The sequence below is a fragment of the Cryobacterium sp. AP23 genome, assembly GCF_054075385.1.
In genome coordinates this window covers 1808487-1921832 of record NZ_CM133415.1, presented here as the reverse complement: position 1 = coordinate 1921832, position 113346 = coordinate 1808487, and the positions used below count along the sequence as shown (strand labels likewise).

General features: G+C 66.1%; 114 protein-coding genes (2 of these 114 running past the window's edge). 87 read left to right on the top strand and 27 right to left on the bottom strand.

The window, feature by feature from the left end:
- Positions 1-358, bottom strand: partial view of a hypothetical protein gene (locus ACU5E9_RS09185; protein WP_456813284.1) — the 5' portion only. The gene continues 251 nt to the left of window position 1, outside the view; 358 of the gene's 609 nt are visible here — the first part of the coding sequence; the start codon lies at positions 356-358; its stop codon lies beyond the left edge, outside the window.
- 99 nt (positions 359-457) lie between these two features.
- Between ACU5E9_RS09185 and ACU5E9_RS09180 the strand changes: the two genes are divergently transcribed.
- The 8 genes from ACU5E9_RS09180 (at position 458) to ACU5E9_RS09145 (ending at position 7833) form a co-directional block, all read left to right on the top strand.
- Positions 458-1099, top strand: coding sequence for a spermidine/putrescine ABC transporter substrate-binding protein (locus ACU5E9_RS09180; protein ID WP_456813283.1), 642 nt, complete (start codon positions 458-460; stop codon positions 1097-1099).
- Positions 1100-1444: 345 nt separating this feature from the next.
- A complete protein-coding gene (rpsL, locus tag ACU5E9_RS09175; RefSeq protein WP_055811472.1) occupies positions 1445-1819 on the top strand; it encodes a 30S ribosomal protein S12 in 375 nt (124 codons plus the stop codon).
- The gene (rpsG, locus tag ACU5E9_RS09170; protein ID WP_066597688.1) at positions 1819-2289 is read left to right on the top strand and encodes a 30S ribosomal protein S7; all 471 of its coding nucleotides are present in this window, start codon (positions 1819-1821) and stop codon (positions 2287-2289) included. Before rpsL ends, rpsG begins: the two co-directional genes overlap by 1 nt.
- Before the next feature lie 102 nt (positions 2290-2391).
- Complete coding sequence (gene fusA / locus ACU5E9_RS09165; protein WP_456813282.1) at positions 2392-4506, top strand: elongation factor G; 2115 nt, start codon at positions 2392-2394, stop codon at positions 4504-4506.
- A gap of 126 nt (positions 4507-4632) precedes the next feature.
- Positions 4633-5826, top strand: a complete 1194-nt coding sequence (gene tuf / locus ACU5E9_RS09160) for an elongation factor Tu (protein WP_088457194.1) — start codon at positions 4633-4635, stop codon at positions 5824-5826.
- A 260-nt stretch (positions 5827-6086) separates the two neighbouring features.
- A complete protein-coding gene (locus ACU5E9_RS09155) occupies positions 6087-7034 on the top strand; it encodes a CAP domain-containing protein (RefSeq protein ID WP_456813281.1) in 948 nt (315 codons plus the stop codon).
- A 173-nt stretch (positions 7035-7207) separates the two neighbouring features.
- Entirely contained in the window at positions 7208-7546 is a 339-nt protein-coding gene (locus ACU5E9_RS09150; protein ID WP_456813280.1) for an excalibur calcium-binding domain-containing protein, read from the top strand.
- Positions 7547-7611: 65 nt separating this feature from the next.
- A complete protein-coding gene (locus ACU5E9_RS09145; RefSeq protein WP_456813279.1) occupies positions 7612-7833 on the top strand; it encodes an antitoxin in 222 nt (73 codons plus the stop codon).
- A gap of 66 nt (positions 7834-7899) precedes the next feature.
- On the opposite strand, the gene ACU5E9_RS09140 is transcribed toward ACU5E9_RS09145, so the two are convergent.
- Positions 7900-9213 (bottom strand): UDP-glucose dehydrogenase family protein, encoded by a 1314-nt coding sequence (locus ACU5E9_RS09140; protein ID WP_456813278.1) that lies wholly within the window; start codon positions 9211-9213, stop codon positions 7900-7902.
- A 213-nt stretch (positions 9214-9426) separates the two neighbouring features.
- Between ACU5E9_RS09140 and ACU5E9_RS09135 the strand changes: the two genes are divergently transcribed.
- Positions 9427-11511, top strand: coding sequence for an acyltransferase family protein (locus ACU5E9_RS09135; RefSeq protein WP_456813277.1), 2085 nt, complete (start codon positions 9427-9429; stop codon positions 11509-11511).
- Between the two features lie 127 nt (positions 11512-11638).
- Here the strand turns inward: ACU5E9_RS09135 and ACU5E9_RS09130 are convergent, their stop codons facing one another.
- From ACU5E9_RS09130 to ACU5E9_RS09115, 4 genes are all read right to left on the bottom strand, one after another.
- Complete coding sequence (locus ACU5E9_RS09130) at positions 11639-13117, bottom strand: lipopolysaccharide biosynthesis protein (RefSeq protein WP_456813276.1); 1479 nt, start codon at positions 13115-13117, stop codon at positions 11639-11641.
- Between the two features lie 34 nt (positions 13118-13151).
- On the bottom strand, positions 13152-13934 hold the full coding sequence (locus ACU5E9_RS09125; protein WP_456813275.1) for a hypothetical protein: 783 nt from the start codon (positions 13932-13934) through the stop codon (positions 13152-13154).
- An 89-nt stretch (positions 13935-14023) separates the two neighbouring features.
- The gene (locus ACU5E9_RS09120; protein ID WP_456813522.1) at positions 14024-14950 is read right to left on the bottom strand and encodes a polysaccharide pyruvyl transferase family protein; all 927 of its coding nucleotides are present in this window, start codon (positions 14948-14950) and stop codon (positions 14024-14026) included.
- A 334-nt stretch (positions 14951-15284) separates the two neighbouring features.
- Positions 15285-16097 (bottom strand): polysaccharide pyruvyl transferase family protein, encoded by an 813-nt coding sequence (locus ACU5E9_RS09115; protein ID WP_456813274.1) that lies wholly within the window; start codon positions 16095-16097, stop codon positions 15285-15287.
- 281 nt (positions 16098-16378) lie between these two features.
- On the opposite strand from ACU5E9_RS09115, the gene ACU5E9_RS09110 reads away from it, so the two are divergent.
- The gene (locus tag ACU5E9_RS09110; RefSeq protein WP_456813273.1) at positions 16379-17368 is read left to right on the top strand and encodes a hypothetical protein; all 990 of its coding nucleotides are present in this window, start codon (positions 16379-16381) and stop codon (positions 17366-17368) included.
- Between the two features lie 106 nt (positions 17369-17474).
- On the opposite strand, the gene ACU5E9_RS09105 is transcribed toward ACU5E9_RS09110, so the two are convergent.
- Both ACU5E9_RS09105 and ACU5E9_RS09100 read right to left on the bottom strand, forming a co-directional pair.
- On the bottom strand, positions 17475-18248 hold the full coding sequence (locus tag ACU5E9_RS09105; RefSeq protein ID WP_456813272.1) for a glycosyltransferase family protein: 774 nt from the start codon (positions 18246-18248) through the stop codon (positions 17475-17477).
- Positions 18249-18541: 293 nt separating this feature from the next.
- Positions 18542-19870 carry a hypothetical protein gene (locus ACU5E9_RS09100; RefSeq protein WP_456813271.1) on the bottom strand — a complete coding sequence of 443 codons (1329 nt, stop codon included), beginning with the start codon at positions 19868-19870 and terminating at the stop codon, positions 18542-18544.
- A gap of 303 nt (positions 19871-20173) precedes the next feature.
- Between ACU5E9_RS09100 and ACU5E9_RS09095 the strand changes: the two genes are divergently transcribed.
- Positions 20174-21148, top strand: a complete 975-nt coding sequence (locus tag ACU5E9_RS09095; protein WP_456813270.1) for a glycosyltransferase family 4 protein — start codon at positions 20174-20176, stop codon at positions 21146-21148.
- Positions 21149-21220: 72 nt separating this feature from the next.
- Here the strand turns inward: ACU5E9_RS09095 and ACU5E9_RS09090 are convergent, their stop codons facing one another.
- The gene (locus ACU5E9_RS09090) at positions 21221-23368 is read right to left on the bottom strand and encodes a glycosyl hydrolase (protein ID WP_456813269.1); all 2148 of its coding nucleotides are present in this window, start codon (positions 23366-23368) and stop codon (positions 21221-21223) included.
- Between the two features lie 77 nt (positions 23369-23445).
- The gene (locus ACU5E9_RS09085; RefSeq protein ID WP_456813268.1) at positions 23446-24555 is read right to left on the bottom strand and encodes a glycosyltransferase; all 1110 of its coding nucleotides are present in this window, start codon (positions 24553-24555) and stop codon (positions 23446-23448) included.
- A 141-nt stretch (positions 24556-24696) separates the two neighbouring features.
- Here ACU5E9_RS09085 and ACU5E9_RS09080 point away from each other — a divergent pair, with 141 nt between their 5' ends.
- Positions 24697-25203, top strand: coding sequence for a VanZ family protein (locus tag ACU5E9_RS09080; protein ID WP_456813267.1), 507 nt, complete (start codon positions 24697-24699; stop codon positions 25201-25203).
- A 12-nt stretch (positions 25204-25215) separates the two neighbouring features.
- Here the strand turns inward: ACU5E9_RS09080 and ACU5E9_RS09075 are convergent, their stop codons facing one another.
- Positions 25216-27054: a DUF4012 domain-containing protein gene (locus ACU5E9_RS09075; protein WP_456813266.1), complete on the bottom strand. Its 1839-nt coding sequence runs from the start codon at positions 27052-27054 to the stop codon at positions 25216-25218.
- A 214-nt stretch (positions 27055-27268) separates the two neighbouring features.
- Between ACU5E9_RS09075 and ACU5E9_RS09070 the strand changes: the two genes are divergently transcribed.
- The 26 genes from ACU5E9_RS09070 (at position 27269) to ACU5E9_RS08945 (ending at position 45151) form a co-directional block, all read left to right on the top strand.
- Positions 27269-28705 (top strand): sugar transferase, encoded by a 1437-nt coding sequence (locus ACU5E9_RS09070; RefSeq protein ID WP_456813265.1) that lies wholly within the window; start codon positions 27269-27271, stop codon positions 28703-28705.
- A 381-nt stretch (positions 28706-29086) separates the two neighbouring features.
- Entirely contained in the window at positions 29087-31108 is a 2022-nt protein-coding gene (locus tag ACU5E9_RS09065) for an Ig-like domain repeat protein (protein WP_456813264.1), read from the top strand.
- 401 nt (positions 31109-31509) lie between these two features.
- Positions 31510-31818 carry a 30S ribosomal protein S10 gene (gene rpsJ, locus ACU5E9_RS09060; RefSeq protein WP_035834607.1) on the top strand — a complete coding sequence of 103 codons (309 nt, stop codon included), beginning with the start codon at positions 31510-31512 and terminating at the stop codon, positions 31816-31818.
- 8 nt (positions 31819-31826) lie between these two features.
- Positions 31827-32486, top strand: a complete 660-nt coding sequence (rplC, locus tag ACU5E9_RS09055) for a 50S ribosomal protein L3 (protein WP_088457178.1) — start codon at positions 31827-31829, stop codon at positions 32484-32486.
- A gap of 5 nt (positions 32487-32491) precedes the next feature.
- On the top strand, positions 32492-33142 hold the full coding sequence (rplD, locus tag ACU5E9_RS09050) for a 50S ribosomal protein L4 (RefSeq protein ID WP_456813263.1): 651 nt from the start codon (positions 32492-32494) through the stop codon (positions 33140-33142).
- Entirely contained in the window at positions 33142-33444 is a 303-nt protein-coding gene (gene rplW, locus ACU5E9_RS09045) for a 50S ribosomal protein L23 (protein ID WP_088457176.1), read from the top strand. The genes rplD and rplW overlap by 1 nt, the downstream gene beginning before the upstream one ends.
- A 25-nt stretch (positions 33445-33469) precedes the next feature.
- Complete coding sequence (gene rplB / locus ACU5E9_RS09040; RefSeq protein WP_110128309.1) at positions 33470-34309, top strand: 50S ribosomal protein L2; 840 nt, start codon at positions 33470-33472, stop codon at positions 34307-34309.
- 9 nt (positions 34310-34318) lie between these two features.
- Entirely contained in the window at positions 34319-34600 is a 282-nt protein-coding gene (gene rpsS / locus ACU5E9_RS09035) for a 30S ribosomal protein S19 (protein WP_066597628.1), read from the top strand.
- 23 nt (positions 34601-34623) lie between these two features.
- The gene (gene rplV, locus ACU5E9_RS09030) at positions 34624-34989 is read left to right on the top strand and encodes a 50S ribosomal protein L22 (protein ID WP_456813262.1); all 366 of its coding nucleotides are present in this window, start codon (positions 34624-34626) and stop codon (positions 34987-34989) included.
- Positions 34989-35753 (top strand): 30S ribosomal protein S3, encoded by a 765-nt coding sequence (gene rpsC, locus ACU5E9_RS09025; RefSeq protein ID WP_066597624.1) that lies wholly within the window; start codon positions 34989-34991, stop codon positions 35751-35753. Before rplV ends, rpsC begins: the two co-directional genes overlap by 1 nt.
- Positions 35753-36172, top strand: a complete 420-nt coding sequence (gene rplP / locus ACU5E9_RS09020) for a 50S ribosomal protein L16 (RefSeq protein WP_066597622.1) — start codon at positions 35753-35755, stop codon at positions 36170-36172. Before rpsC ends, rplP begins: the two co-directional genes overlap by 1 nt.
- Positions 36172-36510, top strand: a complete 339-nt coding sequence (rpmC, locus tag ACU5E9_RS09015; protein ID WP_066597620.1) for a 50S ribosomal protein L29 — start codon at positions 36172-36174, stop codon at positions 36508-36510. The genes rplP and rpmC overlap by 1 nt, the downstream gene beginning before the upstream one ends.
- A 2-nt stretch (positions 36511-36512) precedes the next feature.
- Positions 36513-36806 (top strand): 30S ribosomal protein S17, encoded by a 294-nt coding sequence (gene rpsQ, locus ACU5E9_RS09010; protein ID WP_104165738.1) that lies wholly within the window; start codon positions 36513-36515, stop codon positions 36804-36806.
- Between the two features lie 33 nt (positions 36807-36839).
- Positions 36840-37208 (top strand): 50S ribosomal protein L14, encoded by a 369-nt coding sequence (gene rplN / locus ACU5E9_RS09005; RefSeq protein WP_066597616.1) that lies wholly within the window; start codon positions 36840-36842, stop codon positions 37206-37208.
- A gap of 3 nt (positions 37209-37211) precedes the next feature.
- Positions 37212-37571, top strand: coding sequence for a 50S ribosomal protein L24 (gene rplX, locus ACU5E9_RS09000; protein WP_088457174.1), 360 nt, complete (start codon positions 37212-37214; stop codon positions 37569-37571).
- Entirely contained in the window at positions 37571-38164 is a 594-nt protein-coding gene (gene rplE, locus ACU5E9_RS08995; RefSeq protein WP_456813261.1) for a 50S ribosomal protein L5, read from the top strand. Before rplX ends, rplE begins: the two co-directional genes overlap by 1 nt.
- Positions 38165-38264: 100 nt before the next feature.
- Positions 38265-38663 carry a 30S ribosomal protein S8 gene (gene rpsH, locus ACU5E9_RS08990; protein ID WP_066597609.1) on the top strand — a complete coding sequence of 133 codons (399 nt, stop codon included), beginning with the start codon at positions 38265-38267 and terminating at the stop codon, positions 38661-38663.
- Positions 38664-38669: 6 nt separating this feature from the next.
- The gene (gene rplF, locus ACU5E9_RS08985; RefSeq protein WP_088457172.1) at positions 38670-39206 is read left to right on the top strand and encodes a 50S ribosomal protein L6; all 537 of its coding nucleotides are present in this window, start codon (positions 38670-38672) and stop codon (positions 39204-39206) included.
- Between the two features lie 2 nt (positions 39207-39208).
- Positions 39209-39580, top strand: coding sequence for a 50S ribosomal protein L18 (gene rplR, locus ACU5E9_RS08980; RefSeq protein ID WP_456813260.1), 372 nt, complete (start codon positions 39209-39211; stop codon positions 39578-39580).
- Entirely contained in the window at positions 39577-40290 is a 714-nt protein-coding gene (rpsE, locus tag ACU5E9_RS08975; RefSeq protein ID WP_084021204.1) for a 30S ribosomal protein S5, read from the top strand. The genes rplR and rpsE overlap by 4 nt, the downstream gene beginning before the upstream one ends.
- Positions 40290-40472 (top strand): 50S ribosomal protein L30, encoded by a 183-nt coding sequence (rpmD, locus tag ACU5E9_RS08970; protein WP_066597599.1) that lies wholly within the window; start codon positions 40290-40292, stop codon positions 40470-40472. The genes rpsE and rpmD overlap by 1 nt, the downstream gene beginning before the upstream one ends.
- Positions 40472-41077, top strand: coding sequence for a 50S ribosomal protein L15 (gene rplO, locus ACU5E9_RS08965; protein WP_456813259.1), 606 nt, complete (start codon positions 40472-40474; stop codon positions 41075-41077). Before rpmD ends, rplO begins: the two co-directional genes overlap by 1 nt.
- A gap of 102 nt (positions 41078-41179) precedes the next feature.
- Complete coding sequence (gene secY / locus ACU5E9_RS08960; RefSeq protein ID WP_456813258.1) at positions 41180-42502, top strand: preprotein translocase subunit SecY; 1323 nt, start codon at positions 41180-41182, stop codon at positions 42500-42502.
- A complete protein-coding gene (locus ACU5E9_RS08955; protein WP_456813257.1) occupies positions 42499-43116 on the top strand; it encodes an adenylate kinase in 618 nt (205 codons plus the stop codon). Before secY ends, ACU5E9_RS08955 begins: the two co-directional genes overlap by 4 nt.
- Positions 43117-43184: 68 nt before the next feature.
- Complete coding sequence (gene map / locus ACU5E9_RS08950; protein ID WP_456813256.1) at positions 43185-44021, top strand: type I methionyl aminopeptidase; 837 nt, start codon at positions 43185-43187, stop codon at positions 44019-44021.
- Positions 44022-44239: 218 nt separating this feature from the next.
- The gene (locus tag ACU5E9_RS08945; protein WP_456813255.1) at positions 44240-45151 is read left to right on the top strand and encodes a hypothetical protein; all 912 of its coding nucleotides are present in this window, start codon (positions 44240-44242) and stop codon (positions 45149-45151) included.
- Positions 45152-45226: 75 nt separating this feature from the next.
- Here the strand turns inward: ACU5E9_RS08945 and ACU5E9_RS08940 are convergent, their stop codons facing one another.
- A complete protein-coding gene (locus ACU5E9_RS08940; RefSeq protein ID WP_456813254.1) occupies positions 45227-47158 on the bottom strand; it encodes a BglG family transcription antiterminator in 1932 nt (643 codons plus the stop codon).
- Positions 47159-47324: 166 nt separating this feature from the next.
- Between ACU5E9_RS08940 and ACU5E9_RS08935 the strand changes: the two genes are divergently transcribed.
- From ACU5E9_RS08935 to rplQ, 12 genes are all read left to right on the top strand, one after another.
- The gene (locus ACU5E9_RS08935; protein WP_456813253.1) at positions 47325-47642 is read left to right on the top strand and encodes a PTS sugar transporter; all 318 of its coding nucleotides are present in this window, start codon (positions 47325-47327) and stop codon (positions 47640-47642) included.
- A gap of 121 nt (positions 47643-47763) precedes the next feature.
- On the top strand, positions 47764-48030 hold the full coding sequence (locus ACU5E9_RS08930; RefSeq protein ID WP_456813252.1) for an HPr family phosphocarrier protein: 267 nt from the start codon (positions 47764-47766) through the stop codon (positions 48028-48030).
- Positions 48031-48042: 12 nt separating this feature from the next.
- Complete coding sequence (gene ptsP, locus ACU5E9_RS08925; RefSeq protein ID WP_456813251.1) at positions 48043-49764, top strand: phosphoenolpyruvate--protein phosphotransferase; 1722 nt, start codon at positions 48043-48045, stop codon at positions 49762-49764.
- Positions 49761-51218, top strand: coding sequence for a PTS mannitol transporter subunit IICB (locus ACU5E9_RS08920; RefSeq protein ID WP_456813250.1), 1458 nt, complete (start codon positions 49761-49763; stop codon positions 51216-51218). The genes ptsP and ACU5E9_RS08920 overlap by 4 nt, the downstream gene beginning before the upstream one ends.
- Positions 51218-51658: a PTS sugar transporter subunit IIA gene (locus ACU5E9_RS08915; RefSeq protein ID WP_456813249.1), complete on the top strand. Its 441-nt coding sequence runs from the start codon at positions 51218-51220 to the stop codon at positions 51656-51658. Before ACU5E9_RS08920 ends, ACU5E9_RS08915 begins: the two co-directional genes overlap by 1 nt.
- On the top strand, positions 51655-52806 hold the full coding sequence (locus ACU5E9_RS08910; RefSeq protein ID WP_456813248.1) for a mannitol-1-phosphate 5-dehydrogenase: 1152 nt from the start codon (positions 51655-51657) through the stop codon (positions 52804-52806). The genes ACU5E9_RS08915 and ACU5E9_RS08910 overlap by 4 nt, the downstream gene beginning before the upstream one ends.
- Positions 52807-52981: 175 nt before the next feature.
- Positions 52982-53203: a translation initiation factor IF-1 gene (gene infA, locus ACU5E9_RS08905; protein WP_022883252.1), complete on the top strand. Its 222-nt coding sequence runs from the start codon at positions 52982-52984 to the stop codon at positions 53201-53203.
- A gap of 67 nt (positions 53204-53270) precedes the next feature.
- Entirely contained in the window at positions 53271-53384 is a 114-nt protein-coding gene (gene rpmJ / locus ACU5E9_RS08900; protein WP_035834639.1) for a 50S ribosomal protein L36, read from the top strand.
- Between the two features lie 175 nt (positions 53385-53559).
- Positions 53560-53934, top strand: coding sequence for a 30S ribosomal protein S13 (gene rpsM / locus ACU5E9_RS08895; protein WP_066597575.1), 375 nt, complete (start codon positions 53560-53562; stop codon positions 53932-53934).
- 42 nt (positions 53935-53976) lie between these two features.
- Positions 53977-54375: a 30S ribosomal protein S11 gene (rpsK, locus tag ACU5E9_RS08890; protein ID WP_055821293.1), complete on the top strand. Its 399-nt coding sequence runs from the start codon at positions 53977-53979 to the stop codon at positions 54373-54375.
- A gap of 165 nt (positions 54376-54540) precedes the next feature.
- Positions 54541-55530 carry a DNA-directed RNA polymerase subunit alpha gene (locus ACU5E9_RS08885; RefSeq protein WP_066597571.1) on the top strand — a complete coding sequence of 330 codons (990 nt, stop codon included), beginning with the start codon at positions 54541-54543 and terminating at the stop codon, positions 55528-55530.
- 51 nt (positions 55531-55581) lie between these two features.
- On the top strand, positions 55582-56097 hold the full coding sequence (gene rplQ / locus ACU5E9_RS08880; protein WP_456813247.1) for a 50S ribosomal protein L17: 516 nt from the start codon (positions 55582-55584) through the stop codon (positions 56095-56097).
- Positions 56098-56162: 65 nt separating this feature from the next.
- On the opposite strand, the gene ACU5E9_RS08875 is transcribed toward rplQ, so the two are convergent.
- Positions 56163-56735, bottom strand: coding sequence for a hypothetical protein (locus ACU5E9_RS08875; RefSeq protein ID WP_456813246.1), 573 nt, complete (start codon positions 56733-56735; stop codon positions 56163-56165).
- Positions 56736-56868: 133 nt separating this feature from the next.
- Between ACU5E9_RS08875 and ACU5E9_RS08870 the strand changes: the two genes are divergently transcribed.
- The gene (locus ACU5E9_RS08870) at positions 56869-58452 is read left to right on the top strand and encodes an MFS transporter (RefSeq protein WP_456813521.1); all 1584 of its coding nucleotides are present in this window, start codon (positions 56869-56871) and stop codon (positions 58450-58452) included.
- 26 nt (positions 58453-58478) lie between these two features.
- On the opposite strand, the gene ACU5E9_RS08865 is transcribed toward ACU5E9_RS08870, so the two are convergent.
- Complete coding sequence (locus ACU5E9_RS08865) at positions 58479-60458, bottom strand: acyltransferase family protein (RefSeq protein ID WP_456813245.1); 1980 nt, start codon at positions 60456-60458, stop codon at positions 58479-58481.
- Between the two features lie 155 nt (positions 60459-60613).
- Between ACU5E9_RS08865 and truA the strand changes: the two genes are divergently transcribed.
- The 4 genes from truA to glmM all read left to right on the top strand — a co-directional run bounded on the left by truA (position 60614) and on the right by glmM (position 64070).
- Entirely contained in the window at positions 60614-61507 is an 894-nt protein-coding gene (gene truA / locus ACU5E9_RS08860) for a tRNA pseudouridine(38-40) synthase TruA (RefSeq protein WP_456813520.1), read from the top strand.
- A gap of 180 nt (positions 61508-61687) precedes the next feature.
- On the top strand, positions 61688-62134 hold the full coding sequence (gene rplM, locus ACU5E9_RS08855; protein WP_110128290.1) for a 50S ribosomal protein L13: 447 nt from the start codon (positions 61688-61690) through the stop codon (positions 62132-62134).
- 49 nt (positions 62135-62183) lie between these two features.
- Positions 62184-62669 (top strand): 30S ribosomal protein S9, encoded by a 486-nt coding sequence (gene rpsI / locus ACU5E9_RS08850; protein WP_088457153.1) that lies wholly within the window; start codon positions 62184-62186, stop codon positions 62667-62669.
- Positions 62670-62693: 24 nt separating this feature from the next.
- The gene (gene glmM, locus ACU5E9_RS08845) at positions 62694-64070 is read left to right on the top strand and encodes a phosphoglucosamine mutase (protein ID WP_456813244.1); all 1377 of its coding nucleotides are present in this window, start codon (positions 62694-62696) and stop codon (positions 64068-64070) included.
- Between the two features lie 105 nt (positions 64071-64175).
- Here glmM and ACU5E9_RS08840 read toward each other — a convergent pair whose 3' ends face one another.
- The 3 genes from ACU5E9_RS08840 to coaA all read right to left on the bottom strand — a co-directional run bounded on the left by ACU5E9_RS08840 (position 64176) and on the right by coaA (position 66863).
- Entirely contained in the window at positions 64176-65120 is a 945-nt protein-coding gene (locus ACU5E9_RS08840) for an SDR family oxidoreductase (RefSeq protein WP_456813243.1), read from the bottom strand.
- Between the two features lie 73 nt (positions 65121-65193).
- Positions 65194-65745 (bottom strand): GNAT family N-acetyltransferase, encoded by a 552-nt coding sequence (locus ACU5E9_RS08835; protein ID WP_456813242.1) that lies wholly within the window; start codon positions 65743-65745, stop codon positions 65194-65196.
- 161 nt (positions 65746-65906) lie between these two features.
- Positions 65907-66863 carry a type I pantothenate kinase gene (gene coaA, locus ACU5E9_RS08830; RefSeq protein ID WP_456813241.1) on the bottom strand — a complete coding sequence of 319 codons (957 nt, stop codon included), beginning with the start codon at positions 66861-66863 and terminating at the stop codon, positions 65907-65909.
- 33 nt (positions 66864-66896) lie between these two features.
- Here coaA and glmS point away from each other — a divergent pair, with 33 nt between their 5' ends.
- The 10 genes from glmS (at position 66897) to ACU5E9_RS08780 (ending at position 76119) form a co-directional block, all read left to right on the top strand.
- Positions 66897-68747: a glutamine--fructose-6-phosphate transaminase (isomerizing) gene (glmS, locus tag ACU5E9_RS08825; RefSeq protein ID WP_456813240.1), complete on the top strand. Its 1851-nt coding sequence runs from the start codon at positions 66897-66899 to the stop codon at positions 68745-68747.
- Positions 68748-68877: 130 nt separating this feature from the next.
- A complete protein-coding gene (locus ACU5E9_RS08820; protein ID WP_456813239.1) occupies positions 68878-69234 on the top strand; it encodes a holo-ACP synthase in 357 nt (118 codons plus the stop codon).
- Positions 69231-70451 carry an alanine racemase gene (alr, locus tag ACU5E9_RS08815; RefSeq protein ID WP_456813238.1) on the top strand — a complete coding sequence of 407 codons (1221 nt, stop codon included), beginning with the start codon at positions 69231-69233 and terminating at the stop codon, positions 70449-70451. Before ACU5E9_RS08820 ends, alr begins: the two co-directional genes overlap by 4 nt.
- 6 nt (positions 70452-70457) lie before the next feature.
- Positions 70458-71021 carry a tRNA (adenosine(37)-N6)-threonylcarbamoyltransferase complex ATPase subunit type 1 TsaE gene (tsaE, locus tag ACU5E9_RS08810; RefSeq protein WP_456813237.1) on the top strand — a complete coding sequence of 188 codons (564 nt, stop codon included), beginning with the start codon at positions 70458-70460 and terminating at the stop codon, positions 71019-71021.
- Complete coding sequence (locus ACU5E9_RS08805; protein WP_456813236.1) at positions 71018-71803, top strand: sulfite exporter TauE/SafE family protein; 786 nt, start codon at positions 71018-71020, stop codon at positions 71801-71803. The genes tsaE and ACU5E9_RS08805 overlap by 4 nt, the downstream gene beginning before the upstream one ends.
- Positions 71804-71953: 150 nt before the next feature.
- Positions 71954-72589, top strand: a complete 636-nt coding sequence (gene tsaB, locus ACU5E9_RS08800) for a tRNA (adenosine(37)-N6)-threonylcarbamoyltransferase complex dimerization subunit type 1 TsaB (RefSeq protein WP_456813235.1) — start codon at positions 71954-71956, stop codon at positions 72587-72589.
- Positions 72589-74253, top strand: a complete 1665-nt coding sequence (tsaD, locus tag ACU5E9_RS08795) for a tRNA (adenosine(37)-N6)-threonylcarbamoyltransferase complex transferase subunit TsaD (RefSeq protein ID WP_456813234.1) — start codon at positions 72589-72591, stop codon at positions 74251-74253. Before tsaB ends, tsaD begins: the two co-directional genes overlap by 1 nt.
- A gap of 168 nt (positions 74254-74421) precedes the next feature.
- Positions 74422-74823: a DUF4190 domain-containing protein gene (locus ACU5E9_RS08790; RefSeq protein ID WP_456813233.1), complete on the top strand. Its 402-nt coding sequence runs from the start codon at positions 74422-74424 to the stop codon at positions 74821-74823.
- An 86-nt stretch (positions 74824-74909) separates the two neighbouring features.
- Entirely contained in the window at positions 74910-75530 is a 621-nt protein-coding gene (locus ACU5E9_RS08785; RefSeq protein ID WP_456813232.1) for a DUF4190 domain-containing protein, read from the top strand.
- An 85-nt stretch (positions 75531-75615) separates the two neighbouring features.
- Positions 75616-76119, top strand: a complete 504-nt coding sequence (locus tag ACU5E9_RS08780) for a hypothetical protein (RefSeq protein WP_456813231.1) — start codon at positions 75616-75618, stop codon at positions 76117-76119.
- Here the strand turns inward: ACU5E9_RS08780 and ACU5E9_RS08775 are convergent.
- Complete coding sequence (locus tag ACU5E9_RS08775; protein WP_456813230.1) at positions 76110-77327, bottom strand: THUMP-like domain-containing protein; 1218 nt, start codon at positions 77325-77327, stop codon at positions 76110-76112. The genes ACU5E9_RS08780 and ACU5E9_RS08775 overlap by 10 nt on opposite strands.
- A 144-nt stretch (positions 77328-77471) precedes the next feature.
- Here ACU5E9_RS08775 and groES point away from each other — a divergent pair, with 144 nt between their 5' ends.
- From groES to ACU5E9_RS08760, 3 genes are all read left to right on the top strand, one after another.
- Positions 77472-77768 carry a co-chaperone GroES gene (gene groES / locus ACU5E9_RS08770; protein ID WP_066597535.1) on the top strand — a complete coding sequence of 99 codons (297 nt, stop codon included), beginning with the start codon at positions 77472-77474 and terminating at the stop codon, positions 77766-77768.
- Between the two features lie 109 nt (positions 77769-77877).
- The gene (rarD, locus tag ACU5E9_RS08765) at positions 77878-78822 is read left to right on the top strand and encodes an EamA family transporter RarD (RefSeq protein ID WP_456813519.1); all 945 of its coding nucleotides are present in this window, start codon (positions 77878-77880) and stop codon (positions 78820-78822) included.
- Between the two features lie 168 nt (positions 78823-78990).
- The gene (locus ACU5E9_RS08760) at positions 78991-80289 is read left to right on the top strand and encodes an ABC transporter substrate-binding protein (RefSeq protein ID WP_456813229.1); all 1299 of its coding nucleotides are present in this window, start codon (positions 78991-78993) and stop codon (positions 80287-80289) included.
- 177 nt (positions 80290-80466) lie between these two features.
- On the opposite strand, the gene ACU5E9_RS08755 is transcribed toward ACU5E9_RS08760, so the two are convergent.
- Complete coding sequence (locus tag ACU5E9_RS08755) at positions 80467-82623, bottom strand: alpha-galactosidase (RefSeq protein ID WP_456813228.1); 2157 nt, start codon at positions 82621-82623, stop codon at positions 80467-80469.
- A 194-nt stretch (positions 82624-82817) separates the two neighbouring features.
- Between ACU5E9_RS08755 and ACU5E9_RS08750 the strand changes: the two genes are divergently transcribed.
- Genes ACU5E9_RS08750 through ACU5E9_RS08725 form a run of 6 tightly spaced genes read left to right on the top strand, consistent with a single transcriptional unit; the run spans position 82818 to position 90482 of the window.
- Positions 82818-84509, top strand: coding sequence for an ABC transporter substrate-binding protein (locus ACU5E9_RS08750; RefSeq protein ID WP_456813227.1), 1692 nt, complete (start codon positions 82818-82820; stop codon positions 84507-84509).
- A 54-nt stretch (positions 84510-84563) separates the two neighbouring features.
- Positions 84564-85553 (top strand): ABC transporter permease, encoded by a 990-nt coding sequence (locus ACU5E9_RS08745; RefSeq protein WP_456813226.1) that lies wholly within the window; start codon positions 84564-84566, stop codon positions 85551-85553.
- A 14-nt stretch (positions 85554-85567) separates the two neighbouring features.
- Positions 85568-86569 (top strand): ABC transporter permease, encoded by a 1002-nt coding sequence (locus ACU5E9_RS08740; RefSeq protein WP_456813225.1) that lies wholly within the window; start codon positions 85568-85570, stop codon positions 86567-86569.
- Positions 86566-87465: an ABC transporter ATP-binding protein gene (locus ACU5E9_RS08735; RefSeq protein WP_456813224.1), complete on the top strand. Its 900-nt coding sequence runs from the start codon at positions 86566-86568 to the stop codon at positions 87463-87465. The genes ACU5E9_RS08740 and ACU5E9_RS08735 overlap by 4 nt, the downstream gene beginning before the upstream one ends.
- Complete coding sequence (locus ACU5E9_RS08730; RefSeq protein WP_456813223.1) at positions 87462-88361, top strand: ABC transporter ATP-binding protein; 900 nt, start codon at positions 87462-87464, stop codon at positions 88359-88361. The genes ACU5E9_RS08735 and ACU5E9_RS08730 overlap by 4 nt, the downstream gene beginning before the upstream one ends.
- A gap of 9 nt (positions 88362-88370) precedes the next feature.
- The gene (locus ACU5E9_RS08725) at positions 88371-90482 is read left to right on the top strand and encodes an alpha-galactosidase (RefSeq protein ID WP_456813222.1); all 2112 of its coding nucleotides are present in this window, start codon (positions 88371-88373) and stop codon (positions 90480-90482) included.
- A gap of 89 nt (positions 90483-90571) precedes the next feature.
- On the opposite strand, the gene ACU5E9_RS08720 is transcribed toward ACU5E9_RS08725, so the two are convergent.
- Genes ACU5E9_RS08720 through ACU5E9_RS08705 form a run of 4 tightly spaced genes read right to left on the bottom strand, consistent with a single transcriptional unit; the run spans position 90572 to position 94542 of the window.
- On the bottom strand, positions 90572-91342 hold the full coding sequence (locus tag ACU5E9_RS08720) for an ABC transporter ATP-binding protein (protein ID WP_456813221.1): 771 nt from the start codon (positions 91340-91342) through the stop codon (positions 90572-90574).
- Positions 91329-92204, bottom strand: a complete 876-nt coding sequence (locus ACU5E9_RS08715; protein WP_456813518.1) for an ABC transporter ATP-binding protein — start codon at positions 92202-92204, stop codon at positions 91329-91331. Before ACU5E9_RS08715 ends, ACU5E9_RS08720 begins: the two co-directional genes overlap by 14 nt.
- Positions 92205-92241: 37 nt before the next feature.
- Positions 92242-93222, bottom strand: coding sequence for a branched-chain amino acid ABC transporter permease (locus ACU5E9_RS08710; RefSeq protein ID WP_456813517.1), 981 nt, complete (start codon positions 93220-93222; stop codon positions 92242-92244).
- A 12-nt stretch (positions 93223-93234) separates the two neighbouring features.
- On the bottom strand, positions 93235-94542 hold the full coding sequence (locus ACU5E9_RS08705) for a branched-chain amino acid ABC transporter permease (RefSeq protein WP_456813220.1): 1308 nt from the start codon (positions 94540-94542) through the stop codon (positions 93235-93237).
- 234 nt (positions 94543-94776) lie between these two features.
- Here ACU5E9_RS08705 and guaB point away from each other — a divergent pair, with 234 nt between their 5' ends.
- The 3 genes from guaB (at position 94777) to ACU5E9_RS08690 (ending at position 99295) form a co-directional block, all read left to right on the top strand.
- Positions 94777-96279: an IMP dehydrogenase gene (gene guaB, locus ACU5E9_RS08700; RefSeq protein ID WP_456813219.1), complete on the top strand. Its 1503-nt coding sequence runs from the start codon at positions 94777-94779 to the stop codon at positions 96277-96279.
- Positions 96280-96410: 131 nt separating this feature from the next.
- Positions 96411-97520 carry a GuaB3 family IMP dehydrogenase-related protein gene (locus ACU5E9_RS08695; RefSeq protein WP_456813516.1) on the top strand — a complete coding sequence of 370 codons (1110 nt, stop codon included), beginning with the start codon at positions 96411-96413 and terminating at the stop codon, positions 97518-97520.
- A gap of 50 nt (positions 97521-97570) precedes the next feature.
- Positions 97571-99295 (top strand): glycerol-3-phosphate dehydrogenase/oxidase, encoded by a 1725-nt coding sequence (locus ACU5E9_RS08690; protein WP_456813218.1) that lies wholly within the window; start codon positions 97571-97573, stop codon positions 99293-99295.
- A 75-nt stretch (positions 99296-99370) separates the two neighbouring features.
- Here ACU5E9_RS08690 and ACU5E9_RS08685 read toward each other — a convergent pair whose 3' ends face one another.
- A complete protein-coding gene (locus tag ACU5E9_RS08685) occupies positions 99371-100399 on the bottom strand; it encodes a hypothetical protein (protein ID WP_456813217.1) in 1029 nt (342 codons plus the stop codon).
- A gap of 323 nt (positions 100400-100722) precedes the next feature.
- Here ACU5E9_RS08685 and ACU5E9_RS08680 point away from each other — a divergent pair, with 323 nt between their 5' ends.
- The 5 genes from ACU5E9_RS08680 to guaA are packed head-to-tail and all read left to right on the top strand — an operon-like array spanning position 100723 to position 105568.
- Positions 100723-101250, top strand: coding sequence for a cation:proton antiporter regulatory subunit (locus tag ACU5E9_RS08680; protein WP_456813216.1), 528 nt, complete (start codon positions 100723-100725; stop codon positions 101248-101250).
- A gap of 3 nt (positions 101251-101253) precedes the next feature.
- Entirely contained in the window at positions 101254-102609 is a 1356-nt protein-coding gene (locus ACU5E9_RS08675) for a cation:proton antiporter (protein WP_456813215.1), read from the top strand.
- Positions 102606-103445: an SURF1 family protein gene (locus ACU5E9_RS08670; protein ID WP_456813214.1), complete on the top strand. Its 840-nt coding sequence runs from the start codon at positions 102606-102608 to the stop codon at positions 103443-103445. The genes ACU5E9_RS08675 and ACU5E9_RS08670 overlap by 4 nt, the downstream gene beginning before the upstream one ends.
- A gap of 9 nt (positions 103446-103454) precedes the next feature.
- On the top strand, positions 103455-103892 hold the full coding sequence (locus ACU5E9_RS08665) for a DUF3817 domain-containing protein (protein ID WP_456813213.1): 438 nt from the start codon (positions 103455-103457) through the stop codon (positions 103890-103892).
- Positions 103889-105568 (top strand): glutamine-hydrolyzing GMP synthase, encoded by a 1680-nt coding sequence (guaA, locus tag ACU5E9_RS08660; protein ID WP_456813212.1) that lies wholly within the window; start codon positions 103889-103891, stop codon positions 105566-105568. Before ACU5E9_RS08665 ends, guaA begins: the two co-directional genes overlap by 4 nt.
- A gap of 310 nt (positions 105569-105878) precedes the next feature.
- Here the strand turns inward: guaA and ACU5E9_RS08655 are convergent, their stop codons facing one another.
- Both ACU5E9_RS08655 and ACU5E9_RS08650 read right to left on the bottom strand, forming a co-directional pair.
- Positions 105879-106694, bottom strand: coding sequence for a Bax inhibitor-1/YccA family protein (locus tag ACU5E9_RS08655; protein ID WP_456813211.1), 816 nt, complete (start codon positions 106692-106694; stop codon positions 105879-105881).
- Between the two features lie 100 nt (positions 106695-106794).
- Positions 106795-107403, bottom strand: a complete 609-nt coding sequence (locus tag ACU5E9_RS08650; RefSeq protein ID WP_456813210.1) for a hypothetical protein — start codon at positions 107401-107403, stop codon at positions 106795-106797.
- Between the two features lie 38 nt (positions 107404-107441).
- Here ACU5E9_RS08650 and ACU5E9_RS08645 point away from each other — a divergent pair, with 38 nt between their 5' ends.
- From ACU5E9_RS08645 to ACU5E9_RS08630, 4 genes are all read left to right on the top strand, one after another.
- On the top strand, positions 107442-108491 hold the full coding sequence (locus ACU5E9_RS08645; RefSeq protein WP_456813209.1) for a glycerophosphodiester phosphodiesterase family protein: 1050 nt from the start codon (positions 107442-107444) through the stop codon (positions 108489-108491).
- 51 nt (positions 108492-108542) lie between these two features.
- Positions 108543-111026: an ATP-dependent helicase gene (locus ACU5E9_RS08640; protein WP_456813208.1), complete on the top strand. Its 2484-nt coding sequence runs from the start codon at positions 108543-108545 to the stop codon at positions 111024-111026.
- Entirely contained in the window at positions 111023-112129 is a 1107-nt protein-coding gene (locus tag ACU5E9_RS08635; protein WP_456813207.1) for an FUSC family protein, read from the top strand. The genes ACU5E9_RS08640 and ACU5E9_RS08635 overlap by 4 nt, the downstream gene beginning before the upstream one ends.
- Positions 112130-112241: 112 nt before the next feature.
- Positions 112242-112439 carry a hypothetical protein gene (locus ACU5E9_RS08630; protein ID WP_456813206.1) on the top strand — a complete coding sequence of 66 codons (198 nt, stop codon included), beginning with the start codon at positions 112242-112244 and terminating at the stop codon, positions 112437-112439.
- 85 nt (positions 112440-112524) lie between these two features.
- Here the strand turns inward: ACU5E9_RS08630 and ACU5E9_RS08625 are convergent, their stop codons facing one another.
- Positions 112525-112920 (bottom strand): DUF3054 domain-containing protein, encoded by a 396-nt coding sequence (locus tag ACU5E9_RS08625; RefSeq protein ID WP_456813205.1) that lies wholly within the window; start codon positions 112918-112920, stop codon positions 112525-112527.
- A 204-nt stretch (positions 112921-113124) separates the two neighbouring features.
- Between ACU5E9_RS08625 and sucC the strand changes: the two genes are divergently transcribed.
- Positions 113125-113346 carry the 5' end (the start) of an ADP-forming succinate--CoA ligase subunit beta gene (gene sucC / locus ACU5E9_RS08620; protein ID WP_456813204.1) on the top strand. The gene runs 948 nt beyond the window's last position, so only the first 222 of its 1170 coding nucleotides appear in the window; its start codon is at positions 113125-113127; its stop codon lies off the right edge, out of view.

Below are 113346 nucleotides of genomic sequence, written 5' to 3'. Positions count from 1 at the left end.
CGCGCAACAGCAGGTGCAAGGCGCGTCGGCCCCGTGGGTTGACCACCAGCAGCTGGGCCGACGTGATGCCCGCATACGGCACCTGTTTACGCCCGACCCGGATGGTGGACGTGGCCGCGTTGAGGCGGGCGACGGGGTAGACGGCCCGAGCGATGACCAGCGTGACCGCCCACACCAGCAGGACTGCGGTGACCATGATCCCGGCCTTCGGGGCCAACGGAAGGTCGGGCAGGAATAACAGGGCCAGGTACGGCGCGCACACCGGCACCAGTGTGAACCAGAGCGGACCGGCGGCGAACGATGCCCACCAGCTCGAGTTCCCCACCGCCACCCACTCGTCGTCCATCGGGCTCGTCATGCGCGCATCATGGCACCGTCCCACCGAAAGCGCAGGACCGCCGAGGAATGACGAATTGCCCGGTGACGTGGGGCCTTCCGCCGACTAAACTTGACAGTCATGGATGCATCCATCGAGTCGCGGGTCGGCCGCGAGGTCGAGGCCTGGTTGCGTTGGGTTCCGCGGTGGCGGCCCGGCACGCACCGGGCACGCTCCAGACTCTGCCAGCAGTGCTTCGGCTCCCCGGTGCTCCGGGCGGCCGGCCTCGACACGGATGTGCCGCACGCGGTACAACATCCGCTCTCCATGCGCGTGAAGACGCTCATCGAGGATGAGGTGGAGACCTACACGGCGCAGAACCTGCCGCTGCTCAACCGCGAGCTCGGGTTGATCGAACTGCGCCGGGCGGCGCAGGCGTACCACCCGCTGGAGGGCCTCGGCCCGGAGTTCGACGGCGTTGACATCGATCCGCCGGCCGAACCCGACTCCCCGTACTTATTCACTTTCGAGGAGTTCGCGAAGCCGCTCAGCGCCGACGACCCGGAACTCGACCCGCCGCCGCTGTCCATCGAGGAGAAGGCATCGCTGCGAGTGGAAATGCGGCTCGCCGATGACTACGCCGCGCTGGTGGGGCGGCGGGTGTGCGCGGCGCTGGCCGAGCACAAGCCGAAACTGCAGCACGCCGTTGCCACCTTTGTGGAACCGCAGGTGCAGGCGTTGCTGGCCGACCTGGGCAGCACCTTGGACCCACACGGTCGGTAGGTTGGCTCGCGGGGTCTCGACAAGCTCGACCGGCGATCGGGCAGATTGGGCCCGCTTGACCCGCACCGGTGGCGGGGCTTAGAATTATCCGGTGTGCGCTTTGTCGTGCGCTTCAGTTATGCCGCTTCGTTGTTCCAACATCGGGTTGCACTTCAGTCGCCCCGACACTCCACGCAAGCAGGGTTTGCTCTCCGAGCGGCCCCCACGGCATACCCACCAGAACGACCGGAAGAAACTCCGTGATTTCCGGCGGGTCCAGATGAACTCGATGAGCACTGAGAAGTGCGATTCGAATGCTTTGACATCAGTCAGCTGTCACCGTGCAGCAAAAACAAGGAGTTATTAGTGCCCACCATTCAGCAGTTGGTGCGAAAGGGACGCAGCCCCAAGGTCACCAAGACCAAGGCTCCCGCCCTGAAGTCCAACCCCCAGCAGCGCGGCGTTTGCACGCGCGTGTACACGACCACCCCGAAGAAGCCGAACTCGGCTCTCCGCAAGGTTGCTCGCGTCAAGCTGTCCAACGGTACCGAGGTCACCGCCTACATCCCCGGTGAAGGCCACAACCTGCAGGAGCACTCGATGGTGCTCGTTCGCGGCGGTCGTGTTAAGGACCTCCCGGGTGTTCGTTACAAGATCGTTCGTGGCGCCCTGGACACCCAGGCAGTCAAGAACCGCAAGCAGGCTCGTAGCCGCTACGGCGCCAAGATGGAGAAGAAGTAATGCCTCGTAAAGGCCCAGCGCCCAAGCGTCCCGTTATCGCTGACCCGGTATACGGCGCCCCCATTGTTAGCCAGCTGGTCAACAAGATCCTCCTCGACGGCAAAAAGGGCCTCGCCGAGCGCATTGTTTACGATGCACTCGAAGGCGTCGTTGCCAAGAACGGTGCGGATGCTGTTGTCACGCTGAAGAAGGCACTCGACAACGTGCGCCCGACCCTCGAGGTGCGTTCGCGCCGCGTCGGTGGTTCCACCTACCAGGTGCCCGTCGAAGTCAAGCCGCACCGTGCGAACACTCTCGCGCTGCGTTGGTTGACCAGCTACGCCAAGGCGCGTCGCGAGAAGACCATGACCGAGCGTCTCACCAACGAGATCCTCGACGCGTCCAACGGCCTCGGTGCCGCAGTGAAGCGTCGTGAGGACACTCACAAGATGGCTGAAGCGAACAAGGCTTTCGCTCACTACCGCTGGTAGTCGCCCGCCGTTGGTCGAGCTTCTCGAGACTCTGGTCCCGACAAGCTCGACCGGCGGCAGCCTGTTCAACCTCATCTTTTACAACACTTCCGGAGGACACCCGTGGCACTTGACGTGCTCACCGACCTGAGCAAGGTCCGCAACATCGGCATCATGGCCCACATTGATGCCGGCAAGACAACGACGACTGAGCGCATCCTGTTCTACACGGGTGTGAACCACAAGATCGGCGAGACGCACGATGGCGCCTCGACGATGGACTGGATGGCACAGGAGCAGGAACGTGGCATCACCATCACGTCCGCTGCCACCACGTGCTTCTGGGCCGGTAACCAGATCAACATCATCGACACCCCCGGTCACGTTGACTTCACCGTCGAGGTGGAGCGTTCGCTCCGTGTCCTCGACGGCGCCGTCGCCGTGTTCGACGGCAAGGAGGGCGTTGAGCCCCAGTCCGAGACCGTCTGGCGCCAGGCCGACAAGTACGACGTGCCCCGCATCTGCTTCGTCAACAAGATGGACAAGCTCGGCGCCGACTTCTACTACACCGTCGACACCATCATCAAGCGCCTCGGCGCCAAGCCGCTGGTCATCCAGCTGCCGATCGGTGAAGAGTCGAACTTCGAAGGGGTCGTTGACCTCGTCGAGATGCGCGCGCTGACCTGGCGTGGCGACTCCAAGGGTGACGTCGAGATGGGCTCCAAGTACGCCATCGAAGAGATCCCCGAAGACCTCGTTGAGAAGGCTGCGGAATACCGCAAGCTGCTCCTCGAGACCGTCGCCGAGACCGACGATGACCTCATGGAGAAGTACTTCTCCGGCGAAGAGCTCACCGTCTCCGAGATCAAGCACGCGATCCGCAAGCTCACGGTCGCCAGCGAGATCTACCCGGTCCTCTGCGGTTCCGCGTTCAAGAACCGTGGTGTGCAGCCGATGCTGGATGCCGTTGTCGACTACCTGCCCACGCCGCTCGACGTTCCCGCCATTGAGGCGCACGACGCTCGCGACGAGGAAAAGGTCGTCATGCTGCACCCGAACGCCGACGAGCCGTTCGCGGCCCTGGCGTTCAAGGTTGCGGTGCACCCGTTCTTCGGTCGTCTGACCTACGTGCGTGTGTACTCGGGCCGCATCGAGTCCGGTGCCCAGATCATCAACTCCACCAAGGGTAAGAAGGAGCGCATCGGGAAGATCTTCCAGATGCACGCCAACAAGGAAAACCCTGTCGGTTTCGTCACCGCCGGTCACATCTACGCGGTCATCGGCCTCAAGGACACGACCACCGGCGACACGCTGTGTGACCCTGCCCAGCAGGTCGTACTCGAGTCGATGACGTTCCCCGACCCGGTTATCGAAGTTGCCATCGAGCCGAAGACCAAGCAGGACCAGGAAAAGCTGGGTCTCGCGATCCAGAAGCTGGCCGAAGAAGACCCCACTTTCCGGACCGAGCAGAACCAGGAAACTGGTCAGACGGTCATCAAGGGAATGGGCGAGCTTCACCTGGACATCCTCGTCGACCGCATGAAGCGTGAATTCAACGTTGAGGCAAACGTCGGCAAGCCCCAGGTTGCGTACCGCGAGACGATCAAGAAGGCCGTCGAGCGTCACGACTACACGCACAAGAAGCAGACCGGTGGATCCGGCCAGTTCGCGAAGATTCAGTTCGCGATCGAGCCGCTTGAAATCACTGCGGACCAGTCGTACGAGTTCGTGAACAAGGTCACCGGTGGCCGCATCCCGCGTGAGTACATCCCTTCGGTTGACGCCGGAATCCAGGATGCCCTCAACGTGGGTGTGCTCGCCGGCTACCCGATGGTCGGCGTCAGGGCACTTCTGCTTGACGGTGCCGCTCACGACGTCGACTCCTCGGAGATGGCGTTCAAGATTGCCGGTTCGATGGGCTTCAAGGAAGCCGTTCGTAAGGCGAACCCCGTTCTTCTCGAGCCGTTGATGGCCGTCGAGGTGCGCACCCCTGAGGAATACATGGGTGACGTCATCGGTGACCTCAACTCTCGTCGTGGCCAGATCCAGACCATGGAGGACGCACAGGGCGTGAAGGTTATTCGCGCACACGTTCCGCTGTCGGAGATGTTCGGTTACATCGGCGACCTGAGGTCCAAGACCTCTGGCCGCGCGGTGTACTCGATGACCTTCGAGAGCTACCAGGAGGTCCCGAAGGCTGTTGCCGACGAGATCATCCAGAAGAACAAGGGCGAATAACCCACCGGCCTTCGGGCCGAATCGCTTAGGCCTCCTGGCCCGAGTAACATAAGTACACAAATCCAGCAGTTCCACCGGGCGTAAACCAACGTCCGGTGGAGCCGAGAGTCCTGAGGAGGACCCACAGTGGCCAAGGCCAAGTTCGAGCGGACCAAGCCGCACGTAAACATCGGAACGATCGGTCACGTTGACCACGGAAAGACCACGCTGACGGCAGCGATCTCGAAGGTCCTTGCCGACACGTTCCCTTCCAAGACCAACGTTCAGCGCGACTTCGCGTCGATCGACTCCGCTCCCGAAGAGCGCCAGCGCGGCATCACGATCAACATCTCGCATGTTGAGTACGAGACCGAGAAGCGTCACTACGCACACGTTGACGCTCCCGGCCACGCTGACTACATCAAGAACATGATCACCGGTGCTGCTCAGATGGACGGCGCGATCCTCGTGGTTGCCGCTACTGACGGCCCGATGGCTCAGACCCGTGAGCACGTTCTGCTCGCGAAGCAGGTCGGCGTGCCGTCCCTGCTCGTCGCGCTGAACAAGTCCGACGCGGTCGACGACGAAGAGATCCTTGAGCTCGTTGAGCTCGAGGTTCGCGAACTGCTCTCCAGCCAGGGCTTCGATGGCGACAACGCCCCCGTCGTTCAGGTTTCCGCCCTCAAGGCGCTCGAGGGTGACCCCAAGTGGGTTGCAAAGATCCTCGAGCTCATGCAGGCAGTGGATGACTACTTCCCGGAGCCCGTCCGCGACAAGGACAAGCCCTTCCTGATGCCGATCGAGGACGTCTTCACGATCACCGGTCGTGGAACCGTCGTCACCGGCCGCGCCGAGCGTGGAACCCTCAAGATCAACTCCGAGGTCGAGGTTGTCGGCATCCGCCCGACCATCAAGACCACGGTCACTGGTATCGAGATGTTCCACAAGCAGCTCGACGAGGCATGGGCCGGCGAGAACTGTGGTCTTCTTCTTCGTGGCACCAAGCGCGAAGACGTTGAGCGCGGCCAGGTTGTCGTCAAGCCGGGTTCGGTTACGCCGCACACCGACTTCGAGGGCACCGCGTACATCCTGTCAAAGGATGAGGGTGGGCGTCACAACCCGTTCTACGCGAACTACCGCCCGCAGTTCTACTTCCGCACCACCGACGTCACCGGCGTCATCACGCTGCCCGAGGGCACCGAGATGGTCATGCCTGGCGACACCGTGGAAATGACTGTCGCGCTGATCCAGCCGATCGCCATGGAAGAGGGCCTCGGCTTCGCTATTCGTGAAGGTGGCCGCACCGTCGGCGCCGGAACCGTCATCAAGGTTCTCAAGTAACACCAGCACCATCCACGGCTTCCTCGTGATCGGGCTTCGCGCTCGTTGATCGAGCTTGTCGAGATCAAAGGGTCGGTCCTTCGGGACCGGCCCTTTTGTCGTTCCAGCCAGCAGTCGTCCGACCCGAAAATCCCGCTGAGTAGAGTGCAGCCAGGGGCACAGCCCGTGCCCCGGTCATCTCAGGGGGAACGATGAACAAGGCTCCGCAGTCTCCACCGGTACCGACACGACATAAGCGAATCCTCGCTACAACGCTCGCTGTGATCCTCAGTCTGAGCCTGGGGGCGGGAGCTCTGCCGGCATTCGCTGCCACCAGCGACACCGCGACCATCGCGTCGCAAACCAATGCCGCTCGCGTCGCACAGGGGCTCCCGGTGCTCAAACGCAACGCGGCAATGGACGCGGTAGCCCAAGCGTGGGCGGTCAAGATGGCCACCAGCGGCTACAAGCACAATCCGGACTACGCTACCCAGATCCCGGCGGGCTGGACGTTAGCAGCCGAGAACATCGCCATGGGCTACACCTCGGGCACCGTCGTAAAAGCCTGGCTCAACTCGCCCGGCCACTACGCCAACATCATGGGCGCCCATACCGATATCGGCATCGGCTACGTCGTGGGTGCCGACGGTGCCGCCTATTCGGTGCAGAACTTCGCGGAGTACAGCGCCCTGACCGGTACGCCCACGCCGACGGTGTCCGGCGCCGCGAGAGTGGGACAGACCCTCACCGCAATCATCGGGGCGTGGGCGCCTGCGCTGGTAACCGTCTCCTATCAGTGGCGGCGTGGGGGAGTGGCCATCGCCGGTGCGACCGCCAAGACCTATAAGGCGACCGCTGCCGATCTGGCGAAGAGCCTCACCGTGTCGGTCACCGGAAAGAAGACCGGATTCTCTAGCGTGACGAAGACATCCGCGGCGACAGCGCTCGTCGTTGCGAACCTCACCGCCACCCCGGTGCCAACGATCACCGGCACGGCTCGGGTCGGGCAGACGCTCACGGCAGTTTCGGGCACCTGGGCCCCCGCGCCCGTGACCCTGAGCTACCAGTGGAAACGCGGTGGGACCGCGATCACCGGGGCAACGGGCTGGACCTTCGTCGTCCGTTCAGCTGACCTGAAAGGCACCCTGACCGTCACCGTTACCGGCAAGAAGGCTTCGTACGGGTCGGTGGTTAAGACGTCAGCAGCAACGGACGTCGTGGCCGGCTGACCCGCGACCTGCTCACTCGCTGAGCTCGTCAACGGCTAAGGGGTCGGGCCTTCGGGCCCGGCCCCTTCGTCGTCCTGGCGGGTGGACTCCTCGGGCACGCGAATCGAGACCCCGCAACCCGCTACTGTTCACTAGGGCGCACAGGACGGGCGCCCGTGAGCCCTGGGGGACCCATGATCAATCGCGGACTGAATCTGCCTGCTACCGGCCGTTTAACGGCCCTCTCCGTCGGGATGGCCCTGTGCCTGACGCTCAGCGCCGGAGCTGCCCCCGCAACGGCGGCCACGCACGTCTCTGCGGCGACCACGAGTAAGTCTGCCGTCGTTGTCTTCAAGAATTGCACCGCACTCACCGCCAAGTATCCGGGCGGAGTCGCCAAGGCTGGCATCAAGGTCAACCTCGTGAACGGCAAGAAGAAAGCGTTCACCAAGCGCCCGACCTTCTCAACGGCGCTGTACACGGCGAACAAGAAGAGCGACCGCGATAAGGACGGCATCGCCTGCGAGAAGTGAGTTGCCCGTCGCGGTTCCCGGATCTACGCTCTAATGAACCAACATCCGCAGATCGGAGATCAGTCATGAACCTCAACGACATCACCCGCAAGGCGCAAGAGTTCCTCAAGACCGAAAAGGGCGAAGAGATCAGCGACAAGGTTCTCGATGGCGGCGCGGCCGTGGCGAACAAGGTCACCGGCAACAAGCACGCCGACAAGATCGAGAACGCGCGTGACACGGCGGACAAGCACGTCGGGCGGGACAACGATGCCGGCAGTCCTGACAGGACCCCTAGCGGCAGGTAGTTCCATCAAACTCAGACACCGACCTCGCTGCGCGTTTCGCGCAGCGAGGTCGGTGTCCTTGGTCGGCTAGGGCCGGCCCATACCGCGATAGGTCCAACCCGCTGCGCGCCAGGCGTCAGCGTCCAGGGCGTTCCGGCCGTCGATAATGGTGCGGGTCTTAACCAAGCTGGCAGCCCAGGCCGGGTCGATGCCTACGAATTCGGGCCACTCGGTGACGAGAACGACGAGTTCCGAGTCCCTGAGCGTTTCTTCGATGCTCTCCGAGAAGTTCAGCTGCGGGTGCTTCGCTTGGGCGTTCTCAATCGACTTGGGGTCGGTTGCGAGAACGTCTGCACCGAGGCCGTGCAGCTGTACCGCCACGTCGAGGGCGGGGGAGTCGCGTACGTCGTCGGAATGCGGCTTGAAGCTCAGACCCAGCACGGCAACCTTTCCATCGTGCAGGCGGTCGCCTAGGGCCGCTGTGGCCACATCAATGACATGGGAGCGACGACGCAGGTTGATGGCGTCGACCTCCTTGAGGAAGGCTACTGATTCGCCGCGGCCGAGTTCTTCGGCGCGTGCGGTGAACGCGCGGATGTCCTTGGGCAGGCAGCCGCCGCCGAAGCCGACTCCAGCGTTCAGGAATCGGCGGCCGATGCGGGCGTCGAAGCCGATCGCGTCGGCCAGCTGCGTGACGTCGGCGCCGGTGACCTCGGCGATCTCGGCCATGGCGTTGATGAAGCTGATCTTGGTGGCCAGGAACGCGTTCGCGGCGACCTTGACGAGCTCGGCGGTGGCGTAGTCGGTGACCACGAGTGGGGTCTCTGCGGCGATTGCGGCCGCGTAGACCTCGTTGAGCAGGGCCGTCGCGCGTTCGCCGGCTGCGCCGGGTGCGACACCGTAGACGAGGCGGTCGGGGCTGATGGTGTCCTGCACCGCGAAACCTTCGCGGAGGAACTCCGGGTTCCAGACGAGGGAGGCGCCGCTGCCGGACTCCGTGATCAGATCGGCGAGCCGGGCAGCAGTGCCGACGGGGACGGTGCTCTTGCCCACAACCAGGTCGCCCTCGGCCAGGTGGGGGAGGAGTCCGGTGATGGCGGCGTCCACGTACGTGAGGTCGGCGGCGTGGCTGCCGGCCTTCTGCGGGGTGCCCACGCCGACGAAGTGAACCTTCGCGCCGGCGGCTTCTGCGATGTCTGTGCTGAAGCGCAGCCGCCCGGTGGCCGTGGCCTTGGTGAGGATTTCAGAGAGACCCGGTTCAAAGAACGGGGGCTTACCCTGAGCGAGTTGTGCGATCTTGTTGGCGTCAACGTCGATGCCGACTACGTCGTGACCAAGCTCCACCATGGCCGACGCGTGCACCGCCCCGAGGTATCCGCACCCGATTACCGATAGCTTCATGCGCTGTGTCCCATAGGACTAACCCTATTGCCCGTCGAAAGCTCCTCGATTCCACCGCATCCGTAGGTGGCCATTGAGGCGCGGACTGCGTTGAGCTGGGGTACTCCGGAGCGGCAGACGGGATAATCGCGCCACGGACCTCGATTGTGCAATATCGTGAGAGCGACCGCAGCGATCCGATTGTGTTCAGAACCACGGTGGGGGCGCGCGCGCATGACAAGACGATCTAAAATCCTGGCGCCAACGAAACCCCAAACGAATGTGCGCCGGGACATTCAGGGGTTGCGCGCATTTGCAGTGCTGGCCGTTATCGCAGACCACCTTCTCGGGTACCCCGCGGGCGGATTTATCGGAGTTGACATGTTTTTCGTCATCTCAGGGTTCATCATTACCTCGGCGTTGCTCCGAGAACATCAATGGAATGGTCGGATTTCTTTCGCTGACTTCTATCGTCGACGAGCTCGGCGAATCTTTCCCGTTTCAACGCTCGTGCTTGTCGCGACGGTGGCCGCCAGCTACTTGGTTTTTCGTCCAGGTGCGGCCCTCAGCATCCTCACTGATGGTGTCGCCGCATTCCTCTTCTCCGCAAACTGGCGTTTCGCCGTAACTGGGACCGATTACTGGGCTGCCGATGGCGCTCTTTCTCCATTGCAGCATTACTGGTCCCTGGCAGTTGAAGAACAGTTCTACTTCGTGTGGCCACTTCTGATCGTTCTTGCGTTGGTGATAGCGCCCAAGATTCTCCATATTCGGGACCCACGGCGAGTTCTTACGACCGTGCTTATTGCGCTAATCGGGATCTCATTCGCCTGGGCTCTCTTTGATACAGCACAAAACCCCGCTTGGGCGTATTTCTCCACATTCTCCCGAGCATGGGAATTGGGCCTGGGTGCATTGGTAGCCGTGGGCGCTCCGCTCTTCGGACACATACCCGACCGTCTGCGCCCGTGGTTGGCCTGGCTCGGCATCGCAGGCGCATTGGCGAGCTTGTCCCTTATCGACAGTGGTTCAGGTATCCCGGCCCCCGGCGTAGTTCTTCCGGTCCTTTCCGTCGGCCTGGTGATAGCTGCTGGGACGGGCGGCCCTTCGAAGTTCCTCTGGCCACTCACAAACAAGCTGAGCCAATATGCGGGAAACCTGTCCTTCTCGCTCTACCTGTGGCATTTCCCGGTGATTGTGCTCCTCGAGCCTTTCTTTTCGAACGGCGGCAGGCTGTACACAGGTCTAGTACTCATGATCACAGCGATTCTCTCGATGCTCTCCTACCACCTGGTAGAGAATCCAGTTCGCAAGTCGGGCTGGCTTGAGCGTAAATCGAGCGGTCGAACGGTCCATCCCGGCTTTATGGTGGTTGGCGCGGCAGCCCTCGTCGGCGCACTTGTCATTGGCACTATTGCTATTCAGCCAACCGTACGAGCCGACGCGGGCGTCAATGACGCAACGGGCCAGTGGACGGATCAGACCTCTCTTACCCTGGCTATTGACGAGGCGTTGAAGGCTGAGCAATGGCCCGACCTGTATCCGTCGATTGACTCCGTCAAATCGGAAGGCGCTCCAATGGAGGACCGGCAAGGCTGCAGCCACGTAGTGGTTGAGAATCCCGACTCGTGCAACTTCCCGTCGCCGGGTGCGACCAAATCTGCGGTTGTGCTCGGAGATTCCACCGGTATCACGCTGTTGCCCACAGTAAGGGGTGCTCTCGGCGATGAATACAACGTACGCGGACTAACTATGGCAGCGTGTGTGAACCTCGACGTAAAGATCAATTTCGAGAACAAAGAAACTGAAGAAGCGTGCGGCGAACACAAAACGAACGCGGTGGCCGAAATCATTCGAACCCAACCGGACCTCGTATTTATTTCGACGATGTACGGATATATCGACAACATGGCGTCTGGAACATCAGGGCCTTCCGGTGGTGCCGAGTGGGAAGCTGGGACGATATCCCTCATCGAAAAGTTGCGCCCGAGCGGAGCTCAGGTCGTACTCGTCGGGTCTCCTCCGCGGGGCCCATCGATCACATCATGCGCGACCAAAGTGAGCACGCCAGTTGACTGCACAGGCTCGGTCGACACCTCGTACCGCGTTGTGACCGAGGCAAATGAGGCCGCTGCGGCAAGCGCAGGAGCGGGCTTTATCAACACTCGTTCATGGTTCTGCAACGACTGGGATGAGTGCCCGTTGTTCGTGGCGGATACCCCGGTCAAGAGAGACGTAGTGCACACCACCCGGCAATATGCGGAGAAGGTTGTGCCGTTGTTCAAGGAGGAGCTGGCGCGCATTCTTGTCACCGGGTAGCCGTGAGCGGCCGAACCTCCGGGTGCGGCAGGCGCTCTCAGCGGTCAGGTCGGCCTATTCAGGTACGAGCGACAGGAGAATCCGCTCCGGGCTTTACTTAGCGCCGATGCGGGCAGTGTTAGACCATCTACCGTCTGCGCGTTATGCGATTCCGGATTGGAATCGCGAGCTGTCGCAAGACCATCCGATTGTCGTGCCCGGCAAATGCCCACAGCAGGACGGCATACACCGCAACTCCGGCGGCACCGACGGGCACGGCAAAGGTCCAGAATGCGTGTTCTCCGTCCGCCCACGCGGTTAGTTGCAGGAATGCGATCGCTATGACCACTGGGATCATCGCAAAGACACAACGGAATACCTGCCCGAGGTACTTCCAAACGGGAAGCCCGATCAGACGGTGGAGAGCCCAGATGCGGACCGGCCAGGTCGCAATCCGCGACCAACGCGAAAACGCCACGCCGAAAATTCCGAACGGGACGAAAGCGAATACGAGAAGAACTCCCACGATGTTCTGAAGCACGGCCACCCACAGTGCGACGTTAGCTCGCCCAATTGCGAGGAAGGCACTGCGGTCAAAGTACATCACGGCCCCGAATGCCCAGCCGCCCGCGAGGATCCACATGATGGGTACCGTCTCGTCCCATCCGGCCCCAAAGGCGAAGGGGACGATCTGAGCTGCGAGCACCGCGACGAGACCGAACATTGGCACGCCGATAGCGGCGGATGCGAATGTCATCTGGAGGAATATGCGGTTTAGCCGTGGCAGGTCGTCCTGCACCTTCGAGAACGTGGTGAGAGTGACTTTGGACATCACGGTCGTCACCAGTTCGATGAGGATCGTTCCAATGCGCTGAGCGAGGTAGTAGTAGCCCAGCTCCTGAGCACTGAAGAATGCACCGACAATTAGCTTGTCTATGTTCTGCTGGAGAGCATCCAAGAGCCCGATCCCCACGATGCGGACTCCCATAGTCCACATAGATTTCAAGGACGAGAACGAGAATTCCCACTTCGGACGCCACGTCGTGGCAGACCACAGTACGACCACCGATGCGGTGTTCGTTACGAGAGCCTGTGCGACGAGAGCCCAGACACCGCCTCCGCTGAACGCGATCGGAATTGCCACGGCCGCGCCACAGAGTGCACCGATGACTTGCCTGATGGCAAGTGACCTGAAGCCAAATGACCGCTCGAGGAGCGCAGCTGGAACCTGCGCCAGCGACGAGATGGGCAGGCCAAGTCCCATGACACGCAAGACACCCGTGAGGTCCGGCTCACCGAACATCCCGGCAAGGAGTGGGGCCGTGAAGAACAGCGCGGCGTAGAGGACGACGCTGAGGGTGACTGACGTCCAGAACGCCGTGGACGAGTCCTTTGGGGAGAGCTCCTTTTTTTGGACCAGGACGGTTACGAACCCCGCCTCAACGAAGACTTGCAGGATCGCGGTCACGACTGTTGCCATGGCAACAAGCCCGAAATCTTCAGGCGAGAGGAGGCGGGTGAGTACGGCAATCACAACGAGCGCAAGTAGTCGAGACGTCCAGCGTTCGAGGACGATCCAGCCAATCGACTGAGTGGCTTTTCGGCGGAGGCCGTCGTCGCCAGTCATCAGTTGTTACTGTGGGCGCCGTGAATCTGGCGACTCACGATCGAGATCTCGTTGCAGCCAAACGCCTCGCGACGCGATGGCCGAGCTGCGCCACTTCTTCCCACACGGCGCGGGGACCGACGGCCGACCATAGGGTCGATACGCGCCCACGCGTGGGACGAAGTCCAAATTCGCGTTGGATCTTCGCGTTGAGGGGACGGGCAAGCCCGGGGAGCGTCTTACCTGAGTGGTTCTCACCAGTGTCGACATGATAGACAGCGGCCGGATACGGAAAGGGCTCCAGATCCCGGCCATGCGCGCGAAACCATGCCTCAGCGTTCCTGTGCGCACCCATTATCGCCGTCAGGCGTTCTCCGTAAGCGGCGGCTACCTGGTCCTGCGTCGCAGAGACGGGAAGATCGGCGGGCACGCCGTAGGCGTCAAAGGGGATGATGAAGGACGTGCCGCAGGCTCGATTGAACTCCCGTTGCGGAACATAAGAATTCCGCGCCCGGGAGTACATCCACCCCTCTTGCACGACCCAGCCATTATGTCCCGGGTTCTCGTGAATGGTGCCGGCAAGATCGCGGTGCACGAAGTCGTCGGCGTCAAAGCTCATCACGTGTGTCGGGGCGAACGGCAACGCCGCAATCAAGCCAATGCCGAGCTTTGTACCCTTGTCCCACACGAAAGGTTCACGTGCAGTGCGCGCGCCAGTCGGCGGTGCCGGCGGCGGGAAGGATACCTGCACGAAATGGGCCTGTTCCGGTAACGGGAAGTCTGGCCGCTTGTTCCCAACGATGATGATGACGTAGTCCTCGGAGGACTGCTGCGCCACCGACTTTAACGTGGCTTCTAGGAGGGCCTCTACCCGGCCGTAGTCCACTGAATTTTGTGGGTGCCGAAGCGTGGTGATAAACGCCAGCATCAGGGGGCCGTCAGTTCTTCGACATAGTGACGCGCGACTTCGGTGTCCGTGGCATATTTCGCCGTCGTGAACTTTCCGGTGTAGTCCTCGAACACAGCCCCGATTTTCCGGTAGTTGTTGTCCAAGGCCACATGGTCGATACCGAGAAGAATCGCCAGCACGTGGGCATGCAGCCGATCGACGACAACAACCCGCGCTGGAGCGTACAGGCGAAGCGCGCCCGCAATATTAATGTCATTCAGGGAAACGATCAGTCGCTGTACGGCCCACTGCGGGTAGATCGGAATCAACCTAATCCGGCGGTGATATCGCACCAGGCGATGGTGAAGCTTCATTGCCCTGCGAGCGAATTTCCATCGCACAGCCAGCCACCCCTCGCTATGCCAGTCCGTGTTTGTGGCGTCGAGCCCGGGCACCCAACCGTCACCAACTGTGTGGAGCCCGGACATCGCTTCTTTGTCCTGGCGAGCGATGATCAGGAGAGACTTGTTCGAGGGCGCACGCGTAGCGGCGGGAGGCTCATAACCGAGAGCCATGTCGTAGCAGAAGATCGGCGTCAGGCTGGGCAGAAGGTCTTTCGCGCGCTCGATTGACAGAGAATCACGCAGTAGGAGATGAAAATCTGGGTGAGCGCCGATAATCTCGTTCGCCTGAGCTGCACGCTCAGGTGATTGAAAATAGATCGACTGGGGCAGTTGCACGAGTCGATAGTCGGGAAGATCCTTGGCGATCTGTTCCCGGTGATTTTGGTGCCCAGTCCACAGATCACCGAAATTGCCCCCGCCGTGGAGCAGTACGACACCGGAAGGCATTGCTCGACGCAACTCTGCGGGATCGTAGGTATTCAGGTCAGACACGTACCTCAGTCTGAGACCCATTCGGCGGAGGTACGCCATCTCCCCAGCCCAGATCAGGGAATCGCCCACGTTCGTTTGATTGGGTGCGTCTAGGAGTGCGACGTCTATGACATCGCCGATCGCCCCGCGCAAGGTAACCTCCGTTGAAGCCCTGAGGCCGCGAAGATATTCCGAATCGATGTCGCTTAACAGCACACTTTCCTATCCCTAAACGGAGCATTTCAACCAACGCACATCACAATCGGCGGCCGTCTATACGAGGTTGCCGAGCGGAGCCTGCATGTCCCGCAAGGGAACCCGCGCGTGGCTCATCCACGATCTTGTGAATCGGATGCGCATCGCCAATCCTACTGACGCCGGTTCTTTTGCTGAAACCGCGGGAACATTGGGCGATATGTCGGCTCTACGAGCGACGAGCCCGATCCCAGAGATCGAACGGGAATGCGCCTAGCAGGGCGGTGGGGTCAAAGTCCATGGGTTCAGCTCCGCCTAACTGGAGGGCTTCGTCGACGCTCAACGCGGTCCGTGGCATGGCGCGCCCAGTCCCGAGATAATAGTCTTCATACTTAAATTCGGACTCGTGTCCCGAGCCGATAAGCCGGGCAGGGACACCGAATGACTCTGCGACGACTATTCCGTGGAGGGACGATCCCACTACAAGGTCGCTCGCGGCGATGCGCCGAATGCAATCTGCCAGGGGTGTCCGCGGGTCGAGGACGTTCTCCACACGTGTGTATTTGGGAAGGTCGTTGAGGTTCGGCACGATCGTCACGGCATGCTTTTTCTGACCTGGAACCGGCGACAGCTCGGGGAAGAACTGTGCAGTTAGAACTCCGGGGTCGCCGAAGATCGTTGGAACAGCTATGCCGCGGCCTTCAAGAAATTTGGCCGTTAGCGGCCCGCGCACTGCCCTGACATCCAGCTCAGAGAAATGGTGTGTGGCGTTGGTCTCCTTGCCGTTGCGACCGGTACCCCAGACGGTGTCACCGTCACCTGCGAAGTGCAACACAGAACCAATGCTGAAGAGACGCGAGGACACATGAGCGCCGCCGAGGTCGACTCCTTCGCTCGCTAGCACTCTCTTTACAATTTCTGGTCCGAGCAAATCACCGAAGTTATTTACCGGAGCCCCGGAGTATCCGGCCCTGGCGAGGCGGCGGCCCAGTAATCCCGGCAGTAGCGGGCGACCAGGATTCCAGGAATACAGCTCAATCAAGTAACTTGCCTTTCGTACGAGCAGATTCCGATGGTAATCACCGAAGCCACAATTGGATTCAAATTCCCACAATACAACGTCGTTTTCACCGCCCTACCCTTTGCGACCGCCGTGCATGCCGCTTGTCGTTCTGATCGGATTCCAGCCGCGGCGAGGGCAACCGAGGAAGACAGACGACCCGCGGAGAGGACGCGCTGCTTTCACTGAGAGACTGAGTACTCCAGTGATGTGTGCCCGCGGGGCTGCAGAGAGATGAGGCTCAGGTGAAGGACACTGTCCGGGTGCTGTTCGACACTAGACAAGCGAACTGGAAAGACAACCCGTACATAGACTTGCTGGCCCAATCCGTAGGCCCCGATGTTGTGATTGTCGGTTTTACCTGGCGCACCCTATTAACGGGGTCCTTTGACGCGTTTCATGTCCACTGGCCCGAACATCTGATCACGCAACCAACGTTGGCGCGGCGGCTAGTTGTACGAGCCTTGTTCTTCCTGGCACTCATCCGATTGCGGTTCAAGCGTGTTCCTGTCGTTCGAACCATGCACAACAAGAACGCCCATTTTCGCGTGGCGTCGGTAGACAAGGCACTCCTCCAGCACTTCGAAAAGCTGGTCTCGGCGCGAATTTGGCTCTCAGAGCGTGAGGACGAAGACGGCGTACGCAGCGACGCAGACGTAGTCATCCCACACAGCGACTATGTTCCATGGCTAGAAGCGCTCGGCGCCCAGGAAAGGCCCCCGGGAGGTATCAACCAGATACTTTGCTTCGGAGTCATCCGTCGGTACAAGCGCTTCGAGGAAGTCGCACACGCTGCGGTCGCGCTTGGCTATCCACATCTGACGATTGCCGGAGCCCCGTCTGAATCGGATTATGCCGCAGAGCTTCTGTCGATCGCAAAGGCGCATCCGTCCCAACTGAGCGTCTTTCCCCAACGACTGGATTCTCAAGAACTAGTCGAGAAGATCCAGGCCGCCAACCTTGTCGTTGTGCCCTATGCGGACCTCTATAACTCAGGTGTGGTTCTCTTGGCGCTCTCGCTACAGCGTCCTGTGGCATTGCGCGAGAGCCCGGCGTCGAGAGCTCTTGCTGCCGAGTATGGAGACTTTTGGATTCGACGGTATCCAGGGGAACTAACTTCAACGTCATTGGACAACCTGATCGCAAAACCTGCGGCCGTGCAAGGTCGAGCATTCTCAGAACGGCGACTATGGAGTTTCGCTGCTCAAGAACATCGTGCTCTGTATCGGCGCGTTACTCATCGGGCCGTCTGACGCGTCTGACGCGTCTGACGCGTCTTTCGGGCTCCTCGGCACCCGCTGGCGGCTTGGTAGGGGGCAGGTACACCGAGTTCTGCAGCATGCGTGCCTAGGCGGCGTCCTAGAGGGAGAGGCAGAACTTCTCGACTTCGTCGGCCTTTGCTGACCAATCCTGAAGCCGGGCGGCGTGGACACCTGCCGTGTTTGCGACCTCGCTAAGGTGATCTCTCGCGTAGATACGAGCGCCGTCCTCGGCGGTCCGGTAGGTGCTCACACCGGGGAGGTTGCGTGCAGCAATCACAGGGGTTTCCCTAGAAACTACCTGAAGGCCTGCCGCAAGGTATTCAAAAAGCTTCATGGGGCTACGGCCCCGGTTGCTCGGGGAATCTGAGAGCGGCAAAAGGCCGACTCGCGCGCGAGCCAGGAGCGCAGGAACGTCCGCGTAGGGGACAGAGCCCAGAAGCTCAACATTGGATGGAAGACCAGGAGGGGCGGAATCGGCTGGTCCAGCCAGTCGTACCGGTGCGTCCGGCACGGCGAGAGCGAACTGCCGGATCGCGTCCCAGTCGAACCGCTCGTCCAGTGCGCCTACATACACCGCTCCTGATCGGTCCTCAGAGAGGGGGGCGGCGAATCGACCAAATTCAACCCCGTTCTCGATCGTCATCCGAGGTATTTGTCTGTCTAAAGGCAGGGAGTGCAGGACCTCATCTGAAGTGGCGATCACCCCAGCAGCGATTCTCAGGAGCGCGCGCTGCTTCACGGCAGCGGCGCCATTCAGATACAAATCGGTCGGCCTGTACACGACCGTGTCCGCAAAGCGAGTGAGCGGACCCGCACTCATCAGCGGCTGGTCAACGAGCATGAAGCGGGCTCCGAGGAATCCGGAGTCCATTAGCGCAGCCTTGAGGTATCGTGACGTGGAAAATCGCGCAGGAAGAATCGTCCGTGGCACCAGTTGGAGCACGCCGTATTCGTCACGCTGGGCGCCCAGGAGAGACTGCTCTTTTCGGCCGTCCGCCCCCTTCCTGAGGGCTGCGTGAGCCGTCGAGAATGGCGTCGACACGTGAGCAACGTTGTATCCGCGAATCGACAGTTCGCGAGCCAAATGATGGCTGCCGACCCTGAAGATGCCGCCGGCATGAGTGTGGCTGATGAAAACTACCCGGTTGTCCATTGCGCCGCTCACTAGAGGCGCCCGGCTGTTTCGGTGGACTCAGAGTGCCGGACGGCGTCGGCCCGGTGCCGGGCTGCGGGCAGACCGTCGCCGTCCTCGGCCAGTGCGTCGCTGGTTGTTTCCGCAGCGTAAGCGCGTGGCCCTGGCGCAAACGGCCGCACCCTCAGTCGCGGCCAGCGGCCAAGGATCGACTCGGCGGCCAGCGAGAAGACGAGACCTGCCGCAGTAGCAAGCAAGAGGAACACCAGGATGCCCTGGTTGAACAGGAAGATCCTCCAGTACTCAGCGAAGCCATACAACAGGACGGCTGCGAGTATCGCTACGACAGATCGATACCGAGCGAATACACCGAAGCCGAATGCTGCCACCGCGAGAACCAGGAGGGTATAAATTACGCCCCACCACCCGTACTTCACGTACGTATCTGCGAACGCGGAGTTGGTCGTGAGGTTGTCCGCAACACTGACGGCTCCATAGCGCTGATCCTTCGTGCCGGTGCCCAGGTTCACCTTCTCGAAATCGACGAACGTCGGGGCGACCGCCTGCAGCGAGAGCAATGGATCGCCGGACACCGCCAACTTCCCCGTCGAAATCTGCTCGGAGACGCCGAGGGACACCTGAATAGGCGTCCCCAAGTACGCCGCAAGCTGGTAGGCATTCATCTCTATCGCGTTCTCTACGCCGTGACGTTCGTAGTAGCCCGCATTGCGCGCGTAATTGAACGCCGTCAGACCTCCGAAGAGAGCAAGGAACGTCACTAGAGCGACCCACCATTTGAGACGAAAGCCGCGGTTGGTCCGCACGAACAGAAACGCATATACCAGCAGCGCGAGAATGAGCGACAGACGAGAGGCCAGCGCAACGTTGGCCAGCAGGAGCAGGACGTTCCAAATGACTACAGGGAGCGGGGCGTTCTTTCGCTGCCAGAGGTAGACGCCAACCGGCGCGGCCAGGGCAGTGGCGTAGCGGAGGGTGGCTATACCGGTTCCCTCGGGGAGCGCGTGCGCGAGATTGTTGAACGTGCGAGTTTGAATCGCCTCCACAATGCTCACGTGCATCGCTATGTGCACCAGACAATAGACCATACCTACCGAGGCGACGAGTGAGATAAACCAGAAGAAGTTTCGCTCGAGCGAGACGGAACGGTCAAAAGATGACAGCCGTTCAACAGTGCGCACCTTCGTACCCAGGCGTATGCAGCCCCAGATGACGATGAAACACAGTGTGTACCAGCCGGCCAATAGAAAGGCCCCGCCAGCGCCGACGGTGCTGCGCTCGGCGAAGCCTCGAAGTTCCTCGGACTGCCCTGGGACTATCCACATGGCGAAACTGACGGCCACTGAGATGAGGAGCAGGCTGGTAGGTCGTAGAAGCCATCCGACTCGCATGTAAAGATTCCGCCGTTCAATTCGATCGACACGGGTCTAGTGACGTGCCTGCTCTTGCCGTTTCGGTCTGAATAAACCTAGCGTAGGTGCGCAGTAGTGTTGGGCAGGTGCGCATTGCTTGGAGCCGGGTCCCCCTCTTGGTGTGGGTTCGACCCGATCAACGTGGCGCTTGGAGATATTGCCGTTGAACGGCAGTAGCGATGATGGATGCCCATGAATGGTCTAATCCCATCGCAGCAATAGATAGGGACACTAATGGCGCAATTATTCGTTGATGATCGCTGGCGCGGTGAACACGGCATTGGTCGGTTCGCCACCGAGGTCGTTGCTCGGCTGGAGGTGCCATGGCTAGCTCTCGGCGGACAGGGATCGCCCACGTCAATCCTGGACGTGCTCAGCGTGCACAGGACGAAGCTTCCATCGTCCAGCGTTTTGTACAGCCCCGGGTTCAATGCGGGGTTCACGCGGGCGCGGCAGATACTGACGATTCATGACTTGATCCACCTGCAAATAGCATCGGAGAAGTCATTCGCCAAGGCGCTCTATTACAACGCTGTCGTTAAGCGGGCCATCAAGCGAGCGGGAGTCGTGATGACTGTTTCTACTACGTCAGCTCGCGCGATCGCCGATTGGATGGGGGCGGCAGACGTCGAGATTGTGGTCGTGGGTTGTGGTCGTTCGCGGGCCTTCGCTGTTGAGGGCCCAAAGGCTACCTTCGACCGACCGACGTTCCTCTACGTGGGTAACTTGAAACCGCACAAGAACGTAGATGTCCTATTCAATGCGCTGGCCCTTCGCCCGGAGTACAACCTCATTGTGGTGACGTCAGATGTTGAGCAGGCAGAGTCGGCTGTGTCGAAAGCCGGTCTCGGCGATCGGGTGAGCATCCGAACAGGTGTGAGCGATGACGAATTGGCGTCGCTGTACCGGGGAGCTGCGGGTGCCCTGCAGCCGTCAATCTTGGAAGGCTTTGGCCTGCCAGCGTTGGAGGCAATGGCGTGCGGAACTCGTGTCGCCTCGTGGACTGGTTGCGAGAGCGTGCAAGAAATTCGGTCTGACACGGGCGTCACCGTTGAATCAGCCACGAGCGCGGACGAATGGGCGCGATCGATGGATTCCTTGGTGGAACAGGCGGAAGCCGGACCGTTGGCTATGCCGGCGGCATGGAATGAGTTGTACAGCTGGGACGGCGTGGGGGAGCGAGTGTCCGCGGTCATAAGTCGCGCGTGACGCTTTCCGTAGCAGCACAGAAGAAGGGCCCGTACTAGTTAGCACGGGCCCTTCTTCTGTGTCTGCTTGTGGCTAGCCAACCACCTGCAGGTCGGAAACGTCTCCGTCTAGGTAGCGCGGGTGGCCATCGACCTGAACCGTGATGCGTCCGTCAACGGGCTCCAGAGTGGTGGTCGCGCCGAACTGGTCCGTAACAGTGATGTCGGTTGTTGCCGCGTATGTGAGTGTCTTGGCCGTTGTAGCCCACGCGACCCGTGTGACCGCGGCGCCGCTCCCAAAGACGTACGAATACACCGATGTGTCAGCCTGCTCGTCGCGCGACGTGAACGGCTTTCCGGAAACTTCACGGATTAGCACAGCCTGCGCCACCGCCGAGGGCTTGGGCGCAAAGAGAGGCACTTCTTCGGTCACCTGACGAACGAGCCCGAAGTTGCCCTCATGGTGGGCGAGGTCGTTCTGGTCGTTGACGAGGTCGTACCAGAAGAACTTCTCAACGCCGTTTGCCAGGGAGATTGCCTGTGCCCGCACAAGGTTGTCGGCCTGCTCTTGCTCGGTGTATCCGGCGGTTGACCAGCCCAATTCACTGATCCAAATGGGCTTGGCAATGCCGTTGTTGTATTCCTTCATCTTGGCGACCTGGTTCTGAAGGGACGCCTCGAGGAACTCAGGCCCGATGCCGGGTCCGTAGTCGTACGGGTGCCAACTGACCGCGTCGAGGTAGTTGAGCCCGCCAGCCTGATACAACTCTGTCAGAAAAACGTCATCTGTGCGGGCGATCGACGGGCCGACGATAAGGGTTTCAGGGTGATCCGCCTTCACTCGCTCGGCGGTGGCCTTGAGCAGGGGCACGTAACACGCCGCCGTGGGCCCGCACGCACCTTTGTTCATCGGCGGGTTGTTGAACTCGTTATAAACCTCTACTGCCGGAGACCCGTAGTGGCTCACGACGGCATTGGTGAATTCGGCGTACGCCGCCAGCCCTTCAGGGGTGCTAGGGGTCTTGTTGTTGTCATACAACTTGTTCTTATAGACGCTAAGCGGCAGGAGACCCACTCCATTTGCTGCGTAATCCTGGATCATGCTCTCCTCGACGTCGGGGAATAAGTACTCGCCCTGTCGCTTCTCAATCAGGTGCCAGAGCGTATCTGTCCGAACAGTCCCGAAGCCTATTTCGCTGGCTACGCGCCCCGAATTGAGATAGGCCGGTGCGAGGTGCACGCCGACACCGAACCTTTCGTCGGTCGCGGAGGCGCCCTTAGCGACAGGGTCGACAATGGCAAGCGAAGTCTGGATGTTGTCTGAACCGTTGTCGTTGTTCACGATGTCGATCGAGTAGTACCCGGGATCAAGATCCTGCAGAGAAACCACGGCAAGTCCGGGCTGCAGATCGAGGGTTCCCGTGCTGACAGACGCGCCGGTTTCGTCGGTAACCGTCCAAGACGCGCCGGGAACGCGCCAGGACACACCCAGTGTCGCCGCGGAGCCAGTCTCCAGCATCAGTGAGGCGTTTGTGATGCGTGGGTTATCGGCGGAAAATGCCTCGAACGAGGGGTTGGCTAGCAGATTGTCCGCTGCTCCGGCCGCGGTCATGGTCAGCTTGTCCAGAGCAATGTCGGTGACGGGGCCGACGGTAAGAAGACTGACAGGCGTCTCCGTTTCGGCGGCACCCGTTGTGTACTTCCAGGTCTGTTCCGTCCACGCACCGCTCGTGCTTGTGAAGTCGTATCGGCCCTGACCCTCTGATCCCATGAAGACGGCCAGTTGAGGCTTCGCCTTCGCGTTCGGGGTCCCCTGGATAGATGCGGTGAACGTATAGGTAGTGGACGGTGTGACTGCGACCGTCTGGCTCAGTGCGCGGCGGGTCGGGTTGTCGGCCGGATTCGTACTCGCGATTCGCAGAGCAATGGCACCATCTGCCGCATCGCCGGCCTCAGCGGTGAAGGTGGATGCCACGTCCGCTTCGTTGTCCTGCGACCAGCCGTCGAACGACGCGGTTGCGTCAGCGGTCGGCAGCGCGGCGGGCTCCGGCGTCGGCGTCGGGGTGGGTGTCGGCGTGGCTGTGGCGCTCGGTGTCGAGGTCGGGGCAACAGCGGCCGGTTCTGAATCGGGCGCGAAGGCAAAAGCGGCGACGGTCGCTCCACAGGCGAGGACGACAACGACGCCTGCGGCCGTGATCACCCGCCAGCGAGGTTGGGCGCGGAGGCGTTTGAGGATTGTCATGAGTCTCCAGGAAGGGGTTGAAATCGGAGTAGAGCGAGGCTAGGCGGGGCGACGCCTGCGGGTGCCGCCCCGGAGAGTTAGGCGTGAACTTCGGTGTCGACCCAGGTGCGCAGGGACGAGCGGAAAACTGACTTGTCGAATTGCCAGGCGCGAGCGATGGCGTCCTCCGGGCGTAAGGTGGCGGCCAGGGCCACAGCCTCACGGCCAGCCTCTCCGGCGAAGTCGCCGAGATGCACACCCGTGACCCCGTCGACGACGGACTCGGCCGCGCCTCCGAAGTCGCGGGCGATCACCGGCGTACCGGTGGCCATGGCCTCGACCGGCATGATGCCGAAGTCTTCGATGGCTGGGAACACGTAGGCCAGCGCGCGTCTATAGAGGGAGCTCAGGAGTGCCCGCGAGGGTTTGATCACGAAGGTCACTTGACCGGGGTGCTGGTCGGCCAAGGCCTGCAGCTCGGGCAGGGACGGTCCGTCGCCGGCCAGCACCACCGGGGTGTCGGATGCGACGCCAAGCGCGACCACCAGGTCGAGGCGCTTATAAGGAATGAAGCGGGAGGCGCCGAGGAGGAACGTGTCGGGGAGTGCCGCGAGGATCTGCTCTTCGTCTGCCGTGAGGTGGGCGGCAGGGTCGTCGGCGAAGGCCTGGACGTCAACCGGCGGGTGGATGACGACGCTGTCGCGGTGCCAGCAGTCCTGGATGCGCTTGCGCACGAATTCGCTGTTCGCCGCGATGGCCTGGGCTTCCTGCGCCCGCGCGCGGTCGAGCCGTTGCAAAGGCATCCGCACGGCTTTTGCCAGCACATTGTTGCCGCGGGCGTCGAGCTCCGGGGTCCAGATGTACCGTGCGGGAGTGTGGGCGTAGACGAGCTTGGGAACATCGCGCGCCGGGCCGGCGAAGCGGGCATGGTGGGAGAAGAGGTGCGAGCTGCACAGGATCCATTCGGCGTCGTTGCTGCCTAAGTGGCGCCAAGTGGTCGGCATGAAGGGAAGGGCGAGAGCTTTCGACTTTCGGAGCGGCGTGCGCGCCAACCAGGTTTCTGCAACGTTCAGGTCGGTGAACCGCTGCGGAGCGTCATTCCAGAGCGATTGCAGCTGGGCGTCCGGAAAGGTCGCGACGATTTCCTCGACGACGTTTTCGGAACCTCCTCGCTTGGCTAACCATTCATGAACGACGATGCCTGACATATGGTGTTCCCCCGGGAGTATCTCGGCTGCCTTGATGTCCAAGGAACCATCTGAATCAGCCTACGTTATCGAGACTGTGGCGCCGGGCGAAGCCGGATGGCTTACTGGGGATTGGCAGGTGCCCCCGTCTACGATGGCGGGATGGAGCAACAGACGATGACGGACAAGGGCCCGCCCAAGAGCAGGGTGCGGCAGCAATTGGGTCTGGCACTGGTCATGGCGTACGGGCTGATCGTCATCTTGGCGACGATGTGGCCGACGCCTCTGGACCAGGGCTTCGCCTCGTCGATCAACCGGCTCCTCGATGTGCTGCATCGAAACGGCATCCCCGAGTGGTTCGGCTACACCAAGCTAGAGTTCACGGCGAATGTTTTGATGTTCGTACCGCTCGGTTTTCTAGTGAGCATGTTGCTGCCGGTGCGCGTGTGGTGGCTGGCGCTTATCATCTGCCCCGGGCTTTCCATCGCCATCGAACTCACGCAGGCATATGCCCTCAGCGCGCGGTTCGCTACTATTTCCGACGTCGCCTCAAACTCCATCGGTGCCCTCATCGGCGCATTGCTTGCAGTCGTGATACGAGCCGCAATCTATGACCGTGACGAGAAAATCATTGCCCGCCGCCTTTGGGAGATGGGTCTCACCCGCTAGCGGGCAGGACCGCTATCCGCACTTCGGGTCAGTGATCGTGACGTCCGTGGCGCGGATCATGGGAGTGCCCCGGACAGCCAGAGGACCGAGATCCGTGGACTCGATCGTGAACGCCACGGTCACGGTCGTTGTCTCTCCGGGGGCGAGGTCTGCAACGATCGGGGCGACAGGCCTGCCGAGGTCCGTTGCCCCGTCCCTGATGGTGGTTTCTTCTCCCTCGGCATCGACCTGCGCTCCGGCCAGGGTTGCGCCGACCGGACCATAGACGTAGACCTCGGTCCGGAACTTTTCCCATCCAAAGTTTTTGCTATTGACGTACTGGGGCAGATCCCTGGCTTCCTTATCCGTGAGCGTGGAATGAAGCGTCACAGAGGTGGTGAATGTGGTCGATCCGGGTACCGAGCACCTGTCGCTCGTTGTTTGCGTGGCCGTCTCGAGGTAATAGTCGATCTTCGACGCCGACGTATCGCGGTAATAGACCCCCACAACGGTCTCGTCGTTGTTGGAAGTCGGCAGAATGCCTTGCAGACGGGTACCGTCCAGGCGGGCCTGTGCTTCTGCATCCGAGTTCCACATCAGGATGCTGCCCTTCTCAATGCCGGTAGACACTGAGCTCAGCATCGTTATGAGGTCGAATTCCCCACTCGTGACCTTGGTGAGGACTGACGATGCGGCCTCTGCGAAAAAGGCATCCGCCTTCGGGGCATCTTCATTGTCCGGGTAGCGCTTGTAAATCCCGTTGGTGAGCAGCCCCACTGCGTTCTTGTCTGAAAGTTCGTCACCTGACGCGAGGGTGATAGGTCCGGTCGCTTTGAGCACGAGTGCCAAAGCAAGGGGGTCAACCGAAATCACGCCGTCGACACTGACTCCGAGATCACGCTCCCAGAAAGCGCTGATGGTCCTGGCCGCGGTCGGAAAGTCCGGCCGGCTAGTAGACGTGTTGATGTGGTCAATGAGGTAGTTGCTGTAGAGACCCAGTGCGCTCTGGTCGACTTCAACGTCGACTGGGACCCCTTCCACGAAATCCCCGCTGTTCGCCTGAGCGGTGACGCTTATCGCGCCGTTTTCGGCGTGGAGCAGAGTGTATGACGCGGCGCTGCCGCCGAGCGCAGTGCTTTCCGCGTTGTTCTGAAAAGCCAGTAGGAGGTCCCGCGGACCGTCGACGCCCAGGGCAGAGCCGGCGACGTCAAGCAGAGGAGCGATATCAGTGACTGCGCCCTGGGCCGTGCCCAATAATCCACTGAGTTTGTCGACGGCGCCCGTGACAGGTCCTACCGTCGCACCGGCAGAGATGCTGTCCAGCTTGTCGAGTGAGGTCGAGAAGACCGTGTCCGCTGACGCGACGATCTTGCGCGCCTCGGTGATGGGAGCAAGGTCGAACCCGCCGGTCTCGGGATCCTTGGTCTTAATGTCAAACGAGCCGAGGACGTCAACGGCGGGTGAGGCGACCTGCACGACAATGTCGTCAATGCTCTCAGCGACGTACCGCACGGCTGTCAGGTTCTCGCCCACGACAGGCACGAATTCGGCGATACGCCAGGTGAGGTCATGAGTGCCGTTGACCGCGCTCGACGAACGAGCTTCGAGCTCGTCGCGGGTCGTAGCAAGGGCGGCGAGGTCGTACGCCTGGGCCTGATCCTGCATTTGCGTGACGAGTGACTGTGAAGCCTCCAAGTCCGTCTTCACCACCAGCGCGCGAGTCGCCAGCCAAGTTACAGCGCAGAGCACCACTATTCCGGCAACAATGAGGCCAACTTTGAGGCGTCGTTTGGTGTTGGAATTGCGTCGATCGTGGCGCGCGCCGGCGCGGGCAGAGCGCTCGGGCGCGCGACGGGAGGCTCGTGAATTCACAGGTCCACCCTAGACGAGCAATCCTGAACCGGCGCCGCCAGGCCTACCACCGCGGGCAGTAACGGCGACGCGCGGCTATGTGAAATTTCGGTGTCCAGCTTGAGATGTGGAACGATATGGGTGAACACCTACTTCCGACGGCATACAAGTGCCGCGGTTTTCGGGGGACTACTCGGGGAGATACATGGCTGTCGGCGACACACGTACGGCTGGAGTGTTACGACGCAGGTCCTGGCAACGCGCCTTTGCTGCACGTCTCTTCCTGAGCGACATCATCGTGATTTTGGCGGCGGTTTTCGGGTCGCAGTTCTTCTGGTTCGGTTTCCAGACGGTTCCCGTCGCCGCCCGCGGTGAGCTCAACGTGGGTGCGAGCTATACCCTGGTCTCGGTTGTCCTCGTCGTGGTGTGGATGCTCATGATGGACATCTACGCAACCCGCGACCACAAGGTCATCGGAAGCGGCACGCTGGAGTACAAACGTGTCGCCGATGCCACGATCCGGCTTTTCGGTATGTTCGCCATCGTTGCCTTCCTCTTCAAAATCGAGGTCGCACGCGGGTACTTCCTCACAGCACTTCCTATTGGTCTCATCCTGCTCATTGCGACGCGGTGGCGATGGCGCCAGTGGTTGCGTAAGCGCCAGGCGCGCGGATACTACCTGTCTCGGGCGCTCCTGCTGGGGGAGCGGCTGAAGTCCGCTCACGTGGCCGCGACGATCACCCGCACCGCGGGGACGGGCCTCAAGCTCGTCGGCGCGCTGACGCGTGAGGGTACTGTCTCGAAGGGTCCCGTGCACGGGGTCCCCGTGGTGGGCGACTACGACGGCCTCCTGGCCGCCGTCGACGCGACCAACGCCGACACGGTCATCCTCACCGGCGCCGACGAGATCAACCCCGAAGACATGCGCCGCGTGGGCTGGGAACTCGAAGCCCGCGACGTTGAGCTGATCGTGGCCCCGGCGCTGACCGACATCGCCGGGCCGCGCATCCACTCCCGCCCGGTCGCCGGCCTTCCGCTGATCCATGTGAGCTACCCGGCATTCGAGGGCGTGAAGCGCGTGACGAAGCGCACCTTCGACATCCTCGGATCTGCGCTGCTCATCATCATCAGCTCGCCCGGCCTGGTCTGGGTCGCTGTCATGGTCAAGCGCTCGAGTCCCGGCAACATCGTGTACCGGCAGGAGCGTATCGGCCGCCACGGCCGCACCTTCGGCATGTACAAGTTCCGCTCCATGGTGCAGGATGCCGACGACCAGCTGGAAAGCCTGCTCGACGCGCAGGGCACCTCGGACACCCCGCTGTTCAAGGTCACCAACGACCCGCGCATCACCCCCATCGGCAAGATCCTGCGGAAGTACTCCATTGACGAGCTGCCGCAGCTGTTCAACGTGTTCTTCGGCGAGATGAGCCTGGTCGGCCCCCGCCCGCAGCGCGCCGCAGAGGTCGCCCTTTACGACGACGCCGCGCACCGCCGACTGATCATGAAGCCCGGCATGAGCGGGCTCTGGCAGGTCAGCGGCCGGTCCAACCTGAGCTGGGACGACAGCATCCGCCTCGACCTCTACTACGTCGAGAACTGGTCGCTCACCACCGACATCCTCATCCTCTGGCGCACCGTTCGCGCCGTGGTCACCCCCGAGGGCGCCCACTAGGCGTTCCGCGCCCCCAGTCAGGGGCACAATCACTCAGGCGGCTCACAGGTAACACCTAGGATCAGGTGTCGGGCTCCCGAGAGACATGAGTCCCGCGCCGTCGGCATCTCAGAGGATGACGTTCGATTCTGCTGGGTGATCAGGCCGGGGGGCTCTGTGTCTGTTGTGAAGCGATGCTCGATTGTTCTCGTAGTGGTGCTGGCCGCCGCGACGTTCACTGCAGCTCCGCAGCCGGCGGCCGCAACGCCGGCAGTGCCCGCGGTGGTGACCCCTCCCACCTCACCGGGGGACGGGCTCGCAGACCCGCTGGATGACATTGTGCTGGTACCCGGCGTGACCATACCCGAGGAACCACCCGCTGGCAGGGGGCCGACCGCTCGTATGGCCACGGAGGTGCACACGGTCTGGGTGAGCATCGTCAACGCGACCGCGACCACAGCAGACAACCTGGCCACCGGACTTGACGGCGACGCTAATGTTCGGGGCCTGGTCGCGAAGATGAATGCGTTCTGGGCCGAGGAATCGGGCGGACGAATCTCGGTGGTGTTCGGCGGGTACGAGAAGCGCGACCTCAACGGCTCCTGCGGTCTGAGCGACATCTTCTCGCGCGCCAGCCAGAAGGCCTTCAGCGGCAAATTTGACCAGTATCACTGGATGGGGACGAAAGAACACTTGCTGATTCTTCCCCGCGACGGCTGCTTCGTCGGGGGTGTCGGCGGGTTGGGCAGCCTAGGTGGCGGTGGCGGCGTCATGCTCGGTATCCAAGGGGTGTCAGGGGTGGGTGCCCTCCCCGTCGTGCTGCACGAATTCGGGCACAATCTCGGCTTCAGCCACGCCAACTCGGCCATCTGCCCGAGCTCTGCGAGCACTGACGCCGCCGCTGGTTCCTACCTCAACGGGACCTGCCCGGTGGAACGCTACGGCGACACCCTGGACATCATGGGAAGCGCCCGGGATGACGCGACGCCGCACCTGTCGAGCCCGCAACGTATCTCGGCCGGCTACCTCAGTGACGTGAAGACGCTCACGGCCGGCAGCGCCACCACCACGATCATGCCGCTGGACAGCCGCGGAACGACGGGGACCCGCGCCCTGCGGGTCGTCGACCCGCTCACGCAGGAGACGTACGTGGTGGAATTCCGCACGTCGGCGGGGGCGGACGCCACGTCGGCGGAGTTCGCCTGGCCACAACAACATCTTGGCCCGTTCAAGGGAAGCTTCTACAGCTACTCATCGGACATGAGCCCGATCACGGGAGGGGTGCGGGTGCTCCGGGAGCTTCCGTATGCGCAAGGCACCGAGACCGCGGTGCTGGCGACTGGCCTGATACCCGGGTCGCTCGATAAAAGGCTGCGTGACACCCACCTCGATGCCGGCGAATCGTTCGTGAGCGTGAACGGCGGATTCACTCTTCGTGTCACCTCGCTCAACGCGAAGACCGGGGCCGTGGTCACCGTCACGTTCGGCACGACACCGGCCGCGCCGATCGCCACCGCGGTCACCCTTGACCAAGTTGCCGGCGCGGACTGGTGGACACAGGTGTCGGGGTCAACCAAGACTCTTCAGGTGCGCGCGACTGCGACGGCCGGGAACGGGAAGGTGCCCAGCGGCAAGATGGTGTTCCTGGCCGGCACACGCAGCTTGGCCACCGTCGCGACGAATGCCAGTGGGGTGGCCCTCTACACGCTGCCCAGCACCCTGACAGCGGGCACCTACGCGGTGGCAGCTCAGTTTGTGCCCACCGCCACGACCCTGGCTCCATCACGTTCGGCGGAGTCCACGCTCACCGTCACCCCGGGCCCCGCCGCCAGCACGACAGGCCTCACGGTCAGTCGAAGCAGCCAGGTCTACGGATCGGCCACCCGCATCGCGGCCACCGCCGCCGTCGCCAAGGTCGGAGGCGTCTACCCCGCCGGAAACGTCGAGTTCCTCTCGGGTGGCACTGTGCTGGGGTCAGCGAGACTGGGCGCGGGGGGAACCGCGGTTTACACCCTGTCGTCCACGCTTGGCGTGGCAGCGCGCTCAATCACGGCCCGGTTCGTCCCGGCAACGGCGGCCGTCAGGGCTTCCACCTCGCCCGCCGTGGCCGTGACAGTGACCAAGGCAACGGCCAAGGCCGTGGTCTCGCTCCTGGCAGCGTCAGTGAAGACGACGAAGAGCGCGGTGGTCAAGGTGGCGGTAACCGTGCCCGGGGTCGCCCGGCCGACCGGCACGCTCGCCGTCTACGCCAACGGCAAATTGGTCAAGTCATACCCGCTGGCCGCGGCCGCGGCCGGCAAGGCATCACTCACCCTTCCGGTGCTGTCCACGGCGGGCGTGAAGACCATAACCGTTCGATACAGCGGCAGCGCGAATATCCTGGCAGCCACCTCGTCGGGCGCCCGGCTCACCGTGGTTAAATAGCCCCCGAGTGCCGCGGAATGACGCGGATCTCAGCGACACGCCCAACGCGACACGCCCGGGTTGCACAATGACCCAATCCTGTGGCAGACTCTTCTAGTTCAACACTTTCGGATCGCGCTGCACGCGAGACCGGAATCACTGCCAGGCAGTGCATAGCTCGCCCCACGGGGTCGGAGTTAGGCCGCGGGTAGCAGAACGAAGCTTAAATCAACTCTCGGCTGACTGGGTAAAACCATGTCAACCATCAGGCCTTGCGGCCTGGGGGAGTTGGGTCGAGAAGGCCGGAATCCCGGTTGGATCGAAATTGACAGATGAACAGTGGTGCGATAGCAGCAGTGCTACTACGGCGTCCAATGCAGCCCTCGGGATGTAAGAAGCCTTGACAAGAAAGAGAGTTCGACATGGCGGGACAGAAAATCCGCATTCGACTTAAGTCGTATGACCACGAGGTCATCGACATCTCGGCGCGCAAGATCGTCGACACTGTCACCCGTGCGGGTGCAACCGTTGTCGGCCCCGTGCCGCTTCCGACCGAGAAGAACGTGGTGTGTGTCATCCGTTCCCCTCACAAGTACAAGGACAGCCGGGAGCACTTTGAAATGCGCACCCACAAGCGTCTGATCGACATCATTGACCCGACGCCGAAGGCCGTCGACTCGCTTATGCGTCTCGACCTGCCGGCCGACGTCAACATCGAGATCAAGCTCTAGGGCCCGCGATGTCGTACGCAGATACCAAGACCACCAAGGGCCTCCTCGGCAAGAAGCTCGGCATGACTCAGGTGTGGGACGAGAACAACAAGCTTGTTCCCGTTACCGTCATCGAGATCTCGCCGAACGTCGTCACCCAGATCCGCACGAAGGACATCGACGGCTACGCCGGCGTCCAGATTGCCTCTGGCGCCATCGACCCCCGCAAGGTGAACAAGCCGTCCGCAGGACACTTCGAGAAGGCCGGCGTCACGCCGCGCCGCCACGTCACCGAGCTCCGCACCGCGGATGCCGCTGACTACACCCTGGGCCAGGAGCTCACCGTTGACGGTGTGTTCGTTGCCGGCACCAAGGTCGACGTCATGGGCACCTCCAAGGGCAAGGGCTTCGCCGGTGTTATGAAGCGTCACAACTTCAAGGGTGTTTCCGCTTCGCACGGTTCGCACCGCAACCACCGTAAGCCCGGTTCCATCGGTGCCTCCTCGACCCCCAGCCGTGTCTTCAAGGGCATGCGCATGGCCGGTCGTATGGGTGGCGAGCGCGTGACCGTGCTGAACCTCAAGGTTCACGCGATCGACGCCGACAAGGGCCTCATCCTGGTTAAGGGTGCCGTTCCCGGCGCCAAGGGCCGCCTCGTATTCGTCCGCACCGCAGTGAAGGGAGCGTAGTTCTTATGGCTACCGCACTCGACCTCATCGATGCCAACGGCAAGAAGGCCGGCTCCGTCGACCTGCCCGCCGAAATCTTCGACGTCCAGACCAACATCCCCCTGATTCACCAGGTTGTTGTCGCGCAGCTCGCTGCCGCACGCCAGGGAACGCACAAGGTGAAGAGCCGCGGAGAAGTTTCCGGTGCCGGCCGCAAGCCGTTCAAGCAGAAGGGAACCGGTCGCGCTCGTCAGGGCTCGATCCGCGCCCCTCAGATGACCGGTGGTGGCATCGTCCACGGACCGACCCCGCGCAGCTACGACCAGCGCACCCCGAAGAAGATGATTGCCGCCGCGCTCAAGGGTTCACTCTCTGACCGCGCCCGTGGCGACCGTCTGCACGTGGTGACCGCGCTGTTCTCGGCCGAGACGCCCAGCACCAAGGGCGCCATCACGCTGCTCACCCAGATCGCCAGCAGCAAGCACGTGCTGGTCGTTCTCGAGCGCACCGACGAGCTGACTCTCCGCAGCATCCGCAACCTCCCGACGGTGCACGTGCTGTCCTGGGACCAGCTGAATGCCTATGACGTTCTCGTCTCTGACGACATCGTCTTCACCAAGGGCGCGTTTGACGCGTTCGTGGCGCACAAGACCAAGAAGGAAGAGGTGTCCGCATAATGGCTACCCCGATTCAAAAGGACCCCCGCGACGTCATCATCGCTCCGGTCGTCTCTGAGAAGAGCTACGGCCTGATCGACGAGGGCAAGTACACCTTCATCGTGGACCCGCGTTCGAACAAGACCGAAATCAAGCTGGCGATCGAGAAGATCTTCAAGGTTGAGGTTGCTTCGATCAACACCATGAACCGCATCGGCAAGACCCGCCGTACGAAGTTCGGCATGGGTAAGCGCAAGGACACCAAGCGTGCGATCGTCACGCTCAAGTCCGGTTCCATCGACATCTTCACGGCCGTCGGCTAAGCGGCACGGGTTAGAGGAATAAGAAATGGCTATTCGTAAGTACAAGCCCACGACCCCCGGTCGTCGCGGTTCTTCTGTTGCGGACTTCGCAGAGATCACCCGTTCGACGCCCGAGAAGTCGCTGCTTCGTCCGTTGTCCAAGACCGGTGGTCGTAACAACCAGGGTCGCATCACGACGCGTCACATCGGTGGTGGCCACAAGCGCCAGTACCGCGTGATCGACTTCCGTCGTAACGACAAAGACGGTGTCAACGCCAAGGTCGCTCACATTGAGTACGACCCGAACCGTACGGCGCGCATCGCGTTGCTGCACTTCCTGGACGGCTCCAAGCGCTACATCATTGCGCCGAACAAGCTGAACCAGGGCGACATCGTCGAGTCGGGTGCCGGTGCTGACATCAAGCCCGGCAACAACCTGCCGCTGAAGAACATCCCCACCGGTACCATCATTCACGCCATCGAGATCCGTCCGGGTGGTGGCGCCAAGCTGGCCCGCTCCGCCGGAGTGTCGGTTCGCCTGGTCGCGAAGGATGGCATCTACGCCCAGCTGCGCCTGCCGTCCGGAGAAATCCGTAACGTCGACGCTCGCTGCCGCGCCACGATCGGCGAGGTCGGCAACGCCGAGCAGTCGAACATCAACTGGGGCAAGGCCGGCCGTATGCGCTGGAAAGGCGTTCGCCCGACCGTTCGTGGTGTTGCCATGAACCCGGTCGACCACCCGCACGGTGGTGGTGAGGGTAAGACGTCCGGTGGACGTCACCCCGTCAGCCCCTGGGGCCAGAAGGAAGGCCGCACCCGGCACCCGAACAAGGAAAGCGACAAGCTCATTGTTCGTCGCCGTACCGTCGGCAAGAAGCGTAAGTAGGAGTAGACGATGCCTCGCAGTCTCAAGAAGGGCCCGTTCGTTGATGACCACCTGCTCCGCAAGGTAGTCAAGGCAAACGAAGCCTCTAGCAAGAACGTAATCAAGACCTGGTCGCGCCGTTCGATGATCATCCCCGACATGCTCGGGCACACCATCGCGGTTCACGACGGTCGCAAGCACATCCCGGTGTTCGTCACCGAGAGCATGGTTGGGCACAAACTCGGCGAGTTTGCTCCCACCCGCACCTTCCGTGGTCACGTGAAGGATGACAAGAAGGGTCGTCGCCGCTAACGCGGTGACGTGAAGGAGGAGAAATGGTGGAGTCGATCGCACGCGTGCGTCACATCCGCGTTACCGCCCAGAAGGCCCGTCGCGTTGTCAACCTGATTCGTGGCAAGCAGGCGCATGAAGCGCTGGGAATTCTCAAGTTCGCGCCGCAGGGCGCGTCCGACCCCGTGTACAAGCTGGTCGAATCGGCCATCGCGAACGCACGGGTCAAGGCTGATGCAGCCAACGAGTTCCTGGACGAGCAGGACCTGTTCGTTTCCCAGGCATTCGTCGATGAGGGCACGACCCTCAAGCGTTTCCAGGCCCGCGCACAGGGTCGCGCATTCCAGATCAAGAAGCGTACGAGCCACATCACTGTTGTGCTCGCCACTCCTGAGGAGGGTACGAAGTAATGGGTCAGAAAGTAAACCCGTATGGCTTCCGTCTGGGAATCACGACCGACCACGTGTCGCGTTGGTTCTCTGACAGCACGAAGCCGGGCCAGCGTTACAGCGACTTCGTCGCTGAGGACGTCAAGATCCGCCGCCTGTTGAGCACCAGCCTCGACCGCGCCGGCGTTTCCCGCATCGAGATCGAGCGCACCCGCGATCGTGTCCGTGTCGACATTCACACCGCCCGTCCGGGCATCGTGATCGGTCGTCGCGGCGCGGAAGCAGAGCGCATCCGGTCCGACCTTGAAAAGCTCACCGCCAAGCAGATCCAGCTGAACATCCTCGAGGTCAAGAACCCCGAGCAGGATGCACAGCTTGTCGCGCAGGGCATCGCAGAGCAGCTCTCCGCTCGTGTGGCTTTCCGCCGCGCGATGCGTAAGGGCCTGCAGGGCGCCCAGCGCGCCGGCGCCAAGGGTGTTCGCATCCAGGTGTCCGGTCGTCTCGGTGGCGCTGAGATGAGCCGTTCGGAGTTCTACCGCGAAGGCCGTGTGCCGCTGCACACCCTGCGCGCGAACATCGACTACGGCTTCTACGAAGCCAAGACCACCTTCGGCCGCATCGGCGTGAAGGTCTGGATCTACAAGGGCGACATCACCAACAAGGAACTCGCTCGTGAGCAGGCCAACGCTAAGTCGTCCCGCCCCGAGCGTCGTGACGACCGTCCCCGCCGTGCGCCTCGCGCAGAGGGCGCGGCTCCGGTTGCAGCAGGAGTTGAGGCTAAATAATGTTGATTCCCCGCAGAGTTAAGCACCGCAAGCAGCACCACCCCGGCCGTACCGGCCACGCAACCGGTGGTACCACTGTTTCGTTCGGCGAGTATGGCATTCAGGCCCTCACCCCCGCGTACGTGACCAACCGTCAGATCGAGTCCGCTCGTATCGCCATGACGCGTCACATCAAGCGTGGCGGCAAGGTCTGGATCAACATCTACCCGGACCGCCCGCTGACCAAGAAGCCGGCCGAAACCCGCATGGGTTCCGGTAAGGGTTCGGTCGAGTGGTGGGTCGCGAACGTCAAGCCGGGCCGCGTGCTCTTCGAGCTCTCCGGTGTCTCTGACACCGTTGCTCGTGAAGCGCTCACCCGTGCAATTCACAAGCTGCCCCTCAAGGCACGCATCATCAAGCGCGAGGAGGGCGACGCATAATGGCGATCGGATCCAAGGAGCTCGCCTCAGTCGAGCTCGATACTTTTGAAAACGAACGACTGTTCGACGAGCTGAAGAAGGCCAAGGAAGAGCTGTTCAACCTGCGCTTCCAGTCGGCCACCGGCCAGCTCGAAAGCCACGGCCGCCTCCGCGCGGTCAAGCGGGACATTGCACGCATCTACACGGTTCTCCGTGAGCGCGAGCTGGGCATTCGTGCCACTCCCGTCGCAGTCGAGGCTCCGGCCAAGGCTGAGAAGAAGACGACCAAGAAGGCCAAGGCCAAGGACGCATCCACGGATGCTCCCGAGGCTGACGCCGTCGAGACGAAGGAGGCCTAATCATGGCGAAGACTGACGAAACGGTCGTCCCCGCCGAGGCTCTCGTGCGCGGCTACCGCAAGACGATGCGTGGATACGTCACCAGCGACAAGATGGATAAGACCATCGTCGTTGAGGTCGAAGACCGCGTGAAGCACCCCCTGTACGGCAAGGTCATCCGCCGTACGTCCAAGCTGAAGGTTCACGACGAGGCGAACGCTGCCGGCGTCGGCGACCTGGTCCTGATCAGTGAAACCCGTCCGCTGAGCGCCACCAAGCGCTTCCGCCTGGTCGAGATTCTCGAGAAGGCCAAGTAAGCCTCGCGCTTACTTGATAGAAGGAGTTAGAAAGTGCTTCAGCAAGAATCACGACTCAAAGTTGCCGACAACACCGGTGCCAAGGTCCTGTTGACGATCCGTGTTCTCGGTGGCTCCGGCCGTCGTTACGCCGGACTGGGCGACGTTATCGTCGCCACCGTCAAGGACGCCATCCCGGGCGGCAACGTCAAGAAGGGTGACGTCGTCAAAGCCGTCATCGTTCGCGTCAAAAAGCAGACCCGTCGTCCAGACGGCTCGTACATCAAGTTCGATGAGAACGCCGCAGTGATCTTGAAGGCTGACGGAGACCCCCGTGGTACCCGTATCTTCGGACCGGTCGGTCGCGAACTCCGCGACAAGAAGTTCATGAAGATCATTTCGTTGGCACCGGAGGTTATCTAAATCATGGCCAGAATCAAGAAGGGTGACCTCGTTGAGGTCATCACCGGCCGCACCCAGGCTCGCGGCGGAGACCGTGGCAAGCAGGGTCGTGTGCTCGAGGTACAGGTCGAGAAGAACCGCGTCCTGATCGAAGGCATCAACTTCGTCAAGAAGCACGTTCGCGTCGGCCAGACCCAGCGCGGCTCCAAGACCGGCGGCATCGAGACGGTAGAAGCATCGATCCACGCTTCCAACGTCGCGCTCGTCGACCCGGAGACCAAGAAGCCGACCAAGGTCGGATTCCGCCTCGAAGAGGTAACGAAGGACGGCGTCACCAAGACGGTCCGCGTTCGTTACGCCAAGAAGTCAGGTAAGGACCTCTAATGACTGACACCACTACTGAGGCCACCAAGCCTGTCGTGCTGCCGCGTCTCAAGCAGAAGTACCGCGAAGAGATCTCCCTGCAGCTCGCCAAGGACCTGGGCTTCACCAACGTCCACCAGGTACCCAACCTGACGAAGATCATCGTCAACATGGGTGTCGGCGAGGCTGCACGCGACGGCAAGATCATGGATGGCGCCGTCGCCGACCTCACCAAGATCACCGGCCAGAAGCCGCAGGTCACCAAGGCACGCAAGTCCATCGCGCAGTTCAAACTGCGTGAAGGACAGCCCATTGGCACGCACGTCACACTTCGTGGCGACCGCATGTGGGAGTTCCTCGACCGGCTGCTCAGCCTCGCCCTGCCCCGTATCCGCGACTTCCGCGGCCTCTCGGACCAGCAGTTCGACGGCGCCGGCAACTACACCTTCGGTCTCACGGAGCAGGTTATGTTCCACGAGATCGACCAGGACCGGATCGACCGTGTTCGCGGTATGGACATCACTGTTGTGACGACCGCCAAGAACAACGACGAAGGCCGCGCGCTGCTCAAGGCGCTGGGCTTCCCGTTCAAGACGGCCGAAAACTCCAAGTAGATTTACCCCGGGGGCCGGACAACCGTTCGGCCCCCTCCACCACCACAGGTCGTCATCCGTGTAACGGGTGCACGAAACCAGGCGAGAAAGGCACCACAAAATGACAATGACAGATCCGGTCGCAGATATGCTGACCAGACTGCGCAACGCTAACTCGGCGTACCACGACACAGTGTCGATGCCGCACAGCAAGCTCAAGGCGCACATCGCAGACATCCTCAAGGCTCAGGGTTACATCTCTGCCTGGGATGTCAAGGATGCAGAGGTCGGAAAGACCCTCACGCTGAACCTCAAGTTCGGCCCCAACCGCGAGCGTTCCATCGTCGGCATCAAGCGGGTTTCCAAGCCCGGCCTGCGCGTGTACGCAAAGTCGACTGAGATCCCCACGGTTCTCGGCGGCCTCGGCGTTGCCATCCTGTCCACCTCCAGCGGTCTGCTCACCGACCGCCAGGCTGAGAAGAAGGGCGTAGGCGGAGAAGTTCTCGCCTACGTGTGGTAGCCGACAATGTCACGTATTGGAAGACTTCCGATCGAGATCCCCGCGGGTGTCACGGTCGAAGCTAACGGCCAGGCCGTCAGCGTCAAGGGTCCGAAGGGCGAGCTCGCGCTCACCGTCGCCAACCCCATCGAGGTCCAGGTCACCGATGGCCAGGTTCTGGTCACCCGTCCCGACGACGAGCGCGCTTCGCGTTCGCTGCACGGACTGACCCGTACCCTGATCGCCAACCAGATCATCGGCGTCACCGTGGGTTACACCAAGGGACTCGAGATCGTCGGTACCGGTTACCGAGTCGCACAGAAGGGCACCTCTGTTGAGTTCGCCCTCGGCTTCTCCCACCCGGTCCTCATCGAGCCGCCCGTTGGTATCTCCCTGACCGTCGAGGGCGTTAACAAGCTCACGGTCAGCGGTATCGACAAGCAGGCTGTCGGCGAGGTTGCCGCAAACATCCGTAAGATTCGCAAGCCAGAGCCCTACAAGGGCAAGGGTGTGCGTTACGCCGGCGAGATTGTTCGCCGCAAGGCCGGAAAGAGTGGTAAGTAACCATGGGTCTCGGAACTAGAGGAAAAAGCAAGTCGGCTGCCCGCGGACGCAGGCACGCACGTCTTCGCAAGAAGATCCAGGGGACCGCGCTTCGTCCGCGTCTCGTCGTCACCCGTTCAGCTCGCCACGTATTCGTGCAGGTCGTTGACGACAGCAAGGGTTTCACCCTCGCGTCGGCGTCGACTCTCGAAACCGGTCTGCGCACCTTCGATGGTGACAAGACCGCCAAGGCGCACAAGGTCGGCGAGCTCGTCGCCGAGCGCGCCAAAGCCGCCGGTATCGAAGCCGTCGTATTTGACCGTGGTGGCAGCAAGTACGCAGGACGCGTCGCAGCCATCGCCGAAGGAGCCCGAAAGGGAGGGTTGGACCTGTGAGCACTGAATCCAGTAGCACCGCAGCAGCGAAGGAAGCTGACGTCGTCACTGAAGTTCCGGTGGAAACCGCAGCTTCGACCACGCCGCCGCAGAACGAGCCTCGTGAGGCTCGCCGTGGTGGCCGTGAGCGCAGCCCGAACCGTGAGCGCGGAAGCCGTGACGCCGAGAAGAGCCAGTTCCTCGAGCGCGTCGTCACGATCAACCGTGTTTCCAAGGTGGTCAAGGGTGGTCGTCGCTTCAGCTTCACCGCTCTGGTCGTCGTCGGAGACGGTAACGGCCTGGTAGGCGTTGGTTACGGTAAGGCCCGCGAGGTCCCGACCGCAATCAGCAAGGGCGTCGAGGAAGCGAAGAAGAACTTCTTCCGCGTTCCCCGCGTCGGCCTGACCATCCCGCACCCCGTTCAGGGTGAAGCAGCTGCCGGAGTCGTTCTTCTCCGTCCGGCCGCAGCAGGTACCGGCGTTATCGCCGGTGGCCCGGTGCGCGCCGTACTCGAATGCGCCGGCATCCACGACGTTCTGAGCAAGTCGCTCGGTTCGTCGAACACCATCAACATCGTGCACGCCACGGTGGAGGCCCTGCACCAGCTCGAAGAGCCTCGTGCAGTCGCGGCTCGCCGTGGCCTCTCCTACGAAGACGTGGCCCCGGCCCGTTTTCTGCGTGCCGACGCGGCTGCAGCAGCAGCCGCCGCAAGCGCGAAGGCAGGTGCCTAATGGCTCAGCTGAAGATTACGCAGATCAAGTCCAAAATTAGTGAGAAGCAGAACCAGCGCGACACGCTTCGCAGCCTGGGCCTGCGTCGCATTGGCGCCGTCACGATCCGCGAGGACAACTCGCAGAACCGTGGCTACGTCAACACCGTTGCTCACCTGGTGAAGGTCGAGGAGATTGACTAATGGCTGACGAGAAGGAAGCTACCGAGAAGGTAGCAACCAAGCCCGCCGCTAAGAAGGCCGCCGCCCCCAAAAAGGCGACGACCACGAAGGCTGCTGCAGCCAAGGCTCCGGCCAAGACTGTTGCCGCCAAGAAGGCCGCCGCGCCGACTGAGCCCACTGAGGTCCGTCCGCAGGTGCTGAAGGTTCACCACCTTCGCCCCGCGCCCGGTTCGAAGAAGGACAAGCAGCGCGTTGGCCGTGGTGAAGGATCCAAGGGTAAGACCGCGGGTCGTGGAACCAAGGGCACCAAGGCGCGCTACACCGTGCGCATCGGTTTCGAGGGTGGGCAGATGCCTCTGCACATGCGTACCCCGAAGCTGCGCGGGTTCAAGAACCCGTTCCGCGTCGAGTACCAGGTTGTGAACCTGGAGCGCCTCGCCGAGCTGTACCCGACCGGCGGCGATGTAACCATCGCTTCACTGGTCGCCAAGGGTGCCGTTCGCGACAACGAGAAGGTCAAGGTTCTCGGCAATGGTGACATTGCGGTTAAGCTGACTGTTGCAGTCGATAAGGTCTCCCGCTCAGCAGAGCAGAAGATCGTCGCAGCAGGTGGCTCGATCAAGTAGTAAGACCCGTAGACGAGATCGAGCTTGTCGAGCCTGCTCAGCGACTAATGCGCTGACGCTGACTCGGCAAGCTCGTTCTTTGTTACTAACTGGAGGCCTTTTTTGTTTAGCGCCATTGCGCGGATATTCCGCACACCGGATCTTCGTAAGAAGATCGGGTTCACCCTGGGCATCGTCGCCCTGTTCCGACTGGGCTCGTTCATCCCCGCCCCGTTCGTGGACTTCGGCAACGTGCAAGCATGTCTTGCAGCGAACCAGGGAACGAGCGGCCTCTACGAGCTCGTGAACCTGTTCAGCGGTGGCGCCCTGCTGCAGCTGTCCGTCTTCGCGCTGGGGATCATGCCGTACATCACGGCCTCCATCATCGTGCAGCTGCTGCGCGTTGTGATCCCTCACTTCGAAACCCTGTACAAGGAGGGTGCGGCCGGCCAGTCCAAGCTCACCCAGTACACCCGTTACCTCACCATCGCCCTCGGTATCCTGCAGTCGACGACCTTGATCACGGTGGCCCGCAGCGGCGCCCTGTTCGGCACGTCCGCCTCCTCCGAGTGCTCCCAGTTGCTCACCAACGATGCCTGGTACGCCATCATGCTGATGGTCATCACCATGACCGCCGGTACCGGCGTGATCATGTGGATGGGTGAAATGATCACCGAGCGCGGCATCGGCAACGGCATGTCGCTGCTGATCTTCACGTCCATCGCGGCGCAGTTCCCCAACTCCCTCATCTCGATCGCCCAGCAGAAGGGCATCGACGTCTTCCTCATCGTGCTCGCGATCGGCCTCGTCGTCGTCGCCGGTGTGGTGTTCGTCGAACAGTCGCAGCGCCGCATCCCGGTGCAGTACGCCAAGCGGATGGTGGGTCGCCGCACCTACGGCGGTAACAACACCTACATCCCGATCAAGGTGAACATGGCCGGCGTCGTGCCCGTCATCTTCGCGTCGTCGCTGCTGTACCTGCCGGCCCTGATCGCCCAGTTCAACCAGCCCGCCGCCGGCGAGACGCCGCAGGCCTGGGTCACCTGGGTCACCAACAACCTCACCCAGGGCAGCCACCCGCTGTACATGGCGTTCTACTTCCTGCTCATCGTGGGCTTCACCTACTTCTACGTCGCGATCACCTTCAACCCCGAAGAGGTCGCCGACAACATGAAGAAGTACGGCGGGTTCATTCCCGGCATCCGTGCCGGCCGGCCCACCGCCGAGTACCTCGACTACGTTCTCACCCGGGTGACGCTGCCCGGTGCGCTCTACCTCGGCCTGATCGCCCTGATCCCGCTGATCGCCTTCTCGCTGATCGGTGCCGACCAGAACTTCCCGTTCGGTGGCGCCAGCATCCTGATCATCGTCGGCGTCGGCCTGGAGACGGTCAAGCAGATCGACTCGCAACTGCAGCAGCGCCACTACGAAGGACTTCTCCGATGACCCGACTTCTCGTGATCGGCCCGCCCGGCGCCGGCAAGGGCACCCAGGCCGTGCGCCTGGCCGAAGCCTTCGGTATCCCCGCCATCTCCACCGGCGACATCTTCCGTCACAACGTGAAGACCGAAACCGAGCTGGGCCTCAAGGTCAAGGCGTTCATCGAGGCCGGCAAGTACGTGCCGGACTCCCTGACCAACGAGATCGTCGCCGACCGGCTCCAGGAGCCGGACGCCCTGAACGGGTTCCTGCTCGACGGCTACCCGCGCACCACCGACCAGGTGCTCGAGCTCGACCGCCTGCTCGAGGCCGAGGGCACCTCGCTCGACGCCGTGGTGCAGATCGTCGCCGACACCGATGAGGTCGTGGGCCGGCTGCTCAAGCGCGCCGCCGAGCAGGGCCGCGCCGATGACACGGCCGACGTCATCCGCCACCGCCTCGACGTGTACGAGGAGCAGACCGCTCCGCTCATCGACCTGTACGACCAGCGCGGCGTCGTCGTGACCGTGGACGGCCTCGGCGCCGTCGACCAGGTCACCGACCGGATCGTGGCGGCCCTGGCCGAGCGCGGCCTGCACGCCGTCGGTCCGACCGACAGCTTCGCGAGCGCGTCCGTCTGATCCGCTCCACCCGGGCACCGGATCTTGCCGGTGCCCACCGCCTTTGCACGATGAATTAGTTTGCAGGTATGTCCGTGGCTCTTCGCCGCTCCATCTACAAGTCCCCGGCGCAGATGCGCCTCATGCTGGCCCCCGGCCTCGCGACCGCCGCGTCGCTGGACGCGGCCCGCGCGGCGATGCGGGTGGGCGCCACCACCCTCCAGCTGGATGCCGCCGCTGAGGCCGCGATCGTGGCCCGGGGCGGCAAGCCCAACTTCAAGCTCGAGCAGGGCTACTTCCACACCGTGTGCGCCTCGGTGAACGACGACATCGTGCACGGCATCCCCGGCGCCCGCGTTCTCGGCCCCGGCGACATCGTCTCCATCGACAGCGGCGCGGTCATCGACGGCTGGAACGGCGACGCCGCGTTCACGTTCGTGCTGCCCGACCCGTCGCGGCCGGAGCTCGTCGCCGAGCGCGAGGAACTCTCCCGCGTGACCGAGCAGTCGCTCTGGCACGGCATCGCCCGGCTGCACGAGGCCCGGCACCTGAACGAGGTCGGCGACGCCATCGAGGACTACATCGAGTCGCAGGGCAGCTACGGCATCCTCACCGACTACGTGGGCCACGGCATCGGCCGGTCCATGCACGAGGCCCCGCCGGTGTTCAACTACCGGGTGCGCCAGAAAGGGCCTGACGTGAAGCCCGGACTCGTCGTGGCGATCGAGCCGATGGTCGTGCTCGGCGACATCGAGACCTACACCCGCGACGACGACTGGACCGTCGCCACCAGCGACGGTAAGGCCGCCGCGCACTGGGAGCACAGCGTCGCCGTGCACAAGGACGGCATCTGGGTGCTCACCGCCCACGACGGCGGAGCCGCGGGCCTCGCCCAGTTCGGCATCACCCCGGTCCAGCCCGCGTAACCCGCCCGCGGGGTCACCCAGGCTCGCCGGGCTCGACCACTGGGCCGGTGCGCATCCGCCACCGACTGTTCCCCCTGCGGACAATTGCACCCGGTGTGCCGGGACCATTTGTCCGGTGCGGGAACAGCTAGGCGGGCCGTGCCCCCAGAACGGCCGCCAACCGCGCGCCCCGGTCCGTGGACCGGTAGGTTGGGGCCGGAAGAAGGTGTTGATCTCACATGACTCGACTCTCGAAATCACACGCACAGACCACGACGGGTGAAGCTGTCAGCACACCTCGGCATGTGGCCCACGGCCGGTTGACATTCGCTGCCGCTCTGAGCGTTGTCGTCACCGCGCTGGTCGTATTCGGATCCGTAGCGCCGGCTGGCGCGGAAACCTCGGCGGATGCCACCACCGTTACCGACGTCGAATCCGTCGCGGGAACTGCCGCGGCGAAGAAGACGACCTATCTCTACAAGATCGTGTACGACGCGACGATTTACGAGCTCGTGACGAACCCGGACGGCACCCAGACGCCCGTTCGACTGAGCTACGAGAAGTGGCGGGACGTTTACGGCCTGCAGGATCCTGAACCGGCGGCCACGGATTTCGTGAAGTACCCGTGGTCGGAGACCGTGTACGCGGTCACCTTCTGGCCGGGCGGGGAGGGCAACTGGCTGTGGACTCCGCTCACCTACCCGATGTGGGAGGCCGCCAAATTCCCGACCCCGCGCATCGCCGGGTGGATCAAGGACAGTTACTTCTACAAGTGGGCGACGTCGGATGAGCTGTTCGTGGAAGGCCCCGACGGTGTGAACCACAAGCTCTCGTATAAGGAGTGGGCCAACTCCGGGTTTCGCGCATTCTTCATTCGCGCCGATGAAGGATTCATCAAATTGTCCTGGGCGCCGGAGCTGGCGAGAATCTCCAGTCTCGGCACCGGCGCAGGCCGTCCTCTGGGCTACGCGGAGTGGCAAGGGGAGGGCTTTCCCACACCTCTGGTCGTGCAGCGTATGGACAACGAGTTGTTCTACATGGCCTGTGACAGTACGGACATCTGGTACGCCGGGCCCGGTATGAACCGCCGGATCTCGTTCCAGGAGTGGCGGGCCGCCGGAGCGCCGACGGCGACCGCCTGCCTCCACTGACATCCGTCACAAACTGTTCCCCATGCGGACAAATGCACCCGGTGTGCCGGGACCATTTGTCCGGTGCGGGAACAGTTAGGCGTCCATGACGTGGACGAGCTCGTCGATGAAGGAGGCGAAGTCGACGGAGCGCTTGATCAGCCGCTGCACCTCGACCCGGTCGGCGAAGACCTCGACGAACTGGTCGAAGACGGCCTGGAAGGTGCTGCGGCCGGCGGCGCTGAACGCGATCAGGGCGACCACGTTCACCCGGTTGTCGCCCCAGTCCATCGGGGTGTCGTTGATGACGATCGCGATCGAGGTCTGGGTCGCGCTCATCGACATGGCGTGCGGTACGGCGAGGTTGTCGGTGAACGCCGTTGACGACATCAGCTCGCGCTCGATGGCGCCGTCGACGTAACTCTGGTCGATCAGGCCCTTCGTCATCATCCGTTCGCCCAGGGCGGTGATCATGGCGGTCTCGTCGGGGGCGTAGAAGTTGCGGGAGAACAGCGACTCGTCGAAGAACTGCAGCAGGTCGTCCTTGAGACGCGCGCGGCGGCGCATCCGGCGCACCCGGCTGGCCTGCTGGCGGATGCGGTCGACGTCGTTCTGGGTGAGGAACGGCTGGATCACGATGACACCGTCGGCGTGCAGCTGCGGGTCGATGGTGGTGAGCACGAGGTCGGCGTCGAGCTCGTCCCAGGCCACATCGGACCGGGTGATCACCGCGACGACTTCGAGGTCGTCGCCGAGCACCCGTTCGATGCGCTCACGCAGCAGCACGTGCATGTCGTAGTAGTTCGGGCAGACGATCGCGCAGGTGACCAGCTCCACCCGCCGGGTCTGCTGCTCGAGGTGCGCGCCGACGTGCATGGCGATGTAGGCGATCTCGTCGTCGTTGATCACGATCTGCTCGGCCCGCTGCAGCTCGCTGGCAATGTAGACGGCGAGTTCGTAGATCAGCGGGTAGGAGGTCTTGATCGACCGGGTGAGCGGGTTGCGGGAGTAGGACTTGTCGTGCGCCCGGTTGATCAGGTTGCGCACATGCAGGGTGAGCCGCACGATGAAGTCGTCGTCGTCAAGGTCGACGAGGTACTCCTGGCTGGCCCGGTCGACGATGGCGCGCATCACGGCGAGCTCCTCCGGCCGTACGTAGCTCTCGATCAGGGTCTCGGCCGGCTGGTCGTGCCCCGGGGTGATCACCCGGGTGGTGAGCAGGAACGCGAGATAGGCGAGGTCGCCGCTGCCCAGGCTCACATCGAAGTGCGTCAGGATCAGACCCGACAGCGAGGTGGCCAGCTCCGACGGCGGCTCGGCCACCGCCGGCGCGGGGGAGAGGTGCTTGGTGACCCGGTCGATGGCGATGGCCACGTGCAGCAACACATTGTTGATGCCGTACTCGTTGATGAAGTAGCCCTGGCCGTCGAGCAGCGCGATGAGGTCGGTCTTGAACGCGCCCAGGCTGTCGGCGCCGGCCTGGCCGGAGGTGAACTCGCGCTGGATGGTCTCCAGGTCGATCATGCCCCTGGCGCTCTCGTCGCGGAACATGCGGCTGAGCAGCTTGCGCCGGTCCGTCTCCGAGCCGGTGAGGGTCACGACGCTGCCGTGCCGCACCAGGGCCAGGCCGCTGTCGGGCAGCAGCAGGCGCACCCGGGCCAGGTCGGCCTCGACCGTGGAGTCGCTGACGAAGTTCTCGGCGGCCAACTCGTAGACGTCGAGCCCGTCGGGCGATTCGGTGAGCCGCCGCACCAGGCTGGAAAGCCGTTGCTGCGGGGTATCGGCATCCGCCTCCCGCACCTGGGAGCGGTTGGACGCGGTGAAGCTCGCGAATTCGTCGCGGTTGAGCCGGTAGCCGGCGGTGCCGGACTCGATGAGGGTGAGCGGATGCGCGGCCGCCTTCACCGCGGTGACGTAGCTGCGCACGCTCCGCGGGGTCACGCCCAAACGGTCAGCAAGTTCGCCTGCCGTGATCCAGCTGGATGTCTGGGACAGGAAGTCCAGCATCCGCGTCTGTTTATCACTCATCGTGCGCAACTCCATTGTCTCAAGAGTAGTCAAGCAGAGTGCGGGCCGGGCACGGTAGGACACCAGCGTGTTTCCGCTCCCTGCGGAAAAGGGTCTGGTGGCGCCCGGTGCCCCCACAGAGGACAGTGGTACTTGCATTCAAAGGATCGATGAAAGGAAAGAATCAATGAAGATTCTCATCGTTTGTGGTGCCGGAGCGTCCAGCGCGTTCGTCGCGCACCGGTTGCGCGTCACCGGCAAGGAACGTGGGCTCACCCTCACTGTCGTCGCCGGCAGCGAATCCGACCTGCCGGCCTCACTCGACACCATCGACGTTCTCCTGATCGGTCCCCACCTCGCCCCTCGTTTCGATCGCATCAGCGCTCAGGCGAAGACACGGGGCGTTGGCGTTGCGCTGCTGCCGGCTTCGGTGCTCGCGGCGCGCGACGGCACCCTGGCCCTCGACCTGGCCGTGGATGCGGAACACGAACGCTCCTGGGTCTGACCAGAACGGTCAGGCCACACCCTGATTGTTGTGCCGGCGCTTGCCGGCCGCCCGCAGTGAGCCGGGACCTCGACTGAGGCCCCGGTGACAATCCCGCACGATGGAAAGGCAGGCGTAGAAGATGGCTGTACGCACCGTACTGATCGGATCGACGCATGGGCTGCACGCCCGCCCCGCAAAACTCTTCACCAAGGCCGCCGCGGCCGCCGGCGCACCGGTCACCCTGCAGAAGGGTGACGGCAAGGCCGTCAACGCCGCCAGCATCCTCGGCGTCATCTCGCTGGGCATCAACCACGGCGACAGCGTCACCCTGAGCACCGACGGCGACAACGCCGAGTCGGTGCTCGATGAACTCTCCGAGCTCCTCCTCACCGACCACGACGCGTAAGCCGGCCCGGTCATGATCGAACTACAGGGAATCGGGGTCGGCCAGGGCGTCGCCATCGGCCGCGTGCTCCGCATGCCCGAACCGTTGCCGGAACCCACGGATGCCCGCAGCACGCTGGACCCCGAGGCCGAACTGGCCCGCGCGACCGCGTCGATGCACACGGTGGCCGTTGACCTCGAAGCCCGCGGCGAACGCGCCGGCGGCACCGCCCAGGAAGTGCTCGAGGCCCAGGCCATGATGGCCGAGGACCCCACCCTCGTCGACGAGGTCACCGCCCGGCTGCACAAGCACCAGACCGCCGAACGCGCCGTGTTCGAAGCCTTCGCCGCGTTCCGCGACCAGCTGCTGGCCCTCGGCGGATACCTCGGCGAACGCGCCGCGGACCTCGACGACGTCGCCCAGCGGGTCATCTCCGACCTCGCCGGCCTGCCCGCCCCCGGCGTGCCCGACCCGGCCGAGCCGTTCGTGCTCGTCGCCCGGGACCTTGCCCCGGCCGACACCGCCCTGCTCGACCTGGACAAGGTGCTCGGCCTCATCACCATCGACGGCGGCCCCACCTCGCACACCGCGATCCTGGCCCGGGAGAAGTCAATCACCGCCATCGTCGGCACCCACGCCGCCGCGCAGCTCGCCGACGGCGACGAGGTCATCATTGACGCCGCCAACGGCATCGTGCTCCTGGCGCCCACCGCGAAGCAGCTCGACGAGGCCCGCGCCCGCATCGCGGCCCGCGCCGCCCGTGCCCTCGCCCCCATCGGCCCCGGCAAGCTGAAGGACGGCACCAGCGTTCCGTTGCTGGCCAACCTCGGCAACGCCGACGGTGCGGCCAAGGCCGTCGCCCTCGGCGCCGAAGGTGTCGGCCTGTTCCGCACCGAATTCCTCTTCCTCGACTCCACCTCCGCGCCGACCGTGACGCAGCAGCGTGAACAGTACGAGCGGATGCTCCGCGAATTCCCCGGCCAGAAGGTCGTCGTGCGGGCGCTCGACGCCGGCGCCGACAAGCCCCTGGCGTTCCTCAACGACGCCGACGAGGAGAACCCCGCCCTGGGCCTCCGCGGTCTCCGCGCCCTCCGCGCGAGCGAGGATATCCTCCGGGAGCAGCTCACCGCCCTCGCCGAGGCCGACGCGGCCACCGACGCCGACCTCTGGGTGATGGCGCCGATGGTGTCCACTGTGGAGGAGACCGAGTACTTCACCGTCCTCGCCCACGACCTCGGCCTGAAAACGGCCGGCGTCATGGTCGAGGTACCGTCCGCGGCCCTCCTGGCCGACCGGATCCTGGCGCACACCGACTTCGCGTCCATCGGCACCAACGACCTCACCCAGTACACCCTCGCGGCCGACCGGATGCTCGGAAGCGTCGCCGGGTTCCAGGACCCGTGGCACCCCGCGGTGCTGCGCCTGGTGGGCGAGGTCGGTGCCGCCGGCGCCAAGCTTGGCAAGCCCGTCGGCGTCTGCGGTGAGGCCGCGGCCGACCCGCTGCTCGCCGTGGTGCTCGTGGGCCTCGGCGCCACCACCCTGTCGATGACGGCTTCGGCCCTCGCCGACGTTCGGGCCTCCCTGGCCGACTTCACACTCGAGCAGGCCCGGCACCTTGCCGACGCCGCTCTGTCCGCCGACGGCGCAGCATCCGCTCGCGCCGCGGCAACTGCAATCGCACACAGCTACACCAGCACTGCCCCCACCAGCGCGGCCCCTACCGTGCTCATCCCCGAGAGAGGTATACAGAAATGACAACGACGTCTGTCACCGAGAAGAAGGGCGCGAGGGTCCACGTTCAAGCCTTCGGCACCTTCCTGAGCGGCATGATCATGCCCAACATCGCGGCGTTCATCGCGTGGGGCATCATCACCGCCTTCTTCATCCCCACCGGCTGGACCCCGAACGAGACCCTGGTCACGCTCGTGGACCCGATGATCTTGTACCTACTCCCGTTGTTGATCGCCAACACCGGCGGCCGGATGGTCTACGGCACCCGCGGTGGCGTGATCGCTTCGATCGCCACCATGGGCGTCATCGTCGGCAGCTCGATCCCGATGTTCATCGGCGCCATGATCGTCGGCCCGCTGTCCGCATGGATCCTGATGAAGGTCGACAAGATCTGGGCCGGCAAGATCAAGCCCGGCTTCGAGATGCTGGTGGACAACTTCTCCGCCGGTATCCTCGGCTTCGCCCTGGCCCTCGGTGCGTTCTTCGGAATCGCCCCGCTGGTCACCGGCCTGAGCGCCTTCCTCGAGACCATCGTGGACTGGCTCATCACCAACGGCCTGCTGCCGATCGCGTCGATCTTCATCGAACCGGGCAAGATCCTCTTCCTCAACAACGCCATCAACCACGGCGTGCTCACGCCCATCGGTGTGCAGCAGGTCCAGGAGTCCGGCAAGTCCGTCCTCTTCCTGCTCGAGGCGAACCCCGGCCCCGGCCTGGGCATCCTGCTCGCGTTCTCCTTCTTCGGCGTCGGCCTGGCCCGCGCGAGTGCACCCGGCGCGATCATCATCCAGTTCCTCGGTGGCATCCACGAGATCTACTTCCCGTACGTGCTGATGAAGCCGATGATGCTGCTCGCCGCCATCGGTGGTGGCATGACCGGTGTTGCCGTGAACGTCGCCTTCCAGACCGGCCTCCGCGCCCCCGCCTCGCCCGGCAGTATCATCGCCGTGCTGGCCCAGACCCCCGCCACCGACTTCATCGGCGTGCTCCTCTCGGTCCTCGCCTCTGCCGGTGTCTCGTTCGCGATCGGTGCGGTCATCCTCCGCGCCAGCCGCAAGAAGGACCTCGCCGCTGAGAACGACAACGAACTGGCCGCCGCCATCGCCAAGACCGAAGCCAACAAGGGCAAGTCCAGCTCCGTGCTGGGCAACCTCGGCGCCTCGGCCGCGACCGGTACCGCAGTGAAGAACATCGTCTTCGCCTGCGACGCCGGCATGGGCTCCAGCGCCATGGGCGCCTCGGTGCTCCGCAACAAGATCAAGAAGGCCGGCATCGAAGGGGTCACGGTGACCAACCAGGCCATCGCGAACCTCGACGGCACCGCCGACCTCGTGATCACCCACCAGGACCTGACGGACCGGGCCCGCGGCAAGAGCCCCAAGTCGGTGCACGTGTCGGTGGAGAACTTCATGAACAGCCCGAAGTACGACGAGGTCGTGCAGTCCCTGCAGGGCACAAGCGAGGAAGTGACCAAGTAATGACCCAGAGCATTCTGGAACCGCAGAACGTGGTGGCCGCAGGCGCGGCCACCACCCGCGACGAGGCCATCCGTGAGGCCGGTGCCCTGTTGGTCGCCGCCGGAGCGGTCAAGCAGGAGTACGTCGACTCGATGTTCGAGCGCGAGAACTCCGTCTCGACCTACATGGGTAACTTCCTGGCGATCCCGCACGGCACCAACGACGCGAAGGAGTCGATCGTTCGATCGGCCCTCTCGCTCGTGCGGTACGCCGAGCCGATCGACTGGGACGGCCAGCCCGTCAAGTTCGCGGTCGGCATCGCCGGCCTCAACAACGAACACCTGGAGATCCTCTCCAAGATCGCCATCGTCTTCTCCGATGAGGACGAAGTACAGAAACTGATCGACGCAGGTTCGCAGGACGAGATCTTCGCCCTGCTCGAGGAGGTAAACGCAGAATGAAAGCCATTCACTTCGGCGCGGGCAACATCGGCCGCGGCTTCGTCGGACTCTTGCTTCACGAGGCCGGTTATGAGGTTGTCTTCGCCGATGTGAATGCTCCTCTCATCGAGGCGTTGCAGCAGGCGCCCTCGTACACGGTGCACGAGGCGGGGGAGACCCCCACCGACAAGGTGGTCGACAACTTCCGCGCCATTAACAGCTCCACGAACGAGGCCGATCTCATCAACGAGATCGCCACGGCCGACGCCGTCACCACGGCCGTCGGCCCCACGGTGCTGCGGTTCGTGGCCCCGGTCATCGCGGCGGGCCTGGCCCTCCGCGATGCCGGGCTGCCGCCGCTGGCCGTGATGGCGTGCGAGAACGCGATCAACGCCACCGATGTGCTCGCCGAGCAGGTCTGGGCGAACGTGTCCGACGGCGACCGGGCGGCCCTGGAAAGCCGGGTGGCCTTCGCCAACACGGCCGTGGACCGCATCGTGCCCGGCCAGGCCGCGGATGCCGGTATCGACGTCACCGTCGAGGCCTTCTACGAGTGGGTCATCGAAAGCCCCGCCTTCGGCGGCACGCCTCCGGTGATCCCCGGCGCCACGTTCGTGGAGGACCTCGCGCCCTACATCGAACGCAAGCTCTTCACGGTGAACACCGGGCACGCCACGGTCGCGTACCTCGGCACCCAGGCCGGCGTCTCCAAGCTCTCCGAAGCCTTGCTGGTGCCCTCGGTCGCCGACGGCGCCCGCCGGGTGCTCGAGGAGACCAGCGCCCTGCTGGTGGCCAAGCACGGCCTCGACGAGGACACCCAGCGCGCCTACCGGGAGAAGATCCTGGGCCGCTTCGCGAACCCGTCGCTGCCGGACACCGTCGAACGGGTCGGCCGCCAGCCGCTGCGGAAGCTCAGCCGGCACGAACGCTTCATCGGCCCCGCGGCGGAGATCGCCGAGCGCGGCACCCGCCCCGTGGCGCTGCTCACGGCCATCGCCGCGGCTCTCCGCTTCGACGTGGCCGACGACGAGCAGAGCGTCGAGCTCAAGCGGATGCTGGCGACGGACTCCGCGGAGATCATCGTCGCCAACGTCTGCGGACTCGAGCCCACGCATCCGCTCTACGCGGATGTGCTCGAGGTCGTTCGCGGCGTCGTCACCGCAGCCTGAACCCAATACTCCCTCGGCCGGGGCAACCTGGCCGAGGGATTATAGGCATGAATTGCCAAAAGGCAATTGCATAGCATAGGATAAATCCTTGGTGTCTAGCACTGCCTTTGTTGGCGTGTCTCAGGTGCCACAATCCACGCACGACCAGCAACCAATACTTTAGCGATAGTGAGTTATGGCCAAAAAAGACGGTGTCATCGAGATCGAGGGCGCAGTAGTCGAAGCTCTTCCCAACGCGATGTTTCGCGTTGAGTTGACCAACGGCCACAAAGTTCTTGCCCACATTTCGGGCAAGATGCGTCAGCACTACATCCGCATCCTCCCCGAGGACCGCGTGATCGTGGAGCTGAGCCCTTACGACCTGACCCGCGGTCGGATCGTTTACCGCTACAAGTAACTGTTGCTGTAAGTAACGGCCCACGGCATCCCGAGGGTACGAAGACAGCGATTACAAGGACACACCCATGAAGGTCAAGCCCAGCGTCAAGAAGATCTGTGACAAGTGCAAGGTCATCCGCCGTAACGGCAACGTGATGGTCATCTGCGAGAACCCGCGTCACAAGCAGCGTCAGGGCTAGGTCTCGACACTAGGGCTCAACCCGGCGAAAGCCGGTCGTCGAGTCTGTCGGGGCACAGCAGCTTTACAACTCAATATTCAGCAGTACCGGGAACCCTTCGGGGGGACACCATCGGTTGGAGGCCGATGCACAGGTGCTGCTACAGACCTCCACTCATCCCACAGGAGAAGCCACAATGGCACGTCTAGCCGGCGTAGACATTCCGCGCGATAAGCGCGTGGAAGTTGCACTTACTTACATTTTCGGTGTTGGCCGTACGAGGGCTCTCAAGACCCTCGCCGACGTCGAGATCGATGGAAACATTCGCGTCAAGGACCTGACCGACGAGCAGCTCGTCCAGCTCCGCGACTACATCGAAGGAACCTTCAAGATCGAGGGTGACCTTCGCCGTGAGATCGCCGCTGACATCCGCCGCAAGGTCGAGATCGGTAGCTACGAAGGTATTCGTCACCGCAAGGGCCTGCCCGTTCGCGGCCAGCGCACCAAGACCAACGCTCGCACCCGCAAGGGCCCGAAGCGCACCGTAGCCGGCAAGAAGAAGGCGCGCTAGGCCTCGCCTAGCCCGTCACGCCTCTAGGATTCAGGAGAAATCATGGCAGCACCAAAGTCGGCCGTTCGGAAGCCGCGTAAGAAAGAAAAGAAGAACATTGCTGTGGGCCAGGCTCACATCAAGTCCACCTTCAACAACACCATCGTCTCGATCACTGACACCACCGGTGCAGTCATCAGCTGGGCGTCCTCAGGTGGAGTCGGCTTCAAGGGTTCGCGCAAGTCGACCCCGTTCGCCGCTCAGCTGGCCGCGGAGTCCGCAGCCCGCCAGGCCCAGGAGCACGGCATGAAGAAGGTCGACGTTTTCGTCAAGGGACCGGGTTCAGGCCGCGAAACGGCTATCCGTTCGCTGCAGGCCGCCGGCCTCGAGGTCGGTTCGATCAACGACGTGACGCCCCAGGCCCACAACGGTTGCCGTCCGCCGAAGCGTCGCCGCGTTTAATTCCTTTCTGTGACGGGCGTTTGGGCTTGTCCGGGTCGAAAGATCCGGGCAGGCTCACTCGCCGTTCACCGCGACGGGGCCGCATAGCGGATTCGTCGAGACACACAATTTAACAACTCGCCACTAAGTGTCATATAGCGGACACTTCGCCGAAAGGAATCAATAGTGCTTATCGCACAGCGCCCCACGCTCACCGAAGAGAACATCTCGGAGTTCCGGTCCCGGTTCGTCATCGAACCCCTCGAGCCCGGCTTCGGCTACACCCTCGGTAACTCGATGCGCCGCACCCTGCTTTCCTCGATTCCCGGCGCTGCTGTCACCAGCATCCGCATCGATGGAGTGCTCCACGAGTTCAGCACCGTTCCCGGGGTCAAGGAAGATGTCACTGAGATCATCCTGAACATCAAGGGTCTGGTCATCTCCAGCGAGCACGACGAGCCGATCACCGCGTACCTGCGCAAGCAGGGCTCCGGCCAGGTCACGGCCGCCGACATCTCGGCTCCGGCCGGCGTCGAGGTTCACAACCCCGAGCTCGTCATCGCCACCTTGAACGACAAGGCCAAGTTCGAACTTGAACTGACCATCGAGCGTGGCCGTGGCTACGTCTCGGCTACCCAGAACCGCAACGAGTACTCCGAAGCCGGCCAGATCCCGGTCGACTCGATCTACTCGCCGGTTCTCAAGGTGACCTACCGTGTCGAGGCAACTCGTGCCGGTGAGCGCACTGACTTCGACCGCCTCGTCGTTGACGTGGAGACCAAGTCGGCCATCTCGCCCCGCGACGCCATCGCATCCGCCGGTCGCACGCTGACCGAGCTGTTCGGTCTGGCCCGCGAGCTGAACACTGCCGCTGAGGGCATTGAGATCGGCCCCGCGCCGGTCGACGCCGTCCTCTCGACCGAGCTGTCCGTGCCGATCGAAGACCTCGATCTGTCCGTGCGTTCGTACAACTGCCTCAAGCGCGAAGGCATCAACAACGTCAGCGAACTGGTCGCCCTCTCGGAGACCCAGCTGATGAACATCCGCAACTTCGGTCAGAAGTCGGTGGATGAGGTCAAGGACAAGCTCGTTGAGCTTGGCCTGTCGCTGAAGGATTCTGTGCCCGGCTTTGACGGTGCGCACTTCTACAGCGGTTACGACGAAGAAACCATCTAAGGCTCGTCGTTTCTCGACGCCTTTCGACTTTGATACTGGAGATTACCGATAATGCCTAAGCCCACTAAGGGAGCCCGTCTCGGTGGCGGACCGGCGCACGAGCGCCTCATGCTCGCGAACCTGGCTGCCGCCCTGTTCACCCACAAGTCCATCAAGACGACCGAGACGCGCGCCAAGCGCCTGCGTCCGGTTGCCGAGCGCCTGGTGACTTTCGCCAAGCGTGGCGACCTGCACGCTCGTCGTCGCGTTCTCGCGACGATCGGCGACAAGACCGTCGTGCACGAGCTCTTCACCGAGATCGCGCCCCAGGTTGCGCTGCGCGATGGCGGTTACACCCGCATCACGAAGCTCGGCTTCCGTAAGGGCGACAACGCCTCGATGGTGCAGATGGAGCTCGTTCTCGAGCCCGTGACGCCGAAGTCGAAGCCCGCCAAGGCCTTCGCAGCGAAGGCGTCCGCGCCCGTCGCCGAGGAGACCGTCGTTGAAGAGGCACCCGAGGCCGAGGTCGTAGAGACCGAGACCGTTGAGGCCGACGCGACCGAGGCTCCCGCTGAGGAAGCCAAGTAGCACCAGCTCCACCCGCTGAACCTGAAAGGGCCCGACTCCGGTCGGGCCCTTTTTGTGTGCCCGGCTCAGCCGACCAGGGCCGTCACCGAGCTGAAGTAGTCGGAGTAGCTCGCGTAGTAGGTCGACCCGTCGACGTGCACGATCGCGGGCACGTAGTTGGGGTCGTGATCGGCGGGCGCCGTGAGGACGCCCGCGATGGGGGAATCGGTCTGGGTCCAGCCGTCGTCGATCAGCTGCTGCCGCTGCGTGGCCCACGCGTCGGCGTCCTGTTCGGCCTGCGCGTACCAGACCCGCACATCGCCGCCGCTGCGGCTCCAGTAGCAGCCGAAGCCCTGGTCCATGACCGCCTGCATCGTGTCGTCCAGTACGTAGATCTCCGGGTCGAGGGTGAGGCCGTCTTCCGCCAGTGCGACATACTCGTCGTCGGTCAGGACGGTGTCGCAGCCGGCCACGACGGGCTCCGCCGGTGTCTCCGAGTTGGTAGGGGTGGCAGACGGTGTCGGGGTCGCGGTCGGTGTGGGCTTCGCCGTGGCCGTGATCGCGGGGGTTGGCGCGGCTTCCGGCGCGGGAGCCTCCGCCGCGGCGCAGCCGGGGAGCAGGAGAAGAACGGCCAGTGTCGTGAGGAAGCATCGTCGCATGCCCTCAATCTAGCCGTGCGCAGTCCGCGGACCCGGCCGGTTGGAGCGTTGTGCGGGTTCCCGGAGCGGGACATACTGAGCGTGCGAGGGGCCGCCGGAGAGACGGTTCCGACGTCGAAGCGAGTTGGTGAGCATGACAAGCGATGCCAAGGTCGTGCCGTTCAACGGCAGACTCGCCCTACTGCTGGCTATGGCCATGTTCGTCCTGGTCGTGGACACGTCGATCATGAACGTGTCCATCTCGGCGGTGGTGGACGACATCGGTGTCGCCGTCAGCGACATCCAGTCGGCCATCGCGCTCGAGGCGCTGGTGTCGGCCGCGTTCATCCTCATCGGCAGCAAGGTCGGCGACCTGATTGGCCGCAAACGCGCCTACGTGCTCGGCCTCATCGGGTACGCGATCGGGGCCATCGCCATGGTCCTGGCCCAGAGCATCCTGCCCATCATCATTTTCTGGGCCGTGATCGGCGGAATCGGGGCGTCGCTGCTGCTGCCGGCGATGCAGTCGCTTATCCACGGCAACTTCGAGGGGGCGCACCAGAAGCGGGTCTACGCGCTCGTAGGCGCATCGGCGGCGATCGCGGCCGCCGTCGGCCCGCTGCTGGGCGGGTTCATCACCACGTTCCTCTCCTGGCGGGTCGCCTTTCTCCTCGAGGCCGTCATCATCGCGATCGTGCTCTCCGGGATCTCGCTCGTGCATGACGTGCCGTACACGGGGTCCCGCCACATCGACGTTGTGGGTTCCATCCTCTCCGTCGTCGGCATGGGCGGCATCGTGCTCGGCATCCTGGTCTGGCAGGAAGGCGGCGAGCGGGTGGCGATCATCCTCGTCGTCGGCGCTGCCGCGCTCGCCGGTCTCGGCGGCTGGCTGGTGCGGCGGAAGCGCCGCGGGGAGGCGACCCTGCTCGATCCGGACCTGCTGCGGGTGAAGACGTTCCGGTTCGGCATCACCGAGCAGATGCTGCAGCAAATCGCGCTCGGCGGCACGATGATCGTGCTGCCGCTCTACCTCCAGATGGTGCTCGAATACAACGCCCTGGAGGCGGGGCTCTCGATCGCGCCGCTGTCGCTGAGCATGTTCGCCATCGCCATGATCGCGGGCAAGAGCGCGGGAAAGCGCCGCCCGGCCAGCCTGGTGAGATGGGGCTTCATCCTGTTGGGAGTCGGGCTGGTCGCCCTCGTCCCGTTGGTGCCCCGCGCCGACTCCGGCTGGTGGCTGCTGCCGCCCCTGGTCGTCGCCGGATGCGGCCTCGGCCTGCTGGTCTCCCAGCTCAACAACTACACGCTCTCGCCCATCTCGGATGAACGGGTGAGCGAGGCCGCGGGCGTCAACTCGGCCGCCGGTTCCTTCGGGCTGTCGTTCGGGCTGGCGTTCGCTGGCGCGATCCTGCTCGCGGCCCTCGCCCCGGTGTTCGGCAGCATGGCCGCCGACAGCACGGTGCTGCCGGCCGCCGAGCAGGCGCAGGTGGCGCAGGCCCTCGACGAGGATGCGCAGGTGCTCAGCAACAGCCAGCTCGAAGAACTTCTCGTCGACCAGCCGGAGGCCATCCAGGACGAGATCATCCGCATCAACACCGAGGCCAGGCCCATCGCCCTGCAGATCGCGTTGCTGATCCCGATCCTCGCCGCCCTCAGCGGTGTGATCATCTCATTCCGGATGATGCGCATCCCCGACCCCGTGCCCGCCGGCGCCGCCGATAGGTTGGACCTCGGCTGACGTCGGGACGTTTCGAGCGGGTTGGCCTAGGGGGCGCGGAAGGCCTGCAGGGTGTCGGCGCCGGGGCCGAGGTTCGCCGGGGCGTCGACCAGGCTGTCCAGCGCGGCTGCGACGGTGTCGGCGTAGATCGCGCCGCCGGTGGGACCGGGGTGGATGCCGTCGCCGGCGAGGACGTCCACGTGTGGGGCGATGGCGTCGTGCCAGTCGGCCAGGGCCACCCGGGTGCGGTGCTTGGAGAAGTCGGCGAGCTCCGCGTTCACGCCCTGGGTCCAGTCCCGGTCCGCGAACGCGTTCACCATGATGAGTTCCCGGGTCGGCCCGATCACCCGCATGATGGCGGCCAGGTCGGCGGGACTGATCTCCCCGTTGGTGCCCAGTCCCACCACCACGACGTCGCGCAGGGTGCCGGCGGCACGTTGCGCGGCCAGGATCTCCGGGGCGGCGCGCATGCCGCGGGACACGGCGGCGTCGATGGTGATGCCGGGGAACTCCGCCTGCAGTTCGGCCGCGGAGGCCAGCATCACCGAATCGCCCACCGCGGTGATCTTCGAGCCCCGCGTCGCCTCCGCGCTCAGGCCGGCGGCCTGCGCCGCGGCATCCGTCACGGCCTGCGCCGCCGCGGCCTTCTCGGCCCGGGCCAGCGCCTGCTGCCCGCGCAGCACCTCGGCCTGCGCGGACGTGAGGGTGGGTGCCAGCAGCACGGATGCGGCGGTGCCGGCCACGAGCGCCAGCGTCACGGTTCCGGCCACGACAAGGGACGTGACGGCCCGGCGGCGGGAGCCGATGCGCGGCGCCGTGCCGGCGATCGGCGCCCACACCCGGGCGAGGCCGGCGCGCAGGCCGAGCCGGCGGATAGGGATCTCCAGCCAGCGGTAGGACGCCGCGGCGATGGCGAGTGAGAGGACGAGGGCCAGCCCCCCGGTGCCGACGACGCCTGCGGGTCCGCGGCCGAACGGCGCCACGAGCTGCAGCAATACGAGCAGCGGCCAGTGCCAGAGGTAGAGGCCGTAGGAGCGTTCACCGAGGTAGCGCAGGGGAGCGGTGTCGAGCATCCGGCCGAACCAGCCGTCGGCCACGCCCGCCCAGATCACGACCGCCGTGAGCACGCTCACCGCGGCGAGGCCGCCGCGGTAGGTGAGCGCGGCATCGTCGGGAAGCCAGACCGCGGCGCCGAGGAGGCCGGCCACCGCGGCCGCACCCCACCACGGCCGGGTCGCGGCCAGGGCCCGGCGCGGAGCGGACGGGTCGGACGGGGCGGGGAGCGCGTCGGCCGTGGCGGGTCGCCGGAGCCGCAGGAGCAGCGCCAGGCCGGCGCCGATCAGCAAACCGAAGCTGTGGGTGTCGGTGCCGTAGTACACCCGGGTGGGATCGGTGCCGGGCTGGAACCCCAGCCCCATCCATACCGCGGACGCGGCCGCCAGCGCCCCGACGAGAGTGAGGCGCATCCACGGGCGCCGCAGCAGGAGCAGCAGAAGCAGCAGCAACGGCCAGACCAGGTAGAACTGTTCCTCCACCGCCAGCGACCAGAGGTTGCGGAACAGCTCGGGCGCTCCCACACCGAAGTAGCTGGTGTCGGCGGACAGCGACGCCCAGTTGTAACTGAACGTCGCGGCGCCGAGCATCTTCCAGCCCAGGCCCACCAGCACGTCACCGCCGATCAGCCAGGCCGCCGTGCAGCAGACCAGCATCAGCGGTACGAGCGCGGGCAGCAGCCGCCGGGCCCGGCGCCGCCAGAACCGGCGGGCGGAGAAGTGGCCGGTGTGCTCCCGCTCGGTCACGATCAGCCCGGTGATGAGGAAGCCGCTGATGACGAAGAAGATGTCGACACCGATGAACCCGCCGCCGAGCAGGGGCGGGAAGAGGTGGAAGACCAGCACCAGGGTGACGGCCAGGCCGCGCAGCCCGTCGAGGCCGCTGAGCCGCCGGGCGGCCGGGGCCGCGGGGATCTGTGCGGTGGAGACAGCTGTGGCGGGGGAGCTGGGCTGGAGGTGTGGGGAACTGGTCATAGCGGGTACCGGACCGCGCGCGGCCCGTACAACGATAACCCGGCCCGGCCTCTACACTGACGTCTGTGAGTCTTCCCGAGCCCGTCGACGGCGCCCTTCCGACGGTGCCGGCACAGCTCAACCCGGACGGCGCCCTGGCCGAGCCGAGCGATTCGATGCCGGAACCGGGCTCCACCCGCATCCGCCTCGACATCGGCTACGACGGCACCGACTTCTTCGGCTGGGCCGTCCAGCCCGGGTTCCGCACCGTGCAGGGCCAGATCGAGGAGGGCCTCGGCGCGATCCTCAAACGGCACCAGCCCACGCCCACCCTCGTGGTCGCCGGGCGCACCGACTCCGGTGTGCACGCCCTCGGCCAGGTAGCGCATTTCGACCTGAATCCCGACCAGGTGAACGCCCTGGTGCGGGTGAAGCGGGGCACGGGCACCCCCAAGTACCCCAACGAGCTGGCCACGATGGTGCAGCGCCGGCTCGGCGGCATCCTGGTCACCCAGCCCGAGATCGTGATCCACCGGTCCACCCTCGCGCCGGCCGGGTTCGACGCCCGGTTCTCCGCCCTCTGGCGACGCTACGAGTACCGCATCTCCGACACCGGCGCACTCCGCGACCCGCTGCAACGGACGCGCACCACCTGGCACGGGTTCAGGCTCGACCTGGCGTCGATGCAGGAGGCCGCGGCCACCCTGATCGGGCTGCACGACTTCGCCACCTACTGCAAGCCGCGGCCCGGAGCCACGACCATCCGCACCCTGCAATCGTTCGAGTGGCGGCGGGACCCGGACGGGGTGCTGGTGGCCACTCTGCAGGCGGATGCGTTCTGCCACTCGATGGTGCGCGCCCTGGTGGGCGCCTGCGTGTCGGTGGGGGAGGGCAAGCTCGTCGGTACCCGGCTGGTGGACCTGCGCATCGAACGGGCCCGCACCAGCGAGTTCAAGGTGATGCCCGCACAGGGCCTCACCCTGCTGGAGGTCGGCTACCCCGAGGACGCCGGCATGGCCATCCGTGCCGCCCAGACCCGCGCCCGCCGGGAACTGCCCGAAGACGAGTGACGGATCGGCCCGCGGGAGTTGTGCCCGGGTGCCCTCGTGAACTAGTGTTGCTCTTTGGTGTCTGAGCGTTGCAGCCAGGCACACGAACGTGAGCCCTCCATCGATCGTGTTCTCTTCGAGAACACACCCGGAGCGGGATTCACGAACACCTCCGTTCGAAAACAAGAAAGCAGCACAACAGTGACGCGCACTTACACCCCCAAGGCAAGCGAACTCCAGCACGACTGGGTCGTCATCGATGCCACCGACATCATTCTGGGCCGGCTCGCCAGCCACGCCGCGATTCTTCTTCGCGGCAAGCACAAGGCGACCTTCTCCCCCCACATGGATGGTGGCGACTTCGTCATCATCATCAACGCCGAGAAGATTGCCCTCACCGGCAAGAAGCTCGACCTCAAGATGGCGTACCGCCACTCCGGTTACCCGGGCGGCCTCACGGCCACGAACTACTCGGAGATGCTCGAGAAGCACCCCACCCGTGCGGTAGAAAAGGCGATTCGCGGCATGCTGCCGAAGAACTCGCTCGGCCGTGCACAGCTGCTGAAGCTCAAGGTCTACGCAGGCCCCGAGCACCCGCACGCTGCGCAGCAGCCCAAGCCGTACACCCTCAGCCAGGTCGCTCAGTAGCGTCGGCCCCAGACTTCTCGATATCTAAGAAAAAAGGATTCACACCATCGTGGCGAAGATCGCAGACCAGATTGACGCAACTCCCGAGAGCTACTCCACCGAGACTCCCGCTGAAGTTGCAACCAAGGCGCCCCGCGCCGTCCTCAACGTTCCCGGCGCAGCCGTGGGCCGTCGCAAGCAGGCCATCGCCCGCGTGCGCATCGTTCCCGGCGCCGGCAAGATCGTCGTCAACGGGCGCGAGCTCGACGACTACTTCCCGAACAAGCTGCACCAGCAGCTGATCAACGACCCGTTCAAGGTCCTCGACCTCATCGGCAGCTACGACGTCATCGCACGCATCACCGGTGGTGGCCCGTCCGGCCAGGCCGGCGCGCTGCGCCTCGGCATCGCCCGCTCGCTGAACCAGATCGACGAAGAGAACAACCGCGCCATCCTCAAGAAGGCCGGCTTCCTCAACCGTGACGCTCGCGTCAAGGAGCGCAAGAAGGCCGGACTCAAGAAGGCCCGCAAGGCGCCCCAGTTCTCGAAGCGCTAACCCGTTAGTCGAGTTCACACTCATATGGCTCGACTATTCGGCACGGACGGCGTCCGGGGCCTGGCTAACCGTGATCTCACGGCTGGCCTGGCCCTGGGCCTCGCCCAGGCGAGCGCTGTTGTGCTCACCTCGGGCCGCCGGGCCGCGCAACGCGCAGCGCAGGGCAGACGCCCCGTGGCTGTGGTTGCCCGTGATCCCCGTATTTCCGGTGAATTCATCACCTCCGCCGTTGCAGCAGGCTTGGCCAGCTCCGGCGTAGACGTGTTGGATGCCGGCGTCATCCCGACGCCCGCCGCCGCGTTCCTCATCGCCGACATCGGCGCAGACTTCGGCGTGATGATCTCCGCCTCGCACAACCCCGCGCCCGACAACGGAATCAAGTTCTTCAACTTCGGCGGCACCAAGCTTCCCGACGACGTCGAGGACCGCATCGAAGCGGTGCTCGCGGCGGGGGACCAGCTCCTCACCCCGATCGCCGGCGACGTCGGACGCATCCGTCGGTTCGCCGACGCGGAGGACCGCTACGTCGTGCACCTGCTCGGCACCCTGCCGCACCGGCTAGACGGCATCCACGTGGTGCTGGACTGCGCCCACGGCGCGGCCGCCGGCGTGTCCCCGCAGGTCTTCACGGATGCCGGCGCCCGCGTAACCGTGATCGGTGCCGACCCCGACGGCCTCAACATCAACGACGGCGTGGGCTCGACCCACCTCGACAACCTCGCCCGCGCGGTGCTCGAGCACGGCGCCGACGTGGGCATCGCCCATGACGGCGACGCCGACCGCTGCCTGGCCGTCGACCGCGACGGCAAGATCGTCGACGGCGACCAGATCATGGCGATCCTGGCCGTGTCGATGGCCGACCGCGGTGTGCTGAAGAACCGCACCCTGGTCGCCACCGTGATGAGCAACCTGGGCCTGAAGAAGGCCATGGCCGCGAACGGAATCTCGATGATCGAGTCGAAGGTTGGCGACCGTTACGTGCTCGAGGAACTCGACGCGCACGGGCTCTCCCTCGGCGGCGAGCAGAGCGGGCACGTCATCATGACGAAGTTCGCCACCACCGGCGACGGCATCCTCACCGGCCTGCACCTCGTGGCCGAAATGGCGCGCACCGGAAAGACCCTGGCCGAACTGGCCAGCGTCATGACCGTGTACCCGCAGATCCTCGTGAACGTGCGCGGCGTCGACCACCACGCCCTCGCCGGCGACGAGGTCATCGCGCAGGCCGTGCGTGACGCCGAAGCCGAACTCGGCGACACCGGCCGGGTGCTGCTGCGCCCCTCCGGCACCGAGCCGATGGTGCGGGTGATGGTGGAAGCCGCCGACCAGCCCACCGCCGACCGCCTGGCCCATGCCCTGGCCGAGGTCGTGCAGTCCCGCCTGGCCCTGCCGGTTTCCTAGTACCCCGTTCCGCATCCGCCGCGCCCGGCAACTGTTCCCCGTGCGGACAATTGCACCCGGCGTACCGGGTGCAATTGTCCGCATTGGGAACAGTTGGGCCGAGGATTACGGGGTGGGCATGCCGCCGTTCACGTTCAGGGTCTCGCCGATGACGTAACTGGACTCGCCCGACGCCAGGAACACGTAGGCCGGGGCCAGTTCGGCCGGCTGGCCGGGACGGCCCAGCGGAGTCTGCTCACCGAACTCCGGCAGTTCCTCGGTGGGCTGGCCGCCGGCGGTCTGCAACGGCGTCCAGATCGGGCCGGGTGCGACAGCGTTCACCCGGATGCCCTTGGGCGCCAGCTGCTGGCCGAGCGCCTTGGTGAACGCGTTGATGGTGGCCTTGGTGGAGGCGTAGTCGACCAGGTTCTCCGACGGGGAGTAGGCCTGGATGGACGTGGTGTTGATGATGCTCGACCCGGGCGCCAGGTGCGGCAACGCGGCCTTAGTGAGCCAGAACATGGCGTACACGTTGGTCTTGAAGGTCTCGTCGAACTGCTCGTCGGTGAGGTCGAGGAGGTCTTCCACATGCTGCTGCTTGCCGGCGTTGTTCACCAGGATGTCGAGCCCGCCGAGCCCGTCGACGGCGTCGGCGATGACCTTCCGGCAGTACGCGGAGTCGGTGAGGTCGCCGGGCAGGGCCACCGCGGTGCGACCGGCTTCTTCGATCAGCGCGACGACCTTCCGCGCGTCCTCTTCCTCCTCGGGAAGGTAGGAGATCGCGACGTCAGCTCCCTCACGGGCGAACGCGATGGCCACAGCGGCGCCGATGCCGGAGTCGCCTCCGGTGACCAGGGCTTTGCGGGCGGTCAAGCGGCCGGAGCCGCGGTAGGACGTTTCGCCACGGTCGGCGGTGTCGTTCAGTTTCGCGTCGAGCCCGGGGCCTTTCTGGGACTGCGCGGTCGTATCGATGTCGGCGTACTTCTTGGCGGGGTCTTCGAAGGTGTACTGGTCGGAGGACAAGGTGTTGCCTTTCGTCGCGCGTAAACGGGGCAGCGGACACTGTTGCATCCGCCCTGACGGTCATCAGCATAAAAGCGTGAATCTGAGCGTTGCCTGAGTGCACGGGCGGGCCGGTTCGCGGCTAGGTCGGACGGTCGGTCGCCACCGACTGGAGGAGGTAGCGCATGTGGCGGCGGAGCGGTGAGTCCGGCGGCAGGCGGGGGTGGTCGAACTCGTCCGCCGGATGCATGCCGAGCCGTTCCATCACCCGTCGGGAGCGGAGATTGACCACGGCCGTGATCGAATTCACCTCGGTCAGCCCGAGGGTATCCAAGCCGAACCGGAGTGCCGCGGTGGCGGCCTCGGTGGCGTAGCCCTGGCCCCACGCCGACCGGGCCAGGCGCCAGCCCACCTCGACCCCGCCGGACCCGGGGACGCCTTCGGGCATCGGGGCGAGCCCGGTGAAGCCGATGAACTCGCCGGTGTCCCGACGCTCGAGCGCCCACAGGCCGTAGCCGTGCAGGTCGAACAGTGCGTCGGCGCGGACGGCGAGGGCGTCGCTCTCGGCCCGGCTGAGGCGGGCGGGGAAGAAGCGCATCACCTCGGCATCCGCATTCAACTGCGCGAATGGCTCCCGGTCGGCCTCGTGCCAGCGCCGCAGCAGGAGCCGGTCGGTGCGCACGTCGAAGTCCATCGCCCTACCGTAACCGCGCCCGCCGCCGCCGGCCCACGCATCCGCCGCATCGCCCACGCAACTGTTACCGATGCGGACAATTGCACCCGGTGTGCCGGGACCATTTGTCCGCACGGGGAACAGTTACGGGGTAGACGGGCGGATCGGGCGGGCCGGGCGGGTCAGACCTTGCGGAGGAGGACCTTGTCGACGGTGTGGTCGGAGTCCTTGCGCAGCACCAGGGTGGCGCGGGACCGGGTGGGACGCACGTTCTGCAGCAGGTTGGGCTCGTTGATGGTGCCCCAGATGGTGCGGGCCCGCGCCCGGGCCTCGTCCTCGCTGAGCGAGGCGAACCGGTGGAAGTAGGACTTCGGGTTCGTGAACGCGCCCTGCTGCAACCGCAGGAAGCGCTCCTCGTACCAGCGCGAGATGTCGGAGGTGCGGGCATCCACGTAGATGGTGAAGTCGAACAGGTCGCTCACCGCGAGGCCGTGGCCCGGCAGTGGCGGCTGGAGCACATTCAGGCCCTCGACGATGAGGATGTCGGGCTGGCGCACGATGACCTCGGCATCGGGCACGATGTCGTAGTTCAGGTGCGAGTAGAACGGGGCGCGCACCTCGGCGGCGCCGCTCTTGATGGCGCTGACGAAACGCAGCAACGCGCGCCGGTCATAGGACTCCGGGAATCCCTTGCGCTCCATCAGGCCGCGGCGGGCGAGTTCGGCGTTGGGGAAGAGGAACCCGTCGGTGGTGACCAGCTCCACCCGCGGGGTGTCCTCCCACCGGGCGAGCAGTTCGCGCAGCAACCGGGCGATGGTGGACTTGCCCACCGCAACCGAGCCGGCCACGCCGATGACGAACGGGGTGTGCTGGGCGCGCTGGCCCAGGAACGCGCTGGTGTCGCGGTGCAACTGCCGGGCGCCGGCGGCGTACAGGTTGAGCAGGCGGCTCAGCGGCAGGTAGACATCCGAGACCTCGTTGATGTCCAGCGGCTCGCCCAAACCGCGAAGTTGCACAACTTCGGTTTCCTTCAACGGCAGCCGGGTGGAGGGTGCGAGAGCGGCCCACACAGCACGGTCGAGCTCCACAAAGGGGGTGCTGTGACCGTTATTACTGGGGCTCACCACCGGCTCGGACATCTTGCCAAGCATAGTGCGACTAAAATCAGGGCCATGTGCGGAATCGTGGGATATGTCGGAGACAACAAAAGCGTCGAAGTCCTCATGGGAGGACTGCGTCGCCTGGAATACCGGGGGTATGACTCCGCCGGAATCGCGGTGATCGACGCCGAGGGCAAGCTCAACACGGCCAAGCGCGCCGGGAAGCTTGCCGTGCTCGCCGCCGAGCTCGAGGCGAACCCGATCCCCAACGGGGTCACCGGCATCGGCCACACCCGCTGGGCCACCCACGGCGGCCCCACCGACGGCAACGCGCACCCGCACCTGGGTGACAACGGCAAGCTCGCCCTCATCCACAACGGCATCATCGAGAACTTCTCGCCGCTGAAGGAGGAGCTCCTCGCCGAGGGCTACACCTTCCTCTCCGAGACCGACACCGAGGTGGCCGCCGTGCTGCTCGGCCGCGAATACCAGCGCGTCGGCGACCTGGGCGAAGCGTTCCGCACCGTCGTCGCGCGCCTGGACGGCGCCTTCACGCTGCTCGCCGTGCACCAGGACCAGCCCGGCGTCGTCGTCGGCGCCCGCCGCAACTCGCCGCTGGTGATCGGCCTCGGCGACGGCGAGAACTTCCTCGGCTCCGACGTTGCCGCGTTCGTGGAGTACACCCGCCGTGCCGTCGCGATCGGCCAGGACCAGATCGTGACCATCACCCCCGACCTCGTCACCGTCACCGACTTCTTCGGCACCCCCGTCGAGGTCGAAGAGTTCGACATCGCCTGGGATGCCTCCGCCAGCGAAAAGGGCGGCTGGTCCAGCTTCATGGCCAAGGAGATCTCCGAACAGCCGGATGCCGTCACGAACACCCTGCGCGGACGCATCCGCGACGGCCAGGCCGTTGTGCCCGAGCTCGAGGCGTTCGGCGACGATGTGCTCGCCAGCATCCAGCGCATCGTGATCGTGGCCTGCGGCACCGCCGCGTACGCCGGCCAGACCGCCAAGTACGCCATCGAGAAGTGGGCGCAGGTGCCGGTGGATGTCGAACTCAGCCACGAGTTCCGCTACCGCGACCCGGTGCTCACCGACCACACCCTGGTGATCTCGATCAGCCAGTCCGGCGAGACCATGGACACGCTGATGGCCGTGAAGTACGCCCGCGAGGCCGGCGCGAAGGCGATCTCGATCTGCAACACCCAGGGCGCCACCATCCCGCGCGAATCCGACGCCGTGATCTACACGCACGCCGGGCCCGAGGTGGCCGTCGCGTCGACGAAGGGTTTCACCGCCCAGATCGCCGCGCTCTACCTCTTCGCCCTGCACCTGGCCCGGGTGCGCAACACCCTCACCACCGCCGAGCTGGCCGAGCAGGTCGCCGAGCTGCAGGCCATCCCGGAGAAGATCGCCACCACCCTGCTGCAGGGCGAGGCCGTGCAGCAGCTGGCCACCTGGATGACCGACACCCGCGCGGTGCTGTTCCTCGGCCGCCACGTGGGCTTCCCGATCGCGCTCGAGGGTGCGCTCAAGCTCAAGGAACTCGCCTACATCCACGCCGAGGGCTTCGCCGCCGGCGAGCTCAAGCACGGCCCGATCGCGCTGATCGAACCCGGCCAGCCGGTCTTCGTCGTCGTGCCCAGCCCGCGCGGCTCCGCGCACCTGCACCCCAAGGTGGTCTCCAACATCCAGGAGATCCGCGCCCGCGGTGCCCGCATCATCGCGATCGCCGAGCAGGGCGACGCCGCGGTGCTGCCGTTCGCCGATTCCGTGTTCCACATCCCACTCGCCGCGCCCCTGTTCGAGCCGCTGCTCGCCGTGGTGCCGCTGCAGATGTTCGCCATCGGCCTGGCCACCGCCAAGGGCCTGGACGTGGACCAGCCGCGCAACCTGGCCAAGTCCGTCACGGTCGAATAGGCCCGACCGAGCCGGCAAACAGACCAGACGAAGAGAATCGGATGCCCGGGCCTCGCCGCTTCATCGCCTCGCGATGCGGCGCGGGGCCTGGGAAGCCCGCCGGGCGTGAAGCCCGGGGATTGAGCACAGCATGATCAAGGGCATCGGCGTCGACATCGTCGACCTGGCACGCTTCGACCGGCAGGTGGCCCGCACGCCCGGGCTGGTGACCCGCCTGTTCGCGCCGGGCGAGCGGGCGCTCCCGCCGCACTCGCTGGCCGCCCGGTTCGCCGCCAAGGAGGCCCTGATCAAGGCCCTCGGCGACAGCGTGGGTGCCAGCTGGCAGGAGATGGAAGTGGTGTCGGACTCGCACGGCAACCCGTCGTTCGCGCTGAGCGGGGTGGTGCAGGCGGCGTTCGACGCCCGCGGCATCACCAGCGCCCACCTCAGCCTCACCCACGACGCCGGGGTGGCCTGCGCGTTCGTCGTGCTGGAGGGAGACGCATGAGCGACTTCCGTGAGGCCGTCATCGACCTCGGCGCGGTGCGGGCCAACGTGGAGCACCTGCGCCGGCTGATCGGCACCCGGCACACCATGGCCGTGGTCAAGGCCAACGGCTACGGCCACGGTGCCGTCCAGGTGGCCCGTGCCGCCCTCGCCGGTGGCGCCGACTGGCTCGGCGTTGCCGACATCGGTGAAGCCCTCGAATTGCGCGCCGCCGGCATCACGGTTCCCCTGCTGGCCTGGCTGCACGGCCCGGACCCCGACTTCGCCGCCGCCATCGCCGCCGACATCGACCTCGGCCTGTCGTCGGCGCTGCAGGTGCGCCAGGCAGCGGCCGCCGCGAGCACCCTCGGCCGCACCGCGCACGTGCAGATCAAGCTCGAGACCGGCCTGAACCGCAACGGTGTCGACGAGGCCGACTGGGCGGATGTGCTGACGCTCGCCGCCGCGTTCGAACGGGTGGGCCGGCTGCGGGTGCGCGGCGTGTTCAGCCACCTGGCCAACACCTCGCCGGAAGACGACCTCGCCGCGATCAGCAGCTTCGAGCGCGGCCTGGCCGCGGCGGCGGCGGCCGGGCTCACCGTCGACCTCGCCCACCTCGCCTCCACCGCGGCCGCGTTGCGCCTGCCCGCCGCCCGCTACTCGATGGTGCGGCTCGGCATCGGCATCTACGGGCAGTCCCCGTTCAGCGACGCCGACTCGGCCGTGCTCGGGCTCACCGCGGCGATGACCCTGCGCGGCCGGGTCGCCGCCGTGCGCACGGTGTCCGCCGGCGCCGGCGTCTCCTACGACTACCTCTGGCGCGCGAGCGCCGACACCACCCTGGCCCTGGTGCCGCTCGGCTACGCCGACGGCGTGCCCCGGCAGGCCATGAATGCCGCCCGCGTGGCCATCAACGGGGTGCAGTACCCGGTGGTGGGCCGCATCGCCATGGACCAATTCCTGGTGGACGTGGGCGCCGGACCGGTCGCCGTTGGCGACGAGGTGGTGTTGTTCGGTGACGCCGCCACGGGAGCCCCCACCGCCGCCGAGTGGGGCGCCGCGGCCGGCACCATCAACTACGACATCGTCACCCGCGTGGGCGCCCGGGTGCCCCGGCGCTACCTACCGGCCGACGCCGCTGACGCAGATGCAGACGCAGACGCAGACGCCTCCGCCGCTGCCAACGCGGCCGCCGACCCGGATGCAGCCGCGAACGTGGCCGAGACCACGGGGCCGTAGCCGCCGATGCGCCGAATCATCGACGACCCCGACGCCATGCACGCCCTCGGCCAGGAGCTGGCCCAGCTGCTCCGCGCCGGCGACCTGATGGTGCTCACCGGCCCGCTCGGCGCCGGCAAGACCACCTTCACGCGCGGCCTGGGCGAGGGGCTGCAGGTGCGCGGCCCTGTCACCAGCCCCACCTTCGTGCTCGCCCGCACGCATCCGAGCACCGTCGGCGGGCCGCCGCTGGTGCACGTGGATGCCTACCGGCTCGCCAGCGCCATGGAACTCGACGACCTCGACATCGACTTCGCCCGCTCGATCGTTGTGGTGGAGTGGGGCCGCGGCCTCCTCGAGGGCATCACGGAGTCGTGGCTCGACGTGGAGATCGAGCGCCCCCTCGGCGCGTCGGAGGCCGCTCCGGATGCCGCCGGCGACATCGACGACACGGACGGCACTGGCACCGACAGTGACGGTGCCGCCGTCTTCGACCTGCCCGAACCGCGCACCGTCACGGTCACCGGGCACGGCCCCCGCTGGCAGGCCGGCCTCACCGCGGCCGGCCCCGACCTGCCCGCGCCCGCATGAGCGGCGACCGCCGGGCCGTCTGGTACTGGAGCGCGCTCACGATCACCGGGCTGATCGGCGGGCTGCTCTCCGGCATCTTCGGCGTGGGCGGCGGCATCGTGATGGTGCCGCTTCTGATCAGCCTGGTGCGGATGGACCAGCGCCAGGCCGCCACCACCTCGCTTGCGGCGATCGTGCCCACCTCCATCGTGGGTTCGCTGACCTACCTCGCCAACGGCCACATCGACCTCGTCGCCGGCGCGATCATCGCCGCCGGCGCCGTGGCCGGCTCGGTGATCGGCAGCAAGCTGCTGCAACGCATCCCGCTGGTGTGGCTGCGCTGGCTGTTCATCCTGCTGTTGCTCGTCGTCGCCGCGCGGATGTTGATGGTGGAGCCGGAGCGTGGCGCCGGCCTCGAGCTGGACTGGATTGTGGTGCTCGGCTACCTGGCCCTCGGCTTGGTGATGGGCATCGCGTCCGGGCTGTTCGGCATCGGCGGGGGAGTGATCGCGGTGCCCGCCCTGGTGGCCGTGTTCGGGATCAGCGACCTCATCGCCAAGGGCACCTCCCTGCTCGTGCTGGTGCCCACCAGCATCGTCGGCACCATCGCCAACCTGCGCGCCGGAGCCGTCAACCTGCGCGCCGGCCTCGTCGTGGGGGTCGCCGCCACGATCGCGGCGGTGCCCGGGGTCGCACTGGCGGTGCTGATCCCGCCGCGGCTGTCCAGCATCCTCTTCGCCGTGCTCCTGGTGATCGCCGCCGCCCAGCTCACCGTGAAGGCCCTGCGCGCCCGCCGACCCTGACCCCTGGCGCACGCCAACTGTTCCCCGTGCGGACAAATGGTCCCGGTGTGCCGGGACCAATTGTCCGCAGCGGGAACAGTTGAGGGACCGGGAGAGCGGGGGAGGGTGCAGGCGGTGAGGGGAGGGCGCGGCGGCGCATAGGCTGGATGGGTGCTCCTCGCCATCGATACCTCCGCCGGCACCAGCGTCGCCGTCGTCGACCTGACCCGGGGCGTGCTCGCCGAACGCGGCGTCGCCGACACCATGCGGCACGCCGAAGTGGTCGGCCGCCTGATCCAGGAGTGCCTCACCGAGGCCGACGTTCCGGTCTTGGCACTGTCCGGCGTCGTCGGCGGGATGGGCCCCGGCCCGTTCACGGGGCTCCGCGTCGGCATCGCCGCCGCCCGGGTCTTCGCGCTCGGCATCAACCGTCCCCTGGTCCCCGTGGTCAGCCACGACGCCATCGCCTACGGCCACTACCGCACCGGGCACACCGGGCCACTGCTCGTGGTCACCGACGCCCGCCGCCGCGAGGTGTACTGGTCGGCGTACAGCGGGGCGGATGCCCAGGGCCTGCCGGTGCGGATCGGCCAGCCCGCGCTGGCCAAGCCGGCCGAGCTGCTCGAGGCCGACTTCGTGCACGCCGGCCTGCCCCGCCTCGACGCCGCCACCATCTCCGCCGGGGACCTCGGCATGGTCGCCGAGCTCGGCTACGCCGCCGGCCGCCCGGCCGCCGCCGACGAGGCGCTGTACCTGCGGTCGCCCGACGTGACGGTGTCCAAAAACGGCCCCAAGCGGGTGAGCTGATGACCGCCTGGCAGCTGCGCCGCGCCACCGCCGCCGACGTCGACGCGATCATGCTGCTGGAGACCTCCATCTTCGAAAACGACGCCTGGTCCACCGAGATGATGGCCCGCGACGTCGACGACCCCGGCTGCTACTACCTGGTCGCGTTCCCCCCGGATACCCCCGGCCACATCGTCGCCTATGCCGGCCTGCAGGCGGCGCCCCGTTCGCCGGAGAGCGACATCCAGACCATCGCCGTCGCCGCGGAGGCCCGCGGCCAGGGCCTCGGCCGGGTGCTGATGCTCACCCTGATCAACGAGGCCCGCAAGCGCGGCGCCCGGGAGACCTTCCTCGAGGTGCGCGCCGACAACCCCGGCGCCCAGCACCTCTACCGCTCGCTCGGCTTCGAAGACCTCGGCGTGCGCCGCGGCTACTACCAACCAGACAACGTGGATGCGATCGTGATGCGCCTGGCCATTCCCCCCGCCGAGATGGCGTTCGCCGCCACCACCGCAGCTATCGTGGCCGCCGCGCCGGCCGCCGCCGAGCCCGCAGCCGCCCAGCCCGCAGCTGCCGCGCCGGCCCCTGCCGCATCCGCCGCAGCCCAGGCCCGCCCGCTCAACCGCACCAACCCGCTCGTGCTCGGCATCGAGACGTCCTGCGACGAAACCGGCATCGGCATCGTGCGCGGCACCACCCTGCTCTCCAACACCATCGCCTCCTCCATGGACGAGCACGCCCGCTACGGCGGCGTCGTGCCGGAGGTGGCCGCCCGCGCCCACCTCGAAGAGATGGTGCCCGCGATCCACGCCGCCGTCGCCGAGGCCGGCATTCGCCTCGACGAGATCGACGCCATCGCCGTCACCAGCGGCCCCGGACTGGCCGGCGCGCTGATGGTGGGCGTCGGCGCCGCCAAGTCGCTCGCCATCGCGCTGGACGTGCCGATCTACGCCGTCAACCACCTCGTCGGCCACGTCGGCGCCGACCTGCTCCGCGGTGAGGGCGTCACGACGGATGCGCCGCTGGAGTACCCCACCATCGCGCTGCTGGTCTCTGGCGGCCACACCTCGCTGCTGCTCGTGCGCGACCTCGTTTCCGACGTCGAACTGCTCGGCGAAACCATCGACGACGCCGCCGGCGAGGCCTTCGACAAGGTGGCTAGGTTGCTCGGCCTGCCCTACCCCGGCGGCCCCCAGATCGACCGGGTCGCCGTGACCGGCAGCCCCACCGCCATCCGCTTCCCCCGCGGCCTGAGCCACCAGAAGGACGTCGCCAAGCATCGCTACGACTTCTCCTTCTCCGGCCTGAAGACTTCCGTCGCCCGCTGGGTGGAGCAGAAGCGCGACGCCGGCGAGACCGTGCCGATCGACGACGTCGCGGCCAGCTTCCGCGAGGCCGTCGTCGACGTGCTGCTCACCAAGGCCGTCGCCGCGTGCACCGACCTCGGGGTGCCCCGGCTGCTGCTCGGCGGCGGTGTGATCGCCAACCAGCGGCTGCGCCAGGTGGCCCAGGAACGCACGGATGCGGCCGGCATCGCGCTGCGGATCCCGCCGCTGTCCCTGTGCACCGACAACGGCGCGATGATCGCAGCCCTCGGCGCCCAGCTGATCATGGCCGGCCACGCCCCGTCCACCCTCGACTTCGGTGCGGATTCCACCCTGCCGGTGTCCGAGATCCAGGCCTGAAAACCCGTCTCACCGAGCGTTTCCCTGCCTGAGGCGATACTCTGGGCGCGGGGGTCTCCGCCGTGCCTAAACGTTGACACCCCCGCGACGTGGGTGCCACTATGGCACCGCGGAACCCAACGTCGAGAACTGTCCCTGACGCTGCATCCACTCGAAGGAGTCTCCGACATGACCGACCCGAACCTTCCCCCGGTTACCCCGCCCGCCAACCAGCCGGCTCCGCCGCCGGCCTACGCCCCGCCGTCCGCACCCGCGTACGGTGCCACCGGCGAGACCCCGCCCGCGTACTCCGCGCAGAGCTACACCGGCCCGGCCGGGGCGGACAAGTACAACGTGCTCGCCATCATCTCCCTGGTCAGCGCCTTCTTCGTGTCCCTCGCGGCGATCATCTGCGGCCACATCGCGCTCAGCCAGATCAAGAAGACCGGTGAACGCGGCCGTGGCCTGGCCATCGCCGGGCTGGTCCTGGGCTACCTCGGCATCATTGCCGGGATCATCATCTTCGTCGTCCTCATCCTCGCCTGGATCGCGGCGATCAACAGCGGCTACGACCCGGCGACGACCTACTAGGCCACCGCCGGGCCCGCCCTGGGCGACGGGGCGGGCCGCGGCCGCCGGCGAGGTCCACGCATCGACAAGAAAGGGAGTCACCGATCATGTCCGATCCGAATACACCAGACGGTCCCGTTCCGCACGTGCCCGAGGTACCGCAGGTTCCCGACGTACCCCAGGTTCCTGACGTGCCGCAGGTGCCCGACTTCCCGCAGTCGAATGCGGCCGCGGATCCGCCCGGACCGCCGCCGCCGTCCGGCCAGCCCGGACCCGCCGGCCCGCCGCCCGGCCAAGGCGGCGGATACGGTCCGCCGCCGGCCTACGGCGCCCCGCCCTCCTCCGGGCCGGCGGCCGGCTACGGGCCGCCGCCCCCGGCGTACGGCGCCCCGCAGCCAGGGCAGGGCCGCCCGCCGGGCCCGTACCCCGCCAGCAAGCAGCCGGTGCTCAGCATCATCTCCATGGTCGCCGGCGTGGTCGGGCTGATCAGCACCCCCATCGGATTCCTGCCGTTCGTCGGCGGCATCCTCGCGCTGATCCTGCCGCTGGCCGGTGTGGTGCTCGGATTCATCGCCCGCCCCCGGGAACCGAACGGTCGCGGCTTCTGGCTCACCGGCATTATCACCGGCTTTGTCGGCATAGGGGTGGCGCTGTTGAGTATCCTGCTGTGGTCCCTGTTGTTCGCCTCCACGCCGATGGACAACTACAACTACAACTTCGACTACTGATCCATCCGAAAGAGCACAGCATGTTCCGTCAGTATCCCGCGCGTTGCGTTCGGCTCCGCTCTGCGCCCGTGGACCGGAGCCGCGCATGACCACCGGAGCGTCGGACACCCAGGCGGACCAGCGCAGGGCGGAGCCCCGCGAGGAGGCTCCCGCCCGCACCCGTGCCGAGGCGCGGGCTCGCGCTGCCGCGCTCGCCGGGCCCGCCGCCGCCGCCGCGCCGCGGCTGCCCGTCGCGCTCACCCGACCGCCGGTGGCCGGAGAACTGGCCTACGAATCCACGGTCACCGCCCCGACCGAGTGGGTGCCGTACGTCTACACCACCGCAGAGATCCAGACCCATCCGGCCCGCCGCGGCCTGAGCATCGCGGCCGTGGTCTGCGGGGCGCTCGGCGTGCTGGCCGGCATCTTCGTGATCTGGGGCGCCCCGCTGAGCCTGGCCGCCGTGGTGCTCGCGCTCGTCGCCAGAGCGGTGGAGAGACGCGCCGGCGGCCTGTGGTTGTTCGGCCTGTTCAGCGGGATCGTCGGGCTGATGATGGCGGCGCTGTGGTTCGTCGTCATCACCCAGATGCTGCCCGCCTACTACCGCTGAGGCGCGCCCGGCGGTCGTCCGACCCGCTCCACCAGCAGGGCCACCTTGTGCCCGGCGGCCCGGGTCAGCACCAGGGTGCCGGTTTCCGGTCCCTTGAGCTTCAACCGGGTGCGCAGGGTGGCCGGATCCACATCCACGCCGCGCTTCTTGATCTCCAGTGTGCCGATCTTGCGTTCGGCCAGGGCCAGCCGCAGCTTCTTCTCGTCGGTGGGCAGCACCTCCAGCACCCGGAACGCCGTGGCGAACGGCGTGCGGGTGAGCGTGGCGCTGGTCAGGTAGGCCAGGCCCTCGCTGAGCATGAGCGCATCCATCGACCGGGCCAGGTCACCGATCAGGCGGGCGCGGATGATGGCCCCGTCGGGTTCGTAGAGGTACTCGCCCAACTCGCCGACACCGACATCCTCGCTGTCGCCGGCGGCGGTCAGCTCGGCGACCTCGCCCTCCCGGCCCAGCAACAATGCCGCCCGCCGGATACCGGGGCGCGCGAGCGCGCCGAACCACAGGCCCATCTCCACCAGCTTGCCGTCCACCGACACCCACTGGGCCTCCGCGGTGTCCGGAATCTGGTCGCGGTCGTGGCCGGGGCCGAGCTTGACGCCGACGGGCATCCGCCCGGCCAGGGCGAAGACGTCGTTCAGGTTGGGGGAGTAGTCCTCCGCCCGGGTCAGCCGGCTGGTGTTGCCGTGCCCGGCGGTGCGGCGGGCGGGGTCGAACCAGAGCGCGTCGAACTCGGTCGGGTCGATGCTGGCCGCGTCGGCGCAGACCACCGAGGAGCTGGGGAACGGGGCGAGGTTGAAGCTGGCGACGGTGGCGGTGACCTCGTCCACGTCGATCGCGGTCACGGTCAGCTCCATCGCCGCCATCGCCATGGCGTCGCCGCCGATGCCGCAGCCCACGTCGGCGACCCGGGTCAGCCCGGCCTCCACGAACCGGCCGGCGTGCAGCGCGGCCACCCGCAGCCGGGTGGCCTGCTCCAGGCCGGCCTCGGTGAACAGCATCCGGCTGGCGAAATCCCCGAATTTGGCCGCCGCCTTGGCCCGCAACCGGGACTGGTACAGCACCGCGTTCACCAGGGCGGGGGAGTGGCCGGCGCGGCGCAGGTCACTCACCGTGCGCACCACATCGGCCCCGGCCTCGTAGGCGGGCAAAGAGTCCAGCAGGCGCAGGCCTTCGGGAGAGAGAAGCTCAACGAGCTCGGCGCGATCCATCCCGCAAACCTATCAAGCCAAACCCGCGCCCGGCCGAGCGCCATTGGCACTCACGTTGCGTGAGTGCCAGTTGCGCCCTAAACTCGACTTAGCACTCTCGCTGTGAGTCTGCTAACTACGTCTTAGCTAAGAAAGAGGTCAACCGTGTCGGTCTCCATCAAGCCGCTCGAAGATCGCATCGTCATCAAGCAGGTGGATGCAGAACAGACCACCGCTTCCGGACTTGTGATCCCGGACACCGCCAAAGAGAAGCCCCAGGAGGGCGAAGTTGTCGCCGTCGGCCCCGGCCGCATTGACGACAACGGCAACCGGATCCCGCTCGACGTCGCCGTCGGCGACAAGGTGATCTACTCCAAGTACGGTGGAACCGAAGTCAAGTTCGGTGGCGAGGACCTCCTCGTTCTGTCGGCCCGCGACGTTCTCGCGGTCGTCGTTCGCTAGTCACACCCCATATCGTTGAATCCCGGATGGCCTCGGCCGTCCGGGATTTTTCGCGTCCAGAGGAGGCAGTGTGCTCGAGGATTCCACCGACCCGGCCGATTCGTCGGGAGTGACGGATGCCGGCCAGGGCCGGGTGCGCACGCCGCGGAGCGCGTCGACCACAGGCCTGATCTTCGCGCTCTGCTCCTACGGCATGTGGGGGTTCCTGCCGCTGTACTTCCTGCTCCTCGCTCCCACCGGGGCGTTCGAGATCGTGGCCTGGCGGGTGCTGTTCTCGCTGGTCTTCTGCGCGGTGCTGATCGTGTCTACCCGGGCCTGGCGGCCCCTGGCCGCGGCGCTCCGCACGCCGCGCATCGTCTGGACGATGGGGCTGGCCGGCATCCTCATCTACATCAACTGGCAGACCTTCATCCTGGGTACCCTCAGCGGCCACGTCGTCGAGACGGCGCTGGGGTACTTCATCAACCCGATCATCACCGTCCTGCTCGGGGTGCTCGTGCTGCACGAACGGTTGCGCACCGCCCAGTGGGCCGCCGTGCTGATCAGCCTGGTCGCCGTGGTGGTGCTCAGCGTCGGCTACGGCCGCATCCCCTGGATCTCGCTGATCCTGGCGTTCTCGTTCGGCCTGTACGGGCTGATCAAGAAACGGGTCGGCGGCCACCTCGACGCGCTCACCGGGCTCACCCTCGAGACGATCTGGCTCACCCCGGTCGCGATCATCCAGCTGGTCGTGGTGGCTCTGATCTCCGGGCTCACCTTCGGCACCGTGTCGCCGTTGCACACGATTGCACTGATCGGCTCCGGCGTGCTCACCGCGGTGCCGTTGCTGTTCTTCGCGGCGGCCTCCCGCCGGCTTCCGCTGACCACGATGGGGCTCGTGCAGTACCTCGCCCCGGTGCTGCAGTTCATCGCCGGCGTGGTCATCCTGCACGAGCCGATGCCGCCGGAACGCTGGCTCGGCTTCGGCCTGGTCTGGCTGGCGCTGATCGTGCTCACCGTCGACATGATCGCCTCGGGCCGCGCCGCGCGCCGGCCGGTCACCGACACGTTCTAGGCGTCTGACCTAAAGATTCTGATCAGGAGCCCGTTCGTAACGATTTGGTCGCGTTACACGGCTGTAACACGACCGCCTTGTTTGATGTCGTTCTGGTGAATACGTTTACACCACGGCAACGATCGTTTGCCAGCTCTTCTTCTCGATTCCCCTTACCCTAGGAGCAACATGAGCGTATTCGCGAAGGCCTCGGCCTCCCGCTCGGCACGCGCCGTAGTCACCGGCGTCGCCATCTTCGGCGTCAGCGCACTTCTGCTCACCGGATGCAGCACCACCGCCGAGGAACCGGCCGCATCCGAGGCACCCGCAGCTGGCAGCAGCGACGTCATCGCCATCGAGGCCGGAGATCGCGACCTGTCCCTGAAGGTCGGTACGATCCTTCCCCAGAGTGGTGCTCTCGCCTTCCTCGGCCCGCCCGAAGAAGCCGGTGTCAACCTGGCCGTCGAAGAGATCAAGGCCGCCGACCTGGGCATCGACATCGAAGCCATCCTCCGCGACTCCGGCGACACCACGACCGACACCGCAACCGTCTCCGTGACCGACCTGCTCTCGCAGGACGTCTCGGCGATCATCGGTGCGGCATCCTCCGGTGTCTCCAAGACCGTCATCGACCAGATCACCGGCGACGGCGTCGTGCAGTTCTCCCCGGCCAACACCTCGGCCGACTTCACGGACTACGAGGACAACAACCTCTTCTGGCGCACCGCGCCGTCCGACGTCCTGCAGGGCGAAGTCCTCGGAAACCTGATCGCCGAAGACGGCAACAGCACCCTGGGCCTGATCGTGCTCAACGACTCCTACGGAACCGGCCTGGCCGAGTACACCACCGCCGCCTTCGAGGCAGCCGGTGGAGAAGTCGTTGCGACCTCGCTCTTCAACGAGGGTGACTCGAACTTCGCCGCGCAGATCTCCGAAGTGACCGCTGCGAACCCCGACGCGATCGCCATCATCTCCTTCGACCAGGCCAAGATCATCACCCCGGCCCTCGTCGGCGGCGGCTTCCCCGGCGACAAGCTCTACTTCGTCGACGGAAACCTGGCGGACTACAGCGCCGACTTCGCACCCGGCCTCGTCGAGGGCTCCAAGGGCACGCTGCCCGGCCTCGACACCGCCACGCTCGGTGACTTCACCGACCGTCTGCTCGAGATCGACCCGACCCTGACCGACTTCAGCTACGCGGCTGAGTCGTACGACGCCGTGATCCTGATCGCGCTGGCCGCCTACGCAGCCAACGACACGTCGGGTGAGGCCATCGCCAGCTACCTGCAGCAGGTCTCGGGTGGCACCGGTGAAGGCACCAAGGTCACCGACTTCGCATCGGGCGCCGAGGCGCTCGCCGCGGGCGACCAGATCGACTACGACGGCTACTCCGGCCCGGTCACGTTCGACGAGAACGGCGACCCGACCGAGGCGACCATCGGCGTCTACGAGTTCGGTGCAGACAACAAGTACACCCGCATCAACTAGACACCTCCGCTGACGGCGGCGCGCCCCGCAGCAGACGCGCCGCCACCAGCACCAGAAGGGCCCCGGCATCCGCCGGGGCCCTTCTGCGTGCCCGCCGCGCCGAGTTGCCCCGCAGCGGACGAGTTGCCCCGGTACGCGGGGGCAACTCGTCCGCTCGGGGGCAAGTCGGGGGTGGGGTCAGGCGCGGGTGAGGTGCAGCACCAGGGCCTGGGCGGGCCAGAGCGGGGGGACCTGCATGCCGACCGTGCCCAGGACGACGCCGGGGAGGGTGACCTCGCCGGCGGTCAGCCAGGCCGGGGTGGTCCAGCCGTGCCGGGTGGCGCCGATCTCCCGGCGCACCCGCACCGTGTACCGGGCCTCGGGGTCCAGGCCGTGCAGCCGGATGTGCTCCGGCAGGGAGTCCTCCGTCGTCGCGACGCTCGCAATCGTGTACACCGCCGCGCTCCGGTCGGGCAGCACAGCGCCGGTGAGGCGGAGGGCAGGGTCGCGCAGGTCGCCGTGCACCGCGGTGCCGGTGTGGATGATGTGGCGCACCTCCTTGTACAGCGCGGCGAACGCGGCGATGGTCGCCAGCTCCGCCTCGGTGCACTCTGCGATGTTCCACTCGAACCCCGCCGACCCCATCAGGCTCGTCGCCAGGCGGTAGGACAGGTCGGTCGCCCGGCCCGAGCTGTGCGCCACCGTGGGGCCGACGTGGCCGCCGACGAGCTCGGGCGGTAGCAGCAGCTGGGTCCAGCGCTGGATGTCCTGCCGCTCGACCGGGTCGTTGGAGTCGCTGGCCCACATCCGGTCGGCGACGGCCATGATGCCCAGGTCGGAGCGCGCCCCGCCGCTCGAGCAGGACTCGATCTCCAGGCCGGGGTGCCGGTCCTTGAGCTCGGCGAACAGCCGGTACGCCGCCCGGGTCTGCTCGTGCACCCCGTACCGGCCGGCGTGCACGGCCTCGACCAGGTCGCGGTTGTGGTCCCACTTGATGAAGTCGATCCCGAGCTCGGTCACCAGGGCGTCCATCTGGCCGAGCACGTGGGCGTAGGCGGCGGGGTTGGCGATGTCGAGCACGAACTGGGTGCGCCAGCTCAGCCCGGCCGGCAAATCGATCGCGTCCGGCCGGTGCAGCAGCCAGTCCGGGTGCGCCCGCGCGAGATCGGAATCGAGGTTCACCATCTCGGGTTCGAACCACAGCCCGAACTCCATGCCGAGGCCGTGCACATGGTCGGCGAGCGGGCCGAGGCCGTCCGGCCACACGGCGGGATCCACCAGCCAGTCGCCCAGGCCCGTGGTGTCGTCCCGGCGGGACATGAACCAGCCGTCGTCGAGCACGAACCGCTCGATGCCGACGCCGGCGGCGACATCCGCCAGGTGCAGCAGGTTCGCCGGGTTGTGGTCGAAGTAGACCGCCTCCCAGGTGTTGAGCACCAGCGGGCGGGTGCGGCGCGGATGCTGCGGGCGGGCCCGGAGGTAGGCGTGGAAGCGGGCGGACAGGCCGTCCAGGCCCGCACCCGACCAGGCGAAGAAGGAGACGGGCGTCTCGTAGACCGCGCCGGTGGCCAGCACGATCTCGCCGGGGCGCACCAGCTCGCCGGCGCCGATCAGGGGCACGAACTCCGGCCCGCGGTCCGTGCGGTAGGTGGTGTCGGCGCTCCAGCCCAGGTGCACGGCCCACAGCTCGCCGTCCCGGTCGGCCGGCGGGTTGATCGAGGCGATCAGCATGGTGGTGGCGTCGTGGCCGCTCCGACCCCGGCGGGTCTGCCGGGTGACGGTTCCGCGGGGCAGCTCGGTGGTCTGGGGCACCTTCTCCCGGGTCCAGCGGCCGGAGAACTGGGTGACCCGGTCCACCGCCTTCGGCGTCGGCAGGGTCGCCTCGAGCCACTCGACGGCGACGAGGCCCGGCCCGGTGTTGTGGAGCTCGTGCCGCACGCTGATCACGCCGCCGGCCTCGATGCGGAACCGGCTGGTCAACCGGAGTCCGCCGACGTGATCGTCGGCCGTGACCACCAGTGCCGGTGTCCCGGCCGGGCCGGCCACGTCCAGGCCGGTGACCTGCCAGCGCGGGAACACGGGGGAGCCGTCCCGGGTGAGCAGGGTGCCGGGGCGGCCCGGCCAGCCGTCGGACTCCTGCGGCAGGATCGACACCTGCCAGGCGGCATCCAGGGTGCCGGGAGCGGTCTGCCGGCTGACCGCGGCGGAGAACTGCTCGCGGTCACCCTCGGTGAGTTCACCGAGGTCCGCGCCCCAGTGCAGCACCACCGGCAGGCCCGTCTCGGGCTGCTCGAGCAGCAGGGATGTTCCCTCCCCCCGTAACAGAACGAACCGGGGAAGGAGGGACTGGAGCATGGAAGAACCTTTCGCTGGATCGGCATTGACCTGTGGGTGGGTTCAGCATAACGACCGTTACGTCATTTTCCCGAGTAACTTGACTAACTAAATTTAAGGAGATAGGAATGTCTCTAGGTCGGGCCCTGGTGCCCGGCCGCACCGACAAGGTCGTCTAGGCACAGCGATGTGGCTGGCATGAGAAAGGATCAAAGATGTTCCTGCACAGTTCACGCACGCGGAGCCTGGCCGTGGCGGCCATCGTCGCCACCGCTGCTCTCGCCCTCACCGGGTGCACCTCATCCGGCTCGTCGTCGTCGTCCGGGTCGTCGGCGTCCGACACCCTCGTCGCCTACACCGGGCAGTCCGGCGACTACCAGCTCAACTTCAACCCGTACTCGCCGTCCAACATCGGCGGCATCGGCACCATCTTCGAAGGACTCTTCTTCGTCACCAACGTCAACAGCGACCCGTACACGCCGCTGCTCGGCACCGACTACACCTGGAACGCCGACGGCACCCAGCTCGACGTCACCCTGCGCGAGGGTGTGACCTGGTCCGACGGCGAGGCGTTCACCGCCGACGACGTGGCCTTCACCTTCAACATGCTGCTGGAAACCCCGTCGATCAACACCGGCGGTTTCGACGGCACCGTCACGGCCGCCGACGACACCCACGTCACCTTCACCTGGACCCACCCGGCCTTCGTCGACGGCCCCACCGTGCTCGGCCGCACCTACATCGTGCCCGAGCACATCTGGGCCGACCTGGACCCCACCACCGACGTGCAGGAGAAGCCGGTGGGTACGGGCGCGTTCACCCTGACCAACTTCAAGGCGCAGGCGTTCACCCTCTCCGCCAACCCCACCTACTGGGACGGCGAGCCGGACGTGAAGGCCGTGCGCTACCTGTCGCTGTCGGGTAACACCGCCGGTGCGGATGCGCTCGCCGCCGGAACCATCGACTGGCAGACCGGCCCGGTGCCCGACATCAAGAACGTCTCCAAGAACTACCAGGGCTACGACGCCATCACGGTGCCGCAGAACCAGATGGTCCTGGCCACCTGCTCCAGCGCCGAACTGGGCTGCACCGGACCGCAGACCGACCCGGCCGTGCGCCAGGCGATCTACTACGCCATCGACCGCGACCAGGCCAACAGCCTCGCCTTCGAGGACACGGCCAGCGAGATCTCGCCGAGCCTTGCGCTCACCACCAGCCAGTCCGACCTCATCTCCAGCGCATTGGAGGAGCCGATCGCCCCGAGCGCAGCGGACCCCAAGAAGTCCGATGCGCTGCTCACCGGCGCCGGCTGGGCCAAGGGCGCCGACGGTATCTACGCCAAGGCCGGCGAGAAGCTCTCCCTCACCGCCGAGGTCGTCACCGGCTGGACCGACTACATCACGGCGCTGGACACCATGAAGCAGCAGCTGAAAACGGCCGGCATCGACCTCACCGTCGCCCAGTCCTCGTGGAACGAGTGGACGGACAAGAAGGGCAAGGGCAACTACCAGCTCGCCATCGACTCGCTCGGCCAGGGCCCGGCATCCGACCCGTACTACCTGTACAACAACTACTTCAGCACCGCGAACACCGCCGCCGTCGGCACCTCCGTGTCACTGAACATCGGCCGGTTCAGCGACCCGGCGGTCGACGCCGCCCTGGCCGTGCTCAAGGGCACCGACCCGTCTGACACCGCGACCCGGCAGACGCAGTTCGACGTCATCCAGGCGAGCATCGTCGCGGACCTGCCGTACATCCCGATCATGACCGGCGGCACGACGAGCGAATTCCACTCGTCGAAGTTCACCGGCTGGCCCACGCTGGACGACCTGTACGCCTTCCCGGCCATCTGGGCGTCACCGGACAACTCGCAGATCTTCAAGACGCTCGTTCCCACGGGTAAGTAACCCGGTCCAGCTCGTGCTGCTGGAGAAGTTCGTACACAGACCCAAGGGAATCCGATGAATTACTTTCTGCGAAAGCTTGGCTTCTACGCCATTGCGTTGTGGGCCGCGCTCACGTTGAATTTCATGATTCCCCGGCTGCTGCCCGGTAATCCGGTCGACATCCTGCTCGCCAAGCTTCAGCAGCGCGGCGGCATCGTCACCGCTGAGACCCGGCGGGCGTACGAACTTCTCCTCGGCGGCGACACCGACCAGCCCCTGATCGCCCAGTACTGGGACTACATCGTCAACGTGTTCCAGGGCGACCTCGGTGTCTCGGTGACGTACTTCCCCGCCCCGGTCAGCGAGGTCATCGCGGCCTCGCTGCCCTGGACGATCATGCTGGTGGGCATCGCCACCATCCTGTCCACCATCCTCGGCGTGGGCCTGGGCGCCATCGTCGGTTGGAAGCCGGGCACCTGGCTGGACTCGCTCGTGCCGGCGACGACCCTGCTGGCCGCGGTGCCGTACTTCTGGCTCGCACTGATCCTGGTCTACGCCTTCGCCACCACCTGGCGGCTCTTCCCCGGCCAGGGCGGCTACGACGTGGTGCTCGACCCGGGCTGGAGCCTGGAGTTCATCGGCTCGGCCATCACGTACGGCTTCCTGCCGGCCCTGACCATCGTCATCGCCTCCATCGGCGGCTGGCTGCTGGGCATGCGCAACATGATGGTCTCCACCCTCTCCGAGGACTACATCCTCACCGCGGAGGCCAAGGGGCTGCGGAACGGCAAGATCCTGCGCAGCTACGCCGCCCGCAACGCGATGCTGCCCTCGATCGCGGGCTTCGCGATCTCGCTGGGCTTCGTCGTCTCCGGGTCCATCGTCACCGAGCAGGTGTTCTCCTACCCGGGGATCGGTTCCAAGCTGCTCACCGCGGTCACCAACAATGACTACGCACTCATGCAGGGGATCTTCCTCTACATCACCCTCGCCGTGCTCGGCGCGAACCTGGTCGTGGACATCCTCTACGGATTCATCGACCCCCGCACCCGAGCGAGAAGCTGAGAGAAGGGACCCTCATGACCAACCTCACCCCGACAACGGAACCCTCCATCGGCGACGCCCCCGAACAGCTGGCCGCCGTGGCCGGAGCGCTCGGCGAAAAGCCCCGCTCTGCTCTCCGGGCCATGCTGCCCACCCTCACCCCGTGGCTCGTCACCGGGCTGAGCCTGATCGGCGCGATCGCGCTGTTCGGCATCATCGGCCCGTTCTTCGTACAGGACCCCACCGTCATCCGCAACATCGGGCTGTCCGCCCCGTCGGCCGAGCACATCCTGGGCACCACCCAGACCGGGCAGGATGTCTTCGCCCAGCTCGCCTACGCCACCAGGGGCTCCCTCGAGATCGGGCTGCTCGTGGGGGTGCTCGCCACCATCCTCTCCGCCTTCTTCGGCATCCTCGGCGCGTACATCGGCGGATTCGCCGACGAGGCCTTCTCGCTGTTCTCCAACGTGTTCCTGGTCATCCCCGGCCTGCCGCTGGTGATCGTCATCTCCGGCTTCGTACCGCCCAAGCAGCGCGGCCTGTGGACCATCGCCGTGGTGCTGGCCATCACCGGCTGGGCCGCGTCCTCCCGGGTGTTGCGGGCGCAGACCATGTCGATCCGGAACCGGGACTACGTGAACGCGGCCCGGGTGTCCGGGGAGCGGTCGTTCCGGGTCATCGCCGTGGAGATCCTGCCGAACCTGCTGCCCGTGCTCGCCTCCCAGTTCGTGTTCGCGGTGATCGCCGCCATCCTCGCGGAGGCGGGCCTGGCCTTCCTCGGCCTGGGCGCGTCGAACTCGTCGACGCTGGGCACCATGTTGTTCTACGCCCAGAACGGCTTCGCCCTGCCGCTCGGCGCCTGGTGGTGGTTCATCCCGCCGGGGTTGATCATCGCCCTGTTCGGCACCGGGCTCTCCCTGGTCAACTTCAGCATCGACGAGATCATCAACCCCCGGCTCAAGAACGCCCGGCTCTACCGCAAGCGCCGCAAGGTCGCGCAGCGCCGGAGTGCCGACACCCCCAGGAGCGCATCATGACCCTCACCGTGAACCCGGCCGCCGCCGGGGTGCCCGCGACCCCGTCGCCCACCGTGCTCAGCGTCACGAACCTCACCGTGGTGTACGAGGTCGACCACCCGGTCACCGCCGTCAAGAATGTCAGCCTCGAGTTGGCCCGCGGCGAGATCCTCGGCCTGGCCGGGGAGTCCGGCTGCGGCAAGACCACGCTGGCGTACGCCATCAACCGGCTGCACAAACCACCGGCGCGGATCGTGTCCGGGGAGGTGACGTTCCACGACAAGGCCGACGGCGACCTCAACCTGCTCACCCTCGGCGACGAGCAGCTGCGCCTGTTCCGTTGGGACAAGCTCTCGATGGTGTTCCAGGGCGCCATGAACGCCCTCAACCCGGTGATCACGGTGCGTGCCCAGCTCGAGGACGTGCTCACCACCCACCGGCCGGGCATGAAGAAGGCCGAGCGCCGGGAGCTCGCCGCCAGCGTGCTGCAGCTGGTGGGCGTCGACCGGTCCCGGCTCACCTCCTACGCGCACGAACTGTCCGGCGGGATGCGCCAGCGCGTGATGATCGCGATGGCGCTGCTGCTCGAGCCGCAGGTGATGATCATGGACGAACCCACCACCGCCCTGGACGTGGTCGTGCAGCGGGAGATCCTGCGGGAGATCGTGCGGCTCCGCGACGAACTGAACTTCGCGGTGATCTTCATCACCCACGACCTGCCGTTGCTGCTGGAGATCAGCGACCGGATCGCGATCATGCTCGCCGGTGAGATCGTCGAGATCGACACCGCCACGAACATCTACCGCAACCCGCAGCATCCGTATACCAAGAAGCTGCTCGGTTCCTTCCCCAGCCTCACCGGCGCACGCGGGTCGTTCATCCGCTCCGGTGTCAACAACAGTGCGGACCTGTCATGACCAGCATCGAAGTGACCAACCTGAGCAAGCACTTCGTGCTGCGTGAGGGACTCAAGCGCAACACCCTCAAGGCCGTCGACCGGGTCTCGTTCGACCTCACGCCCGGCCGCACGGTCGCCCTGGTCGGCGAGTCCGGGTCGGGCAAGTCCACCATCGCCCGGATGCTGTCCCGGCTGGAGAAACCCACCAGCGGGCAGATCAAGGTCACCCTCGACGACGGCACCCAGGTGGGCGGGTCGATCTACCGCCGGCACGTGCAGATGGTGTTCCAGGACCCGTTCGCGTCGCTGAACCCGTTCCACTCGATCGAGCACCACATCGCCCGGCCCCTCATCCTCCACCACCGCACCAAGGGGCGGGCACAGACCCACGAACGGGTCGTGCAGATGCTGGAGCGGGTGAACCTGCATCCCGCCGCCGACATGGCCATGCGACGCCCGCACGAGCTCTCCGGCGGGCAACGGCAGCGGGTCGCGATCGCGCGGGCGCTCGCGCCCGGCGCGCAGGTGCTCATAGCGGACGAACCGGTGTCGATGCTCGACGTGTCGATCCGGCTCGAGGTGCTCAACCTGATGGCCCGGTTGCAGCGCGAGGACAACCTCGCGGTGCTCTACATCACCCACGACCTGGCCACCGCCCGGCACTTCTCCGACGAGATCCTGGTCATGTTCCGCGGGCGGATCGTGGAGCGCGGCCCGGCCGACGACGTGATCCTCGACCCGCAGCATCCGTACACGAAGCTGCTCGCGCTGGCGGCGCCCGACCCGGAGCAGGCCGGCAAGATCATCGGCACCGAAACGGCCTTCGACCACAAGGCGATGGACAACCAGTCCACCTTCAACCACTACACCCGCGAGTGGACCAACGCCGCCGGCGAAGTCCTCGAGACCGTCTAGCGCCGGACCATGACCGAGTTCCACTGGCGCACGGATGCGCTCACGCTCACCTTCGGCCACGACGACACGGCGCCGGTGGCGCTCCGCTCACTGCGGGCGGCGGGCACCGCGGCCCCGGACACCGCCGACGGCCGGCTCGACCAACCGCTGGTGGAGGTCTCGGCGATCGGCCACGGCCGGTTCCCCGGCGGCTTCCGGCACGTGGACACGGTCCTCGGCGCGTCCCTCCGCTACGCCGGGCACGCCGAGACCGCGGACGGCGCGTACCGCGAGCTGCGCGTCACCCAGGCCGACCCCGGCACCGGGCTCCGGGTGACGAGCGTGTTCCGGGCCCAGGCGGGCACGGCCGCGTTCCAGGCCTGGACCGTCGTGGAGCTCGACGCCGGTGCAGCGGCGCTCACCCTGGACTTCGTGTCCTCCTTCGCCACCGGAGCGTTCCTCGCCGACACCGGTCTCACCGTGGACGCGTTCGACCTGCTCAGCGGCGAGAACGACTGGGTCGCCGAGAACCGGTGGAGCCGTCGCGCGCTCCGGGAGGTCGGGCTCGCCCGCATCGACCGCGACATCCAGCATCACCCGCCGCGCAGCCGGTGCCTGGTCTCCAACCGGGGGTCCTGGTCGACGGGGGAGCGGTTGCCCACCGGGGCGCTGCTCTGCCGGGACGCGGACTACGCCCTCGCCTGGCAGGTGGAGCACAACGGGCCGTGGAGCTACGAGATCGGCGAGAGCCGGCACGGCGCCTACCTGCTGCTGGCCGGGCCGACCGACCAGGAGAACCAGTGGTCCACCCCGATCACGCCCGGGCACGGCTTCACCTCGGTGCCGGTGTCGGTGGGCATCTCTCGCGGCGGGGTGCAGGCGGCGCTCGCCGTGCTCACCGACCAGCGCCGGGCCATCCGGTTGCCGCGCGCCGCCGACGAGGCCCTGCCGGTGATCTTCAACGACTACATGAACACGCTGATGGGCGACCCCACCACCGCCACCCTGCTGCCGCTGATCGATGCCGCGGCACGGGTGGGCGCCGACTACTTCTGCATCGACGCCGGCTGGTACGCCGAGGGGCACTGGTGGGACACCGTCGGCGCGTGGGAGCCCGCGGCGAGCCGGTTCCCCGGCGGCATCACCGCGGTGATCGACCACATCCGGGCCCGCGGCATGGTGGCCGGGCTGTGGCTGGAACCCGAGGTGATCGGCGTGCACTCCCCGCTGGCCCGGTCGCTGCCCGACGACGCGTTCTTCTCCCGCGGCGGCATCCGCGTGGCCGAGCACGGCCGGCACCACCTCGATCTGCGCTCGGCCGCGGCCAGGGCGCACCTGGATGCCGTCGTCGACCGGTTGGTCTCCGACTACGGGGTCGGCTTCTTCAAGATGGACTACAACACCATGGCCGGCCCGGGCACCGACGCCACCGGGGGAGTGGCCGGCGACGGCCTGCTCGGCCACACCCGGGCGCTGCTCGACTGGCTCGACGGCATCCAGGCCCGGCACCCGCAGCTGTTGATCGAGAACTGCGCCTCCGGGGCGATGCGGATGGACTACGCCATGATGAGCCGGCTGCACCTGCAGTCCACCTCCGACCAGCAGGACCCGGTGCTCTACGCCCCGATCGCCGCCGCGGCGCCCGCGTCGCTGCTGCCCGAGCAGGCCGGCAACTGGGCGTACCCGCAGGCGGGCATGACCCCGGAGCTGTTCACCTTCGCGCTGGTGAACGCGATCCTCGGCCGGATGTACCTCTCCGGCTACCTCAACCGGATGAGCCCGGCCGAAGTGGCCCTGGTCACCGAGGCCGTGGCCGCGCAGAAGACCGTCGTGGCGGGCATCCGCTTGTCACACCCGGTCTGGCCGCTCGGCCTGCCCGGTTGGGAGGACCCGTGGGTCGCGCTGGGGCTGACCGCACCCGGAGGGGAGCTGCGCCTCTCGCTCTGGCGTCGCCCGGGAGCCGCCGACACCGTGGTGCTGCCGCTACCGGCCTTCACCGGCCGCGAGCTCGACGTGGCGGCGTTCTTCCCCGCCCGGCAGCACGGCTGGTCCTGGACCTGGGACGCCGCGGCCGGGCTCCTCACCGTGACAGTGACCGTGGCCGCGCCCACCGCCCGGGTCCTCGCGCTCCGTACCATTTAACGCGAGTTGCCCCGCTGCGGACCAGTTGCCCCCGTAGACCGGGGCAACTCGTCCGCAACGGGGCAAGTCGGTGAAGCGGATGGTGCGGGCTAGTCGTCCTGGCCCAGGGTGCCCAGGTACAGGCCGATCACCTTAGGGTCGTTCAGCAGCTCACGGCCGGTGCCGGTGTACGCATCCCGGCCCTGGTCGAGCACGTAGCCGCGGTCGCAGATCTGCAGGCACCGACGGGCGTTCTGCTCCACCATGATCGTGGTCACGCCGGCCTTGTTGATCTCCTTCACGCGCAGGAACGCCTCGTCCTGGCGCACGGGGGATAGGCCGGCGCTCGGCTCGTCGAGCAGCAGCACGTGCGGGCCCATCATCAGTGCCCGCGACATCGCCACCATCTGACGCTCACCACCGGAGAGCGACCCGGCCCGCTGGCCGAGGCGCTTGCGCAGTTCGGGGAAGATCTCGGTGACGAACTCGAGGCGTTCCGCCAGGCCCTTGGGTTTCTGGTACATGCCCATTTCCAGGTTCTCCTGGATGGTCAGCGTCGGGAAGACGTTGTTTGTCTGCGGCACGAAACCGACACCCTTGGAGACCAGCTTGTTGGCCTTGAGGTTGGTGATGTTGTCACCGCGCAACCGGATCTCACCCTCGCGCACCTTGACGAGGCCGAAGATCGACTTGAGCAGCGTCGACTTGCCGGCGCCGTTCGGGCCGATGATGCCGATCAGTTCGCCGTCGTAGGCGGTGAGCGAGCATTCGTTGAGGATGTTCACGCCGGGCACGTAGCCGGCGGTCACGTTCTTGACCTCGACGACGGCGTTGCGCACCGGGGCGGGCGCGCCTCCGACCAGCGGGCTAGAGTTCGTCATCGAGCAGCTCCTTAATGGCTCCGACATGTTCTTTTTCGGCGTCCGGGTCTTCGCCCAGGTCCTCGTCGTGGTGCTGGCCCAGGTACGCGTCGATCACGGCCTGGTTGCGCATCACCTCGTGCGGGTCGCCCTCGGCGACCACCTTGCCCTCGGCCATCACGATCACCCAGTCGGCGATGTGACGCACCATGTGCATGTCGTGCTCGACGAAGAGCACGCTCATGCCTTCGGCCTTGAGGTTGAGGATGTGGTCGAGCAGCGACTGGGTCAGCGCCGGGTTCACGCCGGCCATCGGCTCGTCGAGCATCACCAGGGTCGGGTCGCTCATCAGCGCCCGCGCCATTTCGAGGAGCTTGCGCTGCCCACCGGAGAGGCTGGCCGCGTAGTCGTCCTTCTTGGTGTCCAGCTTGAACCTGGCGAGCAGGTCGAGGGCCTTGACCTTGTTGTCCTTCTCCTGCTGGCGCCAGAGGAACGGCAGCACGGCGCGGAACAGGTTCTCGCCGACCTGCGCCTTGGCGCCGAGCAGCATGTTGTCCATCACGGTGAGCAGGCCCAGCGCCTTGGTGAGCTGGAAGGTGCGCACCTGGCCCATCCGGGCCACCTTGAACGCGGCCATGCCGCCGATCGAGGTGCCCTCGAACGTCCACGAGCCGGTGTCGGGCTTGTCGAATCCGGTGAGCAGGTTGAACAGCGTGGTCTTGCCGGCGCCGTTCGGGCCGATCAGCGCGGTGATGGCGCCGCGGGGGATCTCGAGGTGTTCGACATCCACCGCCTTGAGGCCGCCGAAGGTGCGGCTGACGCCGTCCACGACGAGGATCGGGTCCTTCTTCTTGCACCCGGGAACGGCTTCACCGATGTGCATGTCGACGGTCTTGACGGGCTTTGCAGTGGGAACGGTGTTATTTGACAAAAGCCAGCTCCTTCTTGTTTCCGAAGATGCCCTGTGGTCGATAGATGACTATCAGCATGATCGCCACGCCCACCAGGATGAAGCGCAACTGCCCGGCCTGGATGCTCGACATGAACGGCAGCCAGCCGGCCTCGACGGCGCGGGCGATGAAGCCGGAGAAGAACGACAGCAGCACCCAGAAGATCATCGAGCCGATGACCGGTCCGAGGATCGTCGCGGCGCCACCGAGCAGCAGGATCGCGTAGACGAAGAACGTGAGGCTCGTCTGGTAGTTCGACGGCACCACGGCCCGCGGCAGCACGAAGATCATTCCGGCGATCGTGCCGAACACGCCACCGAGGATCAGGGACTGCATCTTGTAGGCGTAGACGTTCTTGCCCAGCGCGCGGACGGCATCCTCGTCTTCACGGATGCCCTTGATGACGCGGCCCCAGGGGCTGCGCATGATCTGCCAGGTGAACAGGCAGGCCAGGATCACGACGGTCCAGGCCACGATGCGCAGCCACCAGTCGTAGGCGTTGTACTCGAACGGACCGAACCCGTAGGTGCCGGCGGGGATCGGGTTGAGGTCGGCGAAGCCGCCCTTGTACCCGCTGAGCCCGTTGGCCGAACCGGTGATGGGTTCGAAGGTGTTCGTCGTGAACAGCAGTCGCACGATCTCGGCCGCCGCGATGGTCACGATGGCCAGGTAGTCCGCCCGCAACCGCAGGGTGGGTATACCCAGGATCAGGGCGAACACGACGGATGCGCCGATCCCGACGAGCACGGACGCCCAGACCGGGAAGCCGAAGCTCAGGGTCGAGATGGCGTACCCGTAGGCGCCGAGGGCCATGAAGCCGGCCTGGCCGAAGTTGAGCAGGCCGGTGTAGCCGAAGTGGACCGCCAGTCCCAACGCCGCGAGGGCGTAGGCGGCGGTGGTCGGGCTGATCAGCTCGACGGCCGCGTTGCTAAAGATTGCTCCCCAGTCGATCATCGTCAGCCCCTAGCCAATTCTCTCTTTGCGACCCAGGATGCCTTGCGGCCGAAGCAGCAGCACCAGGATCAAAACGACAAGTGCACCGACGTATTTCAGGTCGGACGGAAGCCAGAGCGTCGACAGTTCGACGAACAGGCCCACGATGATCGAGCCGACGAGGGCGCCGAACGCGGTACCGAGACCGCCGAGGGTCGTGGCCGCGAAGACCAGCAGCAGGATCTGGAAACCCATGTCCCAGCTGACGCCCGGACGGAAGTAGGCCCAGAGCACACCGGACAGGCCGGCCAGCGCTCCGCCGACGATCCAGACGATGCGGATGACGCCGTCGACGTCGATGCCGCTGGCCGAGGCGAGGCTGGGATTGTCGGAGACGGCACGGGTGGCCTTGCCGATGCGGGTGCGCAGCAAGAAGTAGGACACCGCGAGCAGCACGACAATGCTGATCCCCATGCTCCACAGGTCGATCGGGGAGAGCGAGATCGGCCCGAACTTCATGTCGGCCATGCCCGATCCGGGCAGCTGGCTGGTGCCGCCGCCGTAGAAGAGCTGGAACACGTAGCGCAGCGCCAGGGACAGGCCGATGCTGACGATCATCAGCGGGATCAATCCCACCCCCTTCTTCCGCAGGGGTTTCCAGATCGTGGCGTCGAGCCCCCAGCCGAGGGCGCCGCTGAGCAGGATGGCCACCACGATCGCCACCCAGATCGGCAGACCCATGGTGACGGAGAGGGTGAGGGTGGCCAACGCGCCGAAGGTGATCATCTCCGCGTGGGCGAAGTTGCTCAGGCCCGTCGTGCCGAAGATCAGCGACATGCCGATCGCCGCCAGCGCCAGCAGCAGCCCGAAGTTCAGGCCGTTGACGAACCGGTTCACGAACTGGTCGAAGAAGCTGACCGTGGTGCGTTCTCCCTCGCCGAGGAAGAAGTTCACCGATTTGACCTTGGTCAGGCCGAACTCGGCGGTGATCTCGGAACCGCCCTTGGCGACGACCACGCCCTTGGGCAACGTGTCCTCGTCGAGGGCGACCGTGTAGGTCTCCTTCTCCGGCACACCGATGCGCCACTTGCCGTCGGCGTCGGTGACGACCTCGGCCTCGTAACCGGATCCCTCAACCGAGATGAGCACGTCTTCGATGGGTTCACCATCGAATTGCACGTTGCCGGACAGCACGTACTCGTACTGGTCGGTGTTGATCTCATCGGCGTGAGCCGCTCCCGCGCCGAGCGTGGAAAAGGTCAGCGCGGTCAGGAGGAGGCCGAGTAGCAGCACCACCCTCCGGGGCGTGAATTTGCGAACTGCGTGTGTATTGCTCACTGCACCTCCAGGGCGGCACCGTCGGTGCGTATTCGAGCCGGCACGGACTTGCCTGCCAGCGACGTTGCTGACAGTACGTGCCGATTATGTCGCATATGTTTCGTAGCCCGGTCATGCCGGAAGAATTTCGGCTCGCGGAATGCGCCGGGCCTTCTGTCGCTTAACATTGATTACCGGTTACATCTCTTGGATTTCCGGACATTTTTCCTTATCCGCGAATGCAAAAGAGGTTTCATGGATCAGCCAGATCCCTTCGGTTTCACCGGTCTCACCTACGACGACGTCCTGCTCCTGCCGGGACACACCGACGTAATTCCGAGCGAGGCCGAGACAAAGTCCCGGCTAACCCGCAGAATCAGCGTTGCGACGCCGCTGCTCTCGGCCGCGATGGACACCGTCACCGAGACCCGCATGGCCATCGCCATGGCCCGGGAAGGTGGCCTCGGCATCCTGCACCGCAACCTGTCGATCTCCGACCAGGCCGAGCAGGTCGACCTGGTCAAGCGCAGCGAATCCGGCATGATTACCAATCCGGTAACGACTTCGCCCGACGCGACCGTCGCCGAGGTGGATGCCCTCTGCGGCCAGTTCCGCATCAGCGGCCTCCCCGTCGTCGACAACGACGGTGTGCTCGTGGGCATCATCACCAACCGCGACATGCGCTTCGTCTCCACCGTGCAGAAGCACACCATGAAGGTGCGCGAGGTCATGACCAAGGCGCCGCTCATCACCGGCAAGGTCGGCATGGCACCGATGGACGCCGTCGCGATCTTCGCCACCCACAAGATCGAGAAGCTCCCGCTCGTCGACGAGGCGGGGCGCCTGACCGGCCTCATCACCGTCAAGGACTTCGACAAGAGCGAGGAATACCCCAACGCCACCAAGGACGACGCCGGGCGGCTGCGCGTGGGCGCAGCAATCGGCTTCTTCGGTGACGCCTGGCGCCGGGCATCCGCCCTGCTCGAGGTGGGCGTCGACGTTCTCGTCGTCGACACTGCCAACGGCGACAGCGCCGGCGTGCTGGAGATCATCCGCAAGCTCAAGGCCGACAAGGCGTTCGCCGACGTCGACATCATCGGCGGCAACGTCGCCACCCGCTCCGGCGCGCAGGCCCTGGTCGACGCCGGTGCGGATGCGATCAAGGTGGGCGTCGGTCCCGGCTCGATCTGCACCACCCGCATCGTGGCCGGCGTGGGCGTGCCCCAGGTCACCGCGGTCTACCAGGCGTCCCTGGCCGCCCGCGAGAGCGGCGTCCCGGTGATCGCCGATGGCGGCCTGCAGTACTCCGGTGACATCGCCAAGGCGCTCGTCGCCGGCGCTGACACCGTGATGCTCGGGTCCCTGCTGGCCGGCTGCGACGAGAGCCCGGGCGAGCTGGTCTTCGTGAACGGCAAGCAGTTCAAGTCCTACCGTGGCATGGGATCGCTCGGCGCGCTGCAGACCCGCGGCAGCAAGACGTCCTACTCCAAGGACCGCTACTTCCAGTCGGATGTGCCCAGCGACGACAAGCTCATCCCCGAGGGCATCGAGGGCCAGGTGCCCTACCGTGGCCCGGTGTCCGCGGTGTCCTACCAGCTCATCGGCGGCCTGCGCCAGTCGATGTTCTACGTGGGTGCCCGCACCATCGAGGAGCTCAAGAACAAGGGCAAGTTCGTGCGGATCACCTCCGCCGGCCTGAAGGAGAGCCACCCCCACGACGTGCAGATCGTGGTGGAGGCGCCCAACTACCGCCGCTAACCATCCGCGAACCGTGAGGAAAGCCCCGAAAACGTCGAGTTTTCGGGGCTTTTCTCACGCCTCGGCGGGGGAGGGGTGCGGGGGAACTGGTGGGGCCGTGGGCGGGGTGCGGGTAAACTGGGCCGGTGAGTATGGAAATTGAGATCGGCCGGTCCAAGCGCGCTCGGCGCGTGTACGCCTTCGACGACATCGCGGTGGTGCCTTCCCGGCGCACCCGTGACCCGGAGGATGTGTCGGTGGGCTGGTCCATCGACGCGTACCAGTTCGACATCCCGTTCCTCGCCGCCCCGATGGACTCCGTCGTCTCCCCGACGACCGCGATCATGATGGGCCAGCTCGGCGGCCTCGGCGTGCTCGACCTCGAGGGCCTCTGGACCCGGTACGAGAACCCCGAACCGCTGCTCGCCGAGATCCGTGAGCTGCCTGCCGACAAGACCACCGCCCGGATGCAGGAGATCTACGCCGAGCCGATCAAGCCGGCCCTCGTCACCGAGCGCCTCGCCGAGATCCGCGCCGCCGGAGTCACCGTCGCCGGCGCCCTGTCGCCGCAGCGCACCCAGGAACTCTACGAAACCGTCGTCGCCGCCGGCGTCGACCTGTTCGTCATCCGCGGCACCACGGTCAGCGCCGAGCACGTCTCGCGCAACCAGGAGCCGCTGAACCTGAAGAAGTTCATCTACGACCTCGACGTGCCCGTCATCGTCGGCGGCGCCGCCACCTACACCGCGGCCCTGCACCTGATGCGCACCGGCGCGGCCGGCGTGCTCGTCGGCTTCGGCGGCGGCGCGGCCTCCACCACCCGCACCAGCCTCGGCATCCACGCCCCCATGGCCACCGCCGTGGCCGACGTCGCCGGTGCCCGCCGCGACTACATGGACGAGTCCGGCGGACGCTACGTGCACGTGATCGCCGACGGCGGCCTCAGCACCTCCGGCGACATCGTCAAGGCCATCGCCTGCGGTGCGGATGCCGTGATGCTCGGCACCGCCCTGGCCCGCGCCACCGACGCCCCGGGTGGCGGTTTCCACTGGGGCGCCGAGGCGCACCACTCGCAGCTGCCCCGCGGCCGCCGCGTCGAGGTCGGCACCGTCGCTCCGCTCGAAGCGATTCTCTACGGACCGGCGTCCGCCGCCGACGGCACCGCCAACCTGGTCGGCGCCCTGCGCCGCTCGATGGCCACCACCGGCTACAGCGGAATCAAGGAATTTCAGCGGGTTGAGGTAGTTGTCGCGCCGTACTGAGTGAACTAGCGTCACAAGCAAGCACCAACGATGTCGATGGGAGTTTGCAGATGACGCACGATAATTCGGTGACACGGTCCAACAAGCTGGGACCGGAGGAGCGCGCGGCGGCGATCGAGCGCCTGAAGGCGAAGGAAGTCGACATCCTCGTTGTCGGCGGTGGGATCGTCGGTACCGGAGCGGCCCTCGACGCGGTCACCCGCGGCCTGAGCGTCGGCATCCTGGAGGCGCGCGACTGGGCGTCGGGCACCTCCAGCCGGTCGTCGAAGCTCGTGCACGGCGGCATCCGCTACCTCGAACAACTCGACTTCCGGCTGGTACGCGAGGCACTGACCGAACGCGGCCTGCTGCTGAAGACGATCGCGCCGCACCTGGTCAAGCCCGTCCGGTTCCTCTACCCGCTGAAGAAGCGGGTCACCGAACGCGCCTACGTGGGTGCCGGGATGCTGCTCTACGACGTGCTGTCGTACATCGGCGGCCGGCCCGGTGTTCCGCACCACCGGCACCTCAGCCGGGGCCAGGTGCAGAAGCTGGTGCCCAGCCTCAGCCACAACGCCCTGGTCGGCGGCATCACCTACTACGACGCCCAGGTCGACGACGCCCTCTACGTGGCCTCGCTGGCCCGCACCGCGTCCTACTACGGTGCCCACGCCGCCAGCCGGGTGCGGGTGGAGGGTTTCATCAAGGTGGGCGAACGGGTCGTCGGCGTCCAGGCCCACGACCTGCAGACCGGCGAGCGGTTCGAGGTACGCGCCAAGCAGGTGGTCAACGCCACCGGCGTCTGGACCGACGACACCCAGCGGATGGTCGGCGAACGCGGCACCTTCAAGGTGCGCGCGTCCAAGGGCATCCACCTCGTCGTGCCCCGGGACCGGTTCCAGTCCGCGATGGGCCTGCTGCTCCGCACCGAGAAGAGCGTGCTCTTCGTGATCCCGTGGGGACGGCACTGGCTGATCGGCACCACCGACACCGACTGGCATCTGGACAAGGCGCATCCGGCCGCCACCGCCGCGGACATCGACTACCTGCTCGAACACGTCAACGCGGTGCTCGCAACGCCGTTGACCCGGGAGGACGTCGAAGGCGTCTACGCGGGGCTGCGGCCGCTGCTGGCGGGGGAGAGCGAGCAGACCTCGAAACTCTCCCGTGAGCACCTGGTCGGGCATTCGGTGCCGGGCCTGGTCGTGATCGCCGGCGGCAAGTGGACCACCTACCGGGTGATGGCCAAGGACGCCATCGACGCGGCCGTCGACGCGATGGACGACCTGGTGCCGCCGTCGACCACGAAGGAGATCCCGCTGCTCGGCGCGCAGGGCTACCGGGCGGCGTGGAACAAGCGCGGCAAGATCGCCCACGCCTTCAACCTGCACACCGTGCGGATGGAGCACCTGCTGAACCGGTACGGCACCCTCACCGACGAGGTGCTCGACCTGATCAAGGAATCGCCGGAGCTCGCCGACCCGCTGCCCGGCGCCGACGACTACATCCAGGCCGAGGTGGTCTACGCCGCCACCCACCTGGGCGCCCTGCACCTCGAGGACGTGCTCGCCCGGCGCACCCGGATCTCGATCGAGGCCTGGGACCGCGGGGTGTCGGCGGCGCCGGTCGCCGCCCGGCTGCTGGCCGGGGTGCTCGGCTGGGACGCCGAACGGGAAGAACGCGAGGTGTCGATCTACCTCAAGCGGGTCGCCGCCGAACGCGCCTCGCAGACCCAGCCCGACGACGAGTCCGCCGACCGGGTGCGCCTGGAGGCGCCCGACATCGTCACGAACTGAGCCGCGGGCGCGCGCGGCGGGCCTCCCGCCGCGCCTCCAGCGGTTCACTGCGCCTCCTTTCGGCGACCGCGCCCGCTATAGCGGGCGCAGTCGCCCGTACGAGGTGCAGTGAGTAGCCGCACGAGGACACTCAGCGAGCCCGGGGGATTCCGTTGCGGGTGAGGAGGTCGCCCAGGGCGGGGAGGGATGTGGCAACCGACCAGTCCCAACGGAACACGCCCAGCCCAGTGCGCGCAGCCGGTCTTCCCTGATCTTCTCGGCGATGACGATATCGGCGGTGGGGCGTCCTCCGGTGAATTCATCGCGCAGGTACTTACCGAGCCCATCGAATTCGCCGACCTTTCCGATGCCTCGCCAGAAGAAGTCAGTGAACCCGATCAGCCCCGCGTGATCCCAGTGCGACACCTGCAGCTCGGGCAGGAGAAAACCCAAGAGGAAAACGCCGGCCCGGCTGATCGATTCCCCGGTCGACCCGGAGAGCGGTGACGCGAACTCGAGGGCCCGCCCAGCGGCCGCGCGACCGGTAACCCGGCCGAGCTGATCGAACGCACGATCGAGGTCGGCTCGGGTCGCCAGGGCGTGACCGTCGCGTGATTCGTGGATGGCCTTGTCCATCACCGCCACTGCCTGGCCGAACTTGAGCACCCTCGCGAGTGCCACCGAGGTCGCCGCGACCGAGGTCACCCGAAGCCCCTCGTGCTCCACGACGTCGAGGCTGTGCTCCTGCGGATGACGGACCACGCCGCGCCGGGACCGTCCGCCCGACGCCATGGTGGTGGCAAGGTGAATGTCCGCGGGCCAGGTGCCGACAACCGGCAATCCCCAGAGCGCCGCGGCCGAGAAGTGCGAGTACACAGCCGGTACCTCCGCCGTGGCGGCATGGGCGTGGATTCGGCGCAGGTACCGCGCATCCGCGCCGAGGGCATCCCACTCGGCAGCGAGTGTGTACACCCCACGGCGGAGGCGAATGACGGTGTGCCGATCGTATTCTCGACGGAGCTCGTGGTGGAGGCCGACATGCGCCGCGTCGCTCGCCAGGATGAGCCCGCTGGGGGTAGCCAACGCGGCTAGGACGCCCAGGCTGTCTGATGATGTGGTGGTCATGCCCCGAGGCTGACGGATCGTGGGGCCCAGGGGCGTCGGCCGGAGGTATCTGTGCAATTCCTCGGGCTGTCTCTCCCTGTGGATGATGCCTCGACCGCCCCTTCCCGCCCGCGAGTGCACCTCATGTCGGCGATCGCGCCCGCTGTAGCGGGCGCGGTCGCCCGTAGGAGGTGCACCGAACACGGCGAGGCGCCCAAGAGGTGCTCCGAACGGCTGCGGCGCCATTCGGGGCGCACCGGATGCGGCCGTGTCGGACCCGGAGAACCGGCCGAAAGCCTCCGGTAGAATGGTCTAACCGCCCACAAGCCTTCAGGAGTCGCACCATGGTTGACGTTCGACGGGTCAAGCTCCCCGGTGTGGGTGTGCTGCACACCTTCATCACCGATGACGGCGGCAAGGTCGGTGTGATCGCCCACCGCTCCGGCCACAGCGACCTGATCACCTTCGCCGACGACGAGGGCGGCCCCGACGCCAGCAAGGTCTCGCTGCGCCTCAGCGAGGACGAAGCGCACACCCTCGCCGAACTGCTCGGCGGCACCCAGATCACCGAGTCGCTCACCGCGCTCGACCAGATCCCCGGGCTCAGCATCGACTGGTTCACCGTGGACTACGAGGACCATATCGCCGGCCAGCCGCTCGGCAACCCCGCCGAGCGCGGCATCGCCGGCCTCACCGTCGTGGCCGTCGTGCGTGGCGAATCCGCGAACCCGGCGCCGGCTCCCGACTTCAAGGTCTTCCCCGGCGACACCCTCGTCGTGGCCGGCTCACCCGAAAAGGTGGCGAAGGCGTTCGCCTTCTTCCGCACCGGCGCGATCACGGCGAAGACTGTCGACTCGCCGCCCGGAGGTTGATCGATGAACCTCGGTGAAGATCTCATCACCCTGGGCATCCTGCTGGTGGTTGCCTACGTCCTGGGCCGCCTGGGCAAGCTGATCGGCTTGCCGTCCATCCCGATCTACATGATCGTGGGCTTGCTCGCCAGCCCGTACAGCGGATGGTTCCCACTGGACTTCCACTCCGCCGACATCGAACTGATCGCGGTCTTCGGGCTGATCCTGCTCCTGTTCAGCCTGGGCCTCGAGTTCGACCAGGAGGCCTTCTTCGGCGACGCCGGAAAACTGCTGGTCTCCGGCGGCTCGTACATCCTGATCAACATGGGCGTCGGTTTCGCCTTCGGCATGATGGTGGGCTGGGGACCCCGGGAAGCCCTCGTCATCGCGGGCATGACCGGCACCTCCTCGAGCGCCATCATCACCAAACTGCTCATCGAACTGCGCCGGCTGGCCAACAAGGAAACCCCGATGATCCTCGGGGTGACCGTGGTCGGCGACATCTTCATCGCCGTCTACCTGGCCATCGTCTCCGTCGTGCTGAGCGGCGAGACCGAGATCTGGCCGATCGTGCTGCAATTGTTCATCGCGTTCCTGTTCCTCGTGGTGATGTTCTCCGTCGCCCGGTGGGGCGGCCGGGTCGTGTCCCGGCTGATGCGCACCAAGGACGACGAACTCTTCACCATCCTGTTCTTCGGCCTGGCCGTGCTGTTCGCCGGTATCGGCGAGATCATCGGCGTCACCGACGCGATCGGCGCGTTCCTCATCGGCGTGGTGCTCGGCGCCAGCACCTACCGCGGCCGCATCGAACGGGTCGCGGTGCCGCTGCGCGACGTGTTCGGTGCGTTCTTCTTCCTCAACTTCGGCCTGGCCCTGGATGTGGCGCAGTTCGGCTCGGTCATCTTCGTGGTGCTCATCGCCATCCTGATGACCTTCGTACTCAGCCTGGGCTCGGGCATGCTGCTGGCGCGGATGCACCAGATGGGCGTGCGGGAAGGCCTGAACACCGCGGCGATCTTCGTCAACCGCGGCGAGTTCACCCTGATCCTCGCGACCCTGTCGGTGAGCGCCGGCCTGGACCAGCGGCTGCAACCCTTCGCCGGCCTGTACGTGCTCACGATGGCGATCCTCGGACCGCTCTTCACCGCCAACTCGGAGAAGATCGGCGCGGCGTTCGGCCGCCGGTCGAAGGCGCAGCATCCGCCCGCCCGCAGCCCGGAACGTGACGCCATGCACGCCGAGGAGATCGCGCTCGTCGAGGCGGCCACGCAGGACCAGGCCACCGCAGACCCGATGATGGACTTCATCTCCGACACCTACCCGACCAAGAAGAAGACCGACAAGGCCGGGGCCGACGAACACAGCGGGGACTACTCATGATTCGCATGATGGTGCGCCCGCGCTGGATCGCCGCCCTGCTGCTGGCCCTGGCCATCGCCGCCGCGTTCGCGCTGCTCGGCCAGTGGCAGCTGGACCGCGCCATCTCCTCCGGCCAGGTCGTGGAGCGCAGCACCGAAACCGTGCAGCCGCTCACCGACACGGTGTCACCGGATGGCCCGCCCGAGCAGATCGCGGAAGGCCAGCTGGTCGAAACGACCGGCTCCTACGTGCCCGGTGACGAGCAGATCATCAGCGGCCGCCACAACGGCGGCGAGACCGGCTTCTGGGTCGTCAGCCACTTCGTCACCGCCGAGGGCGCCAGCATCGCCGTCGCCCGCGGCTGGACCGCCGACGCCGACCAGGCCGCAGCCGTGCGTGACCGGCTCGCCACCGAGATGACGATCCAGTCGCTGCAGCCCCTCACCGGCCGGTTCCTCTCCTCCGAGGCGCCGGAGGTGCCCGACGAGGACGCCGACCCGCACACCATGACCACCGTGTCGACCGCGGCGCTGATCAACCTCTGGGCCAATTGGGACGACCAGTCCGTCTACCAGGGCTACATCGTCGCCGCCGACGCCCCCGACGGCCTCGTCGCCATCGACTCCCCGGAGCCCGTCGTGGAGGTTCCTCTGAACTGGCTCAACATCTTCTACGCCCTCGAGTGGGCCGTTTTCGCCGGCTTTGCCGTGTTCCTCTGGTACCGACTGGTGCGGGATGCCTGGGAGCGCGAACTCGAGGAAGCCGAACTCAACGCCGCCGACGCGGCCGGCACCGGGGAGAACCCCGGCGGCGGCGCCGACGCCCCCGCCGACCGGCCGCGCGCCACGGCCCCGTAGAATTAGCCCATGCCACTTGAACCCAAGCCTGCCGACCTGCCCAGAATCCCCGGTGCGCTTCGGCTGTACCAGGTCTCGTCGATCATCACCGGTGTCTTCCTGCTGCTGCTCTGCGTCGAGGTCATCCTCAAGTTCGTCTTCCAGTACGAGATCGAACTGGGCGGACCCAACGGCTTCCTGGCCCTCGTGGCTCGGGACACCGTGTCCGCGTTCAACCTGAGCACCGCGATCCTGATCGTGCACGGCTGGTTCTACGTCCTGTATCTGTTCGCCGACTTCCGCCTCTGGAGCATCATGCGCTGGCCCTTCCCCACCTTCCTGCTGATCGCCCTCGGTGGCATCATCCCGTTCCTGTCCTTCTTCCTGGAGGTGCGGATCGGTAACCGGGTCAAGGCGTACCTCGCCGCACACCCCGTCGCCTCGGTGGAGAGCGGGGTCCGCGCATGAGCGCCGTGAACCCGATGGACATCGTCGGTGCCGACGGCGCCGAAGGCGCTGAAGGCCTCGAAAACCAGCTCGGCACCGAGGAAAGCGCCGCGCCTGTCGCCGCCTCCGGCATCAGCCGCCCCGTGCTCGTGGTCGACTTCGGTGCGCAGTACGCACAGCTGATCGCCCGGCGCGTGCGCGAGGCATCCGTCTACTCGGAGATCGTGGCGCACTCGATCACCGCGGCGGAGGTCACCGAGAAGAACCCGATCGGCATCGTCCTCTCCGGCGGCCCGTCCAGCGTCTACGCGGATGGCGCCCCCACCTTCGATCCCGCCATCTTCGACCTCGGCATCCCGGTTCTGGGCATCTGCTACGGCTTCCAGGTGATGGCCACCGCCCTCGGCGGCGAGGTTTCGCACACCGGCCAGCGCGAATACGGCTCCACCCCGGTGGTCGTCTCCGACAGCGTCAACGCGCTGCTCGCCGACCAGCCGGTGGACCAGACCGTGTGGATGAGCCACGGCGACTCCGTCTCCAAGGCGCCCGACGGTTTCACCGTGCTGGCGTCCACCGTCTCCACCCCGGTTGCCGCATTCGCGAACGACGAGCGCCGGCTCTACGGCGTGCAGTGGCACCCCGAGGTCAAGCACTCCGCGCACGGCCAGCACGTGCTGGAGAACTTCCTGCACCGCGCCGCCGGCATCCCCGCCGACTGGAACAGCGGCAACGTCATCACCGAACAGGTCGCCAAGATCCGCGCCCAGGTCGGCACCGGCAAGGTCATCTGCGGGCTCTCCGGCGGCGTCGACTCCGCCGTCGCGGCCGCCCTGGTGCACAAGGCCATCGGCGACCAGCTCGTCTGCGTGTTCGTGGACCACGGCCTGCTCCGCGAGGACGAGCGCCGCCAGGTCGAGGAAGACTACGTCAAGGCCACCGGCATCCGCTTGGTCACCGTTGACGTGCGCGAGCAGTTCATCAACGCCCTCGCCGGGGTCAGCGACCCGGAGACCAAGCGCAAGATCATCGGCCGCGAATTCATTCGCACCTTCGAGCAGGCCCAGGCCGAGCTCATCAAGGAGGCCGCCGAGATCGACGGCGACCCGATCCGCTTCCTCGTACAGGGCACCCTGTACCCCGACGTGGTCGAGTCCGGCGGCGGCAGCGGCACCGCGAACATCAAGAGCCACCACAATGTGGGCGGTCTGCCCGAGGACCTGCAGTTCGAGCTCGTCGAGCCGCTGCGCGCCCTGTTCAAGGACGAGGTGCGGGCCATCGGCGCCGAGCTGGGCCTGCCGGCCGAGATCGTGCAGCGCCAGCCGTTCCCCGGACCCGGCCTCGGCATCCGCATCGTCGGCGAGGTTACCCAGGAGCGCCTGGACCTGCTGCGCAAGGCGGATGCGATCGTCCGGTTCGAACTGACCGCCGCGGGCCTGGACCGGGAGATCTGGCAGTGCCCCGTTGTGCTGCTCGCCGACGTGCGCTCGGTGGGCGTGCAGGGCGACGGCCGCACCTACGGTCACCCGATCGTGCTGCGCCCGGTCTCCAGCGAGGACGCCATGACGGCCGACTGGACCCGCCTGCCGTACGACCTGCTCGCGAAGATCTCCAACCGCATCACCAACGAGGTCGACGGGGTCAACCGCGTGGTGCTCGACGTCACGTCGAAGCCGCCGGGGACCATCGAATGGGAGTAGGCGCACCGCCGCTCCGCTAGTCGTGCCGGAAGCACCCCCGCCCGCGCGGGGGTGCTTCCGTCGTTAACCCGCCCGGCCGGCCAGCCCGCCCGCCTCGCCGCACGGGCGGGTGAGCATAACTCCTGCTGGATTCCGGCCGAGTCCGGTCAGACACCAAATCTGTGACCGGATCCCGCAAATTGCAGGAGTTATGCAGCCGGATGAGGAGCGGGCGGGGGCAACGACGAAAGGGCCGGCCCTGGTGGGCCGGCCCTCTCGGGTGGTGCGGATGCTGCGGGTGGCGCGTGAGCGCCTGGGCGCCGGGGGAGCGCTACTCGCGGGCGATCATGAAGATGCGCAGCAGCTCCACGTACAGCCACACGACGGTGACCATGATGCCGAACGCGCCGCTCCAGCCGAACTTGCGGGGGGCCCGGTTGTTGACGCCGCGCTGGATGAAGTCGAAGTCGAGCACGAGGGAGTACGCGGCCATGAGCACGGCCAGGACGCCGATGAGCAGGCCCAGCTTGATTTCGAAGCCGGCGATCTCGATGCTGCCGCTGCGCATGCCGAACGCGCCGTCGACGGCGCCGAACATCATCATGCCGAAGTTGACCAGGGAGAAGACGGCGTAGCCGACCATGGCGATGAGGAAGACCTTGGTGGCCCGCTTCGACGCGCGGATCTTGCCGCTGGAGAACAGCGCCAGGGTCACACCGACCACCACGAGGGTGGCGATGACCGCCTGCACGACAACGCCCGGTGCGATCTGCTCGAAGACGCGGGAGATACCACCGACGAACAGGCCCTCCAGCGCCGCGTAGGCGAGGATCAGGGGCGGCGACGGCTCCTTCTTGAACGCGTTGACCAGGCCGAGCACGAGGCCGCCGATCGCGCCGAGGATCAGCAGGAACGGGGCGACGGGCGTGAGGACCCAGGCGGTCGCGGCCGCGGCGAGCAGGATCGCGAAGGACAGGACCGTCTTACCGATCGTGTCCTCGTAGGTCATCCGGTCGGTGTCCTGCGAGCGGGCGGACGGCGCGTTGTACAGGTCCTGCAGGTCGTTGTCGGAGAGCACCTTGGACGTTGCAACGGCGCCGGGAGCGCCGAACGCGGCGTTTCGGAATGCGGGGTTGGAGGTTGCCATGGTTTCCTGCCTAACAATCAGCTGGGTGAGGGGTGCGCCTTCACGTGCGCGCGAGTCTGTGCAACAAATCTACTGGAACAAACCGTAGTTTGCTGAGAGTCTACTCAGGGTTCACCGGGTGGCCAGCGGAGACGGCGGCAGGGTCCGCGGCGGGCCCGGGGAGCGTGGCCGGCGAGGCGGCCGCGACCGAATCCCCAGCGGATGCCGCCCGCCGCGCCCGCCAGGCCCGGATCGTGCGCCACCGCCACACGGCCAGCGCCCGGCCCAACCAGGCGCAGGCCACCGTCGCCGCCGACCCGCTGAGCAGCCCGACCCAGTTCTGGCCGTACTCGTTCAGGGCGCCCTTGAGCACGAAGCTCAGGACGATCACCGGCAGCACGGCGACGTAGCTCAGCGGCGGGCGGTGCCGGGCGAACAGCCAGCCGGCCAGCAGCACCGCGAACGCGCCGACGAAATCGGGGCCGGCCACGAGCACGAGCGCCGCCACCAGGCAGGGCAGCAGCAGCAGCAGCCGGCGCCAAAGCGCACCGGGCAGAATCAACCAGCCCAGCAGCTGCACCAGCGGCCCGAGCAGCAGGAACCACAGGCTGTACGTGCTGGTGAGCGTCGTCGCGGCCGCGCCGAGCACGATCGTGACCAGCCCCACCCCGTACCGCCACCGGGGGTTACCCCAGCGCACCGGCGGGGTGGGTTCGGTCCATTCGGTCATAACCTGTGATTCTGGCAGGCCACGGCTAACCTTGGGACATGAAACCCCTCGTGATCGGCCACCGTGGAGCCAGCGGCTACCGGCCGGAACACACCGAGGCCGCCTACAGCCTGGCCTTCGCCCTCGGCGCCGACGCCGTCGAGCCCGACATCGTGGCGACCAAGGACGGCATCCTGGTGGTGCGGCACGAGAACGAGATCTCCGGCACGACGGATGTGGCCGATCACGCCGAATTCGCCGACCGCAGGGCCGACAAGGTCATCGACGGCGTCGCCGTGACCGGCTGGTTCACCGAGGACTTCACCTGGGCCGAGCTCTCCACCCTGCGCGCCCGGGAACGGCTGCCCGCGCTCCGCCCGCTCAGCGCCAGCTTCGACGGGCTCCTCCCGATCCTGCGGCTGCGCGACGTGTTCCGGCTCGTGGACCTCGCCGAGGCGCCGCTGGACCGGGAACTCGGCCTCGTCGCCGAGATCAAACACGCCAGCTACTTCGAGTCGATCGGGCTGCCGCTGGACGAACTGTTCGCCGCCGAGGTCAACGAGGCTGGCTGGAACACCGGCGAGGGCCGGCTCACTATCGAGAGCTTCGAACGCACCGTGCTCGCCCAGGTGCAGGCGCGCGGGATCTTCGGCCGGCGGGTGTTCCTGCTCGAGGCCACCGGCGCCCCCGCCGACCTCGTCGCCCGGTTCGGCGACCGGGCCACCTGCTACGCGGAGTACCTCACCGACCTGGCCCTGTACCAGCTCGGCCACCAGCTCGACGGCATCAGCGTGCCCAAGTCCCTCATCCTCAACACAGACGCGGACGGAATGGTGGACGGCGCCTCCGACCTCGTTGATTCCGCCCACGCGGCGGGCCTGGAGATCTACACCTGGACGTTGCGGCCGGAGAACCGGTTCCTCGCCCCGTCCTTCCGGGTCGGCACCCGCAAGGCCGACTTCGGCAACTGGCAGGCCGAGTTCCGCACGATCATGGACACCGGCATCGACGGTGTCTTCGCCGACCAGCCCGACCTGGCCGTTTTCGTGCGCGACGGCCTGGCGGCGGGGCTGCCGCAGCCGGCGGCGCATCCGCTCCCGACTGCCTGAGGCGTTCCTCCCCGGTGCGGTGTCAGCGGCTGCGCCTAGAATTGGCTGGCCATGACATTGTCCTCAGACCTGCCCAACACCCCCGCCACCAGGTCGTCGGCGACCCCGATCATCCTCGACGGCCACGCCGGTCCGACCGGTGGGGACGACTCGTACCAGAGCCCCCTGCTCGACGGCCTCAACCCGCAGCAGCTCGAGGCGGTGCAGTACCGCGGCCCGGCCCTGCTCATCGTCGCCGGCGCGGGCTCCGGCAAGACCAGCGTGCTCACCCGCCGGGTCGCCAGCCTGATCGAGAGCCGCGAGGCGTGGCCCAGCCAGATCCTCGCGATCACCTTCACCAATAAGGCCGCCGCCGAGATGCGCGAACGCGTGCGCGGGCTGCTCGGCCAGGCGTCCGACGGCATGTGGATCAGCACCTTCCACTCCTCCTGCGTGCGCATCCTGCGCCGCGAGGCGGAGAGCGCCGGCCTGTCGACGAACTTCAGCATCTACGACTCCGCCGACAGCAAGGTCACCATCAAGCGCATCATCAAGCAGCTTGACGCCGACACGATGGGCTTCACCCCCGGCAATGTGGCGTCGAAGATCTCCAAGCTCAAGAACGAGCTGGCGGATGTCGACTCCTACGCCCGCAACGCGAATATGAGCGACCCGCAGGAGGTCATGTTCGTCGAGATCTTCCGCCAGTACACCCGACGGCTGCGGGAGGCCAGCGCCCTGGACTTCGACGACCTGATCGGCGAGACGGTGTTCCTGTTCCGCGCGTTCCCCAAGGTCGCGGCGCTGTACCGGCGTAGGTTCCGGCACATCCTGGTCGACGAATACCAGGACACCAACCACGCCCAGTACGCCCTGGTGCGCGAGCTCACCCGCCCGGTCGCGGCCGAACTTGCCGACGACATGGAGGACCAGGGCCTGCACGTCAAGAACCTGCAGGACCCCTCCGGGCAGATCCCCGGCGCCAGCCTCACCGTGGTGGGCGACTCCGACCAGTCCATCTACGCCTTCCGCGGTGCCTCCAGCCGCAACATCACCGAGTTCGAGCGGGACTTCCCCGGCACCAAGGTGATCCTGCTGGAGCAGAACTACCGGTCCACCCAGAACATCCTCTCGGCCGCGAACGCCGTGATCGGCAACAACTTCGACCGCCGCGAGAAGAAGCTCTGGAGCGCCGGCGGAGACGGCGAGAAGATCGTCGGCTACACCGCGTACAACGGTCACGACGAGGCGCAGTTCGTCGCCGACGAGATCGAGGTGCTGCACCGGGCCGGCATGGCCTACCGCGACATGGCCGTGTTCTACCGCACCAACGCGCAGACCCGTGCGCTGGAGGAGATCCTGGTGCGCGCAGCGGTGCCGTACCGGGTCGTCGGCGGCACCAAGTTCTACGAGCGTGCCGAGATCAAGGATGCGCTGGCGTACCTCATCGCCGTCGCCAACCCGCAGGACGAACTCGCGCTCCGCCGCATCCTGAACACCCCCAAGCGCGGCATCGGCCCCGCCACCGAAACCCAGCTGGCCAGCTTCGCCGAGACCAACGGCATCACCTTCCGGCAGGCGATGCGCGACTCCGGCGGCCTGGGCCTCGGCCCCAAGGTGACCGGCGCCATCCTCAAGCTGGCGACCCTGCTCGACACCGCCGCGCAGTCCCTCGCCCCGGACAACCCGACCGGCATCATGAACGTCAGCGACCTGCTCACCTTCCTGCTCGACGGCAGCGGCCTGCTCGCCGTGCTCCGCGGCAGCCGGGACGCGCAGGACGAGGTGCGGGCGGAGAACATCGAGGAGCTCGTCGCCCAGACCAAGGACTTCAACCGGGAGAACCCCGACGCCGGCCTGGTCGACTTCCTCACCCAGGTGTCCCTCGTCGCCGCCGCCGACGACCTCGACGACGCCTCCGGCACGGTGTCGCTGATGACCCTGCACACCGCCAAGGGCCTCGAGTACGAGGCGGTGTTCCTCACCGGTGTGGAGGAGGGCCTGCTGCCGCACCAGATGTCGGCCGGTGAACCCGGCGGGCCGGCCGAGGAGCGGCGCCTCTTCTACGTGGGCATCACCCGCGCCCGGCAACGGCTGTACCTGTCGCTTGCGATGACCCGCGCCCAGTTCGGCGAGGTGAACGTGGCGATGCCCAGCCGCTACCTGCAGGAGATCCCGGCGGCGCTGATCGACTGGAAGCAGTCGCCCGGCATGGCCAACTCCCGCGGCGGCTCCCAGCCGCGCGCGCTCAACGCCCGCCGCGACGGCGGCGGGTTCGGTGGCGGCGGTTTCGGCTCCCGCAGCGGCACCCCCGGCCAGTTGCCGCCGGCGCCCAAGCCGAAGACCGAGTGGGCCAACCGGATCACCGCTCAGGTGCGCGACAACGGCGACCTCACCCTCAACGCGGGCGACCGCATCCGCCACGTCGACTTCGGTGACGGCCGGGTGAACCAGGTCACGGGGGAGGGCACCAAGCGCATCGCGCACGTGCAGTTCGACACCAGCGGGGCGAAGAAGCTGCTGATCAAGGTTGCGCCGATCGAGAAGATCGAGTGACGGCGCCACACCACGACAACACCGCGGATGCCCGTTCCCGGCCCGAAACCCTGAGGCAGTGGGCGCGGTCGCTGCGCGCCCTCGACCTGGAGGTCGCCACCCGGGCGACCTTCGCGATGGTGCTTCCCCTCATCGTGCTGGTGCTGGCCGGGCGCATCGACTGGGCGGTCTACGCCTCCTTCGGCGGAATGACCGCACTGTTCGGGCGCAGCGAACCGTACCGGCTGCGGGCCCGGTCGGTGAGCGTCGCGGCCGCCGGGCTGGTCGGCAGCATCGCGTTCGGCCTCGTCCTGGCGGCGATCGGGGCGCCGTTGTGGCTGCTCACCGTCGGCCTCGTCGTGGTGCTCGTCACCGGGGTGCTGCTGGTGAACACCATGGGGCTGTTCCCCGGCACGCCCCTGTTCTTCGTGTTCGCCTACACCGTGTGCTCCCAGGTGCCCACCGAACCCGACCAGGTGGCATCACGGCTGCTGGTCGGCGTGGCCGGCGCGGCATTCGCCTGGCTGGTGACGATGTCGGGCGCCCTGCTGCGCCGGGCCGCACCGGAGCGGAGCGCCCCGCTGTTCAAGCAGCTGCCGCGGCAACCCCGGGTGAACCTGGCCGCGTACCGCAGCGGCCGGGTGTGGCTGTCGATCGGGCAGATGGTGGTGGGCAGCCTGATCGCCGGCGGCCTGGCCATTCTCGTGGGCATCGGGCACCCGTACTGGGCGGTCGTGAGCGTCGTGGCCGTGCTGCCGCCACCCGGGGCCCGGCACTCCACCTCCCGCGCGTTCCACCGCATCTTCGGCACGGCCCTCGGGGTCGTGCTGACCGCGCTGGTGCTGCTGCCGGGGCCGCCGGTCTGGGTGCTGATCCTGGTCATCGCCGTCGGCCAGTTCGGTGCCGAAATCCTGGTCGGCAAGCACTACGGTGCCGCGCTGCTGTTCATCACGCCGTTGGCGTTGACGGTGTCGCACCTGGGCAGCCCGATGCCGGTCTCGGTGCTGCTGGTCGACCGGGTGGTGGAGACCGCGCTCGGTGGCGCCGTTGCCCTCGTGATCGTTGTCGTCACCCGCGCCGGCCTGGCCAGGGCGGCCGCGCGACGAGAGTCCGCACCGGCCTGAAATCCGCCGGATCGCCAGCCGCCCGGCGCCTTGTCGGCGACCCCTGGGGCAGGTACGGTGTCACCGACTCGCCCCCAACCCTTCGCCAGAGGCACGCCCAAGGAGGCTCGACATGACCAGTGACGCGAACGGCCTGTGGCCGCACGACCCCGAGGCGCTCGACGACAATCGCACCGTCGACGACCTGGAGATTCCCGACGACGACGACGAGGACGAGGTGCCGGACCTCGACGAGTGGGGAGACGACGCCGACAACCGCCCCGTCGACCTGGACGATGACGACACCGACATCGACGACCTCGACCGCTGACCCCTGCGTCAGTGAGGTCGTCTCGCGGGGTCTCGACAGGCTCGACCAGCGGAGCTGGTTGCGTTCGCGCAGACCTGGCGGGCTGTCAGCGGGACGTCGCGGCGGGGCGGCGCAGGCGCCGCACGAGCAGGGCGATGCCGCGCCAGCCGAGCAGGAACACCCCGACGACGACGACGGTCACGATCACGAAACTGAGCTGCACGCCCTGACCGGACGCCACCCGCAGCAGCATGGCCACCACGACGGTGATCAGCCACACGCCGACACCGGTCCAACGCAGCTGCAGCGGTGTGCGCCAGGCGCGCAGCACAACCCAGGCCACGGCCAGTCCGGCCAGGAACGGCCACCAGGTGCCCAGCACGCCCATGAGGCCGTCTTCACCGTGGTTGGCGCGGCCGATCACGACGAAAAGCAACAGCAGCGCCGCATCGACCCCGGCAGCGAGCGCGATGAGGGCGGGGCTGGAGTTGCGATACGGCATGGGCCCAGAATACCGGCCGGCGCCGGCCCGCGTCTCCGCTGAGACGGCGGATGCGGCGGCGCCGGGCGCACCTCGGCCGGCGATCTGAGAAGGTAGAGTTTGAGAAGGTCAGTATCTCTCGACGTCGAGCTAGTTTTCGCGCCAGGGAGGCAGATCACCCACACCCCATGCACGGAACGCTATGACGCGGATTGGAAGAACAGCGTGGATCTTTACGAATACCAGGCCAGAGACCTTTTTGAACAGTATGGAGTACCGGTACTGCCGGGCATCGTCGCTGACACGCCCGAGGAGGTGCGCGCCGCAGCCGAGAAGCTGGGCGGCGTCGTCGTCGTCAAGGCGCAGGTCAAGGTCGGCGGCCGCGGCAAGGCCGGCGGCGTGAAGGTCGCCAAGACCCCGGATGAGGCCGAAGCCGCCGGGCGCGCC

Bases quoted from the DNA above. Each gene is read 5' to 3' on its own strand.
- ACU5E9_RS09180 (WP_456813283.1), top strand. From the start codon at position 458: ATGGATGCATCCATCGAGTCGCGGGTCGGCCGCGAGGTCGAGGCCTGG.
- rpsG (WP_066597688.1), top strand. From the start codon at position 1,819: ATGCCTCGTAAAGGCCCAGCGCCCAAGCGTCCCGTTATCGCTGACCCG.
- ACU5E9_RS09150 (WP_456813280.1), top strand. From the start codon at position 7,208: ATGATCAATCGCGGACTGAATCTGCCTGCTACCGGCCGTTTAACGGCC.
- ACU5E9_RS09145 (WP_456813279.1), top strand. From the start codon at position 7,612: ATGAACCTCAACGACATCACCCGCAAGGCGCAAGAGTTCCTCAAGACC.
- ACU5E9_RS09140 (WP_456813278.1), bottom strand. From the start codon at position 9,213: ATGAAGCTATCGGTAATCGGGTGCGGATACCTCGGGGCGGTGCACGCG.
- ACU5E9_RS09135 (WP_456813277.1), top strand. From the start codon at position 9,427: ATGACAAGACGATCTAAAATCCTGGCGCCAACGAAACCCCAAACGAAT.
- ACU5E9_RS09130 (WP_456813276.1), bottom strand. From the start codon at position 13,117: ATGACTGGCGACGACGGCCTCCGCCGAAAAGCCACTCAGTCGATTGGC.
- ACU5E9_RS09105 (WP_456813272.1), bottom strand. From the start codon at position 18,248: ATGGACTCCGGATTCCTCGGAGCCCGCTTCATGCTCGTTGACCAGCCG.
- ACU5E9_RS09095 (WP_456813270.1), top strand. From the start codon at position 20,174: ATGGCGCAATTATTCGTTGATGATCGCTGGCGCGGTGAACACGGCATT.
- ACU5E9_RS09090 (WP_456813269.1), bottom strand. From the start codon at position 23,368: ATGACAATCCTCAAACGCCTCCGCGCCCAACCTCGCTGGCGGGTGATC.
- ACU5E9_RS09085 (WP_456813268.1), bottom strand. From the start codon at position 24,555: ATGTCAGGCATCGTCGTTCATGAATGGTTAGCCAAGCGAGGAGGTTCC.
- ACU5E9_RS09080 (WP_456813267.1), top strand. From the start codon at position 24,697: ATGGAGCAACAGACGATGACGGACAAGGGCCCGCCCAAGAGCAGGGTG.
- ACU5E9_RS09065 (WP_456813264.1), top strand. From the start codon at position 29,087: ATGGCCACGGAGGTGCACACGGTCTGGGTGAGCATCGTCAACGCGACC.
- rpsJ (WP_035834607.1), top strand. From the start codon at position 31,510: ATGGCGGGACAGAAAATCCGCATTCGACTTAAGTCGTATGACCACGAG.
- rplC (WP_088457178.1), top strand. From the start codon at position 31,827: ATGTCGTACGCAGATACCAAGACCACCAAGGGCCTCCTCGGCAAGAAG.
- rplD (WP_456813263.1), top strand. From the start codon at position 32,492: ATGGCTACCGCACTCGACCTCATCGATGCCAACGGCAAGAAGGCCGGC.
- rplW (WP_088457176.1), top strand. From the start codon at position 33,142: ATGGCTACCCCGATTCAAAAGGACCCCCGCGACGTCATCATCGCTCCG.
- rplB (WP_110128309.1), top strand. From the start codon at position 33,470: ATGGCTATTCGTAAGTACAAGCCCACGACCCCCGGTCGTCGCGGTTCT.
- rpsS (WP_066597628.1), top strand. From the start codon at position 34,319: ATGCCTCGCAGTCTCAAGAAGGGCCCGTTCGTTGATGACCACCTGCTC.
- rplV (WP_456813262.1), top strand. From the start codon at position 34,624: ATGGTGGAGTCGATCGCACGCGTGCGTCACATCCGCGTTACCGCCCAG.
- rpsC (WP_066597624.1), top strand. From the start codon at position 34,989: ATGGGTCAGAAAGTAAACCCGTATGGCTTCCGTCTGGGAATCACGACC.
- rplP (WP_066597622.1), top strand. From the start codon at position 35,753: ATGTTGATTCCCCGCAGAGTTAAGCACCGCAAGCAGCACCACCCCGGC.
- rpmC (WP_066597620.1), top strand. From the start codon at position 36,172: ATGGCGATCGGATCCAAGGAGCTCGCCTCAGTCGAGCTCGATACTTTT.
- rpsQ (WP_104165738.1), top strand. From the start codon at position 36,513: ATGGCGAAGACTGACGAAACGGTCGTCCCCGCCGAGGCTCTCGTGCGC.
- rplX (WP_088457174.1), top strand. From the start codon at position 37,212: ATGGCCAGAATCAAGAAGGGTGACCTCGTTGAGGTCATCACCGGCCGC.
- rplE (WP_456813261.1), top strand. From the start codon at position 37,571: ATGACTGACACCACTACTGAGGCCACCAAGCCTGTCGTGCTGCCGCGT.
- rpsH (WP_066597609.1), top strand. From the start codon at position 38,265: ATGACAATGACAGATCCGGTCGCAGATATGCTGACCAGACTGCGCAAC.
- rplF (WP_088457172.1), top strand. From the start codon at position 38,670: ATGTCACGTATTGGAAGACTTCCGATCGAGATCCCCGCGGGTGTCACG.
- rplR (WP_456813260.1), top strand. From the start codon at position 39,209: ATGGGTCTCGGAACTAGAGGAAAAAGCAAGTCGGCTGCCCGCGGACGC.
- rpmD (WP_066597599.1), top strand. From the start codon at position 40,290: ATGGCTCAGCTGAAGATTACGCAGATCAAGTCCAAAATTAGTGAGAAG.
- rplO (WP_456813259.1), top strand. From the start codon at position 40,472: ATGGCTGACGAGAAGGAAGCTACCGAGAAGGTAGCAACCAAGCCCGCC.
- ACU5E9_RS08955 (WP_456813257.1), top strand. From the start codon at position 42,499: ATGACCCGACTTCTCGTGATCGGCCCGCCCGGCGCCGGCAAGGGCACC.
- map (WP_456813256.1), top strand. From the start codon at position 43,185: ATGTCCGTGGCTCTTCGCCGCTCCATCTACAAGTCCCCGGCGCAGATG.
- ACU5E9_RS08945 (WP_456813255.1), top strand. From the start codon at position 44,240: ATGACTCGACTCTCGAAATCACACGCACAGACCACGACGGGTGAAGCT.
- ACU5E9_RS08940 (WP_456813254.1), bottom strand. From the start codon at position 47,158: ATGAGTGATAAACAGACGCGGATGCTGGACTTCCTGTCCCAGACATCC.
- ACU5E9_RS08935 (WP_456813253.1), top strand. From the start codon at position 47,325: ATGAAGATTCTCATCGTTTGTGGTGCCGGAGCGTCCAGCGCGTTCGTC.
- ACU5E9_RS08930 (WP_456813252.1), top strand. From the start codon at position 47,764: ATGGCTGTACGCACCGTACTGATCGGATCGACGCATGGGCTGCACGCC.
- ptsP (WP_456813251.1), top strand. From the start codon at position 48,043: ATGATCGAACTACAGGGAATCGGGGTCGGCCAGGGCGTCGCCATCGGC.
- ACU5E9_RS08920 (WP_456813250.1), top strand. From the start codon at position 49,761: ATGACAACGACGTCTGTCACCGAGAAGAAGGGCGCGAGGGTCCACGTT.
- ACU5E9_RS08915 (WP_456813249.1), top strand. From the start codon at position 51,218: ATGACCCAGAGCATTCTGGAACCGCAGAACGTGGTGGCCGCAGGCGCG.
- ACU5E9_RS08910 (WP_456813248.1), top strand. From the start codon at position 51,655: ATGAAAGCCATTCACTTCGGCGCGGGCAACATCGGCCGCGGCTTCGTC.
- infA (WP_022883252.1), top strand. From the start codon at position 52,982: ATGGCCAAAAAAGACGGTGTCATCGAGATCGAGGGCGCAGTAGTCGAA.
- rpmJ (WP_035834639.1), top strand. From the start codon at position 53,271: ATGAAGGTCAAGCCCAGCGTCAAGAAGATCTGTGACAAGTGCAAGGTC.
- rpsM (WP_066597575.1), top strand. From the start codon at position 53,560: ATGGCACGTCTAGCCGGCGTAGACATTCCGCGCGATAAGCGCGTGGAA.
- rpsK (WP_055821293.1), top strand. From the start codon at position 53,977: ATGGCAGCACCAAAGTCGGCCGTTCGGAAGCCGCGTAAGAAAGAAAAG.
- rplQ (WP_456813247.1), top strand. From the start codon at position 55,582: ATGCCTAAGCCCACTAAGGGAGCCCGTCTCGGTGGCGGACCGGCGCAC.
- ACU5E9_RS08875 (WP_456813246.1), bottom strand. From the start codon at position 56,735: ATGCGACGATGCTTCCTCACGACACTGGCCGTTCTTCTCCTGCTCCCC.
- ACU5E9_RS08870 (WP_456813521.1), top strand. From the start codon at position 56,869: ATGACAAGCGATGCCAAGGTCGTGCCGTTCAACGGCAGACTCGCCCTA.
- ACU5E9_RS08865 (WP_456813245.1), bottom strand. From the start codon at position 60,458: ATGACCAGTTCCCCACACCTCCAGCCCAGCTCCCCCGCCACAGCTGTC.
- truA (WP_456813520.1), top strand. From the start codon at position 60,614: ATGCCGGAACCGGGCTCCACCCGCATCCGCCTCGACATCGGCTACGAC.
- glmM (WP_456813244.1), top strand. From the start codon at position 62,694: ATGGCTCGACTATTCGGCACGGACGGCGTCCGGGGCCTGGCTAACCGT.
- ACU5E9_RS08840 (WP_456813243.1), bottom strand. From the start codon at position 65,120: ATGCAACAGTGTCCGCTGCCCCGTTTACGCGCGACGAAAGGCAACACC.
- ACU5E9_RS08835 (WP_456813242.1), bottom strand. From the start codon at position 65,745: ATGGACTTCGACGTGCGCACCGACCGGCTCCTGCTGCGGCGCTGGCAC.
- coaA (WP_456813241.1), bottom strand. From the start codon at position 66,863: ATGTCCGAGCCGGTGGTGAGCCCCAGTAATAACGGTCACAGCACCCCC.
- glmS (WP_456813240.1), top strand. From the start codon at position 66,897: ATGTGCGGAATCGTGGGATATGTCGGAGACAACAAAAGCGTCGAAGTC.
- ACU5E9_RS08820 (WP_456813239.1), top strand. From the start codon at position 68,878: ATGATCAAGGGCATCGGCGTCGACATCGTCGACCTGGCACGCTTCGAC.
- alr (WP_456813238.1), top strand. From the start codon at position 69,231: ATGAGCGACTTCCGTGAGGCCGTCATCGACCTCGGCGCGGTGCGGGCC.
- tsaE (WP_456813237.1), top strand. From the start codon at position 70,458: ATGCGCCGAATCATCGACGACCCCGACGCCATGCACGCCCTCGGCCAG.
- ACU5E9_RS08805 (WP_456813236.1), top strand. From the start codon at position 71,018: ATGAGCGGCGACCGCCGGGCCGTCTGGTACTGGAGCGCGCTCACGATC.
- tsaD (WP_456813234.1), top strand. From the start codon at position 72,589: ATGACCGCCTGGCAGCTGCGCCGCGCCACCGCCGCCGACGTCGACGCG.
- ACU5E9_RS08790 (WP_456813233.1), top strand. From the start codon at position 74,422: ATGACCGACCCGAACCTTCCCCCGGTTACCCCGCCCGCCAACCAGCCG.
- ACU5E9_RS08785 (WP_456813232.1), top strand. From the start codon at position 74,910: ATGTCCGATCCGAATACACCAGACGGTCCCGTTCCGCACGTGCCCGAG.
- ACU5E9_RS08780 (WP_456813231.1), top strand. From the start codon at position 75,616: ATGACCACCGGAGCGTCGGACACCCAGGCGGACCAGCGCAGGGCGGAG.
- ACU5E9_RS08775 (WP_456813230.1), bottom strand. From the start codon at position 77,327: ATGGATCGCGCCGAGCTCGTTGAGCTTCTCTCTCCCGAAGGCCTGCGC.
- ACU5E9_RS08760 (WP_456813229.1), top strand. From the start codon at position 78,991: ATGAGCGTATTCGCGAAGGCCTCGGCCTCCCGCTCGGCACGCGCCGTA.
- ACU5E9_RS08755 (WP_456813228.1), bottom strand. From the start codon at position 82,623: ATGCTCCAGTCCCTCCTTCCCCGGTTCGTTCTGTTACGGGGGGAGGGA.
- ACU5E9_RS08750 (WP_456813227.1), top strand. From the start codon at position 82,818: ATGTTCCTGCACAGTTCACGCACGCGGAGCCTGGCCGTGGCGGCCATC.
- ACU5E9_RS08745 (WP_456813226.1), top strand. From the start codon at position 84,564: ATGAATTACTTTCTGCGAAAGCTTGGCTTCTACGCCATTGCGTTGTGG.
- ACU5E9_RS08740 (WP_456813225.1), top strand. From the start codon at position 85,568: ATGACCAACCTCACCCCGACAACGGAACCCTCCATCGGCGACGCCCCC.
- ACU5E9_RS08735 (WP_456813224.1), top strand. From the start codon at position 86,566: ATGACCCTCACCGTGAACCCGGCCGCCGCCGGGGTGCCCGCGACCCCG.
- ACU5E9_RS08730 (WP_456813223.1), top strand. From the start codon at position 87,462: ATGACCAGCATCGAAGTGACCAACCTGAGCAAGCACTTCGTGCTGCGT.
- ACU5E9_RS08725 (WP_456813222.1), top strand. From the start codon at position 88,371: ATGACCGAGTTCCACTGGCGCACGGATGCGCTCACGCTCACCTTCGGC.
- ACU5E9_RS08720 (WP_456813221.1), bottom strand. From the start codon at position 91,342: ATGACGAACTCTAGCCCGCTGGTCGGAGGCGCGCCCGCCCCGGTGCGC.
- ACU5E9_RS08715 (WP_456813518.1), bottom strand. From the start codon at position 92,204: ATGCACATCGGTGAAGCCGTTCCCGGGTGCAAGAAGAAGGACCCGATC.
- guaB (WP_456813219.1), top strand. From the start codon at position 94,777: ATGGATCAGCCAGATCCCTTCGGTTTCACCGGTCTCACCTACGACGAC.
- ACU5E9_RS08695 (WP_456813516.1), top strand. From the start codon at position 96,411: ATGGAAATTGAGATCGGCCGGTCCAAGCGCGCTCGGCGCGTGTACGCC.
- ACU5E9_RS08690 (WP_456813218.1), top strand. From the start codon at position 97,571: ATGACGCACGATAATTCGGTGACACGGTCCAACAAGCTGGGACCGGAG.
- ACU5E9_RS08685 (WP_456813217.1), bottom strand. From the start codon at position 100,399: ATGACCACCACATCATCAGACAGCCTGGGCGTCCTAGCCGCGTTGGCT.
- ACU5E9_RS08680 (WP_456813216.1), top strand. From the start codon at position 100,723: ATGGTTGACGTTCGACGGGTCAAGCTCCCCGGTGTGGGTGTGCTGCAC.
- ACU5E9_RS08675 (WP_456813215.1), top strand. From the start codon at position 101,254: ATGAACCTCGGTGAAGATCTCATCACCCTGGGCATCCTGCTGGTGGTT.
- ACU5E9_RS08670 (WP_456813214.1), top strand. From the start codon at position 102,606: ATGATTCGCATGATGGTGCGCCCGCGCTGGATCGCCGCCCTGCTGCTG.
- ACU5E9_RS08665 (WP_456813213.1), top strand. From the start codon at position 103,455: ATGCCACTTGAACCCAAGCCTGCCGACCTGCCCAGAATCCCCGGTGCG.
- guaA (WP_456813212.1), top strand. From the start codon at position 103,889: ATGAGCGCCGTGAACCCGATGGACATCGTCGGTGCCGACGGCGCCGAA.
- ACU5E9_RS08655 (WP_456813211.1), bottom strand. From the start codon at position 106,694: ATGGCAACCTCCAACCCCGCATTCCGAAACGCCGCGTTCGGCGCTCCC.
- ACU5E9_RS08650 (WP_456813210.1), bottom strand. From the start codon at position 107,403: ATGACCGAATGGACCGAACCCACCCCGCCGGTGCGCTGGGGTAACCCC.
- ACU5E9_RS08645 (WP_456813209.1), top strand. From the start codon at position 107,442: ATGAAACCCCTCGTGATCGGCCACCGTGGAGCCAGCGGCTACCGGCCG.
- ACU5E9_RS08640 (WP_456813208.1), top strand. From the start codon at position 108,543: ATGACATTGTCCTCAGACCTGCCCAACACCCCCGCCACCAGGTCGTCG.
- ACU5E9_RS08630 (WP_456813206.1), top strand. From the start codon at position 112,242: ATGACCAGTGACGCGAACGGCCTGTGGCCGCACGACCCCGAGGCGCTC.
- ACU5E9_RS08625 (WP_456813205.1), bottom strand. From the start codon at position 112,920: ATGCCGTATCGCAACTCCAGCCCCGCCCTCATCGCGCTCGCTGCCGGG.